General features: G+C 72.4%; 104 protein-coding genes, 1 tRNA gene and 2 pseudogenes (2 of these 107 running past the window's edge). 73 read left to right on the top strand and 34 right to left on the bottom strand.

Features of this window, described 5'->3' with window-relative positions; translation table 11 throughout:
* The 7 genes from pstA to ATL31_RS07300 form a co-directional block, all read right to left on the bottom strand.
* Positions 1-595: the 5' portion of a phosphate ABC transporter permease PstA gene (gene pstA, locus ATL31_RS07330; RefSeq protein ID WP_101395198.1), read on the bottom strand. Its footprint begins 332 nt before the window's first position; 595 of the gene's 927 nt are visible here — the first part of the coding sequence; its start codon is at positions 593-595; its stop codon lies beyond the left edge, outside the window.
* A complete protein-coding gene (pstC, locus tag ATL31_RS07325) occupies positions 592-1,590 on the bottom strand; it encodes a phosphate ABC transporter permease subunit PstC (protein ID WP_101395197.1) in 999 nt (332 codons plus the stop codon). The genes pstA and pstC overlap by 4 nt, the downstream gene beginning before the upstream one ends.
* Positions 1,591-1,726: 136 nt before the next feature.
* The gene (gene pstS, locus ATL31_RS07320) at positions 1,727-2,860 is read right to left on the bottom strand and encodes a phosphate ABC transporter substrate-binding protein PstS (RefSeq protein WP_101395196.1); all 1,134 of its coding nucleotides are present in this window, start codon (positions 2,858-2,860) and stop codon (positions 1,727-1,729) included.
* Positions 2,861-3,107: 247 nt separating this feature from the next.
* Positions 3,108-4,052, bottom strand: a complete 945-nt coding sequence (locus tag ATL31_RS07315) for an NUDIX hydrolase (protein ID WP_101395195.1) — start codon at positions 4,050-4,052, stop codon at positions 3,108-3,110.
* 11 nt (positions 4,053-4,063) lie between these two features.
* Positions 4,064-6,382 carry an RNA degradosome polyphosphate kinase gene (locus ATL31_RS07310; protein ID WP_101395194.1) on the bottom strand — a complete coding sequence of 773 codons (2,319 nt, stop codon included), beginning with the start codon at positions 6,380-6,382 and terminating at the stop codon, positions 4,064-4,066.
* A gap of 169 nt (positions 6,383-6,551) precedes the next feature.
* Positions 6,552-7,484 carry a mycothiol synthase gene (mshD, locus tag ATL31_RS07305; RefSeq protein WP_101395193.1) on the bottom strand — a complete coding sequence of 311 codons (933 nt, stop codon included), beginning with the start codon at positions 7,482-7,484 and terminating at the stop codon, positions 6,552-6,554.
* 1 nt (position 7,485) lies between these two features.
* Positions 7,486-8,193 (bottom strand): winged helix-turn-helix transcriptional regulator, encoded by a 708-nt coding sequence (locus ATL31_RS07300; protein ID WP_101395192.1) that lies wholly within the window; start codon positions 8,191-8,193, stop codon positions 7,486-7,488.
* 66 nt (positions 8,194-8,259) lie between these two features.
* Between ATL31_RS07300 and ATL31_RS07295 the strand changes: the two genes are divergently transcribed.
* The gene (locus ATL31_RS07295) at positions 8,260-8,511 is read left to right on the top strand and encodes a MoaD/ThiS family protein (protein WP_245862036.1); all 252 of its coding nucleotides are present in this window, start codon (positions 8,260-8,262) and stop codon (positions 8,509-8,511) included.
* Between the two features lie 16 nt (positions 8,512-8,527).
* Positions 8,528-9,361 (top strand): hypothetical protein, encoded by an 834-nt coding sequence (locus ATL31_RS07290; RefSeq protein WP_101395190.1) that lies wholly within the window; start codon positions 8,528-8,530, stop codon positions 9,359-9,361.
* 30 nt (positions 9,362-9,391) lie between these two features.
* Here ATL31_RS07290 and ATL31_RS07285 read toward each other — a convergent pair whose 3' ends face one another.
* Positions 9,392-9,763 (bottom strand): DsrE family protein, encoded by a 372-nt coding sequence (locus tag ATL31_RS07285; protein WP_101395189.1) that lies wholly within the window; start codon positions 9,761-9,763, stop codon positions 9,392-9,394.
* Positions 9,764-9,775: 12 nt separating this feature from the next.
* On the opposite strand from ATL31_RS07285, the gene ATL31_RS07280 reads away from it, so the two are divergent.
* Complete coding sequence (locus ATL31_RS07280; protein WP_101395188.1) at positions 9,776-10,285, top strand: heme-binding beta-barrel domain-containing protein; 510 nt, start codon at positions 9,776-9,778, stop codon at positions 10,283-10,285.
* 37 nt (positions 10,286-10,322) lie between these two features.
* On the opposite strand, the gene ATL31_RS07275 is transcribed toward ATL31_RS07280, so the two are convergent.
* Positions 10,323-11,426: an LCP family protein gene (locus tag ATL31_RS07275; protein ID WP_245862034.1), complete on the bottom strand. Its 1,104-nt coding sequence runs from the start codon at positions 11,424-11,426 to the stop codon at positions 10,323-10,325.
* 57 nt (positions 11,427-11,483) lie between these two features.
* Between ATL31_RS07275 and ATL31_RS07270 the strand changes: the two genes are divergently transcribed.
* The 9 genes from ATL31_RS07270 (at position 11,484) to ATL31_RS07230 (ending at position 17,782) form a co-directional block, all read left to right on the top strand.
* Positions 11,484-11,903 carry a Fur family transcriptional regulator gene (locus tag ATL31_RS07270; RefSeq protein WP_101395187.1) on the top strand — a complete coding sequence of 140 codons (420 nt, stop codon included), beginning with the start codon at positions 11,484-11,486 and terminating at the stop codon, positions 11,901-11,903.
* A complete protein-coding gene (gene ygfZ / locus ATL31_RS07265; RefSeq protein ID WP_101395186.1) occupies positions 11,900-12,928 on the top strand; it encodes a CAF17-like 4Fe-4S cluster assembly/insertion protein YgfZ in 1,029 nt (342 codons plus the stop codon). The genes ATL31_RS07270 and ygfZ overlap by 4 nt, the downstream gene beginning before the upstream one ends.
* A 50-nt stretch (positions 12,929-12,978) precedes the next feature.
* Positions 12,979-13,833, top strand: a complete 855-nt coding sequence (locus tag ATL31_RS07260; protein WP_101395185.1) for a beta-keto acid cleavage family enzyme — start codon at positions 12,979-12,981, stop codon at positions 13,831-13,833.
* Positions 13,834-13,909: 76 nt separating this feature from the next.
* On the top strand, positions 13,910-14,419 hold the full coding sequence (locus ATL31_RS07255) for a DUF4395 domain-containing protein (RefSeq protein ID WP_245862031.1): 510 nt from the start codon (positions 13,910-13,912) through the stop codon (positions 14,417-14,419).
* A 236-nt stretch (positions 14,420-14,655) separates the two neighbouring features.
* Complete coding sequence (locus tag ATL31_RS07250; protein WP_101395184.1) at positions 14,656-15,030, top strand: helix-turn-helix domain-containing protein; 375 nt, start codon at positions 14,656-14,658, stop codon at positions 15,028-15,030.
* Positions 15,031-15,105: 75 nt separating this feature from the next.
* Positions 15,106-15,795 (top strand): hypothetical protein, encoded by a 690-nt coding sequence (locus ATL31_RS07245; RefSeq protein WP_101395183.1) that lies wholly within the window; start codon positions 15,106-15,108, stop codon positions 15,793-15,795.
* A gap of 181 nt (positions 15,796-15,976) precedes the next feature.
* A complete protein-coding gene (locus tag ATL31_RS07240) occupies positions 15,977-17,011 on the top strand; it encodes an asparaginase (RefSeq protein WP_101395182.1) in 1,035 nt (344 codons plus the stop codon).
* Complete coding sequence (dtd, locus tag ATL31_RS07235; protein ID WP_101395181.1) at positions 17,008-17,433, top strand: D-aminoacyl-tRNA deacylase; 426 nt, start codon at positions 17,008-17,010, stop codon at positions 17,431-17,433. Before ATL31_RS07240 ends, dtd begins: the two co-directional genes overlap by 4 nt.
* A 28-nt stretch (positions 17,434-17,461) precedes the next feature.
* The gene (locus tag ATL31_RS07230) at positions 17,462-17,782 is read left to right on the top strand and encodes a DUF2516 family protein (RefSeq protein ID WP_101395180.1); all 321 of its coding nucleotides are present in this window, start codon (positions 17,462-17,464) and stop codon (positions 17,780-17,782) included.
* Between the two features lie 10 nt (positions 17,783-17,792).
* Here ATL31_RS07230 and ATL31_RS07225 read toward each other — a convergent pair whose 3' ends face one another.
* A complete protein-coding gene (locus tag ATL31_RS07225) occupies positions 17,793-18,590 on the bottom strand; it encodes a class I SAM-dependent methyltransferase (protein WP_101395179.1) in 798 nt (265 codons plus the stop codon).
* 118 nt (positions 18,591-18,708) lie between these two features.
* Here ATL31_RS07225 and ATL31_RS07220 point away from each other — a divergent pair, with 118 nt between their 5' ends.
* The 4 genes from ATL31_RS07220 to ATL31_RS07205 all read left to right on the top strand — a co-directional run bounded on the left by ATL31_RS07220 (position 18,709) and on the right by ATL31_RS07205 (position 22,151).
* Positions 18,709-19,509: a hypothetical protein gene (locus ATL31_RS07220; protein WP_101395178.1), complete on the top strand. Its 801-nt coding sequence runs from the start codon at positions 18,709-18,711 to the stop codon at positions 19,507-19,509.
* Positions 19,506-20,813 carry a D-inositol-3-phosphate glycosyltransferase gene (mshA, locus tag ATL31_RS07215; RefSeq protein ID WP_101395177.1) on the top strand — a complete coding sequence of 436 codons (1,308 nt, stop codon included), beginning with the start codon at positions 19,506-19,508 and terminating at the stop codon, positions 20,811-20,813. Before ATL31_RS07220 ends, mshA begins: the two co-directional genes overlap by 4 nt.
* Positions 20,810-21,325: a YbjN domain-containing protein gene (locus tag ATL31_RS07210; protein ID WP_101395176.1), complete on the top strand. Its 516-nt coding sequence runs from the start codon at positions 20,810-20,812 to the stop codon at positions 21,323-21,325. The genes mshA and ATL31_RS07210 overlap by 4 nt, the downstream gene beginning before the upstream one ends.
* 88 nt (positions 21,326-21,413) lie before the next feature.
* The gene (locus tag ATL31_RS07205) at positions 21,414-22,151 is read left to right on the top strand and encodes a phosphoglyceromutase (RefSeq protein ID WP_101395175.1); all 738 of its coding nucleotides are present in this window, start codon (positions 21,414-21,416) and stop codon (positions 22,149-22,151) included.
* Positions 22,152-22,161: 10 nt separating this feature from the next.
* Here the strand turns inward: ATL31_RS07205 and ATL31_RS07200 are convergent, their stop codons facing one another.
* On the bottom strand, positions 22,162-24,057 hold the full coding sequence (locus ATL31_RS07200; RefSeq protein WP_101395174.1) for a hypothetical protein: 1,896 nt from the start codon (positions 24,055-24,057) through the stop codon (positions 22,162-22,164).
* 83 nt (positions 24,058-24,140) lie between these two features.
* On the bottom strand, positions 24,141-24,845 hold the full coding sequence (gene phoU, locus ATL31_RS07195; protein WP_101395173.1) for a phosphate signaling complex protein PhoU: 705 nt from the start codon (positions 24,843-24,845) through the stop codon (positions 24,141-24,143).
* A 188-nt stretch (positions 24,846-25,033) separates the two neighbouring features.
* Between phoU and ATL31_RS07190 the strand changes: the two genes are divergently transcribed.
* Together ATL31_RS07190 and ATL31_RS07185 are read left to right on the top strand one after the other, a co-directional pair.
* Positions 25,034-26,230, top strand: a complete 1,197-nt coding sequence (locus ATL31_RS07190; protein ID WP_101395172.1) for a sensor histidine kinase — start codon at positions 25,034-25,036, stop codon at positions 26,228-26,230.
* Positions 26,227-26,907 (top strand): response regulator transcription factor, encoded by a 681-nt coding sequence (locus ATL31_RS07185; protein WP_101395171.1) that lies wholly within the window; start codon positions 26,227-26,229, stop codon positions 26,905-26,907. Before ATL31_RS07190 ends, ATL31_RS07185 begins: the two co-directional genes overlap by 4 nt.
* A gap of 10 nt (positions 26,908-26,917) precedes the next feature.
* Here the strand turns inward: ATL31_RS07185 and ATL31_RS07180 are convergent, their stop codons facing one another.
* On the bottom strand, positions 26,918-27,406 hold the full coding sequence (locus ATL31_RS07180) for a hypothetical protein (RefSeq protein ID WP_101395170.1): 489 nt from the start codon (positions 27,404-27,406) through the stop codon (positions 26,918-26,920).
* A gap of 232 nt (positions 27,407-27,638) precedes the next feature.
* Here ATL31_RS07180 and ATL31_RS07175 point away from each other — a divergent pair, with 232 nt between their 5' ends.
* Genes ATL31_RS07175 through ispF form a run of 3 tightly spaced genes read left to right on the top strand, consistent with a single transcriptional unit; the run spans position 27,639 to position 29,378 of the window.
* Positions 27,639-28,121 (top strand): CarD family transcriptional regulator, encoded by a 483-nt coding sequence (locus tag ATL31_RS07175; protein ID WP_101395169.1) that lies wholly within the window; start codon positions 27,639-27,641, stop codon positions 28,119-28,121.
* 26 nt (positions 28,122-28,147) lie between these two features.
* Positions 28,148-28,879 carry a 2-C-methyl-D-erythritol 4-phosphate cytidylyltransferase gene (gene ispD, locus ATL31_RS07170; protein WP_245862028.1) on the top strand — a complete coding sequence of 244 codons (732 nt, stop codon included), beginning with the start codon at positions 28,148-28,150 and terminating at the stop codon, positions 28,877-28,879.
* Positions 28,880-28,889: 10 nt separating this feature from the next.
* Positions 28,890-29,378, top strand: a complete 489-nt coding sequence (gene ispF, locus ATL31_RS07165; RefSeq protein ID WP_101395168.1) for a 2-C-methyl-D-erythritol 2,4-cyclodiphosphate synthase — start codon at positions 28,890-28,892, stop codon at positions 29,376-29,378.
* A 28-nt stretch (positions 29,379-29,406) separates the two neighbouring features.
* On the opposite strand, the gene ATL31_RS07160 is transcribed toward ispF, so the two are convergent.
* A complete protein-coding gene (locus ATL31_RS07160) occupies positions 29,407-29,730 on the bottom strand; it encodes a transcriptional regulator (protein ID WP_101395167.1) in 324 nt (107 codons plus the stop codon).
* Between the two features lie 167 nt (positions 29,731-29,897).
* Here ATL31_RS07160 and ATL31_RS07155 point away from each other — a divergent pair, with 167 nt between their 5' ends.
* Both ATL31_RS07155 and ATL31_RS07150 read left to right on the top strand, forming a co-directional pair.
* Entirely contained in the window at positions 29,898-30,992 is a 1,095-nt protein-coding gene (locus ATL31_RS07155; protein ID WP_101395166.1) for an S-(hydroxymethyl)mycothiol dehydrogenase, read from the top strand.
* Positions 30,993-31,006: 14 nt separating this feature from the next.
* The gene (locus ATL31_RS07150) at positions 31,007-31,654 is read left to right on the top strand and encodes an MBL fold metallo-hydrolase (RefSeq protein WP_101397341.1); all 648 of its coding nucleotides are present in this window, start codon (positions 31,007-31,009) and stop codon (positions 31,652-31,654) included.
* Between the two features lie 102 nt (positions 31,655-31,756).
* On the opposite strand, the gene ATL31_RS07145 is transcribed toward ATL31_RS07150, so the two are convergent.
* On the bottom strand, positions 31,757-32,701 hold the full coding sequence (locus ATL31_RS07145) for a type IV toxin-antitoxin system AbiEi family antitoxin domain-containing protein (RefSeq protein WP_101395165.1): 945 nt from the start codon (positions 32,699-32,701) through the stop codon (positions 31,757-31,759).
* A gap of 240 nt (positions 32,702-32,941) precedes the next feature.
* On the opposite strand from ATL31_RS07145, the gene cysS reads away from it, so the two are divergent.
* The 4 genes from cysS (at position 32,942) to ATL31_RS07125 (ending at position 36,309) form a co-directional block, all read left to right on the top strand.
* Positions 32,942-34,375 (top strand): cysteine--tRNA ligase, encoded by a 1,434-nt coding sequence (gene cysS, locus ATL31_RS07140; RefSeq protein WP_101395164.1) that lies wholly within the window; start codon positions 32,942-32,944, stop codon positions 34,373-34,375.
* A 2-nt stretch (positions 34,376-34,377) separates the two neighbouring features.
* On the top strand, positions 34,378-35,331 hold the full coding sequence (gene rlmB / locus ATL31_RS07135; protein WP_101395163.1) for a 23S rRNA (guanosine(2251)-2'-O)-methyltransferase RlmB: 954 nt from the start codon (positions 34,378-34,380) through the stop codon (positions 35,329-35,331).
* 146 nt (positions 35,332-35,477) lie between these two features.
* Positions 35,478-35,858, top strand: coding sequence for a CD225/dispanin family protein (locus tag ATL31_RS07130; RefSeq protein ID WP_101395162.1), 381 nt, complete (start codon positions 35,478-35,480; stop codon positions 35,856-35,858).
* Between the two features lie 7 nt (positions 35,859-35,865).
* Positions 35,866-36,309 carry a DUF2752 domain-containing protein gene (locus ATL31_RS07125; protein ID WP_101395161.1) on the top strand — a complete coding sequence of 148 codons (444 nt, stop codon included), beginning with the start codon at positions 35,866-35,868 and terminating at the stop codon, positions 36,307-36,309.
* A 28-nt stretch (positions 36,310-36,337) separates the two neighbouring features.
* Here ATL31_RS07125 and ATL31_RS07120 read toward each other — a convergent pair whose 3' ends face one another.
* Both ATL31_RS07120 and ATL31_RS07115 read right to left on the bottom strand, forming a co-directional pair.
* Positions 36,338-37,588: a DUF4032 domain-containing protein gene (locus tag ATL31_RS07120; RefSeq protein ID WP_101395160.1), complete on the bottom strand. Its 1,251-nt coding sequence runs from the start codon at positions 37,586-37,588 to the stop codon at positions 36,338-36,340.
* Positions 37,589-37,716: 128 nt separating this feature from the next.
* Positions 37,717-38,817: an ABC transporter ATP-binding protein gene (locus tag ATL31_RS07115; protein WP_101395159.1), complete on the bottom strand. Its 1,101-nt coding sequence runs from the start codon at positions 38,815-38,817 to the stop codon at positions 37,717-37,719.
* Between the two features lie 201 nt (positions 38,818-39,018).
* Between ATL31_RS07115 and ATL31_RS07110 the strand changes: the two genes are divergently transcribed.
* The 4 genes from ATL31_RS07110 (at position 39,019) to ATL31_RS07095 (ending at position 43,832) form a co-directional block, all read left to right on the top strand.
* Entirely contained in the window at positions 39,019-39,447 is a 429-nt protein-coding gene (locus tag ATL31_RS07110) for a CBS domain-containing protein (RefSeq protein WP_101395158.1), read from the top strand.
* A 65-nt stretch (positions 39,448-39,512) separates the two neighbouring features.
* Positions 39,513-41,219 carry a serine/threonine-protein kinase gene (locus ATL31_RS07105; RefSeq protein WP_101395157.1) on the top strand — a complete coding sequence of 569 codons (1,707 nt, stop codon included), beginning with the start codon at positions 39,513-39,515 and terminating at the stop codon, positions 41,217-41,219.
* Entirely contained in the window at positions 41,216-42,676 is a 1,461-nt protein-coding gene (locus ATL31_RS07100; RefSeq protein ID WP_101395156.1) for a threonine/serine exporter family protein, read from the top strand. Before ATL31_RS07105 ends, ATL31_RS07100 begins: the two co-directional genes overlap by 4 nt.
* A gap of 58 nt (positions 42,677-42,734) precedes the next feature.
* Positions 42,735-43,832, top strand: coding sequence for an LCP family protein (locus tag ATL31_RS07095; RefSeq protein ID WP_101395155.1), 1,098 nt, complete (start codon positions 42,735-42,737; stop codon positions 43,830-43,832).
* A gap of 12 nt (positions 43,833-43,844) precedes the next feature.
* On the opposite strand, the gene ATL31_RS07090 is transcribed toward ATL31_RS07095, so the two are convergent.
* A complete protein-coding gene (locus ATL31_RS07090; protein WP_245862025.1) occupies positions 43,845-45,812 on the bottom strand; it encodes a potassium transporter Kup in 1,968 nt (655 codons plus the stop codon).
* Positions 45,813-45,925: 113 nt separating this feature from the next.
* Between ATL31_RS07090 and ATL31_RS07085 the strand changes: the two genes are divergently transcribed.
* The 3 genes from ATL31_RS07085 to ATL31_RS07070 all read left to right on the top strand — a co-directional run bounded on the left by ATL31_RS07085 (position 45,926) and on the right by ATL31_RS07070 (position 49,584).
* Positions 45,926-45,998 (top strand) — tRNA-Thr (locus tag ATL31_RS07085).
* A gap of 153 nt (positions 45,999-46,151) precedes the next feature.
* Positions 46,152-47,270, top strand: coding sequence for a tyrosine-type recombinase/integrase (locus ATL31_RS07080; RefSeq protein ID WP_101395153.1), 1,119 nt, complete (start codon positions 46,152-46,154; stop codon positions 47,268-47,270).
* Between the two features lie 1,016 nt (positions 47,271-48,286).
* A protein-coding gene (locus tag ATL31_RS07070; RefSeq protein WP_245862021.1) for an IS3 family transposase occupies positions 48,287-49,584 on the top strand; the annotation gives its coding sequence in 2 pieces (ribosomal slippage) (positions 48,287-48,566 and positions 48,566-49,584; 1,299 coding nt in all).
* A 27-nt stretch (positions 49,585-49,611) separates the two neighbouring features.
* Here ATL31_RS07070 and ATL31_RS17075 read toward each other — a convergent pair.
* Positions 49,612-49,740 carry a hypothetical protein gene (locus tag ATL31_RS17075; protein WP_281256259.1) on the bottom strand — a complete coding sequence of 43 codons (129 nt, stop codon included), beginning with the start codon at positions 49,738-49,740 and terminating at the stop codon, positions 49,612-49,614.
* Between the two features lie 652 nt (positions 49,741-50,392).
* Between ATL31_RS17075 and ATL31_RS07065 the strand changes: the two genes are divergently transcribed.
* From ATL31_RS07065 to ATL31_RS17070, 6 genes and pseudogenes are all read left to right on the top strand, one after another.
* Positions 50,393-56,761 (top strand): RHS repeat-associated core domain-containing protein, encoded by a 6,369-nt coding sequence (locus ATL31_RS07065; protein ID WP_143598351.1) that lies wholly within the window; start codon positions 50,393-50,395, stop codon positions 56,759-56,761.
* 831 nt (positions 56,762-57,592) lie between these two features.
* Entirely contained in the window at positions 57,593-58,813 is a 1,221-nt protein-coding gene (locus ATL31_RS07055) for an IS256 family transposase (protein ID WP_101394420.1), read from the top strand.
* A 611-nt stretch (positions 58,814-59,424) separates the two neighbouring features.
* Positions 59,425-60,921: an alkaline phosphatase gene (locus ATL31_RS07050; RefSeq protein ID WP_101395149.1), complete on the top strand. Its 1,497-nt coding sequence runs from the start codon at positions 59,425-59,427 to the stop codon at positions 60,919-60,921.
* Positions 60,922-60,986: 65 nt separating this feature from the next.
* Positions 60,987-61,529 carry a hypothetical protein gene (locus tag ATL31_RS07045; RefSeq protein WP_101395148.1) on the top strand — a complete coding sequence of 181 codons (543 nt, stop codon included), beginning with the start codon at positions 60,987-60,989 and terminating at the stop codon, positions 61,527-61,529.
* A gap of 186 nt (positions 61,530-61,715) precedes the next feature.
* A pseudogene (locus ATL31_RS07040) lies at positions 61,716-62,996 on the top strand (amino acid adenylation domain-containing protein); the annotation flags it as partial.
* A 610-nt stretch (positions 62,997-63,606) separates the two neighbouring features.
* A complete protein-coding gene (locus ATL31_RS17070; protein ID WP_281256258.1) occupies positions 63,607-63,741 on the top strand; it encodes a hypothetical protein in 135 nt (44 codons plus the stop codon).
* 51 nt (positions 63,742-63,792) lie between these two features.
* On the opposite strand, the gene ATL31_RS07035 is transcribed toward ATL31_RS17070, so the two are convergent.
* The 3 genes and pseudogenes from ATL31_RS07035 to ATL31_RS07020 form a co-directional block, all read right to left on the bottom strand.
* The gene (locus ATL31_RS07035) at positions 63,793-64,155 is read right to left on the bottom strand and encodes a hypothetical protein (RefSeq protein WP_101395147.1); all 363 of its coding nucleotides are present in this window, start codon (positions 64,153-64,155) and stop codon (positions 63,793-63,795) included.
* Positions 64,156-64,999: 844 nt separating this feature from the next.
* Positions 65,000-65,158 (bottom strand): annotated as a pseudogene (locus ATL31_RS17180) (IS3 family transposase); the annotation flags it as partial.
* Positions 65,159-65,277: 119 nt separating this feature from the next.
* Positions 65,278-66,387, bottom strand: a complete 1,110-nt coding sequence (locus ATL31_RS07020) for an IS110 family RNA-guided transposase (RefSeq protein WP_245862018.1) — start codon at positions 66,385-66,387, stop codon at positions 65,278-65,280.
* 360 nt (positions 66,388-66,747) lie between these two features.
* Here ATL31_RS07020 and ATL31_RS07015 point away from each other — a divergent pair, with 360 nt between their 5' ends.
* Both ATL31_RS07015 and ATL31_RS07010 read left to right on the top strand, forming a co-directional pair.
* A complete protein-coding gene (locus tag ATL31_RS07015; protein WP_101395144.1) occupies positions 66,748-67,029 on the top strand; it encodes a type II toxin-antitoxin system Phd/YefM family antitoxin in 282 nt (93 codons plus the stop codon).
* On the top strand, positions 67,026-67,301 hold the full coding sequence (locus ATL31_RS07010) for a type II toxin-antitoxin system RelE family toxin (protein ID WP_101395143.1): 276 nt from the start codon (positions 67,026-67,028) through the stop codon (positions 67,299-67,301). The genes ATL31_RS07015 and ATL31_RS07010 overlap by 4 nt, the downstream gene beginning before the upstream one ends.
* A 228-nt stretch (positions 67,302-67,529) precedes the next feature.
* Here ATL31_RS07010 and ATL31_RS07005 read toward each other — a convergent pair whose 3' ends face one another.
* Positions 67,530-68,492, bottom strand: coding sequence for a YeiH family protein (locus ATL31_RS07005; RefSeq protein ID WP_245862014.1), 963 nt, complete (start codon positions 68,490-68,492; stop codon positions 67,530-67,532).
* A gap of 211 nt (positions 68,493-68,703) precedes the next feature.
* Here ATL31_RS07005 and ATL31_RS07000 point away from each other — a divergent pair, with 211 nt between their 5' ends.
* Positions 68,704-69,657: a LysR family transcriptional regulator gene (locus ATL31_RS07000; protein ID WP_101395142.1), complete on the top strand. Its 954-nt coding sequence runs from the start codon at positions 68,704-68,706 to the stop codon at positions 69,655-69,657.
* A gap of 79 nt (positions 69,658-69,736) precedes the next feature.
* Here the strand turns inward: ATL31_RS07000 and ATL31_RS06995 are convergent, their stop codons facing one another.
* The gene (locus ATL31_RS06995; protein WP_158239801.1) at positions 69,737-70,561 is read right to left on the bottom strand and encodes an SDR family NAD(P)-dependent oxidoreductase; all 825 of its coding nucleotides are present in this window, start codon (positions 70,559-70,561) and stop codon (positions 69,737-69,739) included.
* Between the two features lie 308 nt (positions 70,562-70,869).
* Between ATL31_RS06995 and ATL31_RS06990 the strand changes: the two genes are divergently transcribed.
* From ATL31_RS06990 to ATL31_RS06910, 17 genes are all read left to right on the top strand, one after another.
* Complete coding sequence (locus ATL31_RS06990; protein ID WP_101395140.1) at positions 70,870-72,096, top strand: pyridoxal phosphate-dependent aminotransferase; 1,227 nt, start codon at positions 70,870-70,872, stop codon at positions 72,094-72,096.
* A gap of 99 nt (positions 72,097-72,195) precedes the next feature.
* A complete protein-coding gene (locus ATL31_RS06985; protein WP_245862011.1) occupies positions 72,196-72,573 on the top strand; it encodes a RidA family protein in 378 nt (125 codons plus the stop codon).
* A 290-nt stretch (positions 72,574-72,863) separates the two neighbouring features.
* Positions 72,864-73,877, top strand: coding sequence for an ABC transporter ATP-binding protein (locus tag ATL31_RS06980; RefSeq protein ID WP_101395138.1), 1,014 nt, complete (start codon positions 72,864-72,866; stop codon positions 73,875-73,877).
* 41 nt (positions 73,878-73,918) lie between these two features.
* Positions 73,919-75,526 carry an ABC transporter substrate-binding protein gene (locus tag ATL31_RS06975; protein WP_158239800.1) on the top strand — a complete coding sequence of 536 codons (1,608 nt, stop codon included), beginning with the start codon at positions 73,919-73,921 and terminating at the stop codon, positions 75,524-75,526.
* Positions 75,527-75,529: 3 nt separating this feature from the next.
* On the top strand, positions 75,530-76,483 hold the full coding sequence (locus ATL31_RS06970; protein ID WP_101395136.1) for an ABC transporter permease: 954 nt from the start codon (positions 75,530-75,532) through the stop codon (positions 76,481-76,483).
* A complete protein-coding gene (locus ATL31_RS06965; protein ID WP_101395135.1) occupies positions 76,480-77,370 on the top strand; it encodes an ABC transporter permease in 891 nt (296 codons plus the stop codon). The genes ATL31_RS06970 and ATL31_RS06965 overlap by 4 nt, the downstream gene beginning before the upstream one ends.
* A gap of 41 nt (positions 77,371-77,411) precedes the next feature.
* The gene (locus ATL31_RS06960) at positions 77,412-78,455 is read left to right on the top strand and encodes an ABC transporter ATP-binding protein (RefSeq protein WP_101395134.1); all 1,044 of its coding nucleotides are present in this window, start codon (positions 77,412-77,414) and stop codon (positions 78,453-78,455) included.
* On the top strand, positions 78,452-79,576 hold the full coding sequence (locus tag ATL31_RS06955; RefSeq protein WP_101395133.1) for a Gfo/Idh/MocA family protein: 1,125 nt from the start codon (positions 78,452-78,454) through the stop codon (positions 79,574-79,576). The genes ATL31_RS06960 and ATL31_RS06955 overlap by 4 nt, the downstream gene beginning before the upstream one ends.
* Complete coding sequence (locus tag ATL31_RS06950) at positions 79,573-81,087, top strand: TldD/PmbA family protein (RefSeq protein WP_101395132.1); 1,515 nt, start codon at positions 79,573-79,575, stop codon at positions 81,085-81,087. Before ATL31_RS06955 ends, ATL31_RS06950 begins: the two co-directional genes overlap by 4 nt.
* Positions 81,084-82,487, top strand: a complete 1,404-nt coding sequence (locus ATL31_RS06945) for a metallopeptidase TldD-related protein (RefSeq protein WP_101395131.1) — start codon at positions 81,084-81,086, stop codon at positions 82,485-82,487. Before ATL31_RS06950 ends, ATL31_RS06945 begins: the two co-directional genes overlap by 4 nt.
* Positions 82,484-83,350, top strand: a complete 867-nt coding sequence (locus tag ATL31_RS06940) for a DUF4438 family protein (protein ID WP_101395130.1) — start codon at positions 82,484-82,486, stop codon at positions 83,348-83,350. The genes ATL31_RS06945 and ATL31_RS06940 overlap by 4 nt, the downstream gene beginning before the upstream one ends.
* Positions 83,347-84,222 carry a DUF4438 family protein gene (locus tag ATL31_RS06935; protein ID WP_101395129.1) on the top strand — a complete coding sequence of 292 codons (876 nt, stop codon included), beginning with the start codon at positions 83,347-83,349 and terminating at the stop codon, positions 84,220-84,222. The genes ATL31_RS06940 and ATL31_RS06935 overlap by 4 nt, the downstream gene beginning before the upstream one ends.
* Positions 84,219-84,881 (top strand): GntR family transcriptional regulator, encoded by a 663-nt coding sequence (locus tag ATL31_RS06930; RefSeq protein WP_101395128.1) that lies wholly within the window; start codon positions 84,219-84,221, stop codon positions 84,879-84,881. Before ATL31_RS06935 ends, ATL31_RS06930 begins: the two co-directional genes overlap by 4 nt.
* Positions 84,878-85,891 carry a Gfo/Idh/MocA family protein gene (locus ATL31_RS06925; RefSeq protein WP_101395127.1) on the top strand — a complete coding sequence of 338 codons (1,014 nt, stop codon included), beginning with the start codon at positions 84,878-84,880 and terminating at the stop codon, positions 85,889-85,891. The genes ATL31_RS06930 and ATL31_RS06925 overlap by 4 nt, the downstream gene beginning before the upstream one ends.
* Positions 85,888-86,934 carry a D-2-hydroxyacid dehydrogenase gene (locus tag ATL31_RS06920; RefSeq protein ID WP_101395126.1) on the top strand — a complete coding sequence of 349 codons (1,047 nt, stop codon included), beginning with the start codon at positions 85,888-85,890 and terminating at the stop codon, positions 86,932-86,934. The genes ATL31_RS06925 and ATL31_RS06920 overlap by 4 nt, the downstream gene beginning before the upstream one ends.
* A gap of 36 nt (positions 86,935-86,970) precedes the next feature.
* A complete protein-coding gene (locus ATL31_RS06915) occupies positions 86,971-87,816 on the top strand; it encodes an LLM class flavin-dependent oxidoreductase (RefSeq protein ID WP_101395125.1) in 846 nt (281 codons plus the stop codon).
* A 95-nt stretch (positions 87,817-87,911) separates the two neighbouring features.
* The gene (locus ATL31_RS06910) at positions 87,912-88,832 is read left to right on the top strand and encodes a LysR family transcriptional regulator (protein ID WP_101395124.1); all 921 of its coding nucleotides are present in this window, start codon (positions 87,912-87,914) and stop codon (positions 88,830-88,832) included.
* A gap of 12 nt (positions 88,833-88,844) precedes the next feature.
* Here ATL31_RS06910 and ATL31_RS06905 read toward each other — a convergent pair whose 3' ends face one another.
* From ATL31_RS06905 to ATL31_RS06885, 5 genes are all read right to left on the bottom strand, one after another.
* Positions 88,845-89,873: an isopenicillin N synthase family dioxygenase gene (locus tag ATL31_RS06905; protein ID WP_101395123.1), complete on the bottom strand. Its 1,029-nt coding sequence runs from the start codon at positions 89,871-89,873 to the stop codon at positions 88,845-88,847.
* Between the two features lie 84 nt (positions 89,874-89,957).
* A complete protein-coding gene (locus ATL31_RS06900) occupies positions 89,958-90,362 on the bottom strand; it encodes a cupin domain-containing protein (protein WP_101395122.1) in 405 nt (134 codons plus the stop codon).
* Positions 90,359-91,222, bottom strand: a complete 864-nt coding sequence (locus tag ATL31_RS06895) for a phosphoenolpyruvate hydrolase family protein (RefSeq protein WP_245862008.1) — start codon at positions 91,220-91,222, stop codon at positions 90,359-90,361. The genes ATL31_RS06900 and ATL31_RS06895 overlap by 4 nt, the downstream gene beginning before the upstream one ends.
* Complete coding sequence (locus tag ATL31_RS06890; RefSeq protein ID WP_101395121.1) at positions 91,219-92,430, bottom strand: Tm-1-like ATP-binding domain-containing protein; 1,212 nt, start codon at positions 92,428-92,430, stop codon at positions 91,219-91,221. The genes ATL31_RS06895 and ATL31_RS06890 overlap by 4 nt, the downstream gene beginning before the upstream one ends.
* Positions 92,431-92,536: 106 nt before the next feature.
* The gene (locus tag ATL31_RS06885; protein ID WP_158239799.1) at positions 92,537-93,301 is read right to left on the bottom strand and encodes an N-acyl homoserine lactonase family protein; all 765 of its coding nucleotides are present in this window, start codon (positions 93,299-93,301) and stop codon (positions 92,537-92,539) included.
* A 111-nt stretch (positions 93,302-93,412) separates the two neighbouring features.
* Between ATL31_RS06885 and ATL31_RS06880 the strand changes: the two genes are divergently transcribed.
* The 7 genes from ATL31_RS06880 to ATL31_RS06850 all read left to right on the top strand — a co-directional run bounded on the left by ATL31_RS06880 (position 93,413) and on the right by ATL31_RS06850 (position 101,577).
* Complete coding sequence (locus tag ATL31_RS06880; RefSeq protein WP_101395119.1) at positions 93,413-94,408, top strand: LacI family DNA-binding transcriptional regulator; 996 nt, start codon at positions 93,413-93,415, stop codon at positions 94,406-94,408.
* Between the two features lie 112 nt (positions 94,409-94,520).
* Entirely contained in the window at positions 94,521-95,501 is a 981-nt protein-coding gene (locus ATL31_RS06875) for a sugar ABC transporter substrate-binding protein (protein ID WP_101395118.1), read from the top strand.
* A gap of 37 nt (positions 95,502-95,538) precedes the next feature.
* Positions 95,539-97,047 (top strand): sugar ABC transporter ATP-binding protein, encoded by a 1,509-nt coding sequence (locus ATL31_RS06870; RefSeq protein WP_211283977.1) that lies wholly within the window; start codon positions 95,539-95,541, stop codon positions 97,045-97,047.
* A complete protein-coding gene (locus tag ATL31_RS06865; protein ID WP_101395116.1) occupies positions 97,047-98,045 on the top strand; it encodes an ABC transporter permease in 999 nt (332 codons plus the stop codon). Before ATL31_RS06870 ends, ATL31_RS06865 begins: the two co-directional genes overlap by 1 nt.
* 9 nt (positions 98,046-98,054) lie before the next feature.
* The gene (locus ATL31_RS06860; RefSeq protein WP_101395115.1) at positions 98,055-98,480 is read left to right on the top strand and encodes an RbsD/FucU family protein; all 426 of its coding nucleotides are present in this window, start codon (positions 98,055-98,057) and stop codon (positions 98,478-98,480) included.
* Positions 98,477-100,099 (top strand): fucose isomerase, encoded by a 1,623-nt coding sequence (locus ATL31_RS06855; RefSeq protein ID WP_211283976.1) that lies wholly within the window; start codon positions 98,477-98,479, stop codon positions 100,097-100,099. The genes ATL31_RS06860 and ATL31_RS06855 overlap by 4 nt, the downstream gene beginning before the upstream one ends.
* Positions 100,096-101,577: an FGGY-family carbohydrate kinase gene (locus tag ATL31_RS06850; protein WP_101397329.1), complete on the top strand. Its 1,482-nt coding sequence runs from the start codon at positions 100,096-100,098 to the stop codon at positions 101,575-101,577. Before ATL31_RS06855 ends, ATL31_RS06850 begins: the two co-directional genes overlap by 4 nt.
* Positions 101,578-101,591: 14 nt before the next feature.
* On the opposite strand, the gene ATL31_RS06845 is transcribed toward ATL31_RS06850, so the two are convergent.
* The 3 genes from ATL31_RS06845 to ATL31_RS06835 form a co-directional block, all read right to left on the bottom strand.
* Positions 101,592-102,185, bottom strand: coding sequence for a DUF6328 family protein (locus ATL31_RS06845; protein WP_211283975.1), 594 nt, complete (start codon positions 102,183-102,185; stop codon positions 101,592-101,594).
* 22 nt (positions 102,186-102,207) lie between these two features.
* On the bottom strand, positions 102,208-102,480 hold the full coding sequence (locus ATL31_RS06840) for a DUF7218 family protein (RefSeq protein ID WP_101395114.1): 273 nt from the start codon (positions 102,478-102,480) through the stop codon (positions 102,208-102,210).
* A gap of 109 nt (positions 102,481-102,589) precedes the next feature.
* Positions 102,590-103,282, bottom strand: coding sequence for an alpha/beta fold hydrolase (locus ATL31_RS06835; RefSeq protein WP_158239798.1), 693 nt, complete (start codon positions 103,280-103,282; stop codon positions 102,590-102,592).
* A 410-nt stretch (positions 103,283-103,692) separates the two neighbouring features.
* On the opposite strand from ATL31_RS06835, the gene ATL31_RS06830 reads away from it, so the two are divergent.
* A complete protein-coding gene (locus tag ATL31_RS06830; RefSeq protein ID WP_101395112.1) occupies positions 103,693-104,100 on the top strand; it encodes an SRPBCC family protein in 408 nt (135 codons plus the stop codon).
* A gap of 68 nt (positions 104,101-104,168) precedes the next feature.
* On the opposite strand, the gene ATL31_RS06825 is transcribed toward ATL31_RS06830, so the two are convergent.
* Entirely contained in the window at positions 104,169-106,001 is a 1,833-nt protein-coding gene (locus tag ATL31_RS06825) for a GMC family oxidoreductase (protein WP_101395111.1), read from the bottom strand.
* A 213-nt stretch (positions 106,002-106,214) separates the two neighbouring features.
* On the opposite strand from ATL31_RS06825, the gene ATL31_RS06820 reads away from it, so the two are divergent.
* Positions 106,215-106,508, top strand: a complete 294-nt coding sequence (locus ATL31_RS06820) for a hypothetical protein (RefSeq protein ID WP_101395110.1) — start codon at positions 106,215-106,217, stop codon at positions 106,506-106,508.
* Between the two features lie 62 nt (positions 106,509-106,570).
* Here ATL31_RS06820 and ATL31_RS06815 read toward each other — a convergent pair whose 3' ends face one another.
* Positions 106,571-107,344, bottom strand: coding sequence for a hypothetical protein (locus ATL31_RS06815; RefSeq protein WP_101395109.1), 774 nt, complete (start codon positions 107,342-107,344; stop codon positions 106,571-106,573).
* A 185-nt stretch (positions 107,345-107,529) separates the two neighbouring features.
* Between ATL31_RS06815 and ATL31_RS06810 the strand changes: the two genes are divergently transcribed.
* The 4 genes from ATL31_RS06810 to ATL31_RS06795 all read left to right on the top strand — a co-directional run.
* Complete coding sequence (locus ATL31_RS06810; protein ID WP_158239797.1) at positions 107,530-110,541, top strand: bifunctional diguanylate cyclase/phosphodiesterase; 3,012 nt, start codon at positions 107,530-107,532, stop codon at positions 110,539-110,541.
* A gap of 245 nt (positions 110,542-110,786) precedes the next feature.
* Entirely contained in the window at positions 110,787-111,881 is a 1,095-nt protein-coding gene (locus ATL31_RS06805) for a glycosyltransferase (RefSeq protein ID WP_101395107.1), read from the top strand.
* Positions 111,878-112,879 (top strand): glycosyltransferase, encoded by a 1,002-nt coding sequence (locus ATL31_RS06800; RefSeq protein WP_101395106.1) that lies wholly within the window; start codon positions 111,878-111,880, stop codon positions 112,877-112,879. Before ATL31_RS06805 ends, ATL31_RS06800 begins: the two co-directional genes overlap by 4 nt.
* A protein-coding gene (locus ATL31_RS06795) for a glycosyltransferase family 2 protein (protein WP_101395105.1) crosses the window boundary here: on the top strand, positions 112,876-113,589 show its 5' portion. The gene runs 189 nt beyond the window's last position; 714 of the gene's 903 nt are visible here — the first part of the coding sequence; it begins with the start codon at positions 112,876-112,878; its stop codon lies off the right edge, out of view. The genes ATL31_RS06800 and ATL31_RS06795 overlap by 4 nt, the downstream gene beginning before the upstream one ends.

Below are 113,589 nucleotides of genomic sequence, written 5' to 3'. Positions count from 1 at the left end.
CGTACGACGCCTCGCGCAGCTCGCTGGGGACCAGCTTGAGCATCTCCTCGGTGGAGCGCACGATCGTGGGGATCATCAGCAGCGTCAGGGCCAGGCAGACGGCGAACGCCACCCGCTGGAACCCGAAGGTGGTCACCCACAGCGCGTAGATGAAGAGGCCGGCCACGATCGAGGGCACCCCGGTCAGGATGTCGACCATGAAGGAGATGACCCGGGCCAGGCGCCCGCGCCCGTACTCGACGAGGTAGACGGCGGTCAGCACCCCGACCGGTACCGACATCAGCGCCGTCACCAGGGCCTGCACGAGCGTGCCCTGGATGGCGTGCACGGCCCCGCCGCCGACCCGACGCGAGGTGATGCCAGCCTGGCTGTTGGTCCACCACGTGGCGTCGAGGAGCATGTGGCCGCCCTTGACGAGCGTGGCGCCCAGGATCCAGGCCAGCGGGAGGACGGCCACGGCGAACGCCAGCCACATCAGGACGCGGGCGGTGAGGTCCTTGGCTGCGCGGCCGCCGGACTTCTCGCCGAGGCCGCCCCCGGGGGACGCCCCGGCCGCCGGAGGGGCGGCGGCGTGGTCGAGCTGCACGGTGCTCATTCGGTGAAGGCCTTCCTGCGCTCGATGACCACGCGGGCCGCGGCGTTGACGACGAAGGTCACGATGAAGAGGACGAGACCGGCGGCGATGTAGGCACCGGTCTTCTGCGGCGTGTCGAACTCGCCGGCGCCCTGGGCGATCCGCGACGCGAAGGTCGAGCCGCCGTTGAAGATCGAGAAGGTCCAGTCGGCGTTGGGGTTGAGGGTGGACAGCAGGATGAGCACCGCGAGCGTCTCACCGAGCGCTCGGCCCAGTCCCAGCATGGCGGCGCTGATGACCCCGGGCCGGCCGTAGGGCAGGACGGCGACGCGGATCATCTCCCACTGGGTCGCGCCCAGGGCGAGGGCGCCCTCCTTGTGGGTCGTCGGCACCTGCGCGAAGACCTCACGCGAGATGGCGGTGACGATCGGCAGGATCATGATCGCCAGGACCACGCCGGCGAACGCCAACGTGCTCTTGGCGCTGATGTTCTCGTTGGTGAACAGCGGGATCCAGCCCAGGGTCCGCTGCAGGACGTCGGCCACGGGCTGGAAGTAGTCGCCGGCGATCTTCAGCCCCCAGAAGCCGTAGACGATCGACGGGACGGCCGCCAGCAGGTCGATGGTGGAGGCCGCGGGCCGCGACAGCCACCGGGGCGCGTACTGGGTGATGAACAGGGCCACCGCCACCCCCAGCGGGACCGCGATCAGCATCGCGATGACCGACGTGACCAGCGTGCCCCACACCAGGTCGACGATGCCGAAGCGCGGGTGCTCGCCGCTGGGGTTCCACTCGCGGGAGAGGAGGAAGTTCGCCTCGTTCTTCATCAGCGACGGGACCGCCTGCCACAGCAGGAACAGACCGACCAGGGTCACGATGCCCACGACGAGCAGGCCGGAGCCCAGGGCCAGGCCGCCGAAGATCCGGTCGCCGAGCCGGCCGGTGGAGGCGCGGTCGCCGACGGGTCCGGAGGGGTCGTCGTCCACGGCCGAGCGGCCGGTGATGGAGGTGGTCACGGGGTCCTCACGACTTCCTGTGCGGGGCTGGTCGTTCTCGTGCCGATGGGGGCGGGCCGGTTCGCGGCCCGCCCCCGTGGCGGTTCCGGTCGGCCCCTCGCGGGGCCGGCCGGGCTGGCGCCGGAGCGCCGGTGGATCAGGAGATGGCCGCGATGGCGGTCTGGACCTTCTCCTCGATGGAGCTGGGCAGCGGCGCGTAGCCGATGTCCTCGAGGCTCTTCTGGGTGGCCGGGTCGGCGAAGTGCTTCAGGAAGCTCTTGACCTTGGTGGCCGTGGCACCATCCTTGTACTTCGAGCAGACGATCTCGTAGGTGACGAGCAGGATCGGGTAGGCGCCGGCCTGCTTGGTGGCGTAGTCGAGCTTGAGGCGCAGGTCGTTGCCCTGGCCGTCCTGCTTCGCGGCCTCGACGGCCTTGCCGACGCTCTCGCCGGTCAGCTCGACGGCGCCGCCGCCGTTGTCGACCTTGGCGACGCCGAGGTTGTTGTCCTTGGCGTAGCTCCACTCGACGTAGGTGATGCCACCGTCGGTGGACTTCACGCCCTCGGAGACACCGGCCGACTTCTCCTTGCCCTCACCGGCGGCCGGCCAGGACTTGGCGGGGTCGTAGCTCCACGCGTTCGGAGCGGCGGCCTTGAGGTACTTGGTGAAGTTCTCGGTCGTGCCCGACTCGTCGGAGCGGAAGAAGACCTTGATGGCGGTGCTGGGCAGGGTCACACCCGAGTTGACCGCGGCGATCTTCGGGTCGTTCCAGGTGGTGATCTTGCCGTCGAAGATCTGCGCCGCGACGTCGGGGGTCAGGGTCAGCGAGTCGACGCCCTTGACGTTGTAGGCGATCGCGATCGGGCCGGTGACCATCGGGATGTTCCACGCGGGCGAGCCGCAGGCCTTGGCGGCCTCGTCGGCCTCGACCTTGCCGTCCTTGGGCTCGGTCTTCAGCGCCGAGTCGGAGCCGGCGAAGTCGACCTGCCCGGCGATGAACTGCTTGATACCGGTGCCGGAGCCGCTGGGGTTGTAGTTCACCGTCGCCCCGGGGCAGGCGGCGCTGTAGGAGGCGGCGGCCTCCTCGATGGCGTTCTTCTGCGCGGACGAGCCCTCGGCGTTCAGGGTGCCCTCGAAGCAGTCGGCGGCGGGGGCCGACGAGGCTCCGGTGGAGCCGCTGGCGGAGGCGGAACCGCCACCGCTCGCGTTGTTGTCGGAGCCGCAGCCGGCGAGGGCGATGGAACCGACCAGGGCGAGGCTCGCCATCTGGCCGAGTCGAAGCGTCTTCACTGATGTACCTCTCGGAGGTGTCAAGGGGACGTGGGGCCGGGCGGCATCGCCCGACGTCCTGGACGGTAGGGACACCGGATGACGGCGCGGCCCGTCGTGGGTGAACGGCTCGTGAACGCCACCCGAGCACTTGCCGACGGGATGGTCAGGTGTCGGGGACGCCCGGGTGTGCTCGAGCGCGGAAGGACGGCCGGTCCGCTATGCCGCGGCCGGGACCGGGTGGGCGGACGGGGCGCGGGATGCGGCGTCAGGGCAGGTGGCGCTCGACGGCGACGACCCGGGCGTCGGCGCCGGCGCCGGCGACGTGGCAGACGAGCGCCTCGCCCTTGGCCAGCCGGTCGGCGCCGGCCTCGACCAGCCGGCCCCGGTGGGGTCCGGCGGCATCGCCGGTCAGCCCGACGAGCACGTCGACCAGGGCGGGCAGCACCGGCCCGTGCGAGCACACGGCCACGGGGCGGCCCCGGTCGAGGATCTTCTGCAGGCGGAGCACGGCGCCGGTGGGGTCGGCGGCGTAGCCCTCCTCGGAGAGCTCGTCGTGCCGGCGCAGCCGCCGGCCGGTCGCCGCGGCGTAGGGGGCGAGGGTCGCGGTGCAGCGCTCGGACGGCGAGCTGACCAGCCGGCGCACACCGAAGGCCTCCAGGACCGGGGCGAGGGTGCGGGCCCGGGCGCGGCCGCTGTCGTCGAGCGGACGCAGGCGGTCGTCATCCCCCTTCCAGGCTCCTCGTGGGACGGCGTGGGCGTGCCGCACCAGCGCCAGCGGCCAGGTCGTGAGGGTCCCCGCCTGGTGGTGGCGCACCAGCGCGCGCAGCTGGTCACGGTCGCGGGCGTAGTCGAGGCGGTCGTGGGCCGTGCGGGGGTCCAGCCACGCGACGTCGTCGATCTCGTTGACCAGGCGCCCGTCGCCGCCGGTGACCTCGGCCGCCCAGTACCGCACGACCTTCTCGGCCGGGCTGCCGTCGCGGGCCAGCACCGTGTAGCGGGCCTCCGGCAGGGGCACGCCCAGGCGGACCACCAGCCCGGTCTCCTCGTGCGTCTCGCGGGCCGCGGCCGGGGCCCACTCCTCGTCCGGGTCGAGCTTGCCCTTGGCCCACGACCAGTCGTCGTAGCGCGGTCGGTGCACCATCGCCACCTGGAGCCCGTGCTCGGACACGCGCCACGGGAGCGTCCCGGCCGCGGGGATCGACGTCGGCATGGAGGCGCCGGTCAGCGGCGCCGCGCCTTGCGGCGGCGCTTGGCGTGCATCTCGACCATGGCGGTCTGGAGGTCGTCGAGCGGGGTGCCGTCGGGGCCCAGGTGGTGGCGGGTCCAGCGGCCGTCGCCGCTCAGCACCCAGCGGGCGTAGCGCTCGGAGGCGCCGCGCTCGAGCAGCGATCGCAGGTCCTCGAGGTGGCGCTCGTCGGTGAGCCGGATGAGGGCCTCGACGCGGCGGTCGAGGTTGCGGTGCATCATGTCGGCGCTGCCGATGTAGACGACCGGGTCGCCGCCGCCGCCGAAGTAGAAGACCCGCGAGTGCTCGAGGAACCGGCCCAGCACCGAGTGCACCTCGATGGTCTCGGACAGCCCCGGCACGCCCGGGCGCAGCGAGCAGATGCCGCGCACCCACAGCACGACCCGGACGCCGGCCCGCGAGGCGCGGTAGAGGGCGTCGATGGTCTGCTCGTCGACGATCGAGTTGACCTTCCACAGGATCAGGCCGCTGCCCGGGGTGGCCCGCTCCTGCTCGATCTCCTGCTGGATGTGGGCGATCAGCCCGGCCCGCACCGAGCGCGGCGCCACGAGGAGGCGCTTGAACCGGCTGCGGGGCGCGATGCCCGAGAGCTGGTTGAACAGCCGCCCGAGGTCCTCACCCACCTGCTGGTCGTCGGTGAGCAGGCCGAGGTCCTCGTAGAGCCGCGCCGTCTTGGGGTTGTAGTTGCCGGTGCCGACGTGGCAGTAGCGGCGCAGCCCCTCGGCCTCCTGGCGGATGACCAGGCACAGCTTGGCGTGGGTCTTGAGCCCGACGATGCCGTAGACCACGTGCACGCCCGAGTGCTCGAGCTTGCGGGCCCACGAGATGTTGTTCTCCTCGTCGAAGCGCGCCTTGATCTCGACGACCGCGAGGACCTGCTTGCCCGCCTCGGCGGCGTCGATGAGGGCGTCGATGATCGGGCTGTCACCGCTGGTGCGGTAGAGCGTCTGCTTGATGGCCAGCACGTGCGGGTCGGACGCGGCCTGCTCGAGGAAGGCCTGCACCGACGTGGAGAACGAGTCGTAGGGGTGCTGGAGCAGGACGTCCTGCTTGCGGATGGAGGCGAAGATGTCACGCGCCTTGGCCGACTCGGTGGGCGCGAGGTCGGGGTTGGTCCGGGCCACGAACGGCTCGTAGTGCAGCTCCGAGCGCTCGAGGTCGGCGATGACGTTGAGCGCGCGCAGGTCGAGGGGCGCCGGCAGTCGGTAGACCTCGGACCCGGCCACGCCGAGCTCGCGCACGATGAGGTCGAGGACGTGGTCGTCCATCTCCTCCTCGACCTCGAGGCGCACCGGCGGCCCGAAGCGCCGGCGGGTGAGCTCGCGCTCGAGCGCCGTCAGCAGGTTCTCGGCGTCGTCCTCCTCGACCTCGAGGTCCTCGTTGCGGGTGACCCGGAAGGTGAACTGCTCGACGACGTCCATCCCGGGGAAGAGGTGGTCGAGGTGCGCCGCGATGACGTCCTCGAGCGGCACGAACCGGGTGTCGTACATGTCGGCCAGCGGCGACTCGTCGGGGCCCGGCTCGACCCGCACCAGGCGCGGCAGCATCGGGGGCACCTTGACGCGGGCGAAGTGCTCCTTGCCGGTCTTGGGGTTGACCAGGATGACGGCGAGGTTGAGCGAGAGCCCCGAGATGTACGGGAAGGGGTGCGCGGGGTCGACCGCCAGCGGGGTGAGCACGGGGAACAGCCGGTCGGTGAAGACCGAGGCCAGCCGGGCGTGCTCGTCGTCGGAGAGCTCGTCCCAGCGCACGATGGTGACGCCCTGGTCCTCGAGCGCCGGCCGGACCTGCTCGGCGTAGACGCGCGCGTGCATCGTCATCAGCTCGTGGGCCACGTGCGAGATCTGCTCGAGCACCTCGCGCGGCTCGAGCCCCGAGGCCGAGCGGACCGCGATGCCGGTGGCGATGCGGCGCTTCAGCCCCGCGACGCGCACCATGAAGAACTCGTCGAGGTTCTGGGCGAAGATCGCGAGGAAGCGCGCCCGCTCGAGGAGCGGCACGTGCTCGTCGGCGGCCAGCTGGAGCACCCGCTCGTTGAACTGGAGCCACGAGATCTCACGGTCGAGGAAGCGGTCGGCCGGCAGGCCGTGGTCCACCTCGGACGGGGGCTGCTGCGCGGCCCGGCTGAAGCGGCCGTTGGCGCTGCGGGGCTGGGCCTGGTGGCGGGTCTCGCTGGCGGAGGCGCTCGCGATCGAGACCTCGCTGACGATGGCCGCCTCGGCGGAGGCGTCGGCAGCGGTGTCGCGGGCGCTGGTGCCCGGCCTGTCCGGGGTGACTCGGGGCTCGGCCGTCATGCCTCCATCCTGTCAGGTCGGGCCCGGGCGGGTCAGGATCCGCGTCATCCCTGTGACGGCGCGGAAACCGGCCCAGGACGCGGATGCATCCGCGGGTCGCCGGAGGATCCGCGTCATCCCTGTGACGGCGGGGAAATGGGCGAGCGGTGCGGCGTCGGGGCCGGCCCGGTCAGGTGGCGGCGACGGTGTACTGCACGTCGAGCGCGACGTCCTCGAAGCCGAGGCGGCCGTACGTGCGGCGGGCTGCGGTGTTGTCGCCATCGACGTAGAGGTCGACCGTGGCCAGCCCCCGGCGTGCGAGGTGGGCCAGGCCCAGCCCGGTCAGGGGCCCACCGAGCCCACGGCCCTGCTCGGCCGGGTCGACCCCCACCACATAGACCTCCCCGGTCCCGCTCCTCGCTGCGCTCGGATCGGAACCGTGGGCCCGCCCTGCCGTGGAGCCGGGCTCGACCTTGGTCCAGTGGAACGCCACGAGCCGGCCCTCGCGCTCGACCAGGAGGAAGCCGGCGGCGTCGAACCAGGGCTGCGCCATCCGCTCGTGCAGGTCGTCGAGGGTGAGCCGGCCCTGCTCGCGGTGATGGGCGAAGGCGGCGGCGTTGAGGCGCACCCAGTCGTGGTCGTCGCGCCCCGGCTGGAACGCACGTACCGAGTACCCCTGCGGCAGAACCGGGTCGGCGGCATCGGCGTCGGCGAGCGGGCGCTCCATCCGATACAGCTCACGGCTGCGGGCCAGCCCGGCGGAGGCCGCCAGGGCCCGCGCGCCCTCGAGGTCGCCGTGGGCCCAGACGCTGCGCGCCCCGGCACCGACCGCGGCGTCCAGCAGCGCCCGCCCGTGGCCCACCCGGCGGGCGGACTGGTCGACCACGAGCTCGGCGGCGGCGTCGGGGGTCCCGGCCGCGGCCACCTGCGCGTACCCGACCAGCACGCCGTCGTCGGCGCGGCGCAGCAGGTGCACCACGCCGTCACGCGACGGGCCCAGGGCCAGGCGGAAGGCCTCGGACACCGCGCCGACCCCGTCGACGTCGGCCGCCCGCGACGCGAGCGCGAGCACCTCGGCCGTACCCGAGTCGTCGACGGCGTCGAGCCGCTCGGTCGCCGCCACGTCAGCCGTCGACCTGCTGGAGCTCGTCGAGCTCGGCGGCCGCCTCGGGGACGAACCGGTAGCCGACGTTGCGCACGGTGCCGATGAGCAGCTCGTGCTCGATGCCGAGCTTGGCCCGCAGCCGCCGCACGTGGACGTCGACGGTGCGGGTGCCGCCGAAGTAGTCGTAGCCCCACACCTCCTGGAGCAGCTGCGAGCGCGTGAACACCCGGCCCGGATGCTGCGCCAGGTACTTCAGCAGCTCGAACTCCTTGTAGGTGAGGTCGAGCAGGCGCCCGCGCAGCCGCACGGAGTAGGTCGTCTCGTCGATGACCAGCGACCCGGCGGTGATGGGGCCACCCTCCTGGGGGTCGGTCTCCGCCCGGCGCCCGATGGCCAGCCGCAGCCGGGCCTCGACCTCGGCGGGGCCGGCGGTGTCGAGGATGACGTCGTCGACCCCCCACTCGCTGGTGAGGCCCGCGAGCCCGCCCTCGGTGACGACCACGACGAGCGGAGCCGCGACCCCCGTGGTGGTGAGCACCCGGCACAGCGACCTGGCCATGGCCAGCTCCCGGCGGGCGTCGACCACCACGGCGTCGGCGTCCGGGGCGTCGACCAGGGCGGACGCCTCGGCCGGAAGGATGCGAACATGGTGGCTGAGGAGCCCGAGCGCCGGAAGGACCTCGGCGCTGGGCGCCAAGGTGTTCGTCAGCAGCAACAGGTGGGCCATCGCCCCCCAGGATAGGCGGTCATGGAACCAGGGCAGCAGGACGCACACACCCGTGGGACGGCGTCCGTGGCGACGGCCACGGTCACCGTCCGCTTCTGGGCGGGCGCTCGCGCGGCCACCGGGATCGACGCCGCAGAGGTGGAGGCGCCGCCCACGGTCGGCGGCCTCCAGGCGGCCCTGGTCGCGGCACATCCGGCCCTGGAGGCGGTCCTGCCGGTCTGCACGCTCCTGGTCGACGGCCTCGCCGCCTCCGGCCCCGACGCCGCGCTGGCGCCCGGTGCGCTGGTCGAGGTGCTCCCGCCCTTCGCCGGTGGGTGATGCGAGGATGCCCGACGTGGACCAGCAGACGGCCGAGACCCGCGCCAGTCGCCGGGCCCGGCGCGAGGCGTCCCTGAGGGCACCGCTGCTGCCGGCCATGGCCACGGTGCCGCGGCCGGTCGTCGTCGTCGCGAGCATCGTGCTGTGCACCCTGGTCATCCCGGCGGTGCGGACCGACCCGGTGCTGGTGGCTGCCGCCCTGGCGTGGTGCGGGCTGGTCCTGTCGTGGGGCTGGCCGCGGCTGCTGGGCAGCTCGAGCCGGTTCGGCGCGTCCCTGGCGGTCGGGGTCACCGCCGTCCTGGCCCCGGTGTCGGCCGTGCTGCCCGACGGGGTCCCCGGCCTGCGCCTGGTCCCGGTGGCGCTCGCGGTGGGCCTGGGCCTGATGTTCGTGCACCAGATCCTGCGTCGCGACGGCCGCCCGCGTCTCACCGAGTCGATCGGCATCACCGCCTTCGGGCTCGCCCTGGTCGCGGTGGGCACGACGTGGCTGCCGCTCACGGGCGACGTCCGCCGGGCCGACCTCGCCATCGCGGCCTTCGCCGCCGTGGCGGTCTCCTCGCTGGTCGACCTCGTCGTCGGCTACGTGCGGCTGCGGCCGTGGCTGCTGCCGCTGGCGATGGTGCTGGGTGGTGCCACCGGGCTGGTCTGCGCGAGCGTCCTGGGCGCGCCGTCGGCGTCGGCGGCCGCGCTGGTGGGCCTCCTGTCGGCCGCCGTCTCGCACGCGCTGCGCCGGGTGCTCTCGGTGCTGCCGCCGGTCACCTCGATGCGCGGGCAGCTGGCCTCGGCGGCGGCCGGCGTCCTCGTCCCCGGCGTCGTGGCGTACGGCGTCGCGCTCGCGCTCGTCGGCTGAGGCCTCGCGCTCGTCGGCTGAGACCGGGCGTCAGTAGACGAGGGCGCGCGCCCGGGGCGCCACGACCTCCTCGACGAAGGCCGCCGCCCCCCGGATGACCGCCCCCGCGACCAGGTCGGCCTCGACCAGGCCGCGGCGGGCCGCGCACTGCCCGCACACGGTCAGGCGGCCACCCTCGAGCACCGCGTCGCGCAGCTCGGCCAGCGCGGCCGCGTGCGGCAGGAGGAGCTCCTCGGCCCGCCCCGGCACCGCCATCCAGGTGGCCTCGCCCGTGAGCCAGAGGCTGACCGCGAGCCCGGAGGCCAGCGCCGTGGCGGCCACCGTGAAGCCCTGGTTGAGCCGTTCGAGGGCCTCGGGGCCGCAGGTGACCTTGACGACGAGGCTGCTCGCGGAGGAGTCCATAGACTGGAGCGTATGGTCTTCCAGCTCGACACCACCCTGCACGCCGACCTCGCCCCCCTCGCCTGGCTCGTGGGCCGCTGGGCGGGCGCCGGGCTCGTGGGCTACCCCACCATCGAGTCGGCCCGGTTCGGGCAGGAGATCGTGTGCAGCCACGACGGCCGCCGCTTCCTGCGCTGGGAGTCACGCACCTGGCTCCTCGACGAGGACGGCAACCAGGTGCGCCCGCTGGCGACCGAGCTCGGCTTCTGGCGCCCGGTCACCGAGGCCACCGACGGCACCAACGTCGAGCTGCTGCTGGCGCATCCCACGGGCTTCGTCGAGATGTACGCCGGCCACGCCGAGCCCGCCAAGGTCGAGCTGCGCACCGACGGCGTCATGCGCAGCCCCGAGGCCAAGGAGTACACCGCGGCCCACCGGCTCTACGGCTACGTCGACAGCGGGCTGATGTGGGTCATGGACATGGCCGCGGTCGACCAGCCGCTGCAGTCGCACGTCTCGGCCGAGCTCAAGCGCGTCGAGTGACCCGCCCGGGGGGCTCGCCTCCGGGCATCGGGGCGGGTCAGGGCGTCTGGAAGACGTCCAGGTAGGTGTCCATGGTGTCCGTGCGCAGGGCCTTGCCGAGTAGGGCCATCTTCGCGGGGTCGACGACGTCGATGCTGCCGGCCACCGGGTCCATCGTGAACCCGGTGAAGGGCGCGGTCGCGAACACGACGTCGTTGCCGCGGATGCCCTTGAGCGCCAGGGCGTAGTCCTTCATCTGGCTGACGCCGAGGTTCTGGTCGACCACCAGGTTGGTCGTCGCGGCGTCGGTGAACCGGGCGACCGTGAGCGGGTTCCGCAGGGTCTCGGCACTCGTGGCCTTGAGCAGCAGGGCCTTGATGAACGCCAGCTGGCGGCGGCCACGCGAGATGTCCCCCTCGCTCAGCTCGTAGCGCTCGCGGACGAAGCCCAGGGCCTCGGCGCCGTCGAAGTCGTTCCAGCCCTTCTTGACCACGGTGCCGCCGTTGCCCGAGGCGTTGTTGGCCTCCTCGGCATACACGCGCACGCCGCCGACCGCGTCGGTCATGGCCTTGAAGCCGCCGAAGTCGGTGCGGGCCACGTGGTCGATGCGGATGCCGAGCAGGTCCTGCAGCGTGCGGACCAGCAGCGGCTCGCCGCCGAAGGCGTAGGCGGCGTTGATCTTGTTCTTGCCGTGCCCGGGGATCGACACGTACAGGTCGCGGGGGAAGTGGATCATCTGGATGGCCGTGGGGTCGGCCGGGACGTGGACGATGACGATGACGTCGGAGCGACCGCGGTCGGTCTTGCTGCGCCCGTCCGTACCGATCACCAGGAAGTTGGTGCCGACGCCCTTCGTGGGGATGGTGCTGCCGTCGGGGGCGGTGGTGGGGTTGTCCTGGGGCCCGGGCAGCAGCGCCTGCTGGGTCACGTTGCGGTCGACGGTGACGCCCAGGTACCCGGCGAAGCCGACCACCCCGGCCACGACCAACAGCACCGCGACCAGCAGCACGGTGAGGATGCGGCGGCCCCGGCGACCGCGCCCGTGCCGGCCCGGCGACTCGGGCGGTGTCCCGCCCGGCCCGGAGGGGTCGCCGGCACTCGGGTCGTCGTCGGCGTCGAAGCCCAGGGCGTCGAGCGTCGAGTCCGTTCGCGAGTCCGTCACCACCTCAGTGTAGGAAGCGATGCGGCCGGCCACCGGCGTCCGGCCTACATTGGAGTCGTGAGCGATCTCGGAGCGCAGCTGCGTGCGCGGGGCAAGCGGCTCACGACGCAGCGCGAGCGGGTGCTGGCCGCCGTGGGCCGGCTCGGCCACGCCACCCCCGACGAGATCACCGATTCGGTGGGTGACGACGGCGGTGCAGCGCTGCCGGTGTCGACCGTCTACCGCTCGCTCGACGCCCTCCAGGAGCTCGGGCTGGTCGGTCACACCCACGTCGACCACCGGTCGCCGAGCTACCACCTGGCCGAGCACGCCACCCACCTGCACGTGGTCTGCCGCGGCTGCGGCTGGGTCGGCGAGGTGCCGCTCCAGATGGCCGACGAGCTCGTCGCGCGCGTCGACGACCAGCTGGGCTTCGCCGCCGACGTGAGCCATGCCGCCGTGCACGGCCTGTGCCGAACCTGCCGGGAGGCATTGTGACCATCTCGCTCGACAACCCCTCGCCCCTGCTCGCGCGCCACGGCGCCGTCCAGGCGGATGCCGCCGATGCCGGCGTGGCCTCGCACTACGGCGACCCGATGCGCGAGCAGCGCCTGCTGGCGGAGGGCCTGGCCGTGGTCGACCTCTCGCACCGCGACGTCGTCACCGTCACCGGGCCCGACCGCCTCGGCTGGCTGCACTCGATGACGACCCAGGACCTCACCGGCCTGGAGCCGCGGCAGTCCCGCGAGACCCTGGTGCTCTCGCCGAAGGGGCACGTCGAGCACGCGCTGCACCTGGTCGACGACGGCACCACCACCTGGCTCTCGCTCGAGCCCGGCACGGCCCCGGCCCTGGTCGCGTGGCTGGAGTCGATGCGGTTCATGCTGCAGGTCGAGGTGGCTGACGTCACCGCCGACTGGGCGGTGCTCGGCGAGCCCATCGGCACCGAGTCGGTCGAGGGCGAGCCGTTGGCCTGGGTCGACCCGTGGCCCGGGCTGGTCGGCGACACCGTCGCGTACGGGCCGCTCGAGGGGCACCCCGCGGCCGGTCGCGCCTGGCGCGAGCTGCTGGTGCCCCGGGCGTCGCTCGAGGAGACCGTGGGCGACCGCCCGATGGCCGGCACCTGGGCCGCGGAGGCACTGCGGGTGGCGGCCTGGCGCCCACGACTCGGCGCCGAGACCGACCATCGCACCATCCCCCACGAGGTCGACTGGCTGCGCACCGCGGTGCACCTGCACAAGGGCTGCTATCGCGGCCAGGAGACCGTCGCGCGGGTGCACAACCTGGGGCGGCCGCCCCGGCGGCTGGTGTTCCTGCACCTCGACGGCTCCGGGCACGTCCTGCCCGACGCGGGGGCGGCGCTCGTGCACGACGGGCGCGAGGTCGGGCGGCTGACGAGCGTGGCGCGCCACCACGAGGACGGGCCGGTGGCACTGGCCGTCGTCAAGCGGTCGGTGCCGACGGACGTCGATCTTGTGGTCGGCGGGGTCTCGGCCGCACAGACGGTCGTCGTCACCGGCTGACGCCGTAGATCCTGCGGCGGAGCTGGGCGCGGGCCTGCCATGATGGGCGGATGACGACGCCGTCCGCCGCCACTGGCACCCTCATCACCGTCGCCCCCACCGGCGCCGAGCACGCCAAGGCCGACCTGCCGCAGCTGCCGACCACCCTCGACGAGCTGGTCGACACCGCGCGGCGCTGCGAGGCGGCCGGGGCCTCCCTCATCCACCTCCACATCCGCGACGGCGAGCACGCGCCGACGCTGGACGCCGGCTACCTGCGGGCCGCGGTCGAGGCCGTGCGCGAGGCGGGCGACCTGGTGGTGCAGCTGTCGACCGGGGGGTCGGTGCACGACCCGCTGGAGCAGCGCCTCACGGTGCTCGACGCCGAGCCCGACTCGTGCTCGCTCACGTGCGGCACGACGAACTTCGGCGACGACGTCTTCCTCAACCCGTGGCCGTTCATGAGCGAGCTGTACGTGCAGGCCCAGGAGCGCGAGATCGTGCCCGAGTTCGAGCTGTTCGACCTCGGGCACGTGCACGCGCTGCGGCGGCTGCTCGACACCCACGGGCTGCCGTTCGGCGGCCGGGTGCACGTCGACTTCGTGACCGGGGTGCCCGGGGGGATGCCGGCGACGACGGCCGCGCTGATGGCGGGGGTCGGGATGCTGCCGCCCGAGGTCACCTCGTGGTCGGCGACCGGCATCGGCCGCGGTCACCTGCCGATGATGGCGGCGGCCCTGTCGGCCGGCGGGCACCTGCGGGTGGGCATGGAGGACAACGTGGTGTTCCGGCGCGGACAGGTGGTCGGGCACAACGACGAGCTGGTCGCCCGCGCGGCCGAGCTCGCCGCGCTGATGCAGCGACCGGCGATGTCGACCGACGAGGCGCGGGCCCTGCTCGGCATCAAGGACCGCCGCCGCGGCTGAGTGCCGCGGGGCCCCGGCTGTCCGGGGGGCGGACGGTGCTGGGGCCGGGCGGAATGCCTGTCCATAATCGGTGGTTATGGCGAGCATGGCTTCACTTATCGGTTTCCCGGCCGTCGTCAACGAGAAGGCCGCCCGCGTGGTCGCGGCCGGCGTCGTCGTCATCACGGCGTTCACGCTGGCCACCGGCTGGCTGTGGCTGAGCGCGCTGCTCGCGGTCGGGTTCGCCCTCCGCGTGGCGGCCGGCCCCCGCTACAGCCCGCTCGGGCGCCTCGCCTCCGGCACGGTGGCTCCCCGGCTCGGTGAGCCCAGGATCGTAGCCGGAGCCCCCAAGCAGTTCGCCCAGGGGGTCGGGCTGGTCTTCACCCTCGCCGCCACCGTGGCCCTGGTCCTGGGCGCGCCCGTCGTCACCGTGGTGCTGCTCTCCGTGCTGCTGGTCTTCGCCTCGCTGGAGGCGTTCCTGGGCTTCTGCGCCGGCTGCTTCGTGTTCGGGAAGCTGATCCGCCTCGGTCTCGTCGCGGACGACACCTGCGCCGAGTGCGCGGACATCAGCCTGCGCAGGGTGCGGCGCGAGCCGGTCGCCGGCTGACGCCGGGCGGCGGGCGGCGGCGAGCCGGGTCGGGGCCCTGGCCCCGGCAACACGAGAGGCCCCGCCCGTTGACGTCCGGACACTCCGAGCCGTGAGCCCACGGCCCGGCATCCGGAGCATCCGGACGTCTCCCAGCGCACTCCGGTCCTTCGGTCGCCGCGCGCCGTTCGCGGTGTGGCCACGCTCACGCTTGCTCTGGTTTGCATTCTGCTAACTCCAGCAAGCACAATGTATCCGTGAGCAAGAACCCGCTGAACGACCTGGGCGAGAGCCTCGGCGAGTACCTGCGCGACCAGCGCACGGCCGCCAAGCTCTCCCTGCGTCAGCTGTCCGAGCTCGCCGGGGTGTCCAACCCCTACCTGTCCCAGATCGAGCGGGGGCTCAAGCGGCCCAGCGCCGAGATCCTCCAGCAGCTGGCCAAGGGCCTGGAGGTCTCCGCCGAGTCCCTCTACGTCCGCGCCGGCATCCTCGACGCCGAGACCGCGGCCCCCCCGCCCGACTCCCCGGACGTCCGCCGGGCCATCGCGCAGGACCCGCTGCTCACGGCCCGGCAGAAGAAGACCCTCCTCGACATCTACGAGTCCTACGTCGAGGACGACACCCGGCGCTGACGCCGCACCGCCCCCCGGCAGCGTCGCCGACGGGATGCCCGACCACACCGTTCACCCTCCCCGAAGGAGCCCGCCATGGCCGTCATCGACGACCTCCGCAAGTCCATCGACACCACCCCCCTCTACGCCCTCGCCGGCGTCACCGACCTCGCCGTCGAGAAGGTCCGCGACGCCCAGAAGCGCGCCGACACCCGTCGCGCCGAGATGGCCCGCCGCGCCGACGCCGCCCGGGCCGACCTCGCCCCCGCGGCCGTCCAGGCCCGCGCCACCCAGGTCGCCGGCCAGGTCCTCGAGCTGCCGGCCCTCGCCCTGAACCAGGGCCTCGCCGTCGGCGGCAAGGTCACCGAGGGCTACGAGTCCTTCGCGAGCCGTGGCAAGGACGTCGTCACCCGCATCCGCAAGCAGAGGGCCACCCAGGACCTCGTCGCCCAGGCCGGGACCACCGTCGCCCAGGCCAAGGGGGCCGTCACCACCGCCCGCAAGGCCGCGGCCGACATCGAGCGCTCCGCCAAGGCCACCGTCACCACCGGCCGCCACGAGGCCACCCGGGTCGCCTCCGCCCTGACCGACGAGGCCAAGGTGGCCCAGGCCGAGGTCACCACCTCCGCCCAGCGCACCCGCACCGCCGCCAAGCGCACCTCCACCACGGCCAAGAAGGCCACCAAGCGCACCACGGCCTCCACCAAGGCCGCCGGCACCAGCGCCCGCAAGGCGGCCAAGGCCACCACCAAGGCCACCGAGAAGGCCGCCGAGAAGGTCGGCTGACCTCCTCCCGCGACATCTGCGGCCACCGGGCCGCAGCCGAGGTCGCGCGCCTCCGCAGCACCGCTTCGCCGGTGCCCGGGGCGCGCGACCTCCGTCGTCGATGTGCGCGACCTGTGACGGCGCCCGTCCGTCTGCGCGCGCGGCGACCGGGGCGCCCCACCAGGGCGGATAGGGTCGGGCGGTGAGCCCCTCCACCCCGCCGGCCCTGGCCGCAGCCCCCGTCCTCGCCCACGTGGTCCGGGGAGGTTTCGTGGAGTCCGCCCACCGCGCGAGCGTCGCCGTCACCCGCCCCGACGGCACCGTCCACGAGGCCTGGGGCGACCCCCTCGACCCGATCCTGCCGCGCTCGTCCAACAAACCGCTCCAGGCCGTCGGGATGCTGCGCGCCGGTCTGCGCCTGCCCGCCCCCCACCTGGCGCTCGCCTGTGCCAGCCACAGCGGCGAGCCCTTCCACCTCGCCGGCGTGCGCGAGATCCTGGCCGGCGCCGGGCTCACCGAGGCCGACCTGCGCAACACCCCCGACCTGCCCTACGACCCGGCCGAGCGCGACGCCTGGGTCGCCGCGGGTCGAGGCCCGGTCTCGGTCGCCCAGAACTGCTCCGGCAAGCACGCCGCGATGCTCGCCACCTGCCGCGTCAACGGCTGGGACCTCGCCGGCTACCTCGACCCGGCCCACCCGCTGCAGCGCGCCATCGACGTCGCCCTCGAGGACCTCGCGGGCGAGCCGGTGGCCGCCACCGTCGTCGACGGGTGCGGCGCGCCGGTGATGGCCATCTCGCTCGCCGGGCTGGCGCGCGCCTTCGGCCGCATCGCCATCGCCGAGACCGGCACCCCCGAGCGCGCCGTGCGCGATGCCGTCCGGGCCCACCCCGAGCTCCTCGGCGGGACGCGGCGCGACGTCACCGCCCTCATCCGTGGCACGGAAGGCGTCATCGCCAAGGACGGCGCCGAGTCGGTCTACGCCGTGGGGCTCGCCGACGGCCGCGGGGTGGCCGTCAAGGTCGCCGACGGCGGCCCGCGCGCCCGCGCCGTGGTGCTGGCCGCCGTCCTGCGCCGCCTCGGGGTCGAGTCGGCCGCCTACGACGTCCTCCAGCACTCGCCGGTGCTCGGCCACGGCGAGCCGGTGGGCGCGGTGGTGGCGGTCGGGATCGAGCACGGGTCCGACCTCACCCGCCGGGAGGCCCACGGCGACGGCGCGGCCACGCTCCGGGCGTGAGAACGGTCATCCAGCGGGTCTCGCGCGCGGCGGTCGCCGTCGAGGGCGAGGTGGTCGGGTCGCTCACCCGACCCGGGCTGCTCGCCCTGGTCGGGGTCACCCACGACGACGGCCCCGAGCAGGTCGCGCTCACCGCCCGCAAGATCGCCGAGCTGCGCCTCCTGCACGGCGAGCGTTCCGTGCTCGATGTCGGCGCCCCCGTACTGGTCGTCAGCCAGTTCACCCTGCACGCCGACGTCCGCAAGGGCCGGCGCCCCTCGTGGAACGCCGCCGCGCCCGGCCCCGTCGCCGAGCCGCTGGTGCAGGCGGTCGTCGACGACCTGCGCGGGCGCGGGCTCGAGGTCGCGACGGGGGTCTTCGGCGCGCACATGGACATCGAGCTGGTGGCCGACGGGCCGGTCACCATCGTCCTCGACGCCTGACCCGGGCCGACCCCATACCCTGGACGCCATGAGCTTCCTCGGCACCGTGCAGGGCTACATCGTCCTGGCCCTGTCCATCGCGGCGCTCGGCGTCGAGGTCTACGCCCTCGTCGACTGCCTCCGCCGTCGCCCCGACGCCTTCACCGCGGCCGGCAAGCGGTCGAAGGGCTTCTGGCTCGCGGTCACCGGCGTGGCCGTGCTGCTCGGCGTCGTCGCCCTCGGTGGGCTCGGGCTGCTGGCCATCGTCGCCATCGTGGCGGCCGGGGTCTACCTCGCCGACGTCAAGCCCGCGCTCGACCAGGTCATGGGCCGCGGCGGCAACAACCAGGGCCCCTACGGCCCCTGGTGACCGCCCGGCCTCAGCGGCGCGGCGCCACCGCGTCCCAGGCCACCGTCAGCTCACCGAGGCGCCACCGCGTCGGGCCGCCCAGCACCGGCCAGCCCGCCTCGCGCAGCGCCGCCGCCGCCCCCACGAACCGCTGCCGCACCCCGTAGGACGCCAGCGGCGCCTGCCGCCGCCAGGTGTCGTCGAGCGCCTCCAGGAGGGCGTGCACGCCCTCGCCCGGCACGTTGCGGTGGATGAGGGCCTTGGGCAGGCGCTCGGCCACCAGGCCGGGCCGCTCCAGGCCGCGCAGCCGCCACGACAGGGTCAGCGTCCGCGGGCCGTGGGCGGTCACCGCCACCCAGGCCGCCAGCCGTCCGAGCTCGTCACAGGTGCCGTCGACCAGCAGCCCGTCCGGGGCCAGGCGCGCGACCGTGGTGGCCCAGGCGTCCGCCACGGCCTGCTCGTCGTACTGCCGCAGCACGTTGAAGGCCCGCACGACCACCGGCCGGCGCGCGTCGGGCAGCGGCACCTCGAAGCCGCCGACCGCGAAGCGCAGCCCCGGGCGGGCCAGCGGGCGGGCGGCGGCGACCCGCGCGGGGTCGATCTCGATGCCGACCACCTCGACGTCGGGCCGCACCCGGCGCAGCCGCTCGTGCAGCTCGACCGCGGTCACCGGCGAGGCCCCGTAGCCGAGGTCGACCACCACCGGTGCGCCCTCGGCCCGCCGCAGCCGCCACGCCTGCGGACCCGCCAGCCAACGGTCGCAGCGACGCAGCCGGTTGGGGTTCGTCGTGCCCCGGGTGATGACGCCCACGGGTCGCTGGCCGGCCACGGCGCCAGCCTACGGACCGCTGCGCTCCGCCCCGTCCCGCGCCGCGCGCACCCGCGGTGCCGCGGGCGCCCCTCGCACCGGGCGCGACGCTCCCAGCGCGCGGACATACGCTGACCTCGTGCTGGACCGGATGCGCGCGCGGAGCCGAGAGGGAGCGATCAGCCTCTCGATGGTCTCGCTGATGCTCTCGCTCAGCGCCGCCCTGGTCCTCGGGATGATGTCGTGGGTCCCCAAGGTCCTCTCGCGCGACATCGGCATCACCGACGTCGAGCCCGGGCTGCTGCAGGTCTCGGAGAACGCCTTCGGGGTGCAGTCCCTCGGGGCCGGCCTCACCGTGGCGCTCTACGACCGCGGCTTCCGGCTCTCCCGCGGCAGCACCATCCTGGCCGACACCGTCACCAAGGGCGCGCCCGTCGTGGCGGTCGTGGGCTCGGTCGACCGCACCGGCGAGCACCCCCGCGAGGAGGTGCGCTCGGCGCTGACCGCCGTCACCATCGACGCTGTCAACCGCGACGAGCAGACCGTCACCTACAGCGGGGTCGTGCACGACGAGACGACCAGCCGCCCCCTGCGCATCAGCTTCGAGCCCACCGACGGCCGCATCCGCATGGACGTCGCGGTGCCCGGTGCCTCCGCCGTCATCGTCAACCTCGACTGGCGCCCGGCGACGGTGGGCATCGAGCCCGCCCTACCGGCGCGCAACCTCAAGGCCAAGGCCTACTGGGTCGACCCCAGCGTCGTCGTGCAGCCCACCTTCACGTGGGTGCTCGGCACCGACGTCTCGGTCGGCCCGGTCCGGGTGCCGCGGGCCGTCGACCTGCGCCAGGACGGCCGCATCGCCATCCACGTCTGGTCGGCCCGGGCCGTCGTCACCGTCACCGACACCCCGCGCCCGCTGCCCACGGAGCCGTCCGCATGAGCGCCGGCGCCCGGCCGGCCCGGGTCGCGATGGTCAGCGTGCACACCTCGCCGCTGGCGCAGCCTGGGGTGGGCGACGCGGGCGGCATGAACGTCTACGTCCTCGAGGTCTCGCGGCACCTGGCGCGGATGGGGACGGCCGTCGACGTCTTCACCCGCACCACCACCGCGTCGCAGCCGGAGGTCGTCGAGGTCGAGCCCGGTGTCGTCGTGCGCTACGTGCCGGCCGGCCCGTACGAGGGCCTCTCCAAGGAGGACCTGCCGGGCCAGCTGTGCGCCTTCGCGGCCGGGATGATGCGCGTCGCGGCCCACGCGCCCCCCGGCTACTACGACCTCGTGCACTCGCACTACTGGCTCTCCGGACAGGTCGGCTGGCTCGCGGCCGACCGGTGGGCGGTGCCCCTGGTGCACACCATGCACACCATGGCGCGGGTCAAGAACCTGCACCTGGCCGACGGCGACGAGCCCGAGCCGCGCGGCCGCGAGATCGGTGAGGCCCAGGTCGTCGAGGCCGCCGACCGGCTCGTGGCCAACACCGCCCGCGAGGCCTCGGAGCTGGTCGACCTCTACGACGCCGACCCGGCCCGGGTGGCCGTCGTCGAGCCCGGGGTGGACCTGACGACCTTCGCGCCCGGGTCGCAGGCCGCGGCCCGGGCCCTCCTCGGCGTCCCCGCGGATGCCGTGCTGCTGCTCTTCGTCGGGCGCATCCAGCCGCTCAAGGGGCCCGACGTGCTGGTGCGGGCCGCGGCCGAGCTGGTGCGTCGTCATCCCGGGCTGCGCGACCGCCTCGTCGTGGGCGTCCTCGGCGGGGCCAGCGGGTCGGGGGCCCGGACCCCGATGGGTCTCGACGACCTCGCCGCGCGGCTCGGCATCGCCGAGAACGTGCGCTTCGTCCCGCCGGTCGACCGGCCGACGCTCGCGCAGTGGTACCGCGCGGCCGACGTGCTGGCCGTGCCGTCGCACAGCGAGTCCTTCGGGCTGGTGGCGGTCGAGGCGCAGGCGTGTGGCACGCCGGTGGTCGCCGCCGACGTGGGCGGGCTGCCCATCGCGGTGGGCGAGGCCGGGCTGCTCGTCGACGGCCACGACACCGCCGACTGGGCCACCGCCCTCGGGCGCCTCGTCCTCGACCCGGCGCTGCGGGGCACCCTCGCGCGGCGGGCCGTCGAGCACGCCCAGGGCTACGGGTGGGCGCACACCGCGCAGCGCCTGCTCGACGTGTACGGCGAGGCGCTCAGCCGCCCCAAGGACGTCTCGATCCACGAGGCCCCGCGGCTCACCGGCATCCCCACGGCGGTCATCCCGTGAGCGCCCACGAGCTCGCCGCCACCGTGCAGCGCGTCCTCGACGACGCCGGCATCGAGTGGGAGCAGGGCGCGCGCGCCGAGGAGGTCGTGGCGACCCTCCCCGGCGAGAAGAAGCTCCGGACCGTGGTGTCGCTGGTGTGCTCCGAGGCGGGGGTCTCGGTCTCGGCCTTCGTCATCCGCAACCCCGACGAGAACCACGTCGAGGTCTACCGCTACCTGCTGCGGCGCAACCTGCGGCTGCCCGGGCTGGCCTACTCGGTCGACGCGGCCGGCGACGTGTTCGTCACCGGCCGGCTGCCCACCGCCTCGGTCGACGCCGAGTCGCTGGACCGGCTGCTCGGGGTGGTGCTGACCGCGGCCGACGAGCCGTTCAACGAGCTGCTGGTGCTGGGGTTCCTCACCTCGATGCGCAAGGAGTGGGAGTGGCGGGTGTCGCGCGGTGAGAGCCTGCGCAACCTCGAGGCCTTCCGCCACCTCCTGGCGCGCCCGGGCGACCCGCCGCGCGAGGCCTGAGCCGCCGCTGCGAGACCCCTCGCCGGCGGGGTCTCACCCCCGGTGCACCCCCGCGGTCGGCACCGTGCCGCTCGCTAGGCTGGCGGGTATGACGGAGCACACGCTGATCCTCCTGCGCCACGGCGAGTCCGACTGGAACCAGAAGAACCTCTTCACCGGATGGGTCGACGTCGACCTCACCGAGAAGGGCCGGGCCGAGGCCGTGCGCGGCGGCGAGCTGATGAAGGACGCCGGGCTGCTGCCCGACGTCGTGCACACGTCGGTGCTGCGCCGCGCCATCACCACGGCCAACCTCGCGCTCGACGCGGCGGACCGGCACTGGATCCCGGTGCGCCGCAGCTGGCGGCTCAACGAGCGCCACTACGGCGCCCTCCAGGGGCTCGACAAGGCGGCCACCCGCGAGACCTACGGCGACGAGCAGTTCATGCTGTGGCGCCGCTCCTTCGACACCCCGCCCCCGCCCATCGAGCGCCGCAGCGAGTTCGACCAGACCGGCGACCCGCGCTACACCGGGGTGGACGTGCCGCTCACCGAGTGCCTCGCCGATGTCATCCCGCGGATGATGCCTTACTGGGAGAACGACATCCAGGCCGACCTCAGCGCCGGCCACACGGTGCTCGTCACGGCCCACGGCAACAGCCTGCGCGCCCTGGTCAAGCACCTCGACGGCATCGGCGACGACGACATCGCCGGCCTCAACATCCCCACCGGGATGCCCCTGGTGTACCGGCTCGGTGACGACTTCATGCCGACCGGCCCGGGTCAGTACCTCGACCCGGAGGCCGCCGCCGCGGCCGCGGCCGCCGTCGCCAACCAAGGGAAGTGAGCCCGGCCCTCTAGGGGACCTGGTCGCTGGGCAGCCCGAGCCAGCCGGTCGTCGGCTCCTCGACGACGTCCGCGTCGCCGCCCTGCAGGTCGCGCCCCGGCGTGGGGACGGCGTCGTAGACCACCGCGCCGCTCCGGTCGCGGACCACCAGCCGGTAGGGGCCGGCACCGTCGTCGTTCTCGACCAGGAGGACGGCGGTGCGCCCCTTCATCGGTGTGCGCGGGGAGACCGCCCGCCGGGTATCCGCAAGCAGGAACTGGCAGGTCGCGCCACCCCCCGGGACGACGACGAGGTAGCGCCCCGTGCTGGGTGGGAGGGTGTCGAGGGGGATGACCAGCGGGTCCTCGGCCAGCTCGGCCGGCACGACCTTTGGCGCGTCGAAGAGGATGCCGCCCGAGCCGCGCCCGTCGTCGCTCACCACGGCCAGCCGCACGACCGCCCGCTCCGGCGTCCGCACCAGCGCCACGCGCACCCGCCCGTCCTCGCCCCGCGGCGAGAGGGCGGTGGCGTCGAGGACGCTGCCGTCGGTGGGGGAGTCGACGAGGATGCGGGCCACGAGGCGGGCCGGCGGGAGGCCGGTGGCCGAGGCGACCTGCTGCACGAGGCTGCGGGCCGGGTCGTCGCCGTACATGTCGACCCCGCCCCACTGCTCCGGTGCGGGGACGGGTCCGTCGTAGCCGACGGCCCGCACGCGGCCCCCGGTGCCGAACCGCTGGTCCAGCACGAAGGCGGTGATGCCCGCGCTCAGGGCCAGCCGGGCGTAGATCCGCTGGATCGAGCCTCCCTGGGTGAGCGTGACGACCGGTGAGAAGTCGACACTGCGCACGGTCGGCCGGGTGAGCACCAGCAGCACCCCGGTGTCGCCCGCGGGGATCCCGACGGCGACCAGGTCGGAGGTCCCGTAGACCCCCTGCAGGGCGAGGGGGACCTCGGCGAGCCGCTCGGCCGGGGTGCCGGGCGCCCCGCTCCAGAGCTTGACCGTGCTGCCGAGGCCGGGCGTGTCGTCGACCTGGGGCACCACCGCGACCGCGGCGCGCACCCCCGGCAGGTCGGCGGCGTACACCAGCCGGGTGCCCGGGCCACCGGCCCGGGTCACCAGGGCCCGGATGCCGGCGTCGTTCGCCAGCGGGCCGCGCGCCGGCCAGCGGCTCGTGAAGGCCCACACGGGGTCGCGGGGCCCGGGCGGCGCCGGCGTGGTGGCGGCGGGGCGGGGGGCGCCGGCGCCGGCCGCGCCCCGGACGAACCAGGTGGCTCCGGCGGCCGTCACCGCGACGGCCCCTGCCCCCAGGAGCAGCTGGCGCCGGCGCAGGCCGGCCGACCGCTCGGCGACCAGGGCCGCGGGGTCGGGAGGCTCGGGCCGGCCCGCGGTGAGCCGGTCGACCAGCTCGGCCAGGTCGTCGTCGAGGTGGTGGTCGGCGGGCGCCAGGCCGTCGGTGGCACGGGCCTCCCGGTGGGCAGCCAGCAGCCGGTCCCGGGCCTGCCGGGCGGCGTCGAGGACGGCGGGGTGGCCACGGCCGAGGAGCGGGGCCAGCTCACGGGGGTCGAGCTCCCAGACGCTGCCGGCCGCCAAGACCGCCCGCACGAGTGGCGTCTCCCGGGCCAGGGTCTCGAGCAGGGCGGCGGGCACGGCCGAGGCGTCGTCCGCGAGGGGTGCGCCACGGACCGCCGACGGCTCGCGGCGGTCGGGAAGGGCGGCGACGGCGGCGAGCACCGCGGAGCGCGCCGCGGCCGTGGGGGCACCCTGTTCGACGGCCTGGCTCCAGCGGCCGCGCAGCCCGGCCAGCGCCTCGGTGACCAGGGCGCGCGCCGGCTCGGGGTCGAGGGTCGCGACCAGGGCCACCGTCTCGAGCTCGGGCCACCGAGCCGCGACGAATCCCTCGAAGTCGTCGTCGACGGTGCGCGTCACGGCCCCATCCTCACCCGGGGGTCGGGCGGAGGGAACCGCACGGGTGCACCGGGCCCCCCGCCGGTCGAGCCCTGCGCGTCGGGTCAGGCAGGGGGACGGCCGGGGGCGGCCGCGTCCTCGGCGTCCTCGTGGCTGCCGTTGGCCTCGTTGCCCCACTCGCCGGTGACGATCCACACCACGCGCTCGGCCACCGACACCGCGTGGTCGGCGAAGCGCTCGTAGTAGCGCCCGAGCAGCGTGATGTCGACCGCCGTCTCGGTGTCGTGCGGCCAGTCCTTGCCCGTGACGTGCTCGAAGAGGTCGCGGTGCAGGGCGTCCATGGCGTCGTCGTCGCGGGCGATCTGGCGGGCGCCGTCGATGTCGCGGGCCGCGATGACCGAGCCCACCTTCTCGACGATGAGCTCGGCGACCTGGCCCATCTCGCGGAAGGTGCCGCGCAGCTCGGGGGGCACCGCCGAGGCCGGGTAGCGCAGGCGGGCGACCTTGGCGACGTGGCGGGCGAGGTCGCCCATCCGCTCGATGTCGCTGCTCATCCGCATGCTCGTGACCACGACCCGCAGGTCGGTGGCGACCGGCTGCTGGAGGGCCAGGAGGTCGAAGGAGAGCAGGTCGATCTGCTCGCGCCGGGCGTCGATCTCGGCGTCCGCCGTGATGACGGAGTCGGCGAGGTGGACGTCGGCGTCGAGGAGGGCGGTGGTCGCCCGGCTCATCGCCGACGCCGCGAGGTGGGTCATCTCGACGAGGCTCTCGGCGATACGGTCGAGCTCCTCGTGGTAGGCCTTGCGCATCACGCTGGGTCGGTCCTCCGCTGGGGGTGTCAGGGCGCACCGGTCGGGCACGCGCCGCTGCTCGCGAGGTCGACTGTTGCAGGTAGCGGTGAACCGGAGGCGCCCCCGAGGTGAACTTCGGGCGTCGGCGCCGCCCCGCGGCCCGTCCGCGGCACGGCGGGGGCGGTCGCTCGCCGTACCCTGATGCCGTGGATGCGACGATCGCGGCGACGCTCGGCGGGGCCGTCGGCCTCGTCATCGGGGCCGTCGCCGTGCTCGCCGGGCGGTTCTCCGAGCGCAGCTTCGAGGCCGCGCCGGTCGCGCCCGAGCCGCCCCTGCCCCGCGGGGTCGGTGACGTGCTGTCGGTGCTGCGCTCGGTGGCCGTGGTCGTCGACGCCTCCGACGCCGTCGTCAACACCTCCGCCTCGGCCGTCACCTACGGGCTGGTGCGCCACGGCGAGCTCGTGCACCACGAGCTGCGTCACCTCGCCCGCCAGGTGCGCCGCGACGGCGTCATCCGCGAGGCCGAGCTCGACCTCGCCCGCGGGCCGGTGGCCGACGCCAGTGTCGTGATGCGGGTGCGGGTGGCCCCGCTGGGCGCCGCGCACGTGCTGCTGCTGGCCGAGGACCACACCCACGCGCGCCGGGTCGAGGAGGTCCGCCGCGACTTCGTGGCCAACGTCAGCCACGAGCTGAAGACCCCCGTCGGCGGCATCTCGCTGCTGGCGGAGGCCGTGCTCGACGCCAAGGACGACCCCGAGGCCGTCACCCGCTTCGCCCGTCGCATCTCGATCGAGGCCACCCGGCTCGGGCGTCTGGTCCAGGAGATCGTCGACCTCTCGCGGCTCCAGGTGGCCGACACCCTGCACGAGCCCGACCTCGTCGAGGTCGACGCCGTGCTGCACGAGGCGCACGACCGGGTGCGGGTGGCCGCCGACGCCCGCCAGATCGACGTGCAGGTCGCCGCTCAGCGGGGCCTGCGGGTCTTCGGCGACCTCGAGCTGCTGGTCACCGCCGTGGCCAACCTGCTGGCCAACGCCGTCAACTACAGCGAGGCGGGCACCCGCGTGGGGGTGGGGGCCCGGCAGGTCGGCGACGCGGTCGAGATCGCCGTCACCGACCAGGGCCAGGGCATCCCGGTCGGCGAGCAGGAGCGCATCTTCGAGCGGTTCTACCGCGTCGACGCCGCGCGCTCGCGGGCCACGGGGGGCACGGGGCTGGGCCTGGCCATCGTCAAGCACATCTGCGCCAACCACGGCGGTGAGGTCACCGTGTGGTCGGAGGAGGGGCGCGGCTCGACCTTCACGATGAGACTTCCCGTCGCGGTCGACCAGACCGCCGACGACCTCGCGGCCGACCCCGAGCCCGGCGTGGCCGCCGCCGCCCGAGGAGAGAGCCCCGCATGACGCGCATCCTGATCGTCGAGGACGAGGAGTCGTTCTCCGACCCCCTGTCGTACCTGCTGAGCAGGGAGGGGTACGAGGTGTCGGTGGCCGACAACGGCCACGACGCGCTGACGACGTTCGACACCACCGGCGCCGACCTGGTGCTCCTCGACCTGATGCTCCCCGGGCTCTCGGGCGTCGACGTCTGCCGGGCCCTGCGCCAGCGCTCCAACGTGCCGGTCATCATGCTCACGGCCAAGGACAGCGAGATCGACAAGGTCGTGGGGCTCGAGCTCGGCGCCGACGACTACGTGACCAAGCCCTACTCCTCGCGGGAGCTGCTGGCCCGCATCAAGGCGGTGCTGCGCCGCGGCGCCGAGCCCGAGGACCTGATGCCGGCGACCGTCGAGGCCGGCCCGGTACGGATGGACGTCGAGCGGCACGTGGTGACGGTGCGCGGCGAGCAGCTGTCGTTCCCGCTCAAGGAGTTCGAGCTGCTCGAGATGCTGCTGCGCAACACCGGCCGGGTGCTCACCCGGATGCAGCTCATCGACCGGGTCTGGGGCAGCGACTACGTGGGCGACACCAAGACCCTCGACGTGCACATCAAGCGGCTGCGGGCCAAGGTCGAGGCCGACCCGGGCAACCCCGTGCACATCCTCACCGTGCGCGGCCTGGGCTACAAGTACGAGGCCTGAGCCCGGCCGCTCAGCTGGAGGGGCCGGCGCTCGCGCTGGGGATCGTGACCTCGGAGTAGTAGCGGCTCGGCGTCAGCACCGGCACGCGGACGACGTTGCGCCCGGCCTCCCGGGTGGTCACCGAGAGCTCGACCATCTCGCCCGGGGCCACCGGCACGGCGCCGACCCCGACCGCCGAGCCGTTGCCACCGAGGCTGCTGCCGCTCAGGGCAGGGACGGCGGTGGGGGTGGTCTGCGCGTCGCCGACCGCGAACACGACGTCGACCGCGTCGGGGGTCTCGTTGACCGCCTGGCCCACGAGGACGCCCTGGCCGCCCTTCTCGCTCGCGACGACCACGAGGTTGCGCAGGTCGAGCCCGGGGATGGTCAGCCGCACACCGTCGGCCGGGATGTAGGGATAGTCGGTCTGCACGGGCGAGAACACCGCGCATCCGGAGGCCAGCAGCGTGGCGCCCAGGATGCCGGTGAGGCGCAGGGTGGAGGCGGCGCGGTTCGTCACCGGGCCAGGATAGCGGGGGGCGAGGAGGGGGCGCCGACCCGTCCCCGCGCCGGGGTGCGCGGGGCGCCCGCACGTCGCGCGCGAAGCACGGCCGGCGGCGTTCTGTCAACCCCCGATTTCGGTCTGGGGATGCCGTCGTCAGGCCTCTGACCTGCACAGATGCCCTTCGCTCGCATTGGGCCGGACCGGCGTGTCGTGATAGACTTCTCCTCGCGAAAGGGGCCAACAACACATGGTTTTCAAGGTCGGCGAAACGGTCGTGTACCCCCACCACGGGGCTGCCCGCATCGAAGAGATCAACAACCGCACCATCCGCGGAGTGGAGAAGCTGTACCTCAAGCTCAAGGTCGCCCAGGGCGACCTCGTGATCGAGGTACCCGCGGAGAACTGCGACCTGGTCGGCGTCCGTGACGTCGTCGACAAGGCCGGCCTCGACAAGGTGTTCGAGGTGCTGCGCACCCCGTACGCCGAGGAGCCGACCAACTGGTCGCGCCGTTTCAAGGCCAACCTCGAGAAGCTCGCCTCGGGCGACGTCATCAAGGTCGCCGAGGTCGTGCGCGACCTGTGGCGCCGCGACAAGGACCGCGGCCTCTCGGCCGGCGAGAAGCGCATGCTGGCCAAGGCCCGTCAGATCCTCGTCTCCGAGCTCGCGCTCGCCGAGAAGACCGACGAGGAGAAGGCCGAAGTCATCCTCGACGAGGTCCTCGCGTCCTGACATCTCGCTCCGGCGACAGCACCGACGTGACGAACGACGCCCATCCCGCCTCGCGCGGGGTGGGCGTCGTCGTCGTCGCGGCCGGGTCCGGGTCGCGCCTGGGGGCCGAGATGCCCAAGGCCTTCGTGCCGCTGGCGGGGCAGCCGCTGCTGCGCTGGGCCCTGGCGTCGGTGCTGCGCGTCCAGAGCCTGACGTCGCTGGTCGTCGTCGTCCCGCCGGGGTACGAGGCGCCCGGGCATCCGGCCTGGCAGGGGGGATGGCTGCCCGCGTCGGCCGTGCTGGTGGCCGGTGGGGCCGAGCGCACCGCCTCGGTCGCGGCGGGGTTGGCCGCCCTCGACCCCGCGTGCGACGTCGTCCTGGTGCACGACGCCGCCCGCTGCCTCACGCCGGTGGCGGTCTTCGAGCGCGTGGTGGGCGCCGTGCGGGCAGGTGCCGACGGGGTCGTGCCCGGGGTCGCGGTCGTCGACACCGTCAAGAGCGTCGACCCCGACGGGTTCGTCACCGGCACCCCCGACCGCGCAGCGCTCCGGGCGGTGCAGACGCCCCAGGGCTTCCGGCGGGCGGTGCTCGACGCCGCGCACGCCTCCGGGCTGGACGCCACCGACGACGCGGCCCTGGTCGAGCGGGCCGGGCAGCGGGTGCTGGTGGTCGAGGGCGACGCCCTGGCCTTCAAGGTCACGACGCCCGACGACCTGGCGCGGGCCGAGGGGCTCGTGGCCGACGGTCGGGTCGCACCGCCGCGTACCGGCGGGTCATAGCATCGGCGCCATGACGGTCCTGCCCCGCGTCGGTGTCGGCGTCGACGTGCACGCCCTCGCCCCGGTCGGGTCGGGGCGCGAGCTCTGGGTCGCGGGGCTGCTGTGGGCGGGGGAGCGGGGGCTCGACGGGCACTCCGACGCCGACGTCGCTGCCCACGCGGCCTGCGACGCCCTGTTCTCGGCGGCCGGGATCGGCGACCTGGGGGCGCACTTCGGCACCGCGCGCCGCGAGCTCGCGGGCGCCTCCGGGGTCGCGCTGCTCGCCGAGGCGGCGCGCCTGGTGCGGGCGGCGGGGTTCGAGGTGGGCAACGTGGCGGTGCAGGTCGTGGGCAACGCTCCGAAGATCGGCACCCGGCGCGCCGAGGCCGAAGCCGCGCTGTCAGCCGCCGCCGGGGCGCCGGTGTCGGTCAGCGGCACCACCACCGACGGCCTGGGTCTCACCGGGCGGGGCGAGGGCGTCGCCGCCGTCGCGACCGCCCTCGTCATCCCGACCGCCTGACCGCGCTGGGGTCCGTGGTGGGGCGGCCTCAGCGGGTGCGGGGCCCGACGCGGCGGTCGGTCCCCACGATGCGGGCCATCCGCTGCAGCTCGGCGACGTGCCCGCACAGGGCCTCGCGCCCGGCGGGAGTGAGCACCACCGTCGTCATCTGCCGGCCGTTGCGCACCCCGCGCTCGAGGGCGGTGTAGCCGCGCGCCGACAGGGCCTTCAGGTGCTTGGACAGGGCGGAGTCCGAGAGGTCCATCGCGTCGCGCACCTCGCCGAACTCCCGGCCCGCCACGGGCACCAGGTAGGCGCAGATCCGCAGCCGGTGCGGCTCGTGGATGACGTCGTCGAAGACCGGGTGGGGCATGCCCCCGAGCGTACCCAGGGTTTCCTGCCGGGAAAGCGGAAACAGCCGTTCCCACCTGCGGGTTCATCGGTTCGGACGGTCCGCGGCCGGATGCCGGGGCGCGGCCGGCCGAGGGCGCCGGGCTAGCGTGGAGGCAGACCACCGCCGCTCGCCCCGAGGAGGACCCCGTGCCCCAGACCGTCCAGGGAGTCATCGCCCGCAGCAAGGGTGCGCCCGTCGAGATCGTCGACGTCGTCGTGCCCGATCCCGGCCCCGGCGAGGCCGTCGTCCGGGTCGAGGCCTGCGGCGTCTGCCACACCGACCTGCACTACCGCGAGGGCGGCATCAACGACGAGTTCCCCTTCCTGCTGGGCCACGAAGCCGCGGGCCGTGTCGAGTCCGTCGGCGAGGGCGTCACCGAGGTGGCACCGGGCGACTTCGTCATCCTCAACTGGCGCGCCGTGTGCGGGCAGTGCCGCGCCTGCCGCAAGGGCCGGCCCTGGTACTGCTTCGCCACCCACAACGCCACCCAGAAGATGACCCTCACCGACGGCACCGAGCTCAGCCCGGCCCTCGGCATCGGCGCCTTCATCGAGAAGACCCTCGTGGCCGCGGGCCAGTGCACCAAGGTCGACGAGGCCGACGCGGCCGCCGTCGGGCTGCTCGGCTGCGGCGTGATGGCCGGCTTCGGCGCGGCCGTCAACACCGGCGGCGTCGGGCGCGGCGACTCCGTGGCCGTCATCGGCTGCGGCGGGGTCGGCAACGCCGCCATCGCCGGGGCCCAGGTCGCCGGTGCCACGACGATCATCGCCGTCGACGTCGACGCCAAGAAGCTCGAGGGGGCCAAGCGGTTCGGCGCCACCCACACCGTCGACTCCTCCAGCGAGGACGCCGTCGAGGCCATCCACGCCCTCACGGGCGGCCACGGGGCCGACGTCGTCGTCGAGGCCGTCGGCCGCCCCGAGACCTACGAGCAGGCCTTCTACGCCCGCGACCTCGCCGGCACCGTGGTGCTCGTCGGCGTCCCGACCCCCGAGAAGCAGGTCACCCTCCCGATGATCGAGATCTTCGGTCGCGGCGGCGCCCTGAAGTCGAGCTGGTACGGCGACTGCCTGCCCTCGCGGGACTTCCCGATGCTGGTCGAGCTCTACCGGCAGGGCCGCTTCGACCTGGACGCCTTCGTCACCGAGCGCATCGGCATCACCGACGTCGAGGCCGCCTTCGACAAGATGCACGCCGGCGAGGTCCTGCGCTCGGTCGTCGTCATGGACGGGCCCGCGTGAGCACCGACATCGGGATGCCGGTGCCGACGTCGCCGGCAGGGGTGCGGGTCGAGCGGCTCGTGACCTCCGGGGTGTTCGAGCTCGACGGCGGGTCGTGGGAGGTCGACAACAACGTCTGGCTGCTCGGTGACGACCGCCAGGTGCTCGTCGTCGACGCCGCGCACGACGCCGGCGCCATCGTCGACGCCGTGGCCGGCCGCGAGGTCGTGGCGCTGGTCTGCACGCACGGCCACAACGACCACGTGAACGCCGTGTCCGAGGTGGTCGCGGCCACCGGCGCCACCGCGTACCTGCACCCCGACGACCGGGTGCTGTGGGACATGAGCCAGGACGCCGCACCGGGCGCCGAGCTCGCCGACGGGCAGTTCTTCACCGTCGGCGACGTCGAGGCCACCGTGCTGCACACCCCGGGGCATGCACCCGGGGCCTGCTGCCTCTCGGTGCCGGCACTCGGGGTGCTGTTCAGCGGCGACACCCTGTTCCAGGGCGGCCCGGGCGCCACCGGGCGCTCGTACAGCGACTTCCCGACCATCGTCGAGTCCATCCGCACCCGGCTGCTCGAGCTGCCGGCCGACACCGTGGTGCTCACCGGGCACGGCGACCCGACCACGATCGGCGCCGAGGCCCCGCACCTGCAGGAGTGGCTCGACCGCGGCCACTGAGCTTCCGCGCCGCCGCTGTGACGGCGCGGAACCTCCGGGAGGGCGCGGATGCATCCGCGTCCGCGGCGTGGAACCGCGCCGTCACAGGGATGACGCGGAACGTCAGCCGGCCCGGACGTGACGCGCGCCCGCCCGCTCGACGGCGCCGCGGACGAGCGCCGCGACCCGCTGCGGTCTCGCCAGGTCGGCCCACGTGAGGCGCACCACCTCGTACCCGAGGGCGCGCAGCCGGTCCTCGCGCGCCTTCTCGGCGGCCAACGCGGCCCGGCCCTGCGCGCCCTCGTACTTCACGAGCCCGTCGAACTCGACGACCACCCACGCCCCCACCAGCAGGTCGACGCGGGCGACGACGGAGCCGGCCTCGTCCCGGATGCGCACCTGGCTGGTGGCCTCGTACCCGAGGTCGCCGAGCAGCAGGCGGGTCCGGGTCTCGCCGACCGACTCGCAGAGCGGGTCGGCGAGGCGCAGCCACCGCTGGGCCCGGGCCGCCCGCCGGGGTGACTCCCCGAGCTGCCCGACGAGATCGACGGCCCGGTCGAGGTCGGCCGCGCCCGCGTGGAGGGCGGCGTCGGCGGCGACCACCGCGGCGCCGCGCCCCTCGCGCAGGGCGACCTGGGCCAGGGCGACGTCGACCGGGACCGTGCGAGCGCCCTCGACCACCTGCACGGCGAGCCTGGCGTCGGTCGGATGGATGCGCAGGTCGGCGGCCCGGCGCACGCGGGTGACGTTCCCGCAGACGTCGATCACGTCGAGGGGCGCGTTGTGGAGCGGCAGGCCGTGCAGGGCCAGGGCGCTCTGGTGGGTGGCGGCCTCGACCAAGCTGCCGCGGGCGTGCAGCACCGCGCGGGTGCGCAAGGCCAGCCGGCGCTCGGGAGTGGCCGGCTCCCAGGACGAGCCCAGCACGTAGGCGCCGCGTCGGACGCGGACCAGGGTGCCCGCGGTGACGAGGTCGGCCACGGCGTTGTGGTCGACCTCCAGCCGGGTGGCGTCGCGGATGGAGACGACGCCCTGCTGCACCGCCGCCAGGGTCAGGAGCCGATCGGACATCCACCGATCGTGCCCGTTCTCGAAGAGCCGGCCGTGGCGTCATCCACAGGGTCGAGGCCGGCGCGGCTGAGCGCTCGTGACGAACCGCGTCATCCCTGTGACGGCGCGGAAGCTCCGCCCGGGCGGGGATGCATCCGCGTCCGCGGCGCGCAAACGCGTCGTCACGGTGACGGCGCGGAAGCTCAGCCCTCCGAGCGGGCGAATCGGGGGTTGCGCCCTGCCGCCGGTAGCCTGTCGCGGGTGACCCTCCGGCTCTTCGACTCCCTCACGCGCGAGCAGCGTGACTTCGTCCCCGTCGTGCCCGGCAAGGCGGGGATCTACATCTGTGGGCTCACGACCCAGGCGCCGCCGCACATCGGCCACGTCCGGTTCGCGGTCGCGTTCGACGTGCTGCGCCGGTGGCTCGAGCGCGGTCACGGCTACGACGTCACCCTGATCCGCAACGTCACCGACATCGACGACAAGATCCTGCGGAAGTCGGCCGAGGCCGGCGAGCCCTGGTTCGCGCTCAGCTACCGCAACGAGCTCGAGACCGCGGATGCCCTCGAGGCCCTCGGGGTCCTGCCGCCCACCTACGAGCCCCGGGCGACCGGCCACGTCACCGAGATGGTCGAGCTGATGCAGACCCTGGTCGAGGCCGGCCACGCCTACCCGGCGGCCGACGACTCCGGCGACGTGTACTTCGACGTGCGGTCCTGGCCGAGCTACGGCGAGCTGACCCACCAGAGCCTCGACGACATGAACGACGCCGAGGACGCCGACCCCCGCGGCAAGCGTGACCCGCGCGACTTCGCCCTCTGGAAGGGCCGCAAGGTCGACGAGCCCGCCACCGCGAGCTGGCCCACCCCGTTCGGGGCCGGTCGCCCCGGCTGGCACCTCGAGTGCTCGGCGATGGCGCGCAAGTACCTCGGCGACACCTTCGACATCCACGGCGGCGGGGTCGACCTGCGCTTCCCGCACCACGAGAACGAGGTCGCCCAGTCGCGCGCCGCCGGGCTCGGTTTCGCCAACTACTGGCTGCACAACGCCTGGGTGACGATGGGCGGCGAGAAGATGAGCAAGTCCCTCGGCAACTCGCTGCGGGTCAGCGAGGTCGTGCGGGAGCACCGCCCGCTGGCCGTGCGCTACTACCTGACCGCGGCCCACTACCGGAGCACCATCGAGTACCACGAGGGCTCGATCGAGGAGGCCGCCACCGCCGTCGAGCGGGTCGAGGGGTTCCTGCGCCGCGCGCTGCCCGGCACCGACAGCCTCGTCCCCGACGGCTCCGCCGAGCTCCCGGCCGACTTCCGCGAGGCCATGGACGACGACCTCGGAGTCTCCGACGCGCTCGCGGTCATCCACCAGGCCGTCCGCGCCGGCAACACCGCCCTCGACGACGGTGACGCCGACGACGCCGCCGGCATCGCCCGCCAGGTGGTGGCCATGGCCGATGTCCTGGGGGTCAACCCCCTCGACCCGGTGTGGTCCACCGGAGGCTCCGGCGCCGACGACGCGCTGAGCGCCCTGGACGCCCTCGTCCAGGGCCGTATCGCCGCTCGCGCCGCGGCCCGCTCGGCCCGTGACTACGACAGCGCCGACGCCATCCGCGACGAGCTGACCGCCGCCGGCATCGCTCTGGAGGACACCGCAGCCGGTGCCCGCTGGAGCCTCGCCCGACACAAGGGAGACTGACGATGCCCGGTAACTCACAGCGCCGCGGAGCGATCCGCAAGGGCGGCAAGAAGGGCCCCACCGTCGGCTCCGGGGGGCAGCGCCGCCGCGGGCTCGAGGGCCGCGGGCCGACACCCAAGGCCGCCGACCGCCCCAACCACAAGGCGCACCAGAGCGCGGCCAAGGGTGGCGACAAGCGCGGCTCGGGCGGCCGCCCCAACGGCTCGCGCAAGGCGCCCGCCTCCAGCGAGGTCGTGGCGGGGCGCAACTCGGTGGTCGAGGCGCTGCGCGCGTGGGTGCCGGTGACGACGATGTACGTCGCCGGTCGCATCGACTCCGACGACCGCGTGCGCGAGGCCATCAAGACGGCCACCGAGCGCGGCATCCCCGTGCTCGAGACCCCGCGCGGCGAGCTCGACCGCATCACCGACGGGGCCGTGCACCAGGGGCTGGCGCTGCAGGTGCCGCCCTACGAGTACGCCCACCCGCGCGACCTGGTCGACCCCGAGATGCCCGGCATCCCCCTGGTGGTGGCCCTCGACGGCATCACCGACCCCCGCAACCTGGGTGCCATCGTGCGCTCGGTGGCGGCGTTCGGCGGCCACGGCGTCGTCGTGCCCACCCGCCGCTCGGCCGGGATGACCGCCAGCGCCTGGAAGTCCTCGGCCGGGGCGGCCGCGCGCATCCCGGTGGCCCAGGCGGCCAACCTGACCCGGGCGCTCGAGGACTTCCGCAAGGCCGGCTTCTTCGTCATCGGCCTCGACATGGACGGCGACGTCGAGCTGCCCGACCTCGAGCTCGCGTCCGAGCCGATCGTGGTCGTCGTGGGGTCCGAGGGCAAGGGCCTGTCGCGCCTGGTGCGCGAGACCTGCGACCAGATCGTGTCGGTGCCGATGAGCTCGGCCGTCGAGTCCCTCAACGCCGGGATCGCCACCGGGGTCACGCTCTACGAGGTCGCGCGGCGCCGACGCGGCTGACCGGGCGCGGGGAGGGCTCCCCCGGCCACCGGGTCCCTTTCGGGCGTGGATGCGTGAAATCGCGGGCCGCGCTGTGGAAGGATCGGCGCCGCCGGGACGCCCCGGCGGGGGTGGACAGCCCCCCATGCCTGTGAGAGAGGGAACCCATGTCTGACTACGGCTCGACCCCGCCCCCGCCCCCGCCCCCGCCCGGCTCGGGGGACGCCGGGTACGGCGGCGGCAGCTACTCCGCCCCGCCGCCGGCCGGTGGCCCGATGGGGGGCCCACCCGACAACAAGCTCGTGTGGTCCATCCTCGTCACCCTGTTCTGCTGCCTGCCCTTCGGCATCGTGGCCATCATCAAGTCGGCCGAGGTCAACAGCAAGTGGGCCTCCGGCGACCACGTCGGCGCCCAGCAGTCGGCCGCCGACGCCGGCAAGTGGATCAAGTGGGGCGCCATCGCCGGCGTGATCGTCATCGTGCTCTACCTCATCTTCGTCGTCGGTCTCGGCGTCCTGGGGGCCAGCTCGTCCAGCTCCGGTATGTGACCCACGGGTGACGTCCGTCCAGGAGCGCGTGCGGCCCCTGCTCGACACCTCGAGCAGGGGCCGCCGCCTCCTGCGACCCCTCGCGGTCGCCGCCGCGGCCGCGGGCGTCCTGGCGGTCGTCGCCACCGTCGACCCCAACGAGAGCGGTCACTACCCGACCTGCCCGTGGCTCTACGTCACCGGCACCTGGTGCCCTGGCTGCGGCACCCTGCGCGCGCTGCACGCGCTCACCCACGGCGACGTCCCGACCGCCCTGGCGCGCAACCCGTTCACCGTCGTCGCGTCGGCCGGCCTCGCGGTCTGGTTCGTGGTGTGGACCCACCGGATGTGGACCGGTGCCCAGCGCACCCGGATGGCGCCGGCCTGGCTCCTCTACGGGCTGTTCTGGGCCGTGCTGGCGTTCTGGGTCGCTCGCAACATCCCCGGCTGGACCTGGCTCTCGCCCTCCTGAGGCGGCCACTCGCGTCAGGCGGCGACCCTCAGCGCCCCGGGCGGAGGTCGATGACCGGCATCTCGGCCGTGTCGACGCCCAGCACCGCCCGCTCGTCGGGCTTGGCGGGCAGCACCGACGCCACGTAGTCGTCGATGGCCTCCTCGATCGGGATGTCGTGCTGGGCCCGCTCGGCCAGGTACCACCGGTGCTCGAGCACCTCGTGGAAGACCTCGGCCGGCTCGAGCTTGCCGGTGAGCTCGCGCGGCACCCGGCGGGTCACCGGCTCGTAGATGCGGTTCAGCCAGTCGTGCGCCACGATCTCCTCGTCGTCACCCTGGCGCCCGGTGCCCGCCGTGAAGGCGTCGAGGTCGTTGAGCAGCCGGCGGGCCTGGTTCTCGCGCACGTCGAGGCCGGTGAGCCGCAGCAGCCGCCGCGAGTGGTGGCCGGCGTCGACCACCTTGGGCTGCAACCGGATCGAGGTGCCGTCGATGTCGGTGGTGATCTCCAGCTCGTCGACGTCGAACCCCACGGCGTTGAGGCGCCGGATGCGGTCGTCGACCCGCCAGCGCTCGGAGTCGTCGATGGTCTCCTCGTCGGTGAGGGTCGCCCAGAGCTCGCGGTACCGGGTGACGATGCGCTCGCTGACCTCGACCGGGTCGCGCTCCTCCTGGAGCAGGCCGCCGGCCTCGAGGTCCATCAGCTCCCCGGCGATGTTGACCCGCGCGATGTCGAGGTCGTGCTCGCGCTGGCCGTCGCTGAGCCGCTCGCGCAGCTCGCCGGTCTCGGCATCGACCAGGTAAGCCGCGAATGCCCCTGCGTCGCGCCGGAACAGGGTGTTGGACAGCGAGACGTCACCCCACCAGAAGCCGGCCAGGTGCAGGCGCACCAGGAGCACGGCGAGGGCGTCGATGAGGCGGGTGGCCGTGCCCTTGCGCAGCGACTGGCTGTAGAGAGCGCGGTACGGCAGTGAGAACTGCAGGTGGCGGGTGACCAGGCAGGCGTCCAGCGGCTCACCGTCACGGTCGACGCGCCCGCTGACCACCGCGAAGGGCTCGACCGCCGGGAGGTGCAGGCGGCCCAGGTTGCGCAGCATCTCGTACTCGCGGCGCGCGATGTCGTCCTTGATCTCCTTGATGGCGAGCACCCGGCCCGACAGCCGCACGAAGCGGACGACGTGCCGCGAGATGCCGCGGGGCAGGGCGGCGAGGATGTCCTCGGGCCACTCCTCGAGCGGGACCCGCCACGGCAGGTCGAGCAGGGCCGGGTCGGGTCGGGCGGCGGTGAGCTCGAGGGCCATCGGTGCTCCAGCGGGCGAGGTCGTGGGCGGACGGGCGGAGGGGAGGTCGGGGGAGGGCCGACGCGACGACGCCCCGGACGAGGTGCTCGTCCGGGGCGCCGTCCACGTCGTCGGGCCGGCGGGCTGGGTCAGAGGCGCTTGCCGGAGGCCTGGTCGAACACGTGCAGGTGCTCGGCCTTGGGGTAGACGTAGATCTTCGAGCCCTTCTCGGGCACGTTGCGGCCGTCGACCCGCGCGATGAACGGCTTGGCGAGGTTGTCGTCGCCGCCCTCGAGCGTGACGTTGCTGTCGGTCGGGGTGCCGTAGACGTAGGCGTCGGCGCCGAGCTCCTCGACGACGTCGACCATGAGCTCGAGCCCGTCGGGGTTCGTGGTGACCTCGACGTCCTCGGGGCGGACGCCGACGACGACGCTGGCGCCGCCGTGCTCGGAGCGCTCGCGCGGCAGCGGCACGGTGTGGTTGCCGAACCTGGCGCCCTCGGGGCCGGCCGGGACGGCGACGAGGTTCATGGCGGGGGAGCCGATGAATCCCGCGACGAACAGGTTGGCGGGGCTGTCGTACATCTCGCGCGGCGTGGCGCACTGCTGGAGGATGCCGTCCTTGAGCAGGGCGATGCGGTCACCCATCGTCATGGCCTCGACCTGGTCGTGGGTGACGTAGACGGTGGTGACGCCGAGGCGGCGCTGGAGCGAGGCGATCTGGGTGCGGGTCTGCACGCGCAGCTTGGCGTCGAGGTTCGACAGCGGCTCGTCCATGAGGAAGACCTGAGGGCTGCGCACGATCGCGCGGCCCATGGCCACGCGCTGGCGCTGGCCACCCGAGAGGGCCTTGGGCTTGCGCTCGAGGTAGGCCGTGAGGTCGAGGATGTTCGCGGCCTCCTCGACCCGCTTGCGGATCTCGCTCTTGTCGACGCCGGCGATCTTGAGGGCGAAGCCCATGTTGTCGGCGACGCTCATGTGCGGGTAGAGCGCGTAGTTCTGGAAGACCATCGCGACGTCGCGGTCCTTGGGCGAGAGGTCGGTGACGTCGCGGTCACCGATCCAGATCTTGCCGTCGTTGACCTCCTCGAGACCTGCGAGCATCCGCAGGGACGTGGACTTGCCACATCCGGAGGGACCGACGAGGACGAGGAACTCCCCGTCCTGGACGTCGATGTTGAGCTTGTTGACCGAGGGGGTGTCGTTGCCCGGGTAGACCCGGGTGGCCTCGTCGAAGCGGACAGTTGCCATGGCGTCTTTGCCTTTCCTTCACCGGCAGGAACGTGCCGGACGATCCGTTGTAAAGGGTGGAGCTCCCGTCTGCGTCGGTGCACACGGTCTTTCGAGGATAGCCCGCGCCGCGGGGTCGTGGGGAGGGGCGTCCGCCCGACGACCGGATCGCCGCGCCGCCCATCTCTGGCGCGTCGCGGCCGACCGCCCTACGGTGGGCGCATGAGGATCGCCGACGTCGTCAAGCGCAAGGGCGGGGCCGTCGTCACGGTGCGTCCCGACGCCACCGTGGCCGAGCTCCTCGCCCTCCTGTCCGAGCACCGCATCGGCGCCGTGGTCGTCAGCGACGACGGCACCAGCGTCCACGGGATCGTCAGCGAGCGCGACGTCGTGCGCCACCTGCACACCGACGGCGCCGCGCTGGTCGACGCCCCCGTCTCGTCGATCATGACCGCCGAGGTGCACACCTGTACTCCCGAGGACTCCCTCGAGGACATGGCCGGGATGATGACCGACCGCCGCATCCGCCACGTCCCCGTCCTGGTCGACGGGTCCCTGGGCGCGATCGTCAGCATCGGCGACATCGTGAAGTTCCGCATCGACACCCTGCAGGCCGAGCGCGACCAGCTGCGCGACTACATCCAGCAGTAGCCCGGCCGTCGCCGGGGCGCCGCCGCCTCCAGCCCCCGCCCAGGCCGACCCCCTACCGTGGAGGCATGACCGCCGACGCCCACGCCGACGGCCCCGGGCCGGAGGTGACCGACGAGCGGCGCGCGCACGCGCGGCTCGGGCAGTACCGGCTGGTCCAGCGCCTCGGCGAGGGCGGGATGGGCGTGGTGCACCTGGCGCTCGACCGGCAGGGCCGGGCCTACGCGCTCAAGCTGCTGCGCCAGCACGTGGCCGACGACCCCGACGCCCGTGCGCGCCTCGCTCGCGAGGTCGACACCCTGAGCCGCATCCGCAGCCCCCGGGTGGCGCCCGTGGTGGACGCCGACGTCGACGGCCCCACCCCGTACGTCGTCACCCGCTTCGTCGACGGCCCCTCGCTCGACGAGCGGGTCGACGAGCGTGGCCCGCTCTCGCCCGCGGAGCTGCACCGGGTGGCCGAGGGGCTGGCCGAGGCGCTCGACGCCATCCACTCGGCGGGCGTCGTGCACCGCGACGTCAAACCCGGCAACGTCCTGCTCGTCGACGGCGACCCCGTGCTCATCGACTTCGGCATCGCGCACCTGGTCGACGACATCCGGCTCACCAGTGCCGGGCTCGTGATGGGGACGCCGGGCTACCTCGCGCCCGAGGTGGTGCACGGTGACGACGTCACGCCGGCCACCGACTGGTGGGGGTGGGCGGCCACCACCGCGTTCGCGGCCAGCGGCACGCCACCCTTCGGCCGGGGCGGGATGAGCGCGGTGCTGGCCCGGGTGGCGGCCGGCGAGCCTGACCTGGTGGCCGTCGACCCGCGCATCGAGCCCCTCCTGTATGCCGCCCTTTCGCCCCACCCCGGGGAGCGCCCGCACCACGACGAGGTCGTCCGCGCGCTGGAGTCGTACGCGCACGGGGCCCCGGCCACCGCCGCCATCGAGGTGCGCCGCAGCCGCCCGTCGACCGAGGTCCTCGGTGCCCGCACGGCGCAGCTGCCCACCCAGCCGCCACCGCCGGTGAACCCGCCGGTCGACACCACGCCGCCCGGGTACGGCCTGCCCGCGCCGGCCCCGCCGAGGGTGGCCCTGCCCCCCGTCCAGCAGCGGCCGGCGCTGCCGCCCGCTGCCTGGCGCGACGACGACGAGGACGACGCCCTCGAGGTCCGCGCCGACCCCCGCATCGGGATGCCGACCCGCTCCGGCACCCTGCTGGCCCTGCTCGGGCTGCTCGCCGGCCTCGCGGTGGCCGCGCCCCTGGCGGCGCTGCTGGTGCTGGCCGGCTGGATCGTCCTGGCCCGCACCGCCGACCGTTCGGTGACGTCACTCGTGGTGCGCCGGCACGCCCGGGGCGAGCGCGGCAGCGATGTCGCGCTGGCCGTCGTCACCACGCCGTGGCACGTGCTGGTCGGCGCGCTCGGAGCGGTCGTCACGCTCCTGGTCCCGCTGCTGGTCGGGGTGTGCGCGATGTTCGCCACCGCCCTGGTGGTCGAGACCGTGCAGTCCCGGTCGGTCCCGGCCGACAGCCCGGTGCCGCTGCTGGTGGCGGCCGTCTTCACGGCCCTCACGGCCTGGTGGGGGCCCGGTGGCGCGAGCCTGCGCCGCGGCTCGCGCAGCCTGGTGCGCGGGATGACCGGTCACCCGAACGTGCGCCAGGCCATCGTGGTCGGGGCCCTGCTGGCGGGCGCGGTCCTGGTCGCCGTCGCCGTCAGCCGCGGCGCCCCCGTGTGGTGGCCGCTCGGGCAGGCGCCCGGCTGGGTCGACTCGGTGGTGCCGGCGATATGAGCGACCCCCGCCAGCGCCGCCCCCGCATCCTGAGGGGCGACTACCCGACCGAGCCGATGCCGATGGCCGACCTGCTGCGGCGCACGCCCTACCGGCACGCCCGCATCCCTGGCCGGGCCGGTGAGGACCAGGCGGTCCGCGACGGCCTCGAGCTGGCGGTCAAGGTCGGCGAGCTGATGCTGCGCTGCGGGGCCGGCGCGCCCCAGGTCGAGGGCAGCATCGCGGCGGTGGCCGCGGCGGCCGGTGTCGACCGCATCGAGCTCGACATCACCCTGCAGTCCATCCTGGTGCAGGCCACCAGCAGCGACGGCAGCCCGCACACCCTGCTGAAGGTCGTGCGGCACAGCCGGCACGACTACGCCCGGCTCGTGGCCGTGCACCGGCTGGTGCAGTCCCTGGTGGCCGGCGAGGTCATGCCGCCCGAGGCCCGCGAGCGGCTGCGCTCGATCGAGCGGCACGCGCGCAACTTCCCGGCGTGGGCGGTCTCGGTGGCCAACGCCTTCCTCGCGGCGGCCGTCGCCGTCATCATCGGTGCCGGTGTGAGCGCGGCCCTCGTCACGGTGGTGGTCGTGCTGGCCGTCGCCGGCATCGCGCGCACCCACCAGCGGATCGGCCTGCCGGAGTTCTACGGCAACGCCATCAACGCGATGGCCGCCACGCTGCTGGCCGGGGGCGCGTTCTCCCTGGGTGCGCTCGGGGTCATCCCTCTGGGCGAGAGGGACTTCGCGTTCGTCGTCGCCGGCGGCATCGTGGCGATGCTGCCCGGGCGCACCATGGCGGCGGCGATCGAGGACGTCATCTTCGGCTACCCGCTCACCGGGGCCGGCCGGCTGCTGGCGGTGCTGCTGTCGCTCACCGGGCTGATCATCGGGATCGCGGCCGGGCTGGGGATGCTGCTGACCCTCATCACGTCCACCGGCGCGCCGTTCGTGTCGCCCGCGGTCCTCGACCTGCGGGTCACGCAGGCGCCCATCGTGCCGGCCGTCCTCGGAGCGCTGGTCGTGGGGCTGGCCGCGGCGGTCACCGTGCAGAGCCGGCGCCGGCTGGTCGTGCCCACGGGGGCGCTGACCGTGGTCGGGGTGGTCCTGGTGGCGCTGCTGACCCGCGTCTTCGACGTCGGCCCGGTCACGGCCACCGGGCTCGGGGCGGTGGCGGTGGGCGTCCTCGGGCGCCTGGTGGCCCAGCGGATGGACGCGCCGTCGATGGTCCTCGTGGTGCCGGCCAGCTTCGGCCTGCTCCCCGGTCTGACGATCTTCCGCGGGCTGTACCAGATGGTCGCGCCGGGCTCGGACCAGGGGCTGCTCTCGCTTCAGTCCGGCATCACCACGCTGCTCGGGGCGGGTGCGGCACTGCTCGCCATCGCCACCGCCACCGTGCTGGGCGAGTTCCTGGCGGCGCCCTGGGACCGCCGGATGCGCGGTGCGCCGCAGCGGCGCGTCGAGTCCGACACGGCCTGACCTGCGGCTTCGGCCGCCTGCTCGCCCCCACTCCGGCGGGGCGTTTACCCTCTCGGCCATGCGCACCCGTGCCCCGCTGGCCCTCGTCGTCGTCCTCGCGCTCGCGGCCGGGTGCTCCGGTGGCGGCGGCCCGACCGCGCCGACCGCGGCCGGGTCGTCGTCGGCCGCCCCGACCTCGGCGAGCCCGACGCCCACGCCCACCCCCGCGGTGGTCGTCGCGGGCGCCGACGCGGCCCTCACCGCGGCCGTCGCGAAGGTCTACGCGGGCCGGACGGGGGTCCAGGCCACCGCCACCCTCGGCACCTGGATGAAGGAGAAGGTCGCGGTCGTCACCTCGGGCGAGGACGTGACCCTGGCCGTCGGCCCCCGGTGGCGCGTGGTGGGGGGCTGGTGGCCCTCGCTCGGCAAGGGCACCGACCTCGGCCGCTTCCCGCGGTTCATGCTGGTCATGGGCTCGGACGCGCGGGGCGGCAGCCTCAAGGGCAGCCGCACCGACTCGCTGCAGATCATCGGGCTCGACGGCCGGGGTGGCGCCGGCATCGTGGGCATCCCCCGCGACCTGTACGTGCCGTTGTCGACCGGGGGCACCTCGAAGATCAACGCGGCCTTCGCGTACGGGGGCGGCCCGGCCGAGGCCCGGACCATCGAGAACCTCAGTGGCATCGACCTCCAGGGCTACGTCGTCACGGGGTTCGACGGGTTCGGGAGCATCGTCAACGAGTCCGGCGGGCTGTCACTGGTCGTCGAGAAGGCCTTCACGTTCCTGAACCTGCTGAAGGTCAAGCAGGGCCGTCAGGTCGCCGACGGCGGGACCGCCCTGGCGTACGCCCGTGAGCGGCATGCGTTCCCGAACGGCGACTTCGACCGCTCGCGCCACCAGCAGGAGATCCTCATCGCCGGCGGGGTGGCCGCCCGGCTGGCGGGGCCCGCGGGGCTGCCGAAGGAGATGAGCATCGTCAGCAAGTACGCGCAGACCGACGTCGACGCCGAGACGGCCCTGACCTTCCTCGCGGCCTTCTACCGGATCGACCCGGCCAAGGTGCAGCACACCGTCGTGCCCGGGGCCATCGGCACCAGCGGCGACGGCCAGTCCATCGTGAAGGTCACCCCCACCACGCGGGCGGTCTTCACGGCCTTCAAGGACGCCCGCCTCTGACCCCGGGGGCGGTCAGAACCGGACCTGGGCGCCCATCACGACCACGCGGTCGATGGGGAGGCGGAAGTACTCGACCGGGGATGCGGCATTGCGGGCCAGGCCGAGGAAGACCCGCTTGCGCCAGCGGCTCATCCCCGGCCGGTCGCTCGAGTGCAGGGTGATCCGCGAGACGAAGTAGGTGGCGCCGTCGACGTCGATGTCGTGGCCCTGCGCGGCGGCCAGGCGCAGGCCGGCGGGTACGTCGACGTCGTCCTGGAAGCCGAAGCGCAGCGTGAGGTGCGCGATGGCGTCATAGGGGTCGCCGAGGTGGTCGACGACCACGCGCTCCTCGTCGGGCACGTGCGGGTGGTTCTCGGAGGTGGTCGAGACGATCCAGACGTTCTCGTGGATGACGTGGTTGAAGCGCGCGTTCTCGCGGAACGCCAGCGGCGTCGTGCGGTTGTCCGGGTGCAGGAAGACCGCCGTGCCCTCGACCCGCGACACGGGGTCGGTGTGCAGCCAGTCGATGAACGGGCCGATGGGCCCTTCGAGCTTGCGACGACGCTCGGTGACGAGGTCGCGCCCGGTCGACCAGGTGAGCATCAGGGTGCAGACCGTGCCGGCGACGAGCAACGGCAACCAGCCGCCGGTCGCGACCTTGGTGAGGTTCGCCGCGAAGAACACGGCCTCGAGCAGGTAGATCGGCACCGCGAAGGCCACCATCCGACGGGTCGACCAGGCCCACCGGGTGCGGGCCAGGAAGAGGAACAGGGTCGTGGTGATGAGGAAGGTGCCGGTGACGGCCAGCCCGTAGGCGGTGGCCAGGCGCTCGGACGAGCGGAACGCCACGAGCAGCACGATCACGCCCGCGAACAGCAGCCAGTTCACCGCCGGCGCGTAGATCTGGCCGCCCTCGCTCTGCGAGGTCTGCCGGATGGTCAGGCGAGGGATGAAGCCGAGCCGCTCGCCCTGGCGCGACATCGAGAAGGCCCCCGAGATGACGGCCTGCGAGGCGATGACGGTGGCCAGCGTGGCCAGGACGACCAGCGGGACCTGGGCCCAGCCCGGCGCGAGGAGGAAGAACGGGCTCGCGGACGTGCCCGGGTCGCGCAGGATCTCGGCGGCCTGGCCGAGGTAGTTGAGCGTGAGGGCCGGGAAGGCCAGGGCGAACCAGGCGACCCGGATGGCGCGCGTGCCGAAGTGCCCCATGTCGGCGTAGAGGGCCTCGGCGCCGGTGATGACCAGGACGACCGCCCCCATCGCCACGAACGCGACGAGCGGGTGCCGGAGCACGAAGAGCACGGCGTAGTGCGGTGAGAGGCCCAGCAGCACGGCCGGGTCGCGCAGCACCGGGCCGATGCCGAGGGCGGCCAGCACGGCGAACCACAGCACCATCACGGGCCCGAAGGCGCGACCGACGACCTCGGTCCCGAAGCGCTGCACCACGAACAGGGCCGTGATGACGGCGGCCCCGACCGGGACGACGAGGTGGGCGACGGCGGGCGTGCTGACCTCGAGGCCCTCGATGGCCGAGAGCACCGAGATGGCCGGGGTGATCAGGCTGTCCCCGTAGAACAGCGAGGCTCCGAGGACGCCGAGGAGCATCGCCAGCCGCCAGCGCCGCCCCCCCGGGCGCAGCCCCTGCCGGGCCAGGTGCGCCAGGGCCAGGACGCCGCCCTCGCCGTCGTTGTCGGCCCGCAGGATGAACAGCACGTACTTGACCGAGACGACGAGGGTCAGGCTCCAGACGATGAGGGAGATGACGCCGTAGACGTCGTCGGCGGTGGGGCGCACGACGCCGTCGTCGATCGCGAAGACCGTCTTCATCGCGTAGAGGGGGCTGGTGCCGATGTCGCCGAAGACGACGCCGATCGCGCCCAGGACGAGGGTGGGCAGGCCGGCCCGGTGGACGGGGGTCCCGGGGACCGGCGGCGTGGCGGCGTCGGGCGCCGGGGGAGTGGCGGCGTCGGCGTCGGTCTCGGCGGGAGGCTCAGCGTGCACGGCTCGATCCTGCTCCATGGCGGAGCCGATGACGGGGTCGGGCGCTGAGCCGTCTCACAGACGGCGTCCCGAGGGGCGGCCAGTAGAGTGTGGGGCCGCCGGGGGACCGGCGGGCTGGCGTGGCGCAACCGGTAGCGCACCTGTCTTGTAAACAGGCGGTTGGGGGTTCGAGTCCCCCCGCCAGCTCCCACATAAGTGCTTGTCCTATGGCCCCTGACCTGCGAGTATGAGGCGCATCGCGGTGCGATAGGCGGGGACGGGAGTGGACTCAACTGGACGCGTTTTGCCAGAGATGTGGCACGTATGTGGCACGACCCATGCACGTAGTGGGGGCTGACGATGGCCGCGGCTAGGGGCCGACGCGGCTTTGGCCGGGTCAGAAAACTGCCCTCCGGTAGGTACCAGGCGAGCTTCGTCGCACCTGACCTTCGACGTCTCAACGCCCCGACGACATTCACGACCAAGGCGGACGCCGAGGGGTGGCTGGCCCTTGAGCGTCAGCGCGTTGCGGGCGGTGACTGGCAGCGACCGAAGCCGTCGAGAAGAGAACCACCCACGACCTTTGGCAGCTACGCGTCGACCTGGGTGTCCACGCGGGAGCTCAAACCGAAGACTCGGGAAGGCTATGAACACCTGCTGAAGCGCTACCTCGACCCGGCCCTCGGGACCAGGGTCATGGCCGAGATCAATACTGCCGACGTGCGGGCCTGGTGGAACCAGATGGACCCCAGCAAGCCGACAGGGCGTGCGCGCTCCTATGCCCTACTGAAAGCCGTTCTGAACACCGCGGTCGCAGACGAGCTCATCGCTGCCAACCCGTGCCGGATCCGCGGTGCCTCCAACACAACGCGTGCGCGTGAGATCCGTCCGGCGTCGACGGCTGAGATTGACCTCATAGCCGGCGCGATGCCTAGCCACTTTCGCGCGCTCGTACTCCTCGGCGCATGGTGCGCCCTGCGGGTCGGCGAGCTTCTCGAGCTGCGTCGTCGCGACGTCAACCTGCAGGACCGAACCGTACGGATTGAGCGAGCGGTGTCGCAGGTTCATGGCCGGCCCGTCGTCGGAACTCCGAAGTCCGCCGCCGGAACCCGCACGGTGTCAATCCCCCCGCACGTTGTGCCTTTCGTGACGGCTCATCTCGACACCTACGTTGGGCGCGAAAGGAACTCGTTGCTGTTCCCCGGCGCCGACGGAGTGTCGAACCTTCAGCCCTCAACGCTCTACCGTTCTTGGGCTGCCGCACGGGCCGCTGCGGGGCGGCCTGACTTACGCCTTCACGACCTGCGGCACACCGGAGCGACGATGGCCGCAAGGGCCGGAGCCACACTTGCGGAGTTGCAGCAGCGACTGGGGCACAGCAGTGTGAACGCCGCGCTGCGGTATCAGCACGCTGCGCAGGGAAGGGACCGTCAGATTGCGGATGCCTTGTCGGAGATGGCTGCTCGCGCGACGGAGTGAGGGACGAGGTGTGCGGGACGGTTCCCCACGCCAGGACGCAAATGGATTGGCGTGAAACGCACGCGCGCGGTAAGTGGTCTGCACGCGCGCAGGCTCGAATCTGCCTCAGTCGCAGGTGGGTACGCGCACCATCAAGCGGTCTACGTCATCGGGGTCTAGACGGATGACCCGTGGGCCCGCCCGGTACGCAGCGAGCTCACCAACGGCAATACGGCGGCGAAGCGTCTTGATGCTGAGCCCGGTGCGGGTGGCAGCATCAGAGAGGGTTTCGTAGTGGCGGCGGGTTGTCTGAGTCATCGCGACCTCCTGTGTCCACCAACGCAGATCGGCGTTCGTTCGTGGTCACTCCGAAGGCTGTCAGGCTTCATGCTGGCGCGAACCTCGAGCCGCACCATCGCTCGAGCGCCGTTATCCACAGGTCTTCGCTCGACTTCCCATGGAGCGCATCCCGTGTCATGGTGATGCACCTAACGGTGCTATGTCGCGTCATGCGGCTGGCAGGGGATCGTGAGGCTGACCGCCAATCGTGGTCGGTGCGCATTTGAAGTTGACCGGAGGGAGGTCAATGACGATGGAGCGCACATTCCTTGGCGTCCTGATGGCTGCACTGTTGCTGACAGGCACTGCAGCCTGCGACGTTCAGTCGCCAGTGGTCCCGCCGACGGCGACGAGCAGTCAGCCTAAAACGGGCTCAGCCTCTCCCACCGAAGTCACCGCGACGCCAACACCTTCCGTCACGCCGACCGACGATGCGGGCCGAGCTGTTGCGGCAGTGGTGGATTACTGGAAGGCCATCGACTCTGCGGCAATGGATCCGTCGGTCAACCTTGAGACCCTGGCGTCGGTATCTCGCGGCCAGGCGTTGGCTCAGTGGCAAACGACTATCGCGGGTAACCGAGCGAAGAAGCTCACGCAGGTTGGGCGGTCTGAGGTACTGGACCGCAGAGTCCTTCAGCACGACAAGCTGAATCGCCCCGGGTCTGGTGGAGGCTCTCAATCCATGGAGGATGAGAGTTATGGCAGCACCGAAGAAGTACGGCGACGAGCTGCGTGAGCGCGCGACTCGGATGGCGGTGGAGTTGAGGCAGGACCCGGCGACGAGGTCGGGCGCGATCGGGCGAGTGGCCGGCCAGCTCGGGATGCACCCCGAGACGTTGCGCAACTGGGTCCGGCAGGCTGAGGTCGACGGTGGCACCCGGGCGGGCACGACGACGAGCGACGCGCAGCGGTTGGCCGAGCTGGAGCGGGAGAACCGTGAGCTGCGGCGCGCGAACCACATCTTGAGGACGGCGTCGGCTTTCTTCGCGGCGGAGCTCGACCGCCCCACCACCAGGTAGTGGCCTACATCGACGCCCATCGCCACGACGTGGTCGATGAGCGCGAGGTCGGGGTCGAGCCGATCATCGAGGTCCTGCGCACAGCGGACGTCGAGATCGCCCCGAGCGGCTACTACGCCTCCAAGACCCGCCCCCCGTCGGCGCGGAGCATCCGGGACGCTGAGCTGGTCGCCGAGATCAGGGCGGCCCACGCGGCGAACCTGGGGGTGTACGGCGCCCGGAAGGTCCACGCCGTGCTCAACCGGCAGGGCGTTCGGGTCGCCCGGTGCACCGTGGAGCGGCTGATGCGCGCCCAGGGGCTGCGTGGGATCGCGCGGGAGAAGACCCGCAAGACCACCACCATCGCGGAGGGCGCCGAAACGCCGCGTCCGGAGGACCTGGTGAAGCGGGAGTTCGTCGCGACCGGCCCGAACCAGCTGTGGGTGGCCGACCTGACCTACGTGCGCACCCACGCCGGCTGGACCTACGTCGCGTTCGTCCTGGACGTCTTCTCCCGGATGATCGTGGGCTGGCAGGTCTCGACCTCGATGCGCACCGACCTCGCCCTGGACGCCCTCGACATGGGCCTTTGGGCCCGGCAGCGGACCAGCCAGGACGTCACCGGCCTGGTCCATCACAGCGACCGCGGAGTCCAGTATCGAGCGATTCGCTACACCGAGCGGCTCGCCGAAGCCGAGGCCGTCGCATCCGTTGGCAGCAAGGGCGATTCGTACGACAACGCGATGGCCGAGGCTCTCAACTCGCTGTTCAAGGCCGAGTGCATCCGCAACCCGGCCATGCGCCCCAAGGGCGGCTGGAAGTGCGTGCGCGACGTCGAGATCGCCGTCGCCGAGTACGCCGACTGGTTCAACCACCGACGCCTCCACGGCGAGATCGGCCTCATCCCGCCAGCCGAGCTCGAGGCCAACTACTGGGCCAGCATCACGCCCGAGCACTACCCTGAAACACCCCTCCCAGCAGGGGCCGGTTCCAACTAACCGAGCCTCCACGAAACCCGGGGCGATTCAGAGCGTGGCGATGCCGGCCTGCATGCAGGCGGTGTCGGGTGCGGCCTGGGCCGGGGTGGCGAGAAGGACGCTGCCGGCCGCAGCGGCGACGAACGCGGCGGCGGTGATGCGGGTACGGGTGCTCATGGGACTGCCTCCTGCAAGGATTGGGGCCGAGTGGCCCTGGTTGTGCCCAACACGCTAGGTCGGCCGCCTACGACTGTCGATACTATGTATAACGTGGATGCGGCCATCGCACGCCGACGAGTTACGGCATGAGCGGACGTTCGCGCAGTGCATCATGACCACATGCGAAGCCGCGACATTGCCTCGTCGGGTGGTGGCCGCTGTCGGTCGCGGGCCCGCGGACTGGGTAGTCGTCTCGATCTTCATGTTTGGCTTCGGCGCGCTGCTACTTTCCGCTGGCGTTGTCGACTCCCTCGATGGGGTGCGTAACGCGGCCCTGGGAGTCAGCGGCACTGTTCTCAAGCCTCAAGCCTCAAGCGGGATTCATGTGGCACGCAGGCGGCACACCCGTTGCCATCCCTGGCCGTCCAGCCGTCTGAGGAGCGACTGCCGCCACTACTCAATCGGGTGAGCCGAATGGGTCTGGCGCCAAAAGCCGGACGGGGTCCGCGTGGTCGCTGGTAGGGCGATGGCGTGGGCGCCTCCTTGTGCGTGCGGCTGCACCACGTGGCCCCCACGGCTCAGCCACGTGGGACCGCTGGACTAATCTCGCGGTTCTCCTTGTGGGGATGCCCAGCGGACTGCCATGCTCCGGCGCATGCATCGTGGCGGGGTGGGCGTTGGACTGGTCTTGGCAGTGGTGGTTGGGGTCGGGGTGGTGCCAGTTTCTGAACCTGCCTTGGCCGCTCCCACCTCGCGCGCGGGGGTAGCTGCCGACCAGCCGGTGCTCCCGGGAGTGGTGGACGTGCGTAAGCGGCCGGCGCAGCGGGAGATGCCGCAGCACAAGGTCAAGCCGGTCTCGTGGCCCAGCCGTGGTCGTGGGCGGGTGGCGCTGCCGGTCACGATTGGCGCTCGCGCGAATTTGCCGGGCACTGTTGTTTCAGTCGGACGGGCCAAGGGCAAGGGCCGATCGCTGCTGGGCTCCGGTTCAGGTGCTGGCGTTGTCGGCGCGGCCTTCATGGGAGAGCCGACTGCCGGTGAGGTGACGGTGTCCGTCGAGGGCAACGACATCGCGGAGGCCGTCGGCGGACACGGGGTGGCGTTTGAGGTGACCCCAGCTGACCCGTCGGCGCCGGTGGCCGCCGTTGGGGTATCGGTTGACATCTCTGGCTTCGCTCAGGCGTTTGGCGGCGGTTTCGCGTCCCGCCTTGTCGTTGCAAAGGTGCAGGACTGCGCGTGGGACGCCGCCGTGGCGGGTAGCCCCGTTCCCGACGGATGCGTTGGCGTAGAGCCCGTGGCGACCACCTATGACCCCACCTCGGGGATGGTCTCGGCGGAAGTGTCGACTGGGGCAGAGGCGGGCTCCGCGGGGACGGCACCGCCGTCGGGTGTGGTGGCTTCCGTGAGGACGGGGGGCTGGGCCGCTCCGGCGTTCCTGGGGGCTCGTCTGCCCACTGCGACTTCAGGTGGGGGTGCGGCGTACACCTTGGCCTCGACGAGCTCAGGGCCGGAGGGGAATTACTCGGCGACGTCGTTGTCGATCGCGAGCACGTGGTCGGTGGGTCAGCAGACGGGGGACTTTAACTATTCCTACCCTTTGCCGGCCGTCGCCTCGGTCGGGGGCGATGCTCCGTCGTTTGGGTTGGGTTATTCGTCTGCGTCGGTGGACGGGATGACCACGGGTGACAACGCGCAGGTCGGCGAGTTCGGGTTGGGTTGGTCGTTGGGGAACGCGTTCGTGGAGCGGCAGTACAAGAGCTGCGCGACGGACGGTGGTTCCACTCCAGACCTGTGCTGGCCGGACGCCGGCGAGTCTCTGCGGCTCTCACTGGGTGGGCAGTCGGCTCGGCTGGTGCGTGACCCAGCAGCGACGCCGGTCAACTCTGGGGCCCTGGTGTACCGGTTGCAGGACGACCCGGGCTGGAAGGTCGAGAAGCTGTCCGGGGGGACGGTCAATAACGGGGATAACGACCGCGAGCGGTTCGCCGTCTACACACCGGACGGGACCACGTACTGGTTCGGGCAGAACGCGGCGTCGGATGCCACGTGGACGGTGCCGGTCTTCGGTGAGGCATCCGGCGAGCCATGTCACCAGTCCACGTTCGCGACGTCCTGGTGCCAGCAGGGGTGGAGGTGGAACTTGGATATCGTGGTGGACCGCAACGGCAACTACACGCGGTACTACTACGGCGCCGAGACCAACCACTACCGCCTGAACGGCGCTAGTGACGAGCTCTATGTCCGGGGCGGGTACCTCTCCTATGTGGACTACTCGATGGCCTCGCCGTCGTCGCAGCCGCAGGCCCGCGTGCAGTTCATCTACCGGCTGCGCTGCACCGCGGAGGCCGACGGCAGCCTGTCCACGGCGGACCGCGGGTGCCCAGCGGTCACCACCGCCGCCGCTACCCAGTACCCGGACACCCCTGCCGACCTTTACTGTTTCTCGTCCTGCGCGGAGAAGGCACCGACGTTCTTCTCTCTGGTGCTCATCCGAGAGGCCCGAGCGTTGCGCTGGAACGGCAGCGCCTTCGCCATCGTCGACAGCACCGCGTTCGCCTACACGTTCCCAACGACGAACGACGGCACATCGCCGATGCTGTGGCTGTATCGAATTCAGCGCACGGGCACCCAAGGGACGGTTAACGCCTCAACACCAATGGTGTCGTTCACCGGGGTGGCGCTGGATAACCGGGTGGACTGGAGCTCGACTGTTCCGAAGCTGAAGAAGTACCGGGTCGACGACATCGTCGACGAGTTAGGAGGCGAAACCCTCGTCACCTACGGGCACGGCGGTGGCGGAGCGTGCCCGTCACCGACCCCGACCAGCGGGTGGGACAGCAACACCGCCGAGTGCTTCCCCCGCTACTGGACCCCGGAGTCCGGGCCGGCAGGGTTCGGGATCTTCCACAAGTACGTGGCCACACAGGTCGTTCGCCCCAACCCGTACGCAGGCTTCCGCTCCGCCAAGCAGACCTTCACGTACAGCTACATCGGGGACGCCGCATGGCACCATGACGACGACCCGATCGCGCCGAACTCGACCCAGTCTTGGGGAGACTGGCGGGGGTATCGCACCGTGCAGGTCCGCGAATTGTCGGACCCAACCTGGACAGGTGGCCCGGCGACCAACCTGTCACTCAGCACGAACACGTACTACTTGGGCATGCACCTGGACGAGAAGGTCGGCGGTGTCAAGAGCGTCTCCTTCACCGACTCAAGCGGGACGACCCTTACGGATTGGGCATATGCAGAAGGGCTGCTACGCGAGGAGGTCAGCACCTTCGTCAGCGCGGCAGGAAGCAACGGGGGTGAAGCGTCTGGCGTCATCCACGGGTACGCCGCAGCGCGCGTCGTACAAGCAGGCTCGAGCGCCGACACCACGCGCGATGCCTACCGCATGTATGAGGCAGCCACCGATGCGCGTCAGAGCATCATTGACGGCGGCGGCGCGGTCTCCACCCGGACGTTGTACACGCGCGTCGTGCAGGACCAGTACGGGCGGGAGACCCAGCGCGAGACCAGCGGACGGTTGCTCCCCACCAGTGGGACCTTCGCCCAGTGCGCGAAGTCCACCTATACCCAGGACTTCCCGACCCTGGTGGCCAATCGGACCGAGTACCCGGCGTCGGTGAGTCAGTACTGGGATGCCTGCGCCACCGCCAACGCGCCCCTGCGAAGGCGCACCGAGACCTACTACGACGGGTCCAGCACCCTCGGGGCTGCCGTTGGTGCCGGCAACGTCACCATGACAAAGCGCAGCCTCACCGGGTCATCCCAGTCCACGACCCAGGCCGCCTACGACACCTACGGCCGGGTGACCAGCGCCACCGACGCCCGCAACAACGTCACAAGCACCGTCTACAACCCGACCCTCGGCATCCCGAGCTCGGTGACGGTCACTAACGCAGCGAATCAGAGCAGCGTTACGACCCTCGAACCGGAACGCATGCTGCCCAAGACGGTCACGGACGCGAACCAGAACACGACCACCACGAGCTACGACGGCCTCGGCCGGCTGGCCGCGGTCTGGCTCCCCGGCCAGGCCACCACCGGGCCCGCCAGCACCACCTTCGCCTACACCCTGGACGCCGACCGGAACCTCCCGCCGCGCGTCGCGACCTCTCAGCTGCAGCCGAACTCGACCTACCTGACCTCCTACGCCTACTTCGACCAGCACGGACAACCCCGTCAGACCCAGAGCCCGACTGTCGCTAACGGCGTGGCCGCCGTGCTCCTGGTCAACACCGAACGCAACGACCGCGCCCAGGTCATGACCACCACGACCCCCTTCGTTCGGTCCGGAACGATCGGTGGCGGAATGTTCGGAGTCGACCCGACCAGCGTCAATCTCACACGAACCAAGTACGACTCCCTGGGCCGGCCCACCAGCAGCAGCTATGAGGCTGCGGGCGCACTCAAGTGGTCGACCACGACCGCGTACTTCGGCGACCGGACACGCACAACCCCGCCCGCCGGCGGCGTCGTGCACACCGACACGAACGACCTCCTCGGGCGTGTGACCACCCGGGAAGAGGGCACTGGTGGCGTCGTCATCCAAACCGAAAATACCTACGACCTCTCTGGCCGCCTCACCCAGATCAAAGACCCGGCAAACCACGTCAGCACGTACCAGTACGACCTTGCCGACCGGCTGACGTCGAGCACCGACCCCGACGCCGGCACGACCACCAACACGTATGACGACAACAACAATCTGACCCAAAGCGTTCGCGGCGCCGTGACCCTCTCGACGGCCTACGACGCCCTCAACCGTCCCACCAGCATATGGAACGGCCCCGTGAGCACCGGCACCAAGCTCACCGAAACCTCTTACGACACCGCCACAGGCGGCAAGGGCTACCCCGCCGTCGTCACCACCTACCAGGGAGGAGCCGCCTACACCACTGCGGTCGCCGCCTACAGCAACCGCGGCGCGCCCACCGGCATGACGTGGACCTTCCCGGCACTCGGCGGCAAGACCACCCCCACCACCATCAGCACCAGTCAGACCTACGAGCCAACCACCGGACGACCCGTAACGACAGCCCTGCCAGCGCTGGGCACCCTCGCCGCCGAGACGCTGACAACCGGCTACGACGCGCTCGGTGCGCCCAACAGTCTCACCACGTCCCTCGGCGGGATCACCACCCTCGTCCAAACGACGCTCAACCCCAACCGCACCCTCGCCAGTCGCATCCTCGGCACCGGCACCAACGCGGTGACTCGCAGCTACGGATGGGATGCAGCCACCGAGCGTCTGGCCACGGTTTCCACCAGCGTCGCGACCACCGGCGGCGCCACGGCGGCGCAGAACGACACCTACCTATGGAACCCCGCCGGGAACCTCACTAGCGTCACCGACACCCTCCCCGCCACAGACGTACGAACGTGCCACGACTACGACGGCTACAACCGGCTAACCCACTCCTGGACAACCACAGCCACCACCTGCGACACCAGCGACACCTCTACCGCCGCCGGACCCGCCGGGTACAACACCTCATGGACCTACACCACCGACGGCAACATCAACTCTGTCCGCCGGGGCACGACGACTAGCCAGTACACCTATGACACCGCCCACCCGCATGCCGCCGCCACCGCGAACGGCTCAACCTACGTTTACAACCCCCGGGGCGAGATGACCTCGCGCGGCCCGAGCGGCAGCGCAACCGCCCTAACGTGGGACGCCCTCTCCCACTTGGCGAGTGTCACTCCGAACGCCGGTGCATCTACGTCATTTGTCCACGCTTCCAACGGCGCCCGCCTCACGCGCACCACCCCCGACGGCACCGTCACCCTCTACGCCGGAGGCGACGAACTCGACATCAGGGACGGCGCCACCACGGCGGCTCGCCGCACGTATGGCCTGGCGGGCACCACCGTCGCCGTTCGCACACAAGCCGGCCTCACGTGGCAGGTCAATGACCGGCAAGGCAGCGTCGACCTCCAGATCAACGCCGCCACTGGAGCTGTTGGGCGCGCCTACACCGACCCCTTCGGTGAGCCACGCGCCGGCAGCGCGACCCTCGCCACGGACAAGGGCTGGCTTGGCAAGACCCGCGACGCAACGACCGGCCTGACCGAACTCGGGGCCCGCTACTACGACACGGCCCTCGCTCGCTTCCTCAGCACGGATCCCCTGAACGATCAGTCCACAAGTCAAACTGGCAATCCGTATACCTACTCGAGCAACAACCCCGTCAACTACGCTGACCCGACCGGCCTGTCGCAAGACGCAGGCACCGGTGAATACGGAAAAACGTCGGTGAAGAAGGTTAACGGGGTACCTACAACTGGCCTTCCGGCTTCCACGCCGAGCACCAACCAGAAGCCGCCGAAACCCCCAGCGCCGAAACCCGCACCGTCCCCAGCGGACGAGTTCTCGGACGGGTTGAGCGCCGGAGCAAAGGCCCCGGTACAGGACATTGCCAAAATTATTTCCGACCCTAGCGGTTTTGGCAGTAATCTTGCTGATGCATTGTCACGTAATCCATGGGGTACTATCGGTGAAATTGCTAAATCGCTGCTGGCCTCGGCAAACTTTACGGACGACCTCTTTGAGATCGCTCAGGCACTTCGCGCAAGCAACTACTATTTGGCGGGCACTCTCGTTGGGGAGATGCTCGTTAATGGAGCGATTGATGCGGCTATGGCTGTTATTTCGCTGGGTGTTGGAACTGCCGTCGTTGCTGGAATCCGTGGTGGCGTTAGGGCAGCTGTTGCAAGCATGCGAACACTCAGTCGCGTCGCAAGGACGGCGCCTGAGGCCAACGCCACCGTGAGGGACTTGCTCAAGGTCGCACCGGGCAATGGAAAGGAAGCGACCAAGGCTGCATCAGCCGCGAGCCGGACCGACCAGGAGCTGCTCGACTCCGTCTTCACGCCGAGGGATGGCGAGCACATGGCTACCTACCCTGACGGCAGGACCCTGGCGCAGGGGAACCATCGTCGCTACGAACTTTTGAATCGAGCCGTCGATCCAAGCTCAGAGATCCAGTGGGACACGCCAATCTTTATCCGTGGTTGGGGAACGCGATGAGGGTGCGTTGGCGGTCGGTGAGGGTCTGGCCGCGCGTCAAGCACAACGGGTCTGCGGTTCCTGGTGAGGTCAAGCGTTTCTCGGTGCTTGAGTTGGACCAACTGACTCAGGCTGCGGCAGCGTCGGGTTGGAGCGCGACCGGGCGTCCTACGTGGCTCGCGCACAACGCCAATGACGTTGAGTGCGTCTATATGACGGCATTCGCAGTGGAGGCGCGCGAGGTGCTTCGCTGCATGGTGACGCCGCTACGATGCGACGGGACAATGGGTGTCTTCACCTTGGATGTCGCGCTGCGTGACTTCGAGCAATTGCCGACTGTTTCACGCAGAGAGTCTGTGGAACTGCTTCACCTGCTTCTGGCCAGCTGTCCCGTCATTCCGTTGGATCCGGACCAGAGGGATAGGGCACAGTGACTCCGCGGCGCGGAGCCGATAGTAGACGGGGACTCGGCGCCCTCGCTGCGGTTCTTGCTTTTTCTTAAAACGGCAGTCCGCGCAAGACTGTGGCCCATTGCAGAGGAGGCGACGCGGTACAGAGGGAGCGCGTCCACAATGGCGGGATTTCCTGCTGAACTCGCGTCGGGGTTCCACGCCCCCGTACACCCCCCTAAATTCTGGTCCATTTGGTGTGTGAGGGGACTGCTGAAGGTTCGGTTGACACCAGTTCTGTGGGGCCCGGGAGGCCTCGCTGGAAGGATGTCGACATGCCTGCAGACAGCGCCCCGTGGAGTGGTGGGGTTTGGGGTGACGGCGCGGCGTCCTGAATAGAAGGGGGCCACCGGCGAGATTCTCGATGTGTACCGCCAAGCACGCATCGAAGGAGACCTCACCGATGGCCTTGTCCCAGTCTGCCGTGTCCGAGCTGTTCGAGGTGTTCCGCACCGGCGAGGGCACCGATTTCATCCGTGAATGCGTCCGGGTGGCGATGCAGGAGCTGATCGAGACCGAGGCGGCGGCCGCGGTCGGCGCCGGCCGCTACGAACGGTCCGAGACCCGCACCACCGAACGCAACGGGTCCCGGCCGCGGCTGTTGACCACCCATGCCGGGGACGTCCAGCTGGCGATCCCCAAGCTGCGCGCGGGCTCGTTCTTCCCGAGCATCCTGGAGCCACGCCGGCGGATCGACCAGGCGTTGTACGCGGTGGTCATGGAGGCCTACGTCCACGGCGTCTCCACCCGCTCCGTGGACGACCTCGTGGTCGCTCTCGGTGGGTCGGGGATCTCCAAGAGCGAGGTGTCCCGCATCTGTGCCGGGCTGGATGAGACGGTCGGGGCGTTCCGCACCCGCCGCCTGGACCATGTCGAGTTCCCGTACGTGTACCTCGACGCGACGTACCTGCACGTGCGCACCGAGCAGGCCATGGTCACCTCCAAGGCCGTCGTCGTGGCCACCGGCGTCACCAGCCAGGGCCGGCGGGAGATCCTGGGCCTGGACGTCGGCGACAGCGAGGACGAGGTCTTCTGGCGGGCGTTCCTGACCGGGTTGAAGAAGCGCGGCCTGACCGGGGTCAAGCTCGTGATCTCCGACCAGCACGCCGGCCTGACCGCGGCCATCTCCCGTGCCCTGCAGGGCAGCTCACACCAACGGTGCCGGGTCCACTTCATCCGCAACGTCCTGGCCCACGTGGCCAAGGGCGAGTCCGAGATGGTCGCCGCGGTCTTCCGCACGATCTTCGCCCAACCCAGCCTCGCACCGATGAGCAAGCAGTGGGACAAGGTCCGCGACGAGCTCGCCGCCCGCTACCCCAAGATCGGCCCCTTGATGGACGACGCCAAAGCCGAGGTCCTCGCCTTCGCCGCGTTCCCCCGTGAGCACTGGCGCAAGATCTGGTCTACCAACCCCCTGGAGCGGCTGAACAAGGAGATCAAGCGCCGCTCCCGGGTCGTGGGGATCTTCCCCAACGAAGCCGCCGTCATCCGCCTCATCGGAGCCGTCCTGGCCGACACCCACGACGAATGGGCCACCGACGAACGCCGCTACCTCTCCGAAGAATCCATGGCCAAGATCGGCACCACCGAGCATGATGACCCTGTCGCCCTCACCGAGGGTTGACCGGTCGGCATCGAGATGACCTCAAAGCCCACCACTCCACGGGACTCTTTCCGGCCTGAAACACCACACCGGAAGTGACAACCAAATCGTCAGCAGTCCCGATGTCGATGCGGCCAAGCCTTGACCTCAGGAATACGTGATGACGTTGTCCGGGGGCGTCCGATAGGAAGCGCCGTATTTGCTTCGGCTTGTCGGCTCAGCCAGTCGTCGGACGGCGATCGACCGCACGGTGAAGGTGCGGCGCCTGAGTGTGAGTCAGGAGTGGGTGAGCGCCGACTCCGTTGCGGCATGCGGGCGGCACGAGGCGGCCCAAAGCCACTCCATTGAACCTGTTTCCGCAGGTCGACTGGGGTGTCTGGCCGGCGCAAAGATGTCTTGTGAACAGGGGGTTGGGGGTTCGAGTCCCCCCGCCAGCTCCCATGCTGCCGCACCTCGCTCCCGCCCGTGGGCGGCGAAGATCGGCGCGCCGACCCGTCGGCGGCTCGACGCGCTGACGTCCGGGGGAGAACGTTCACCCGAGCGTCACTCAGGGGCCACGGGCGGATGGGCCGATCGTCCTTAACGTGGCCGGTGGCGCCGCTCCGTGCGCTACCTGAGCACGAAGGAACGCCATGCGCATCGGAACCAAGACCACCGGCGCGGCCCTGGCCGCTGTGGCCGTCGTCGCCGGAGCCGCGACGGCGGTGGCGACGCCCACGCCGTCCGCGGAGGCCTCGAACCAGGGCCGGGTCAAGAACGTCATCTACCTGCTGGGCGACGGGATGGGCCGGACCCACGTGGACGCCGCCCGCCTGCGGTATGCGGGAGCGAACGGTCGGCTGGCCATGGAGACCATGCCGGTCGTCGGCCAGAACGCCACCTACTCGGTCGAGAAGAACTCCGGCCAGCCGGGCGAGCCCGACTTCAGGCCCAACTACGTCACCGACTCCGCCTCGGCGGCGACCGCCTGGGCGAGTGGTGTCAAGACGTACAACGCGGCGCTCGGCGTGGACGCCAAGGGCACGGTCGCCCCGACCGTCATGGAGCTCGCGAAGAACGCCGGGTACGCCACCGGGAACGTCTCCACGGCCGAGATCACCGACGCGACGCCGGCGGGCCAGATGAGCCACGCCCTCGCTCGCGGGTGCCAGGGCCCGACCTACAGCGCCGCGGCGTGCCAGGACCTCGTGATCACCGGCTCGGCCCTGCCGACCTCTGACGTGCGGGTGACGCCCATCGCCGACCAGATCGCTCGCAACGGGACCGCCGACGTCATCCTCGGGGGTGGCCTCTCGCGCTTCGACGCCGCCGACGAGCAGGCCCTGACGTCGCAGGGCTACGCGGTCCTGGGGTCGCCCGCGACCCAGACGGTCGCGACGCGTGCCGACCTCCAGGGCGCCTCCGGCCAGAAGGTCTTCGGCCTCTTCAACAAGGGCAACCTCACGATCGAGAAGTACAAGCGGGAGAACCCGGCCAGCGCGCAGGCCGCCGAGCCGTCGCTGCCCGAGATGGCCACCAAGGCGATCGACCTGCTCAAGGACCGCAGCGCCAAGGGCAACGGCTTCTACCTCCAGGTCGAGGGCGCGCTGATCGACAAGCGCTCGCACGCCAACGACGCCGCCCAGACCCTCGAGGAGACCAAGGCCTTCGACGACGCCGTGAAGGTCGCCCTCGACTTCGCGAAGAAGGACGGGCACACCCTGGTCATCGTCACCGCCGACCACGAGTGCGCCGGCTTCAACATCATCGAGAAGGGCACCTTCACCAACGCCGAGGCCGCCGCCCCGCCCACCAACAACGACAGCGGCAACCCGGCGAACAACTCGACCACGCTGCGCACGACGGGCAACGTCAAGGACCCGGCCCGCTCCGCGGGCCCGATCAACGGCTCGGGTGCCGGGAACGTCAAGAACTTCGCCCCCGCCACGTTCCGGACCGCCGACGACCCGGCCGGGGTCCAGGACGGCTCTCCCGAGGCGAGCCTGTGGCTCACGTACCTCTCGGGCAACCACACCGGGGCGGACGTGCCGATCTTCGGCTACGGACCCTCGTCCGAGAAGGTCTCCGGCGAGATCGACAACACCGACCTGTTCGACATCGTCGGCGGCGCCCTTGGCGTCGTCCGCTGACGACCGAGCCGCGGGGTGGGGGTGGGGGCGGACGCCCTCGCCCCCACCTCGCATCGGGAGACCTCATGACCCGCTGGAAGCCCGCCGCCCTCGTCCTCGCCCTCGTCGTCCTGTTCGGCGCCGGCTGGGTCGTGGCGACGACGACCCACGGCGAGGGGGCGTCGGCGGCCCCGGTCGCGCCGAGGACCGCCCGCACCGCGCTCCCCGGCCTCGTGCCCGCCGCGAGCGCCGACCCGGGCCTGATCTCCCTCGCGAGCCTGCACCCCGCCCCGGGCACGGTGGCCCGGGCCCCCGGGCCGTTCGACGACCGGTTCCGCCTCGACGGCGCCCGCCTCGACGGGCGGTCGGTGCGGGGCACCGTGACGGTGACGAGCGACGTGAGCGACCTGCTCGAGCTGGAGGTCGTCGCCGGCTTCTACGACGCCGAGGGTCGGCTCCTGGGCACCGGACGGTTCGTGGAGCACCACGAGGAGGGTGCCGGTGACGAGCCGCATGCCGCCGGCGGCCGACCGTCGGAGGCCCGGGCCGTCAGCATCCCCGTCCCGGCCGACCTGCAGGGCCGCGAAGTGAGCGCGGCCCTCGGCGTGACGGTCCTGGTCAACGAATGAGGGCGACGGACCGGACGCCGGACTGATCCCCTGACGGCGTCGCGCCGGTGCGCCGGTGGCCGGTGGCCGGTGCGTCGACAGGGGACCGACGGTCCGTGCCGGTCGTCGAGGATCCTCCGCGCCGGCCGGCGACACCGGCTGTTCACCTGCCTACGACACGATGGCGCCGTGGAGGCTCCGGCGCCCGTGGGCGACCCCCTGCTGAGGTCGCACCTCGCGGCCGAGCCCCGGACCCTGGTCGACGTCCTGCGCGCGACCGTGCACGCCCATCCCGACGCCCGGGCGATCGACAACGGGCGTGAGGTCCTCACCTACGAGGAGGCGCTCGAGGCCGCCGACGCGGTGGCGCGAGGCCTGAAGGAGCAGGGGATCGGGCGGGGCGACACGGTGGGGATCCGCATCCCGTCGGGGACGACCGACCTGTACGTGGCGGTGCTCGGGGTCCTGTGCGCAGGCGCCGCGTACGTGCCGGTGGACCATGACGACCCGGAGGAGCGCGCTCGGGTGGTGTTCCGGGAGGCCGGGGTGGCGGCTGTGCTCACGGCGGACCTGGTCATCCGGGCCGCCGCGGCCGACGTCGACCCGGCGCCGGCCGAGGACCCGGGGCTCGACGACGACGCGTGGGTCATCTTCACGTCGGGTTCGACCGGGACCCCGAAGGGCGTGGCGGTCTCCCACCGCAGCGCGGCGGCCTTCGTCGATGCTGAGGCGCGGATGTTCTTCCAGGAGAGTCCGATCAGACCGGGAGACCGCGTCATGGCGGGGCTGTCGGTGGCGTTCGACGCCAGCTGCGAGGAGATGTGGCTCGCGTGGCGCCACGGGGCGTGCCTGGTGCCCGCGCCCCGGTCGCTGGTGCGCTCCGGGATGGACCTGGGGCCGTGGTTGCTGGCGAACGGGATCACGGTCGTCTCGACGGTCCCCACCCTGGTGGCCCTGTGGCCGACCGAGGCCCTCGACGCCGTCCGGCTCCTGATCCTCGGGGGCGAGGCGTGCCCTCCCGAGATCGGCGCCCGGCTGGCCACCGCGGAGCGCGAGGTGTGGAACACCTACGGCCCCACGGAAGCCACCGTGGTCGCATGCGGCGCACGCCTGACCGGGGAGCCTCCCGTGCGCATCGGGCTGCCCCTGAACGGCTGGGACCTCGCGGTCGTCGGCCCTGACGGGCGGCGAGTCCCGCCCGGGGATCCGGGCGAGCTCATCATCGGCGGGGTCGGGCTGGCCCGCTACCTCGACCCCGATAAGGACGCGGCGGTGTACGCGCCCATGCCGGCTCTCGGCTGGGACCGCGCCTATCGCAGCGGCGACGTCGTCCGCTTCGACGGCGTGGGTCTGCTGTTCCAGGGGCGCGCCGACGACCAGGTCAAGGTGGGCGGCCGGCGGATCGAGCTGGGGGAGATCGACAGTGCCCTGCTCTCGCTGCCCGGCGGTTCCGGCGCGGACGGGCTCGTGGCGAACTACGCCCGAGGATTCGTGGGCAGCGACATCGAGTTCGTCCGGGACCTGCCCCTGAGACGGCTCGACATCCTCGATCGGGGGATCACCGACCTGACGCCGGTGCACAATCTCGGGTCGACCCTCGAAGAGCTCCATGTGGACGTCGCCCCCGGGCTCTACATTGACCTGACCCTCCTCCCGCGACTTCGCGTCCTGTCGTGCTCATGGGATCAGGTCAAGGACACGATCGACTGCACAGACCGGCTCGAAGACCTGTACCTCAGCCCGTACCGCGAACCTGACCTGCTTGCGCTGAAACACCTGACCTCACTGCGGTCACTGCGGATGAAGCCACCCTTGGGCGTGCGCTCCCTTGACGGCGTCGAGACGATGCCGTGGCTGGCCCACCTCGGCATGTACCGGGCTCCCCTCGAGGACACCACCGCCCTTGCTCGGCTGTCCTCACCGGTCCTCACCGGTCCTCAACAGGTTGGACCTTCGGTCGTGCCTGCCGCTGACTTCCCTGTCGGACGTCGGAGGCCTGGCCGGACTCCGCGGCCTCGACGTCAGCGAGAGCGGCGCGATCGCGAGCCTGGCTCCGATCGCCGGCCTCACCCAGATTGAACGGCTTTACCTCTACGGCTTGACCACCATCGACGACGGAGACCTAACCCCTCTCCTGACGATGCCGCGCCTGCATGACCTGCGCATGGTGAACCGGCGCCACTACGCGCCGTCGGTCACCCAGGTGCGAGCGCAGCTAGGCATCGAACAATGACGCACCCGCACGTCACCTAGAACCGCGTTAACAGCGGCATGAGCGGGCGTTTCAGCTAAGCCAATCCAGCGCCATCTGCGCTCCGGCGTCGCCTTGGTCGGCAAGGGCGGCCAGCGTGATGCGCACAGGGGGATTGAGTGCCACTGCGGCACGCAACTCGTCGTTCATGTAGTCGCCCACCTGATCACTCGCGGTCGCATAGGAGGACGTGAAGCGTCCGACGGCGCGCGGCGTCGGGTTCGCCAGGAGCGAAGCCACCGCACGCCGGATAACCGCGAGGTTCTCGTCGTCGAGCAGTGCGGCGACAGCGGCATCGGCCTCATCGCCGTCGACCAGCACCAGCGCTTCGGCAGCGGCAGCGCGTTCTTCCCATGAGTCGCTGCGTGCGGACAGCAGTGCTGCGTCCCGGTGCATGCGCGGATCCTAGATGGGGCTGGAAGGAGCGTGCCGCAAATCGTCACGATCGACGGACGCGCTGTTCGCGGCAGATCCGGGTGTTGGGTTAGCGCCGCTCCATCCATCGGGCCAACTCAGCCACGATGTCCTCCTTGGTCTTCACGTAGACGCCTGGCGGGCCATGGTGGATCAGATGTGGGGTTGCCGGGTCGTAGGACATAGAGAATCCGTGCAGAGTTTGCACACCGTCCTCCACGTGCCCGAGGCCGCGGTTCCACCCGGCTCCGTCGCCTTCAACCCAAGGAATCGTCCATTCGTGCACCTGCTCACGGGTCAGAGTGCCACGCACAAGCGCGACCCACTTGGCCTCAACCTCGGCCACGCTTGGCCAAGGCTTGTCCGATGTCATGCACTCACCTTCTCAGCGGTGCACTCACTCAAGCGTTGAAGCCGGCCAACTCCTTGAGCGTTCGCTCGTCGGCATGAGCGATGATCAGACAGCCGTCTCCGTGAACCGCGGCAGGCCTCCGGTGGAGGACGCACTAGAGCTCCGGCTTGAGATGAGTCAGGAGTGGACTCAGCCCGACATCGATGTGGCACGTGGGCGGCACGAGAGGCTTGAAGCGAGCACTGGCGCGAGCGTCTTCGCAGGTCAGGGGCCACTTCTGAAGGGCACGGATACGTCTTGTAAACAGGGGGTTGGGGGTTCGAGTCCCCCCGCCAGCTCGAAAGTGCTTGCCGTGCAGCCATGCTCTGCATGGAGCATCTGAGCCGTGCTTTTTGTGAGAAATACAGAGGCGCCATCGACGTGCCAAGCCTTTGACCTGCAAAACCTTGAGGCCCGCGCTCTCTTTCGCTATGTCCGCAGGCCCTCCCGGCGCCACAGCCGCTCGACCCGCTTGACGTTCGCCTCCCACCCATCAGCGACCAGCAGCGCGTGGACCCGCCGATGCCCGTCCCGCGGGTGCCGCAGCGAGAGACCGGTCATCTCCCGGACCAGTCGGTCCTTTCTCCTCTTCATAGTGCCCTTCGTCGGCATACCCCTCCTCATCGTGACCCTGATCGTGCACCGGCGTACGCCAGGAGCGATCACCGGCCGCAACGCTGCCGGCTGAGGTCCGGTCATGGCTCCCTTCTGTGTCAAGACGCCTTGGGGATGCCGGTCGTAGGCTTGGTGGTGGCGGGTCCGGGAAGTGACTTGTCCGAAGAGCCGGTGTCGGGTTGTGAGCCGGTCGCGCTGGAGTCAGAGCCGTTGCCCGTGTGTCCTCCCGGGCCCGTCGCCGCGCCGCGGCTGAGGTCGTCAAGCAGTGCCCGATACACCAGGTCTGACAGCCGTCGTTTCAGGCATCGCATCGCCTCGTTGGGGGTCTTGCCGGCGGCGACTTTGCGGTCGTAGTAGGCCCTGCCCTCGGTGGCGTTGCGCAGCTGGACCACGGCCATGATGTGGAGGACCCGGTTGATCTTGCGGTTCCCGCCGCGGCTGAGGCGGTGGCGCACGTTGTCGCCGGAGGAGGCGTCGATGGGCGCGGTACCGGTCCAGGACGCGAAGTGGCCCTTGTCAGGGAAGCGGGTGATGTCGCCGACCTCGACGAGCAGCCGAGCGGCCCCGGAGGGCCCGATGCCGTGCAGGTCGGTCAGGGTCGTGCCGGTGGCGCGCAGCAGCACGGTCAGCTCCTTGTTCGCGGCCTTCTTGCGGGCGTACAGCCGCTCGAGGTCGGCGACGAGCTCGGTCGCGACCCGCTTACGGGTCTTGCCCACCACGTCCCGCGGCCGCACCCCGGTGAGGATCTTGCGGGCCTGAGCGGCGGACAGGTCGCGCTTGGCGCCGCCGGGAACCAGTTCCAGCAGAAGCGCATGCAGCTGGTTGATCTTGTAGGTGTGCTCCTCCCCGATGGAGCGGCGGCGGTCGACCAGGATCCGCAACACATCACGGTCCGCGTCAGCCACGACCGGGCGCAACCCGGACATCCGAGTACCGACCAGCGCCACCGAGTGCGCGTCGGTGGCGTCGGTCTTGCGGCCCTGCCCCGTGGCGAAGGTCCGCACCCGCGCCGACAACTTCGGCGGCACGTCCACCACCTGCTCGCCGGCAGCGACCAGGCGGGTCGCGACGTGCCGGCCGATGCCGTTGCACCCCTCGACCGCCCACACCCGCTGTGGCCATTGCTCGGCGTGCTCGAGCAGCGCGGTGAACCCGGCCTCGTCGGTGGCGTAGCGGCCGCGGTGCACGATGCTCTCATCGGCGGTCATCACCTCGATCGTCACGCTGCGTTTGTGCGGGTCCATCCCGATCACCACGCCCGCTGTCGTTGCTCCGTCCACGGTGCCTGCTCCTGTCGTCGAACCAGTGATTGGTCGAGCACGGAGGGCACCGCTACTTCCGGCAGCACAGTCCCTTCTTCAGCCTCTCCGGCCCTGCGGTGCCGGGGCGGCGCATGCCATGTGAGAGTCACGACCCGAAGGAAGGACAGCCGCAATTGAGAGCGACCAACCCCGACACCTGGACCGAGCCTGCGCGGGCACCGATCCTGCGTCAATGAAACAAGTAGCCGCGAGGGGTGAGCTTCCGCGTCTGGACACGCAAGGTTCATTCTGGTCATACTTGTGACCATGACGAGCATTTCGTTGGCCGACGTCAAGGCACACCTCTCCGAGGTCGTGAGCCGAGTGAGCAAGCACCACGAACGGGTCACCGTGACCGTGCACGGGCAGCCCTCGGCCGTCCTGCTCTCTCCGGATGACCTGGCCATGCTCGAAGAGACGATCGCCGTTCTGGGGGATGCAGACCTGATGACCCAGCTAGCCGCCGCCGAGGCCGACCTGGCCGCCGACCGGGTCGAGACCCAGGAAGACCTCGAGGCGGCGATGCGCTCACGCCGGACCTCGGCGTGAAAGATCCGCTCTACCAGCTGCTCATCGTCTCGTCGGCTCGCCGGCACCTCACCGAGGATCTGCCCGAGGCGGTCGCCACCGCCGCGTTCGAGTTCATCACCGGCCCGTTGCTCGAGAACCCACACCGTGTCGGGAAGCAGCTCCGCCTACCTCTGGCGGACCGGCACAGCGCTCGACGCGGCACCTACCGCGTCCTGTACCGCATCGACGATCAGGCCCGGACGGTGACCGTGCTGGCGATCGGTCACAGGGGGGAGATCTACCGTGGCTGATGAACCGCGGCGGTCGGAGGATGTCGCACGACACAGGTAGCCAGGTGAGGCCTTGTCAACAGGGGGTTGGGGGTTCGAGTCCCCCCGCCAGCTCTCGCGCGTGGGACGGGAGGGCGGCCGTTCGGCGACGCGGAAGTTCGGCTGCCACGCGGTAACTGCTGCGTGCGACCTGAACTTCTGCGTGGGGACGACGCCTGCACCCGCAGCCCGGGCCGCGCGGTTGTGGTGTCAGACGCCCGTGAGGCGGACGCCGGCGTAGGCGACGGTCGCGACGAGCACCCACGACAGGAGGCCGAGCACCAGCGCGCGGCCGCCCGTGCGGCGCAGCATCCGGAGGTGGATGCCCGTGCCCAGCCCCACCAGGGCGGCGGCGAGCAGCACCTCCTGGGCGGTCTTGGCGGCGTGCAGGGCCGGCTCGGGCAGCAGCCCGCTGCTCGACACGGCCACCGCGGCCAGGAAGCCGGCGACGAACAGCGGGAGCACCGGTGGGCGGCGCCCCGACGGCGCTGCCGGGCTGCGACGCCGCAGCGCGATGGAGGCGCCCGCGACGAGGGGAGCCAGGAGCAGGACACGGCTGAGCTTGATGACCACCGCGGTCGTCAGCGCTCCCGGGACCCGGTCGGCGGTCGCGACGGTCTGGCCCACGTCGTGCACGCTCGCGCCCACCCAGCTGCCGAAGGCGGCCGGGTCGAGGCCGAGCGGCTGGCGCAGCAGGGGGAGGAGCACGATGGCCAGGCTCCCGCACAGGGTGACGAGCGCGACGGCGACCGCGGTGTCGTCCTCGTCCCCGCCGGCGACCTCCCCCATCGCGGCGACCGCGGACGCGCCGCAGATCGAGAAGCCGGTGGCGACCAGCAGCGCCCGGGCCGGCGACACCCCCAGCAGCCGTCCGAGCAGCCGCGTGCCCGTGAACGTGATGGCGACGGTGCTGACCACGACGAGGGCGCCGCGCGGCCCCAGGTCGAGCAGCTGCCCCACCCCCAGCTGCAGGCCGAGCAGCACCACCGCCAGACGCAGCAGCCGGTGCGAGGCGACATGGGTACCGACGTGCAGGACGGGACGGTGCAGCCCGAGGTTGACCGCCAGCGCACCGAGGCCCACTGCGGCGGTGGAGGGGTTCACCGCCGGGACCAGGGCGTGCACGCCGAAGGCGACGCCGGTGGCGGCTGCGACGGCCAGCAGCCCGGGCACCGGGCTGCTGCGCCCGCGAGGGGGAACAGGCGGGCAGGACGGACGACAGCGGCTGCCCGTGCGGGGTGGGGGCACGGGGGCTGCAGGGGTCGGGATCGCGGGCTCGTCCATCATCGGTGTCTCGATCCTGGGCCTGACGGTCGGTGTCCGGTAGGGGGCTCGGGTGGATGGGGTCATCCAGGGGGCCGATGGCCGGCACTAGGTTGGACCGATGGCTCTGGATCGTGTCCCCGACCTCGACACCCTGTCGCTCCTGCTGGAGATCGCCGCCTGCGGCAGCCTGAGCAAGGCGGGGAGGGCCCGCGGTCTGAGCCAGCCTGCGGCCAGCGCCCGGGTGAGTGGGCTCGAGCGGCTGGTCGGCTTCGCGGTCATCACCCGCTCGGCTCGTGGCTCTACCCTGACCGCCGAGGGTGCACTGCTCGCGGAGTGGGCACGCGAGGTCCTCGCCGCCGCCGAGGTGCTGGGGGCGGGCATCGCGTCGCTGCGGAGCGACCGCATCGCCAGGCTCCGCGTGGCCGCGAGCCTGACCGTGGCGGAGCACCTCCTCCCGGGCTGGCTCGTCGTGCTGGCCGCGACGCACCCGCACACCGCCGTCAGCCTGACCGCCGGCAACAGCGACACCACGGCCGCCGCGGTCCTGGCGGGCGAGGCGGACCTCGGTTTCGTCGAGGGTCCCGACGTGCCGGCCGGACTCTCGGCCCAGGTCGTGGCGACCGACCGCCTGGTGGCCGTCGTCGCGCCCGGTCACCCGTGGGCCCATCGTCGCCGGGCGCTGGGCGCCGAGGAGCTGGCGGGCACCCGCCTGGTGCACCGTGAACCCGGCTCGGGGACGCGCACGGCGCTGCAACGCGCCCTCGCCCCGTTCGGCCCCCTCGCCCCGCCCCTGCTCGAGCTGTCGACCAGCAGCGGCGTCCGGTCCGCGGTCATCGCGGGGGCTGGGCCGGCCGTGCTCTCCGACCTGGCGGTGCGCGACAACGTGGCCGCCGGCCGCCTGGTGCAGGTGCCGGTGAAGGGCGTGGACCTGCACCGCTCGCTACGGGCCGTCTGGCTCGCGGCCCGGCGACCGGTCGGCGCAGCCGAGGACCTGCTCCGCCTCGCCGTGCCCCAGCCCGGGGGAGCGCGGCGCCCCCCGCGGCCACGGCCGGCCGCGACCGACCCCGCCTGACGCCACCGCCGACCCGACGCTCGCGGCGGACATGGCGACGCCGCCCAGGGATCGCCCGGGTCGCGGACGGCGCCGCGCCCTAGCCGCGGCTCGCCCCGGTCACCCAGTCGTAACGGATGTCCTCGTCGACGACGACCCCGTTCCACCGGCTGCCGACCCCCGCTCCACCGTCGACGTGACAGAGCGAGCCGGTCACGTAGTCGGCACCGTCCGAACAGAGCCACAGGACCAGGTGGCCGACCTCGGCCGGCTCGCCCGCCCGCGCCAGCGGCAGTGCCGGGACGCGGGCGGCGAGGGACGAAGCCATCGACGGCGGCAGGGGCTTGGGCTGGGTGTCGATGAGCCCCGGGCTAACGCAGTTGACGAGGATGTTGTGCGGGGCCAGCTCGATGGCTGCCACCCGGCTGAAGCTCTCGGTGGCAGCGCGGCTGCTCGCGTAGGCGGCGGCTCCCGCGGAGCCACGGTTGGACACCCCCGAGGAGAAGTTGATGATCCGGCCACCCTCACCCTGCTCGATGAGCAGCCGGGCGGCAGCCTGGGTCATCAGGAAGGTGCCGCGGCAGTTGACCGCGAAGACGGTGTCCCAGACGTCGGCCCGCTCATCGAGCAGACTCGCGTGCGGTGCCACGGCCGCGTTGTTGATGCAGAAGTCGAGCCGGCCGTAGGTCGTGCGAGCCGCCTCGACGACGGCCGCGGTGTCCTGCTCGGACCGGATGTCGGCGACGACCGCGGTCGCGAGGCTCCCGTGCGGCCGGCACGTCTCGGCCAGGCCCGCTTCGTCCCGGTCGCTCGCGATGACCTGGGCTCCCGCGGAGACGAGCTGTGCGACGAGGTCACGGCCGACGCCCCGGGCCGCCCCGGTGACGATGGCGACCCGTCCGGTGAAGTCGTACGACACGTTCATGAGCGGCTCCTGGGCTGGCCTGGTGGGTAGCCGCGACGACGTGCCTGAGAGGACGTGCCGGGCGCTGACGACGCGAACGCTAGGTCGACTGTCGACATTCGTCAAGGGCATCGGAACGACCACCCGCGGATGTCCGGGCGGCGCCGTCCGTGAGGGTTCGCGAAGCGATAGTCCTGCTACAAGGTGAGCGCCAGAAGGTCTTGCTTGTCGCGTGCCCACCGGCTCGCCATACTGAGCGACCACGGCTACTGCCCAACTCGCGCAACCGATTTGGCACACCCCTACGTTCCTTCGATCGGAGATCCCGCATGACCGAGCAGTTCGATGGGCGTGAGTCGGAGCGGCTCCGCCGCACCCACCTCCCCGAGCGGCGCCCGCTCCTCGGGATGTCCGTGCGGGAGGCCGACCTCTCGCTCGGCCTCGACGGTGCGGGGGGCGGACTGCTGGACACCACCCACTTCGACACCGTGCGCTTCCCCCCGCCCGAGTGGGCGCTGGAGAGCTTCGCCAGCGCGTACGCCGACGGCAACAACGCGTACACGGCCTACCGCGGCAGCAGCGAGGTCCGCCGAGCCTGCGCCCAGTCGATCTCGAGCCTGATGGGGGTCGACATCGACCCGTCGCGCCACATCGCCGTCACCGCCGGGACCCAGAGCGGGCTCTTCGCCGTGCTCAGCGCACTCGTCGACGAAGGTGACGTCGTCGTGCTCGCGGACCCCGAGTACCTGTTCGTCGAGCGGATGCTCCGGTTCCTCGGGGCCGAGGTCGTGCGTCTCCCGTTCGTGGAGACCGACGCCGGGCTGCAGCCCGACCTGGACCAGCTGGAGGTTCTCAGCCGGCGGGGCGTGTCGCTCTACGTGACGTCGAACCCCAACAACCCCACGGGGGCCGTCTTCAGCGAGGAGGCCGTCGTGCGGCTGGCCCGGATCGCCAGCGAGGGTGACTTCACCGTCCTCGTCGACGAGCTCTACTGCCGGCTCGTGTACGACGACACGCCGTACATGCACCTGGCGGCCCAGCCGGGGATGACGGACCGGACGGTGACCCTGCTCGGCGGCTCGAAGACGGAGTCGCTCAGCGGTTTCCGCGTGGGTGTGGTCGTCGGCCCCGGGCCGGTCATCGACGCGACCGAGCAGGTGCTCGCGATGATGTGCCTGCGCGCCCCCGCCTATGCCCAGCACGTCCTGACCCGGTGGCTCGTGGACGACCACGAGTTCGTCGCGACGCGCATCACCGAGCTCCAGAGCATCCAGCGGAGCACCGTGGCGCAGCTGCGGACGGTGCCCGGGCTCCGGGTCAGCCCCGGAGCGGGGACGGCCTACCTGTGGCCGGACGTGTCCGCGCTCGGCCTGACCGACGTCGAGGTGGCGAGGCTCCTGCAGGACGAGGCGGGGGTGGTGGTGAGTCCCGGGTACCAGTTCGGCCCCTCGGGGCTCGGCCGTTTCCGCATCTGCTACGCGCGCGAGGAAGCGGAGTGGGCCCGGGCCCTGGAGCGGATGACGGCGGCGCTCACGGGGGCCTCCCGAGAGTCCTGACCGAGGGGTCGCGATCGCGGTCCGGCCGTGACGACGCGGTCGCCACGACGTCCCTCGGAGACCCCATGCCAGTACGAGACGCAGACGATGGAGAACCCGTTGAGAACCACGATCGAGACCGGCGACGCACCACGGCCGGCCGGGCCCTACTCGCAGGCCGTCCGGGCCGGGGACTTCGTCTTCGTGTCCGGCCAGGTCCCGCGCGGGGTGGACGGCTCCTACGTCCCGGGCGACGTGGCGTCGGAGACCCGCCTGACGCTGCGGAACCTCGCGGCCGTGGCGCGGGCGGCCGGCGTCGACCTGGGGCAGGCCGTCCAGGTCACGGCCTACCTCGCCGACGGTGCGGACATCGCGGAGTTCAACCGTGCCTATGCGGAGTTCTTCACGGACGCGCCCCCCGCGAGGACCACGGTCGTGGCAGGTCTGCGCCAGGTCAAGGTCGAGCTCGACGCCGTCCTCTACGTGGGGTCGCCGTGAGCCGGGGCCGCTCCCGCCACGACCCACTCCTTCCGGCACTCGCCGCGGTAGGTGAGAGCCGTTGTGCCCCAGTCACATGCCGCGCACCCAACGGTGACGTAGATGTGACACGTGGGGGATTGACAAGTGCTTCGCAGAGCCATCATGGTGAATTGTCGACAACCGACGAAGTTGGTCCAAGACCCAGGAGGTCTCATGTCTCCGTCAACCGCAGCCTCTGAGCGGTTCGTCGCCGCGGCGGACGTGGCGCGCGGCGGCGTCGCCGGCCTTCGCTCGACGGGTGTCGTCGGATGACCACCCCGCTGCTCGAGGCACGGGGGCTGTCCAAGCACTACCCCTTCCCGCGCTCGGTCCGTCAGTGGGTCGGGAACGCGCCCGCCCGAGTCCTGCGTGCCGTCGACGACGTGGACCTCACGGTCGAGAGCGGTCGCACGCTGGGCGTGGTCGGCGAGACGGGGTCGGGCAAGAGCACCCTCGGGCGCCTGCTGCTGCGCCTCGAACGACCGACGTCGGGTCAGGTGCTCATCGACGGGAGCTCACCCGACACCGCGGGCGCGGCCCGGGCGCATCAGCTGCGCCGGGACGTGCAGGTCGTGCTCCAGGACCCGTACACCTCCCTCAACCCCTACCTGACGATCGGCAGCGCGATCGAGGAGGTGCTCACGGTCGGGGGGATGACCTCGCGCGAGGAGCGCCGGGCCCGGGTCGCCGAGCTGCTGGAGCAGGTCGGTTTCCCGGCGGCCTGGTCCGAGCGCAAGCCGGGACAGCTGTCCGGTGGGGGGCGGCAGCGGGTCAGCATCGCCCGGGCGCTGGCCGCCGGCCCCCGGCTGATCGTCGCCGACGAACCGGTGTCGGCGCTCGACGTGTCGGTGCAGGCCCAGGTGCTCAACCTGTTCCAGCGACTCCAGCGCGAGCTGGACCTGGCGTACGTCTTCATCACCCACGACCTCGCCGTCCTCGAGCGCATCGCCGACCGGGTCGTCGTCCTCTACCTCGGCAGGGTCGTCGAGACCGGCCCGGCGGACGCGCTGTTCGCCGGCCCGGCGCATCCGTACACCCAGGCCCTGCTGAACGCGGCTCCGGCCCTCGGGCGTAGCCGGTCCACCTCGAGCGCGGTCGCCGGTGAGCTGCCGGACCCCGCATCGCCCCCCGCGGGATGCACCTTCCACACCCGGTGCCCCTTCGTGATGGACGTCTGCCGCACCACGCGGCCGAGGCTGACGCCCATCGCCGGTGGGCTCCAGGCCGCGTGCCATCTGCACGAGGGCTCCACCCCCGACCCCGATCCGCCGGCGACACCGTGAACCTCGCAGGACACCAACCCCCACCTCCCCAGGAGAAGCTCATGACACCGTCCATCGCCTCACCCGCACGCCGTACGCCCCGGACGCGGTCGACCGCCGCTCTCGGCGGCCTGCTGACGCTGGCCCTCACCCTCAGCGCCTGTGGTGGCGGCGGGACCAAGGAGACCGCGGACTCCTCCCCGGGCGCCACGAGCTCGGTCGACACCCTGAAGCTCGCCAACGCGGTGGCCGTCGACACCCTCGACCCCATCCAGGCGTCGGCCAACGAGTCCATCTGGCTCGACCAGAACATCTACGCGCGGCTGGTGCAGACCGACCCCACCGGAACGAAGATCGTCCCCGACCTGGCCGACAAGTGGGAGATCAGTGCCGACCAGCTGACCTACACCTTCCACCTGCGTCCGGGCGTGAAGTTCGCCGACGGGACGCCGGTCACCGCCCAGGACGCGAAGTGGTCGATCGAGCGGGCGCGTGCCGGGGAGGACAGCGCGTGGGGCTTCCTCATCACGCCGGTCACCGACATCACGGCGACCGACGACCAGACGTTGACCATCAAGCTCTCCACCCCGCACGCTCCCCTGCTCGCCGACCTCGCGATGTACGCCTACGCGGTCCTGCCGCAGAAGGCCGTCGAGGCCGACAAGGACTTCTTCGACAAGACGCCGTACGGCGCCGGGCCCTTCAAGGTGACGAGCCTGTCGGCGCAGAGCAACCTCGTGCTCACCCGCAACGACAACTACTGGGGCCCCAAGCCCAAGATCAAGACCGTCGAGGTCAGCATCGTGACCGACGACAACACCCGTCTCCTCCAGCTCCAGGGCGGGCAGGTCGACGTGATCGAGAACCCCGCGGGCAACGTCCTCAAGCAGATCCAGGCCAACCCGAAGCTGCGGGTCGACCTGTTCGACTCCACCCGTGTCGACTTCGTGTCGCTGCCGCTCAAGACCAAGCCGCTCGACAACGTCAAGGTCCGCCAGGCCATCAAAGCGGCGCTGGACCTCGGCCGGATGAACACCCTCGCCTACCAGGGCAACGCGAAGGTCGCCAACACCTTCTTCCCGTACAAGATGCTGTTCTGGGACGAGGCCGCGCCGGAGCCGAAGCAGGACCTGGCCAAGGCCAAGCAGCTGCTCGCTGACGCGGGCTACCCCGACGGGTTCACCATCCCGCTCATCGCGGTCAGTGCCGACGCGGCCGGCCAGGCGCAGGCGGTCGTGATCAAGGACGACCTCGCGAAGATCGGGATCACCGTCGACATCCAGTCCTTCGAGCTGTCGACGGCGTACGACAAGCAGCGTCCCGGCACCAACGGGATGGGCATGCGCTACTGGACGAACGACATCATCGACCCCGACGAGGTGGCGACGTTCGGTGCTGACGGCGGCGGCGGCGCGAACGCCTTCAACAGCTACTGGAAGGACGAGGCCGTCACCGCGCTGGTCAACCAGGCGCGCTCGGAGACCGACACGACCAAGCGGGCCGACCTGTACGCCCAGATCCAGACGGCCATCGCCGACCAGGTGCCCTTCATCCCACTCGCCTACGCGCCCTTCCGGTACGCCAGCGGCTCCTGGGTCAAGGGTTTCAAGGCCTCCCCCCTGGGCAACTACAACGACTCGCTGCTGACCCTCACGGTCGAGGGGCACTGAGCCATGGGGTCGTCGGTGAACCTGCGCTGGTCGAGGGTGGCGAACCTGGTGCCGGTCCTGTTCGGGATCACGCTCGTGAGCTTCCTGCTCCTGCGTCTGGTTCCCGGCGACCCGGCCCAACAGATCCTCGGCAACCGCTACACCCCGGAGGCCGCAGCCGGCATCCGCAGGACGCTGGGTCTGGACCGGCCGTTGCTCGAGCAGTACTGGATGTTCCTCAAGGGCGCGATGACCGGGTCCTTCGGGGAGTCCTACCAGTACCACCGTCCGGTCGGGGAGCTGCTCCTCGACCGGACGGGGGCCTCGCTCATGCTCGTCGGCCTCACCGCGGTCTTCTGCGCCGCCCTCAGCATCCCGCTGGGGATCTGGGCGGCGGTCCGCCGGGGCGGCCTGGTCGACCAGGCGACCCGGGTCCTCTTCACCCTCGGTTTCGCCCTGCCGGCCTTCCTGGTCGGGATCGTGCTCATCCTCGTCTTCGGCCTCACGCTCGGGTGGGCTCCGATCGGCGGCTACGGGACCGGTGTCGCCAGCCACCTGGGGCACCTCGTCCTCCCGGCGCTGACGCTGGCCATCCCGTTCTCCACGGTGCTGGTGCGCTCGCTGCGGTCCAGCACCATCACCGTCCTGGAGGCGGACTTCGTGACGATCGCGCGGCTCAAGGGGATCTCGGAGTCCCGGATCCTGCTGCGGCACGTGCTGCGCAACGCGATCGGACCGGTCGCCGTGGTGTTCGGCATCAACCTGGCGTTCCTCGTGGGCGGGACGGTCGTGGTGGAGAACGTCTTCTCGATCCCGGGTCTCGGCAGCCTCCTGGTCGGCGCGGTCTCGACCCGCGACTACCCGGTGGTGCAGGCGGTGGCCCTGGTGCTCGCCGTCTTCGTGGTCCTGGTCAACCTGCTCACCGACGTCGTCCACGGCCTCCTGGACCCCCGTCTGGCCGCGGGGGTGCAGCGATGACCGTCCTCGACCCGGCCCAGCTCGGGACGGGCTCCGCACCCCGCCGGGCCCGCCGGCTGGCCGTCCCGCTGCCGCGGGCCGTGCGCGGTCGCCCGGCGCTGTACCTCGGCTCGGGCCTGCTGCTCCTCATCTCGGTGCTGTGCCTCGGGGCGCCGCTGTTCACGTCCTACTCGCCCACGGAGATCGACGCGCTCGCTGTCCTGGTGACCCCTGGCACCGGGGGCCACCTGCTCGGGACCGACGAGTTCGGCCGCGACCTCTGGGCCCGCCTCCTGTACGGCGGCCGCTACGACCTCGCCATCGCCTTCGGGGCCACGACGGTGACGCTCGTGGTGGGCACGGCGATCGGGATGGCCAGCGCCTACGCGGGCGGCTGGGTCGACGCCGTCGTCATGCGCATCGTCGACCTGTTCTTCGCCTTCCCGTTCATCGTGCTCGTCATCGCGATCATCGCGGCCCTCGGGCCGAGCCTGCGCAACATGTTCATCGCGCTGTGGATCGCCAGCTGGGTGGGCTACGCCCGCATCGCCCACGGGCAGACGCTGTCGGCGAGCCGGTACGGCTACGTCGTGGCCGCCGGATGCCTCGGGTACTCCCGCCGCCGGATCCTCGCCCGGCACGTACTCCCCAGCGTGCTGCCCTTCGTGACCGTGTTCGCCATGGTCGACGCGGTCGGCAACGTGCTCCTGGGCGCCTCGCTCGGCTTCCTCGGCATCGGCATCCCGCAGCCCACGCCCGAATGGGGCTCGATGATCTCGGGGGGCCAGGCCTACGTGCTCTCCAACTGGCAGCTGTCCCTGATCCCGGGGCTCGCCCTGGTCCTGCTGGGCGTGGCGTTCAGCCTCCTGGGCGACGGTCTCGCCGACCTCTTCCGGGCCAAGCAGTGAGTACCGCGGGCCGCAGCCCGGCACCGACCGGAGGAGCCGGGATGACGCCTCACGAACCACCGCGCGGAGAGCTGCTGCTCGACGTCCACGACCTCCGGGTGGCGATCCCCAGCGACGCCGGCGACGTGATGGCCGCCGACGGCGTCAGCCTGCAGCTGCGCCAGGGCGAGGTGCTCGGCGTGGTGGGCGAGACCGGCTCCGGCAAGAGTGTGACCTGTCGTGCCCTGCTCGGGCTGCGCCCGACGCCGCAGTCGACGGTCAGCGGGACCGTCGGGTACCCGGCGCACGACGTCGACGACATCCTGTCCCTGCCGCCGCGCCGGTTGCGCGAGCTGTGGGGACGCCGGGTGGCGATGATCCCGCAGAACCCGATGACCTCCCTGAACCCCGTCCGCCGGATCGGCGAGCAGGTCGCGGAGGCGGTGGGGGCCTCGGGCGGACCGACGGGGCAGGCCGGCGACGCCCGCGTCCTCGAGCTGCTGCACCAGGTCGGCCTGCCGGCCCCCGAGACGCGGCTGCGTGACTACCCGCACCAGTTCAGCGGCGGCATGCTCCAGCGGACGGTGATCGCGATCGCCCTCGCGCAGAAGCCCGACCTCATCGTGGCCGACGAGCCGACCACCGCTCTCGACGTGCTCATCCAGGACCAGATCCTGGCGCTCCTACTCTCCCTCCAGAGGGACCTGGGGACGGGCCTCATCCTCGTCAGCCACGACCTGTCCGTGGTCTCGCAGGTCTGCGACCGGGTGGCCGTCATGTACGCCGGTCAGATCGTCGAGCTCGCGGACACCGCGACGCTGCTGGAGTCGCCGCGCCACCCCTACACCCGGGCGCTGCTCGGGGCCCTGCCCGGCGCCGTGCCCCGTGACCAGGAGCTGCGCGTCATCCCCGGCAGCCCCCCGCAGCTGGTCGGTCTCGGCCCGACCTGTCGCTTCGCCCCTCGCTGCGAGCTCCACGAGCCGGCCTGCGACGGCTGGCCGACCGCGCTGCGGGACGTCGGCCCGGCGCACACGAGCCGCTGCCGCCGCGCCACCGCCGACAACCTTCCATCCCCATCACCTCGACACCAGGAGACACAGTCATGACCGCTCAGCCCCTTCGCATCGGTATGGTCGGCACGGGCCGCTGGGCCGTCCGATCGCACATCCCCGGCTGGCAGCGCGACCCGCGCTGCCAGGTGGTGGCGCTCTCGGACGTCGATGCCGACTCGCTCGCCCGGGCGGCCCAGGAGTTCGGGGTCGAGCGGACCAGCACCGACTACCGCGAGCTGGTGGAGGACCCGGACATCGACGTCATCGACGTCGTGACCGGGGATGCGGCGCACTTCGAGGTGACCATGGCCGCCCTCGAGGCCGGCAAGCACGTGCTGTGCGAGAAGCCCGTCAACCACGACTACCGGGAGGTCGTCCGGGCCGCCGAGCTCGCCGACAGCAAGGGTCTGAAGACCAAGCTGGGCTTCACCTTCCGGTACGCCCCCGCGGTGATGTACGCCGCCGAGCTCATCCGTGACGGCTGGGTCGGCAGGCCGTACATGCTCAACGCGTACGAGCAGAACAGCCAGTGGCTGGACCCCCAGACCCCGCTGCGCCAGCAGGGCGACGCCGGCGACCCGGACTTCCTGCAGGTGGCCTCGATCGAGGGCTACGGGGCGCCGGTCATCGACATCATGCACTGGTGGATGGGCACGGCGCTGGAGTCCGTCGTCGGCACGATGCGCAACTTCGTCCCGGAGCGGGTGGTCAGGGACACGGGCGCGATGACCCGGATGAACATCGACGACGGTGACATGTTCATCGCGGAGTTCGCCGGTGGTGGGCTGGCCTCGGTGCAGTCCTCGTTCGTCACGGTCGGTAACTTCCCCGGGATCGAGGTGCGGATCTACGGGTCCGAGGGCGCCCTCATCGTCCGGCTCGTCGAGGAGGAAGGCATCTGCCAGACGCTCAAGGGCGCCACGAAGGGGTCGGTCGAGTTCAAGGAGATGGAGATCCCCCAGCGCTTCTTCCCGGAGGGCGGCTCCTCCCTCGAGCCCTGGCCCTTCCTTTTCTACTCCAACCTGGTCCGCAACTTCGCCACCGAGATCCTGGACGGTGGCCCCGAGAACCAGGGTGACTTCCGCCAGGGCGCCCTGGTGCAGGAGACGATCAACGCCTTCGAGGCATCGTTCCGTCGTCGCGCCTGGGTCGACTTCCCCCTGACGCAGGCATGAGCGCCGCCGCGGCCTCCCCACCGACCGCGCACGGCTGGGGCGACCTGGCCGACGACCCCCACGCGACCCGGCTGATGGAGGAGGCGCTCGCCGCCACCGAGGTCGCCGGCCTGACGTTCGCCGACGTGCGCCTGGTCGAGGCCGAGGAGCTGCGCCTGTACACCGCGCGCAGCGGCGAGCTGGACGAGCGCAGCGAGCACAACGCCGGGATCGGCGTCCGCGTGCTGGTCGACGGCGCCTGGGGTTTCGCCGCGGTACCCCTGACCGGGCCGGGCTCGCCCGGCGCCCGGGCGCCGCGGCTGGCCGCCGAACAGGCCGTGCGCTCGGCGCGCGCCGGCTCGGGCCTGGCGCGGACCGAGCTCCCTCCACGGGCTCCGTCCAGTGGGCGGTGGGAGGTACCGGTCGGGCTCGACCCGTTCGCCGTGCGCGACGAGGAGCGACACCAGCTCCTGCAGGAGGCGGTGCACGCCGCGTCGGCACCGCGCGCCGTGCGGTCGGTCACCGCCGGGCTCAACGCCAAGCGTCAGCACAAGCACTACGCCGACAGCGAGGGCTCGCGCCAGCACCAGCACCTGGTCGAGTCGGGCGCCGTCCTGCAGGCGACCGCCGCCGACGCGTCCGGGGTGCAACGACGCAGCTACCCCAACTCCTTCCACGGCAACACCGCAGCCGGCGGGTGGGAGTACGTGACCGGGCTGTCCCTGCCCAGCGAGGCGGCCCGGGTGGGGGAGGAGGCGGCCCAGCTCCTCACCGCCCCCCACGCGCCGGCCGGCACCGCGTCGGTCGTCATCGGCCCGGCCCAGATGGCGCTGCAGATCCACGAGTCCGTGGGGCACGCCATCGAGCTCGACCGCATCCTCGGCGACGAGACGAACTTCGCCGGTACCTCCTGGGTCCAGCCCGCCGACATCGGCTCCCTCCGCTACGGCTCCCCGGCCGTGACGATCGTGGCCGACCCCACGCTCCCCGGCACCCGGGGGACCTTCGCCTGGGACGACGAGGGCACCCCCGCCGTCCGGCGCACCCTGGTCGACGAGGGCGTCCTGCGCGAGGTGCTGTCCAGCCGGGAGTCCGCCGCCCGTCACGGCCGGCAGACCTCGGGCGCGGCTCGGTCCGACGGATGGGCCTACCTCCCCGTCCCCTTCGCGACCAACGTCTACCTCGAGCCCGGCACCGGGAGCCTGCCGGAGCTGCTGGACCGGATGGGGGACGGCTACTACGTGGACGACAACCGCAGCTGGTCGATCGACGACCGGCGGCTGGCCTTCCAGTTCGGTACCGAGGTGGCGTGGGAGGTCCGGCGCGGGCGACGGGGTCGTCTCCTGCGGGGGTTCTCCTACGGAGGCCTGACACCGCAGTTCTGGGGATCGGTCGAGGCCGTGGCCGGCCCCGAGGAGTTCCGGTCCTTCGGCATGCCGTGCGGCAAGGGTGAGCCCAAGCAGTGGGGCTTCCTCGGCCACGGCGCCGCGCCGACGCTCGTGCGCTCGGTGCGGATCGGGGTGATGGGATGAGCGCCCTCGACCGGTCCACGGACGCGGGCCCGCTGCGCGCCGCCGTCGGCAGGGACCGCGCGCTGTCGGCCTGCCACGCGGCGGTCGCGTCCGCCCTGGCCGCGGGCGCCGACCAGGCGAGTGCCTTCCTGGCCGCCCGGAACGCCGGCTACACCCGCTTCGCCCAGGACCGCGTCCACCAGCCGCAGGACATCTGCGAGTGGACCCTCATGGTCCGGGCGGAGGTCGACGGCCGGGCGTCCCGGGTGGCGACGACGGACCTGGAGGCGGCGAGCACGATCGGCGAGCGGGCCACCGAGCGCGCTCGCGCGCTCGCGGTGGCGTACGGACACCTCCCCGCCCTGCGCGTCGCGGCGACCACGGCGGAGGCCGACGACCAGGACGCGTCGCTGTGGCTCGAGGACACCGCCGCGTGGGACACCGGAGCCCGGACCGCGGCGGCCCGCGCGACCATGGCCGAGGCGGCCCGTGCGGGTGGGGCCGCCTACGGCATGTACGGGCACGCGGCGACCGAGCTCGCCACGGTGACCGCTCAGGGAGTGTCGCGGTACGCCCGTGCGACCGAGGCGGTCGGCGGTCTGACGGTCAGGATCGGGGACGGGACGTCGCACTGGACCGACGTCGACCGCTCGCTCGGGGTGCTGGATCTCGAGGCAGCGGCCGTGCGCACCGTGCGGGAGGCACACGCGGGGCAGCATCGGGTCGACCTGCCGGATGGTACGTACGACGTCGTGCTGGGCCCGCTCGCCACCGGGGCGCTCCTGGAGCGCATCTCGGCGTTCGGCTTCACCGGGGAGGCGGTCGCCGACGGCGTCGGTGCCGTGGCGCGTCGGCCGGGGGAGCTCGTGGCCGCCGCCGCGGTGGACGTGGCCGACGACCCCCGCGCCCGGCGCGGTCTGCCGTTCCCCTTCGACCTCGAGGGCACGACCTCGGTGCGCGTCCCGCTGCTGGAGCGGGGCCGGGTCGCGCAGGCGGTCACCGACCTCGCCAGCGCCGCGCGGTCCGGTCTCCCACCGACCGGGCACGCACACATCGCCCGCGAGGAGACCCCGCACGCCGTCCCCGCCAGCATCACGATGGCCGGCGGCGCGACCGAGGACCTGCTGGCCGGGGTCGAGCGGGGGCTCTACGTCCAGCGCCTCTGGTACCTCAACGTCATCGACCCCGAGACCACCACGCTCACCGGCGGCAGCCGGGACGCCTGCTTCCTCGTCGAGGACGGGCGGCTGGCCCGGCCCGTGGCGCCGGCGCGGTTCTCGGAGTCGGTCTTCGGTGCCCTGCACCGCGTCGACGCCATCGGCTCGGAGATCCTCGCGCAGCCGTTGATGAACGTGTGGAACGGGTGCGTCAGCGCCCCGGCCGTCCGGGTTCGGGGCTTCCGCTTCGGAGGAGCGACATGAAGGTCTCGAGCAACGCCGACCGCCTGGTGACCCAGGTGCTCACGGGAGAGGTGTGGCCGGCAACGGCCGACCGCCACGCCTACCGGGTCGACCCGGACGGCGCACCGTTCCTGCTGCCGGGGATGGGGGCCGTCACCCTGGGGACGCACCTGGGCGACCCCGCCACCGGGCTCAGCTCGGACCACCTGGAGCCGGGGCTGTCGGTCCGGCACCGGGACGCGGCCGCCAACTACGCCCTGCAGTACCTCACCTGCGTCGGCAACACCGTGACGATCGTCTCCGGCGAGGCCGCCGGGTGCACCGGGACCGTCATCGGGCAGCACGCCTACGTCCTGGTGGACGCCCCGGACGACGTCCTGGAGCGCACCACCGTGGGAGACCGGGTCCGCATCCGGGCCGAGGGCCAGGGGCTGCGGCTCACCGACCACCCCCTGGTCCGGGTCAAGAACCTGTCGCCGGCCGTGCTCGACCGGATGCCGGGCGGGACCCGCCCGGACGGACGGCTCGAGGTGCACGTCGCCGCCCGGGTCCCGGCCGAGGCGGCGGGTGCCGGTGGCGGCATGTTCTCGGAGTTCGCCAACACCGACCTGATGGGTGCGTACGCCGGGCTGTCCGACGACCTCTCGTTGGGTCTGGAGAGCCTGCGGATCGGTGACCTGGTCGTGCTCGAGGACCAGGACCACGGCTTCGGACGCGGGTACCGCCCGGGGTGGGTGACGGTCGGCACGATCTCGACCGGGCAGTGCGCTCTCTTCGGGCACGGGCCCGGGCCGAGCACGCTCCTCACGGGCCCGGCCGAGGCCTTCGCGATCGTCGACGACCCGTCCGCCAACCTCAGCTCGTACGTCCTGGAGGAAGCATGATCCCCGTCGCCATGAACCTCTCCGGCGTGGTCGAGAGCCCCAGCGTGGGCCCGACGCCCTACCGCATCGACGAGGACGGCCGACCCTACGTCCCCGTCGGCGACGGTGGTGTGGTGCTCGGCGTCCACCTGGGAGATGCCCTCCACGAGGTCGAAGGGGACCACGTCGCGCCGGGTGCGACGCTCTCCCACCCGGATCCGGCGGTGTCGTTGGGTCTCACCTCCTACGCGTGCATCGGCAACCCAGTGGTCGTCCGCGACGGCGCGGCCGCCGGGGCCCGGGGCTGGGTGCTGGGGAAGCGCGGCGAGCACGGGCGCGTCCTGGTCACGCTGCCCGACGAGGCGCTGGCGGTGCTCCAGCCCGGCGACGGCATCTCCGTGCGCGCCCACGGCCAGGGCGCAGTGCTGCCGGGCGCCCCTCCCGGCGTCCAGCTGCTGAACCTCGACCCCGGCCTGCTCGTGGCCCTGGGCATCGCGGTGGTCGGCGACCGGGTCCACGTCCCGGTCCGCGGCGTCGTGCCGGGCCGGCTCGCGGGCAACGGGGTCGGGCGACCCGCCCACCAGTGGGACGTGGACCTCGCCTTCCCGGCCGGTGACCCGGTCCTGGCCGTGCTGCGGCTGGGCGACCTGGTGGCGGTGACCGACCTCGACGTCCGCCACAACATCGGCTATCGCCGTGGGTGGGTCACAGTGGGTGTCGTCATCCACGGCGACAGCCCGCAGCCCGGTCACGGACCCGGGGTGACGCCCGTCCTCACGGGCCCGGCGAGCGCGATCGACGCGGTCGCCGACCTCGCCGGCCCGACCCCCTTGACGTGGACGTCGCTGTCCGACCGCTCGGTGGCCACCGGCGGCGGCAGCAGGGCACGATGAGCGACATGCTGCAGCACCAGTCCCTCCCGGAGTCCGTGCACCGGGTCCTCCGACGGCGGATCCTGAACAACGAGATCCCCAGCGGGACACGGCTCATCGAGGCGTCCCTGGCCGCGGAGCTCGGCGTCAGCCGGGCCACGATCCGGGAGGCGATGCGCAGGCTGGCCGGTGAGGGGCTCATCAGGATCACGCCGCGTCGCCACAGCGAGGTGACGCGCATGAGCCCGGAGGAGGCGGACGACGTCTGCTTCGCGCGCTACGTGCTGGAGGCCGGCGTGGCGCGGACGATCCCGGCCGCCGTCCGCCGGTCGCTGGCCGAGCCGATGGCGGCCGCCCTGGACGAGATGGACGCGGCCGCCCGGAGCCAGGACGTGGAGGCGATCGTCGAGGCCGACGGCCACTTCCACCGCCTGATCGTCCAGGCGTCCGGGCGCTCGCGCGCCTGTGAGCTGTGGTCCAGCCTGGACGGCCAGATGGGCGCGCTCATGCGCTCGTCCATCGACCGTCAGCACATCAGCCTGTCCGAGGTGCGTGCTCGGCACGAGCTGGTCCGGGACGCCCTGCTGGGCGGCACCGCGCGGGCCGTCGACCGGGCTCTCCTCGACCACTACGTGAACACCACCCACCACGCGGTCCGCGGGGAGACCTCCACCCGATGAGCGGACTTCGCTGGGGCGTGCTCGGGACCGCCAACATCGCCAGGGCGCAGTTCCTCCCGGCCGTGCGCGAGACCGGCCAGCGCGCGGTGCTCGTGGGTGGCCGCGACCGCGACGCCACGGCCGAGTTCGCTCGCGCGCACGGGGTCGAGCGCTCCGTCGGGGGCTACGCGGCGGTGCTCGAGGACCCGGAGGTGGACGCGGTCTACGTCCCCCTGCCCAACCCGCTCCACGCCGAGTGGACGGTGGCGGCGCTACGGGCCGGGAAGGCCGTGCTGTGCGAGAAGCCGCTCTGCCTGGACCCCCCGCAGGTCGAGCAGGTGCTGGCCGTCGCCGAGGCCGCCGAGCAGCCGCTGTGGGAGGCGTTCGTCTTCCCGTTCCAGGCTCAGCACGCGCGCCTGGTCGAGCTCCTCACCGAGGGCGCGATCGGGGACCTGCGCGAGATCGTCGGCTCCTTCCACTTCGAGGTCTCCCGCCCCGACGACATCCGGCTGTCCCGGGAGACGGGCGGGGGTGCGCTGGCCGACGTCGGGTGCTACCCGATGCGCCTGGCGCACGAGCTCTTCCAGGGGACGGCGGAGTCCGCCACCGCCACAGCCGTTCTCGGTGAGCAGGTGGAGGTCGACGTCTCGGCCGTCCTGTCCTACCCGGACGACCGCCGCCTTCTCCTCACGTGCGGGTTCCGGCGGAGCTACGACACCACGACGGTCCTGCTCGGGACCGAGGGGTCGCTGCGGCTCGACAACCCCTACCACCCGGGGCGGGGCACGGTGCTGGAGGTGCGACGCCGGGGCGCCGACCCGGTGCTCGAGAAGCCGACCCAGGACACCCGCTCGTTCAGTGCGGCTCTGCGGCACATCGCCGCGGTGCTCGCCGGCGAGCAGGCCCCGGCCCACACCGCCCTGGAGTCCGCGCTGCCGGTGGGCCGAGCCCTGCACCTCGCCCAGACCGCTGTGTCGGCCCCGCCTTCATCCGACCTCGCCCGCCCAGCCCTCGCAGGAGACCTGCCATGAACCGACCGACCACCCTTCCCGACCGGCCCACCGTGCTCATCTCGACCTACCTCGAGCCCCACCTCGTCGAGAGGATCGCGACCGAGCTCTCGGTCGAGGTGCTGTACGACCCGGCGCTCCTGCCGCAGCCCCGCTACGGCAACGACCACGGTGGCGTCCGCCCGGAGCTCGACGAGGAGGCGGAACGTCGGTGGTTGGACATGCTGGCCCGTGCCGACGTCGCCTTCGACTTCGACTGGCGAGCGCCGTCCCTGATGACGGCCAATGCTCCGCGCCTGATCTGGGTCCAGGCGACGAGCGCGGGGATCGGCGCCTTCGTGCAGCGCCACGGGCTGGACACCGGCGAGGTCGTCCTGACCACCGCGGCGGGGACCCACGCGGTGCCGCTCGCCGAGTTCGCCGTAGGGGGAGTGCTGCACTTCGTCAAGGACATCCCGCGGTTGCAGGCCCACCAGAGGGAGCACCACTGGGAGCGACACGTGAGCGGTCAGCTGGCGGGCCGCCGGGTCACGGTCGTGGGCCTGGGGGCGATCGGACGGAAGGTCGCCGAGACCTTCGACGCGCTCGGGACCGACGTGACGGGCGTGGGGCGGGTGGGTGGCTCGTACGCCGTCCCGGCCGGGGTCCGCGTCGTGTCCACGGACGACCTCGACGAGGTCCTGCCGTCGTCCGACGTCCTCGTCCTGGCCGTCCCCCTCACCGCCGAGACCGACGGGCTGGTCGATGCCGGTCGCGTCGCGGCCCTGCCCCCCGGAGCCATCGTGGTCAACATCGCCCGCGGGCCGGTGATCGACGAGTCGGCCCTCACCGAGGGACTGGGGTCCGGCCGGCTCGGCGGCGCCGTCCTGGACGTCTTCGAGGTGGAGCCCCTGCCCACGGACTCGGCCCTGTGGGATCTGCCCAACGTGCTGGTCTCGCCGCACTCCGCCTCCACCGCCGCGGTGGAGAACGAGGTGCTCGTCGAGCTGTTCATCGACAACTTCCGCCGGTTGAGGGACGGGGAGCCGCTCGTGAACCGCTACCGTCCCGACCTCGGGTACTGAGGCCGTCGTGCGACGGTTGCCACAGGAGGCACGCCCATGAGCCTGCGCCGCGGCCTGGCCGCTCCCAACTTCGCCGAGAACCCCCATGACCTCGTGCGTCTGGGCGTCGCCGCCGAGGAGGCGGGGTTCGACGGCTTCTTCCTCTGGGACCACATGCTGTTCGCCAACGACGGCCGGGGACCCGACATCCAGGACCCCTGGCTGGTGCTGGCGCTCATCGCGGAGCACACCGAACGGATCACGATCGGCACCATGATCACGCCGCTGTCCCGGCGTCGGCCCTCGGTCCTCGCGCGCCAGTGCACGACTCTCGACCGCATCAGCAACGGCCGGCTGGTGCTGGGCGTCGGTATCGGGTCGCCGGCACGCGGCGACTTCGAGCTGTTCGGTGACGAGGCCGACGACGTGGTCCGCGCGGAGATGCTCGACGAGGGCCTGGACGTCCTGGACGGACTGTGGAGTGGAGCGCCGTTCTCCCACGACGGGACGCACTACACGGTCACCGACGTGCGCTTCACCCCCACTCCGGTGCAGCGCCCGCGTGTCCCGATCTGGGTCGGCGGGACATTGCCCCGGCGGCGGCCGATGATGCGGGCGCTGCGGTGGGACGGTGCCGTGCCCATCACGTGGTCCGACGGCCGGCTGGCCCGGCCGAGCGTGGACCAGATCCGGTGGGTCCGCGACCTGTCCCGGCAGCACCGAGCCCACGGGGAGGGTCCGTTCGAGCTGGCGGTCTGGGCGGAGGTGGCGGAGGACCCGGCCGGCCTGACCGAAGAGCTGCCGGCGTACGTGGATGCGGGCGCCACGTGGTGGATCGAGACGGCCAAGCCGGAGCCGGGGTGGCACGACGGCCTGGTCGCCCGCATCCGCGAGGGTGTCTGAGCGCGTCCGTCCGTGGAGCTGCCCGCGGTCAGCGGGGTACGCACTAGCCTGATCCGACCACGGGCGGGTACGCCCCCGAGGTCGACGGAGGTGTCATGTCGCAGCTGACGGTCAGTATCGCGGGGCTGCGGGCCGTCGAGGCCCTCGCCGAGCACGGGTCGATCTCCGCGGCCGCCGCAGCCCTGGGGTACACGCCCTCCGCGGTGTCCCAGCAGATCGCTCGACTCGAGCGGGACCTGGGGGAGCGCGTCATCGAGCGCCAGGGCCGGCGAGCGATGCTCACCGCGTCCGGGGCGATCCTCGCCGAGTCCGCGCGGCGCATCATCCTCGAGCTGGAGAGCATGAACGCCAGGGTCCAGGCGCAGTCGGCGACCGTGGCCGGGCCGCTGACGATCGCGGCGTTCCCCAGTGCCGCCCGCGGGATCCTGCCGGCCGCCATGTCGCGCCTCGTCCGCGACTGGCCCGACCTGGAGCTGCGGGCCCTCGAGGTGCCGTCGCACCGGGCCGCGCAGCTCGTCGTCGACGGCGCCGTCGACATCGCCGTCGTCCACGACTGGCACGGCCTCCCGATGGAGATCGCCGAGGGTCTCTCCGAACGGCACCTGGGGGACGACGTCTCCGACATCCTCGTGCACCGGGACCACCGGAGCGCCTCCTGGGAGGAGGCGGACATCCAGGACTTCGAGGCGGACCCGTGGCTCTACGAGCCCGGCTCGGTCGCGCACGAGTTCCTGGCGAACGTGTTCCAGGGAGCGGCCAGTGGTGTCACCTTCGGCCATCGCATCAGCGAGTACTCGACGCAGGTCGAGATGGTGGCCGTCGGGCTGGGCGTGGCCCTCGCACCGAGGATGGGCCGGGGGGTGCTGCCTGCATCGGTGCGGGCGGTCACCGTCCGCTCTCCCCCCAGGCGTCGCATCCACGCCCTCTGGAGGTCGTCGTCCGACCAGCGCCCGGCGGTCAGGGCGGCCGTCGAGGAGCTGGCGCGGATGGGCGCCGCGGTACCCCAGGACCGGTGAGTCCGGTGGGGCTCAGCCCTGTTGGTGGTCGGCCCCGCCGACGAGGTCGGGGTGGTGCCGCGCCGCGACGTCGGGATGGGCGCGCAGCCGGGCCTTGAGCAGGTTGTCGCCGAACGTGGGGGAGATGACGTTGTCCGGGTCGCGGGTGACCCCCGGCGCCTCCGCCGCCAGTGCCGGGGGGAGGGTGAGCGCGGGCATCGTCGAGTCGAGGGCGGGGTTGAGGAAGAACGGGATCGAGAGGCGGACCTGGCCCGGCTCGGGGGAGACGACCCGGTGGGACGTCGCCTTGAGGTAGCCGGAGGTGGCGAACTCCAGCAGCTCGCCGATGTTGACCACGAACGCTCCGGGGAGAGCAGGGGCGTCGATCCAGCCGCCGTCGTGCTCGACCTGGAGGCCGCCCTTGCCGGGCTCGATCATGAGCAGGGTCAGCACGCCTGGGTCCTTGTGCGCCCCGACGCCCTGGGCGGTGGTGTCGCCGTCGCGGCGTCCCGGGTAGCGGATGAGCTTGACCAGGGTGGAGGGCCGGTCGGCGAAGGCCGCGTCGAAGACGTCCGGCGCGCTCCCGAGGGCGACGGCCCACTCCCGCAACAGCCGGGTGCCGATCGCCGAGCAGCGCTCGCCCCACGCGGTGAAGGTCTCGCGCAGCTCGGGCAGCCCGGAGGGCCACTGGTTGGGTCCCTCCAGGCGCAGGTAGCCCGGCGCGTCGGGGTCGTCCACCGCGTCCCGTTCAGCGCCGAGGTCGATCTGCTCGCGCCAGTCGACGCGGCCCTGGGTCAGCTCGCCGCCGGTGCGGTTGTAGCCGCGGAAGTGGGGGCTGTTCACCATCTCGACCTCGAGCTTGTCCTCGAGGGGGAGGGCGAAGAACCGCTCCGCGGTCGCGAAGGCCGCGGCGACCTCGTCGTCGCCGAGCCCGTGGCCGGTCAGGTAGAAGAACCCGACGTCGTGGGTCGCGGCCAGCAGCCGGGAGCGGAAGTCCTCGGCGGCCGCGGCCCCCTGGTCCAGTGCGGACAGGTCGAGAACGGGCAGCGAGGTCAGGGCCATGGGGTCTCCTTCTCGGTCGGGAGGTGGCGCGATGCTACGCCGTGCTGCGCGGGGGCCGGCGGCGCGCCCGGATGCCGGGTGCGGTCAGCGCAGCGAGGCCCAGGGCTCCTGGTCCGCCACCTCGTCGGCGGCGTAGCCGGAGTCGCCGACGCTCGGGGTGAGGACGACCGAGAGGCGGGCCGGGCCGTCCGCGTCGGCGGCGACGAACGAGGCGTGCACGGTGTCCTTCGGCACGTGGACGCTCTCGCCGGCGTGCAGGATGGTGCGCTCCTGCTCCACCCACTGCTCGATCGCGCCGGAGACGACCGTGATGACCTCCTCCTGCTCGGGGTGCCGGTGGAAGGCGTGGCCCTGACCCGGGGTGATCGTCACGTCGAGCACGGTGAGCCCGCAGCCGGGGGCCGTCGTCGGGGTGACGACCCAGCCCAGCTCGCCCCAGGGCAGGGTGTCCCGGCTGATGTCGCCGGCGGTGATGAACGATCCGGTCACGACTGCTCCTGGGTGGTGTCGGCGAAGGTGATGGCGGTGAAGCGCTCGGTCTGCTCCTTCAGGGCGCGTTCGGTCGGCAGCCGCTCCATGCTGGACGCGCCGTAGAAGCCGTCGACCCCGGTGCACGCGCGGAGCATGAACTCGGCGTCCTCCGGGGAGGAGACCGGGCCGCCGTGCACGAGGGCGATGACGTCGGCCCTGACGTCCCGAGCGGCCGCCACCCAGGCGTCGACCTCGGGGACGCAGTCCTCCAGGGTCCGGGCGGTCTGCGCGCCGATGCCGCCGCCGGTGGTCAGGCCCAGGTGGCAGACGACGATGTCGGCGCCGGCGTCGGTCATCGCCCGGGCGTCGTCCTCCGAGAACACGTACGGCGTCGTCAGCAGGTCGGCGTCGTGGGCGACCCGCACGAGCTCGACCTCCTTGTCGAACCCCATACCGGTCTCCTCGAGGTTGGCCCGGAAGGTGCCGTCGATGAGGCCGACCGTCGGGAAGTTCTGGATGCCGGCGAACCCGAGGCCGCGCAGCTGCTCGAGGAAGCGCTCGGTGTCCATGAAGGGGTCCGTGCCGTTGACCCCCGCGAGCACCGGCGTGTCACGGACGACCGAGAGCACCTCGTCGGCGAGCTCGACGACCACGTCGTTGGCGTTGCCGTAAGCCAGCAGTCCTGCGAGAGAACCGTGCCCGGCCATCCGGTAGCGCCCGGAGTTGTACACGACGATGAGGTCGATCCCCCCGGCCTCCTCCCACTTCGCCGAGATGCCGGTGCCGGCGCCGCCCCCGATGATCGGGACGCCGGCGTCGATCTTGGCCCGGAACCGCTCGAGCAGCTCGGAGCGGGTGAAGCGGCGGCGGATGGTCACGAGGTCTCCTCCTCGGTGAGCTCCCGGTGCGCGGCGACGACGAGCTCGGCCATCTCGGGATCGTTGACGTGGTGGGGGACGCGCACGAGCGTGTGCGTCGGCGTGGTCTCGAAGGCCCGCTCGAGGGCGTCGAACAGGGCGGCATCGGCCTCGGGGTCGTGGAAGGCCTGTCCCGGGGCGTCGAGCATCGACACCCCGCCCTCGGGGAGGAAGAAGCGGACCGGGCCGACGGCCGCGTTGAGCTTGCGGGCGATCCACGCGCCCACCTCGGCGTTCTCCGCGGCCGTGGTGCGCATGAGTGTCACCTGGGCGTTGTGCTCGTGGAAGAGCCGGTCGGCGTAGTGCTCCGGAACGGTCTCCCGCGCACCGAAGTTGACCATGTCGAGGGCGCCGACACTGCCGACGTACGGGACCGCGACCTCGGCCAGCACGTCGAGCCGGGACTCGCCCGCGCTGAAGACGCCGCCCATGAGGTGGTCGGCGACCTCGGTGGTGGTGAGGTCGATGACCGAACCGACCATCCCCGACCCGACGAGCTTCTCGAGGGACTGACCCCCGGTGCCCGTGGCGTGGAACACCAGCGGCTCGACGGCGTCGCCGAGCAGCTCGACGACCTGGGTCACGGCCGGGGTCGTGACCCCGAACATCGTCAGCCCGACCACCGGGCGGTCGTCGTCGACCTCCGGCAGCGGCGTTGCGACCATCCCGGCGATCGCGTGGGCGGCGTTGCCCAGGACCGTGCGCGAGATGCGGTTGATCCCGGCGACGTCGGTGACGGAGTACATCATCGCGATGTCCGACGGGCCGACGTACGCCGACACGTCGCCGCTCGCCACCGTCGAGACCATGACCTTCGGGACGCCCACCGGAAGGGCGCGCATCGCGGGCGTGATGAGCGCCGTGCCTCCCGAGCCGCCGATCCCGATGACCCCGCCGAGGTCCTCGACCGAGGCGAGGTAGCGCTCGAGCGCGACCCCCATAGCCGTGACGGACTGCCCCCGTTCCCCGACGAACACCGCGTCCGCGCCGTCCGGGTGGTGTCCGGCGACCGTCGCGGGGGTGACGTCTGCGGCGACCGACCCCGGGTCCGACGTCCCCACGTCGACGGTCACGGCCTCGACGCCGGCCGCTGCGACGCGGTCGCGGACGTAGGCGAGCTCGCGGCCCTTGGTGTCGGCGGTCCCGACGACGTACACGCGTTTGGTCATCCTCGACCCCTGGTCCTCGGCGACGGTTGTGTCCTTCGACCGTAGCAACGACCGGGCACGACGGACCCGCCACCGTGCGGGCGTCCGGCCTGCCGTCGAGGCACTCTCAGCCGGAAACCGGCTCCGGGGGCATGAGGGGGAAACCGCTGGACTGGAAGCCGGAGAGCTCCGGGTCGTGGTTCATCAGCACCCGGTCGGCATGGACCCGCATCCGCTCGAGCGAGTCGAGCGCCTGCTCGGCCGACGTCAGCCCCCCCGGGGGCGTGGGGATCGTGAAGTTCTCCATGAAGCACGCCGCGTCACCCGCCACGCACAGCACCCCTTCGTCAGTGTTGACGAGGACGGACTGATGCCCACGGGAGTGCCCCGGGGTCTGGAGGAGCCGAACGCCCGGGCGCACCTCGAAGTGGTCCTGGGCGACGAGGGTGTAGTTCTGGAACGTCAGCTGCTCGTCGGTCCAGGCGTAATCGTAGAGCCAGCGCTGCGTCGCGATCGGGTCCTTCGCGTACTCCCACTCGGCGAGAGAGACGAAGAACTGTGCGTCGGGGAGGAGCACGTTGTTCTCGGCGTGGTCGTAGTGCAGGTGCGAGTTGATGACGATGTCGATGTCCGAGAAGCGCCACCCGATCGTCGCGAGCGCCGCGGCCAGGGTCTCGTCGTCCTCCTGGCGGTGGGGCGAGTGGCCAAGCCAGCGGCTGGGGTCGGCGATGCCGGTGTCCACGAGCATCCGCACGCCGTCACCCTCGACGGCAGCGGCCCAGACCGGTACCTCGAGCGTGACGCCCGGGTCGACCCCGTACGTCATACCGGACTTGTCGACCGTGATGCTGCCCAGGCGGAGAGTCGTCACGGTGTAGTGGGGGAGTGCCATCATCGCCTCCTGTGAGAAATCGATTGCAGCCTAGCAGCGAGGGCAGGCTTCGCGGCATAGTGTTCCTCGGCGGTCGCACGGCCGTCCCTCGTCCAGCGGCAGGGAGGGTACGTGGCGACGATCTACGACGTGGCGCGGCTGGCTGCGGTCTCGCCCGCCACGGTGTCGCGCGTCCTCAACGGCCGGGGCGATGTGAACCCGGAGCTCGCCCGGCGGGTGGAGCAGTCGGTGCGCAAGCTGAGCTACCGACCCAACGGAGTAGCCCGCAACCTCCGGCGCAAAGTCGCGGCCGTGTGGGCCCTGGTGATCAGTGACATCGAGAATCCGCACTTCACCGCGCTGGTTCGCGGCGTCGAGGACGTCGCGCGGGCCAACGGGCATTCGGTCGTCCTGTGCAACACCGACGAGGACCTCGAGCGCGAGCGGGCCTACATCGACGTCGCCCTGTCCGAACGCATGGCCGGAGTCGTGATCTCACCCGCCTCCGACCGTCAGAGCGCTCTCGGCCCGCTCCTGGACGCGGGCGTACCCGCCGTCACCATTGACCGACGGCTGCGAAGCTCGCCGGTCTCGTCGGTGGTCGTCTCGAACCGACGGGGGGGCTACGAAGCCACGGCGCATCTGGCCGCGCAGGGCTACCGGCGGATCGCCTGCGTCGCCGGCCCGCTGCGCACCACCACGGCGGCCCAGCGCCTGGCCGGTTACCGGGCTGCGCTCGGTGAGGCGGGACTGCCCGCCGACAAGGCACTCGTCCGGGTCGCCGACTACAAGGAGGCCGGTGGCGCCGCGGCTGTCGCCGAGCTCCTGCGGCAGCCGGACCCTCCGGACGCGATCTTCGTGACCAACAGTCTGATGACCATGGGCGCACTGCGTGCCCTCGGGGAGGCCGGGGTGACCATCGGCACGGAGGTGGGCATCGTCGGGTTCGACGACCTGCCGTGGGCCCCGCTCGTCAGCCCGTCCCTGAGCACCGTGGCGCAGCCGACTTACGAGCTGGGCCGCACGGCGGCCGAGATGCTGGTGCACCAGGCCACCGACCCGGAGGCCAGGGTCAGATCGGTCACCCTGCCGACCGAGCTAAGGGTCCGCGGCAGCTCCCACCGCTGAGGCGGCCCATCCCTTGACACCCTCCGGGCTGCTCGCTTATCGTCGAGAAATCGATTTCTCACCCCGGGCAACTGGGACGACGGACCCCCCGAGGGTCAGCAAGGGTGCAGCAATGAAGCGGATCTCCCTGGCAGGTGCAGCAGTGGCCGTCACCGTCCTCGCGACGGCGTGCTCGAGCGGGACGGGAACGAGCGCCGGCTCGGCGCCCGCGTCCGGTTCAGGCAACAAGGTCGTCGGCATCGTCACCATCAGCGCCACCGACTCCAACAACGCGAAGGTCATCGCGGGGGTCAAGGACGCCGCGCAGAAGCAGGGCTGGACCGTCAACGTCGTCGACGCGCAGGGCAACGCCGACCAGGCGAACTCCGCGATGCGCACCTTCGCGACGCAGAAGGTCGGCATGATCTTCGACCTGGTCTTCCCGGCCACCTCACTGGGGGCGGGTCTCGCGGCCGCCCGTACCGCCAACGTCCCCGTCGCGTCCTGGGGTGGTGGCCTGGCGGACGGAGTCGTGATGACGACCGGCGACGGTGCGCCCTTCGCAGAGCCCTCCGTCAAGGCCCTGCTGGATGACATGGGCGACAGCGGCTCCGTTCTGGCCCTCACGTACCGCACCGGGCAGGTGTGTCGCGACCGCGAGAAGATCTTCGACCAGGCGCTCCAGGGCAAGAGCGGCATCATGGTCACCAAGAACGAGGTGAGCATCCCCGGCTTCCTCCAGGACGGCCAGCGCTACGCCAACGCCTGGTTGGCCAAGAACCCGGCCGGCTCCGGGAAGCTGGCGATCTGGGGGTGCTGGGAGGACCCGACGCTCGGCGCCATCGCGGCGCTCAAGCAGCAGGGGCGTACGGATGTGAAGACCTACGGCATCAACGGCAGCCCGCAGGCGATCAAGGCGGTCAAGGACGGCTCACTGACCGCCACCGTCTGGGAGGACGGCGCCAAGGAGGGCGCAACCATGTTCGAGACGACCCTCGAGGCGGTGTCCGCCGGCTCGTCCTGGAAGCAGAAGACCGTCGACGTGCCGGGTGTGCTCGTCACCTCGGACACCATCGACCAGTTCCTGACCGAGCACCCCGATGCCGCCAACTGAGGCGCACCCGAGGGCCGCGGCGCTCCCGCTCCTCCGGGTGGAGGGCCTCAGCAAGCGTTTCGGAGGCGTCGCGGCCCTCGACGGGGTGGACCTCACGGTCCGTCCCGGAGAGGTGCACGGGCTGGTCGGGGCGAACGGCGCGGGCAAGTCGACGCTGATCCGTTGCCTGGCTGGCCTCCAGGACCCCGACGAGGGGACGATCAGCGTGGACGGCGTGCCGGTGCACATCACCAGCCCGAACGCGGCCACCGACCTCGGGCTTGCGTTCATCCACCAGGAGCTCAACCTGGTGCCGCAGTTCGACGCCGTGCGCAACATGCTGCTGGGGCGTCCGAAGGTGACCCGATTCGGCCTCGTCGACTGGAAGAACAGCCGCAGGCCCGCCGCGGAGGCGGCCGAGCGCATCGGCATCGACTTCTCTCTGGAGCGGCCTGTCAGTGAGCTGAGCGTCGCGCAGCGGTGGTCGGTCTCGATCGGCCGGGCGCTGGTGGGGGAGGCCAGGATGATCGCGATGGACGAGCCCACGGCCTCGCTGTCGGGAGCGGAGACGGCCCGGTTACACGCCATCGTGCGCGACCTCGCAGCCTCGGGCGTGAGCGTGCTGTACGTCTCGCACCGGCTTGACGAGGTCCTGGACCTCTGCGACACCGTGAGTGTCTTCCGGGACGGCCGGCTCACCCGGGTCGTCACCCGCGGAGAGCTCTCGAAGGCCGGCCTCGTCCACGAGATCGTCGGACGTGAGCTCACCCCCACGGAGCCCACGACCGCGCCCACACCCTCTCGACCGGACGACGCTCCCGTCCTGGACGTCGTCGGTCTGACCGGTGGGCCCGTCCGGGACGCCACGTTCGAGCTACGGCAGGGAGAGGTCCTCGGACTCGGAGGCCTGGTCGGTGCGGGTCGCACCGAGCTTGCGCGGATGCTGTGCGGGGCCGACCCGGTGGCATCGGGGACGGTGCGTCTCGACGGCGTCGAGGTCCGGTTCTCCGATGTCGGGGACGCGGTCCGTCACGGCGTCGCGCTCGTGCCGGAGGAGCGACGCTCCCAGGGCCTCGTTCTCCAGCAGTCGGTCGCCTTCAACATCAACGTGGCCGACCAGAAACCGCTGCGCCTCGTTCCCTGGCTGCCGTTCATCCGTCCGAGCCGGGCCCGAGCCCGCGCCCGGGAACTGGTCGAGCGCCTCGACATCAAGACCGGGTCGGTCGACCAGCCGGTCGGCACTCTGTCGGGTGGGAACCAGCAGAAGGTCCTGATTGCACGGTGGCTCACCCGCAGCCAGCGCGTCCTGATTCTCGACGAGCTCTCGCGGGGGGTCGACATCGGCGCCCGCGGCGAGATACACGCCATCATCCGCGACCTCGCGCGCCAGGGGACCGGAGTCCTCGCGATCTCCTCCGACAACGAGGAGCTCGTCGCGCTGTGCGACCGCGTCGTCGTGATGTCCCGCGGTCGCGTCGTCGGTGAGCTCGCCGGCGACGACCTCACCGAGGACCGGCTCACCGAGCTGAGCTACACCACCCCGCAGACCGACCAGGAGGTCGCCTGATGTCCGTGCAGGCCCACAACGCCGACGCGCCCCCGTCCCGTGAAGGGTGGCGGCTCGGACTGAGGCTGCTCTCCCGGTACGGGACCCTCGCCGGGCTCCTCATCATGGTCGTGGTGTTCTCGATCGCCGCGCCCGAGTCCTTCCCCACGACCGGCAACGTCATCAACATCCTCAACCAGTCCGCCCTGACGGCCATCATCGCCGGTGGCCTGACGATGGCCCTCGTGGTGGGGGAGTTCGACCTCAGCATCGGCTACGCGGCCTCGCTGGCAGGCGTGCTCGTCACCGGTCTCATCGTCAACAGCGGGTTGCCGGTGGCGGTGGCCGTGCTGGTAGTCCTCGTCGTCGGAGCCGCCATCGGGGTCCTGAACGGGGCCCTGGTCACCAAGGCCAGGGTGAACGCCGTCATTGCCACCCTGGGCGTCGGCACCATCCTGATCGGCGTCAGCTTCGGCTACACGTCAGGGGCACCCATCGCCGAGGGCGTGCCGGACTCCTTCCTCTCGATCGCCCTCGGCTCGTTCATCGGACTGCCGAACCCGATCTGGATCATGGCCGCCGTGCTGGGGATCCTCTGGGTGGTCCTCAACCGCACCGACCTCGGCCAGCGCATCCAGGCGGTGGGCGGGAACACCGAGGCGGCACGCCTGTCGGGCATCCCGGTCGACCGGGTGAAGATCATCGCCTTCGTCACGGCGGGGATCTGTGCGGCGCTGACCGGCATCCTCCTGGCCTCGCTCCTGGGGAGCGGGACGGCGTCGGCCGCGGACAGCTACCTCCTCGACGCCTTCGCGGCCGTCTTCCTCGGCTCGGCGACGCTGCGCGACGGCGAGTTCCACATCCTCGGCACCCTCATAGGCGTCATCATCATCAACACGGGGTTCAACGGCCTCAGCATCTTCGGTGCGGACACGTTCTACCAGTACGTGTTCAAGGGTGGGATCCTCGTGCTCGCCGTCGCCCTGTCGACGGTCGCCCGCCGCTACTCGAGGGCTTAGGCGGGCCACATGCTGCGCACGACGCTCATCCATCCGCCGCTCCTGGCGGCGCTCGCAGCCTGCGGGCACGGCTCGAAGGTGCTCCTCACCGACGCCAACTACCCCGTGAAGACCGGCGTGGCGCCCCACGCGACGGTGGTCCACCTGGCCCTGCGCCCGGGCACGGTCGGGGTCATCGAGGTCCTGACGACCCTGCTCGACACCGTCGTCGTCGAGTCCGCCGCGGTCATGGCGCCCCCAGACGGCACCGAGCCTGCAGTCTTCGAGGAGTTCGGTGCCCTCCTGGAGATGCCGCTGGAACGCCTCTCCCGCCACGACTTCTACACCGCTGCACGAACGCCGGACGTCGGCGTCGTCGTCCACACCGGAGAGCAGCGCCTCTTCGCCAACCTCATGCTGACCCTCGGGGTCGTGCACGGAAGGACCAACCCGTGATCGAGCACGCCTACCTCGTCGCCAACGGCGACCAGAGACTGTCTGCCAACATCACCTGCTGGCCGGCCCAGCAGGAGTTCGAGCGGCTCCTGACCGAGGCCTTCGCCGCACGGGGTTGCACGCTCGAACGGGCCCACCCCGCCGACAGCGAGGCGGGCCACGGGTTCATCTCCAGCCAGGCCGAAGGGCTCCGCGTGCTGGGTGCGCTCCCGCCGGGCGCGCCGGTGGTCGTCGCCGAAGGGGTGTGGCAGTTCTCGCAGCAGGTCCTCGGCGGCCTGCTCCGCCATCGCGGTCCGGTTCTCACCGTGGCCAACTGGGAAGGCGAGTGGCCCGGTCTGGTGGGGCTGCTCAACCTCAACGCGTCGTTGGCCAAGGCAGGTCGCCCCTTCGACACCGCGTGGAGCAGGACCTTCGACGACCCGTGGTTCCTCGCCCGCCTCGGGGAGTGGCTCGAAGGGGCCCCGCTGACCCACGACCTCTCGCACGTCCACCCCTTCGTTCCGGAGGCGGTGCAGGACCCGGCCGCCACGAACGCTGCTGGGGAGGTGCTCGACCGTCTCCGTCGCGAAGGGGCGGTCCTAGGGGTTCTCGACGAGGGGTGCATGGGGATGTACAACGCGATCATCCCCGATGAGCTCCTCTTCCCGATGAACGTCTTCAAGGAGCGGCTGTCTCAGGCCGCGCTCTACGCCGAGACCATGCTGGCCACCGAGGACGAGGCCCGAACGGCGCTCGAGTGGCTGCAGTCGCGGGGCATGACCTTCCACTTCGGGACCGACGAGGCCAGCGAGCTCACCGAGGCGCAGGTGCTGCTCCAGCTGCGGATGTACCACGCGATCGCGCGAATGGCGGACCGCTTCGGGATCGACGTGATCGGCACGCAGTACCAGCTCGGGTTGGCCGACGTCCTCCCGGCGTCGGACCTCGCCGAAGGACTGCTCAACAACGGTGAGCGCCCTGACGTGGTCGGTGACGACGGCGCCGTGATCAGGCCGGGCGAGCCGGTCGTCCACTTCAACGAGGCGGACGAGTGCGCCGGTCTCGACGCTCTGCTCACGAACCGGCTGCACACCCTCTTGGACCAGCCCGTCGAGACGACGCTGCACGACGTCCGCTGGGGCGACCTGGACGCCAGCGGTACGACGGAGCAGTTCGTGTGGGTCTTCGAGATCTCAGGTCCTTCGCCGGCAGCGCACCACGTCGACGGGTACGCGGGGACGGACTCGATGCGCCAGCCGCCGCTGTACTTCCGTCTGGGTGGGGGCACCGTGCGCGGGATCGGTCGGCCGGGGGAGATCGTGTGGTCGAGGATTTTCGTCGAGGACGGTCGCCTGCACATGGACCTTGGTCGGGCCAGCGTCGTGGACCTGCCCCGCGAGGAGACCGAGCGGCGCTGGCGGGCCACCACCCCGGAGTGGCCCATCATGCACGCGGTGCTGCACGGCGTGAGCCGCGACCAGTTCATGGCGCGGCACCGCTCGAACCACATCCAGGTCGCCTACGGGACGGATGCCGCGGGTGCCGACCGCGCCCTCGCCGCCAAGGCGCTGCTGGCCCAGCGGCTGGGCATGGAGGTCTCGGTGTGCGGCGCCGCCCCGGACGGGTCGCCGCTGCTGTGAGCCTCGTCCTCGGCGTCGACATCGGGACCGCCAGCACCAAGGCCGTGGCCGTCGACGAGGACGGCGCCGTCGTGGCGCGGGTCGAACGGGCCCACCGCACCGCCACGCCCCGCCCGGGGTGGTTCGAGCACGACGCCACCAACGTGTGGTGGAAGGACCTCACCGAGTGCCTCACCGAGCTGCTGCCGCAGCTCGGTGAGGCGCCGGTTGCTCTGGGGGTCAGCGGCATCGGGCCCTGTCTGCTGCCAACGGATGCGCAGAGCCGGCCACTCCGGCCGGCCATCCTGTACGGCGTCGACACCCGGGCCGGCGAGCAGGTGCGGGCGATGAGCCAAGAGCTCGGCGAGGACGCCATCGCCGCGACGGGGGCGGTCCTGACCTCGCAGGCCGTCGGGCCCAAGATGCGGTGGCTGGCCGAGCACGAGCCGGAGGTGTGGGCCCGTACGCGACGCTTCTTCATGGCGAGCAGCTTCCTGGTCAATCGGCTCACGGGGGCCTACGTGCTCGACCACCATTCCGCCTCGCAGTGCGCACCCCTATACGACCAGACCACGTGCGACTGGGACCAGGACCGGTGGGCGGCCATCGCCGGGCACCTCGAGATGCCGGCCCTGCACTGGTCGGACGAGGTGGTCGGCGCGGTCTCGGACGAGGCCGCCGCCCTGACCGGTCTCCCCGCCGGGATCCCGGTGACAGCGGGCACCATCGACGCGTGGGCGGAGGCCGAGAGCGTCCAGGTCGCCCGTCCGGGTGACGTCATGGTCATGTACGGCTCCACGATGTTCCTCGTCGCGCTCACGGACACCTTCACTCCGTCGCGGTCCCTGTGGCCGACGACCGGGGTGCGGCCGGACGTGCGCTGCCTCGCCGCCGGGATGGCGACCTCCGGCAGCGTCACGGAGTGGATCTCCGACCTCGTGTCGCAGGACTACGCCACGCTGACCGAGAACGCGCGGGCGGTGCCGCCCGGGAGTGACGGGCTTCTCGTCCTGCCGTACTTCGCGGGGGAGCGTACGCCCCTGTTCGATCCGGGGGCTCGAGGCGTCATCAGCGGCCTCTCACTGCGTCACCGGGCGGGTCACCTTTACCGGGCCGCTCTCGAAGGGGTGGCGTTCGGGGTGCGGCACAACCTTGAGGCGATGCGCCAGGCGGGCGCCCGGGTCGAGCGGCTCGTGGCCGTCGGTGGCGGAACCACAGGTGGTCTCTGGACCCAGATCGTCAGTGACGTCACGGGCCTGCCCCAGGACCTCGCGCGAACGAGTGTCGGTGCGGCGTACGGGGATGCGATGCTCGCTGCCGTCGCGTCCGGCCTCGTGACGGAGTCCGCGACGCGTACCTGGAATCCCGTCGTCCGGCAGGTGCGCCCGGACCCGGCGACGCGCGGACTCTACGACACGGGCTACGCGGCGTACCGGGAGCTGTACGAGACCACCCGGCCGCTGGTCGGGCGGTGGAGCTTGGCCACGGGGTCGTCCTAGCCGCGGCGCCGGGGTCAGGGGCCCGGGTCGCCGTCGTCCTCGTCCTCGTCCTCGGGGGCGGCGTTGCGCGGGTTGTCGTCGAAGCGGTCGGCCAGCCGCGGCAGGGCCGCCCACAGTGCGGCCAGCAGGGCCAGGGCGAGGCCGCCGGCCACGAACGACTCGCGCGCGCCGACGACGATGTCGACGACGAGCATCACGACGCCGGACACGGTGAGCGCAAGCATGGCGAGCCCGGCGATGGCCAGCCGGTTGCCCGACTCGACCAGCAGCTCACGGCGCCGACGGCGGAAGAGCATGCGGTGGAACGCGACCGGCGCCACGACCAGGCCCGTCGTCACCACCGAGCCGAACAGCACCGCCAGGTAGAGCCCGCGCTGGAAGCCGGTCAGCTGCTCGAAGCGCTGCGAGAACGGCACCGTCAGCAGGAACCCGGTGAGGATCTGGACCCCCGTCTGGGTCACCCGGATCTCCTGGAGCAGCTCGTCCCAGTTGCGCGTCAGGGTCCGCTGCGACGGCTGCGTGCGGTGGGGTCCGCCAGGCCTGTCACCGTCGTCGGGCCGGTGGCCGTCACCGTCGCCGCCGCCAGGGCCGCTGTCCGGTCCGGTCATCGGGGCCGGCCCGGGGCTGCCATCAGTGGTTCCGCAGGGCGTGGACGAGCTCGGCCTTGGTCATCGAGGACCGGCCGGGGATGTCGAGCTCACGGGCGCGGCGCAGGAGCGCGTCCTTCGTCCAGTCGTCGTAGTCGCCGGCCTTGCCGCCCTTGCGGCCTACGGCCGAGCGTGAGGTCCTGGCGGCGGCGTTGGCGATGCGGGCCGCCTTCTCCTTGCTGGCGCCGTCCTGGCGCAGCTCCTCGTACAGCGCGGGGTCCTTCACGGACGGGCCGGGGCTCTTGCGTGCGGGCACGGGTCCTCCTCGGGGTCGATGCGGCGATGCTCCCACTGTCCTACCCCCGCCCGGGCCCGGCAATGCACCAGGCCGGCAGGGCCGGGCACGGACGGCCGGCCCCTCCGGCTCAGCGCCGCAGGGCCTCCAGCCGTCGGACCGCCGCCACGACCGCCGCGGGGTGGGTGAGCGGCACCATGTGCGCGGCACCGGGCACGGTGGTGAGGGGGGTGCCGGCCGCCGCTGCCAGCCGCTCGCACCACGGCCCGGGGGCGATCCGGTCGTTCTCACCGCGCACGACGAGCGTGGGCACCGACGCTGCCGCCAGGCCGACCTCGGTGCGGTAGAAGCGGATCCGGTTCATGCCCCGCAGCATGCTCGACAGCCCGGTGGCCCGGTACTGCGGCGTGAGGGCCAGCGTCTCCCAGACACGCTCGTGCACGACGGTGCCCGCCCACTGCCGCAGGATGCCCGGCCAGGTGCGCGCCCCCGGGTCGGTGACCGGGCCCACAAGCACCAGCCCCACGACGCGGGGCGATCGGGCCGCGGCCTCGACGACCACCGGGGCGCTCGCCGAGTGGCCGACCAACACCGCCTCACCCGTGGCGGGGAGCGCGTCGAGGACCCGCGCGGCCTGGGCCTCGACGTGGAGGTCGGTGCCCCGGGGCCCGCGGCGCCCCATCGAGGGCAGGGTGACGACCGAGGCGGACGGGCCGAGGATGCGGCGCACCTGGGCCCAGCTGCGCTGGTCGAGCCCCAGACCGGGGACAAGGACGACCGCCGGCCCGGCCAGGGGGCCCTGCGGACCGGTCGGCGTCGTCACCCGCGGGGGCCGTGGCGGCGGAGCAGGGCGACAGCGGCGGGGACGGCCACCGCCACGACGGTGGTCAGGCAGCCGAGCGGAAGCGGCAGGCAGCAGGCCGTGCAGGAGACACGACTCCCGCCGGCGGTGGTGGTGGACCACCGGGGGAAGGGGAGGACGCTGAAGCGGGACGAGGGGGGCACGGCTGGGCCTGACGGTCGGGAGGGGTGACACGGGAGTCACGCCGCTGCTCGACGCCGAACGGCCCGTCGGGGCGGGCCGTCTGGGGCCAGGGTACCGCCCGCGCCGCCCGGGCCGCCCCCTGCGGGGCCGACCGAGACAGCGGCGCGATGTGCGCGTCACGCCGGCCCCGCCCGCCCTGACCTGCACCTACCGTCGGACCACGAGCCACCCGAGGGCAGGAGACCGTCATGACCACCTACACCGCCAGCACCACCGTCACGCAGCACGTCGGGGACACCTACGACTTCGTCAAGGACCCCACGAACCTGCCGCACTACTTCCCCCGCGTCACGAAGGCCGAGCTGGTCGAGCCGGAGCTCGTGCGCACGACCGCGGTCGTCGACGCCGACCGGGACGGCAGCGACGAGCCCGTGACGTCCGACGCCTGGTTCACCCACGACGACGACGCCCACGCCATCTCGTGGGGTTCCCCCGAGAGTGACTACCGCGGTGGCCTCGAGCTCACCGAGGGCGCCGACGGAACCACCATCGAGCTGAGCATCACGACCGTCCATGACATCCCCGACGTGCAGCAGGGCCTCGAGGAGTCCCTCGCCGCCATCGCCCGCCGCCTGGAGGAGATCTCCGCCGGCTGACCGCCCCGCACCCAGCACGGCGGCCGCCCCTCCCGTGGGGGAGGGGCGGCCGCCCGGTGCCGGGGGGGTCAGCCGACGATGCGGTGCAGGCGGACCCCGTGCTCGCTCGCGATCATCTCGGCGGCCTTCTCGCCGATCATGATGGTGGCGGCGTTGGTGTTGCCGCTGACCACGTTGGGCATCACGCTGGCGTCGGCCACCCGCAGGCGGTCGATGCCGCGCACCCGCAGCTGGGGGTCGACCACGTCGCCGATCCGGCAGGTCGAGGTCTCGTGGTAGACCGTCAGCGCGTAGTGCCGCGCCATGTCCTCGAGCAGGGCGTCGCTGGGCTCGGTGCCCGGCTCCCATCCGTGCGCCTGCGCCAGGTGCGGCGGCACCACCGGGTCGCCGAGGCCGCCGCCGGGCCACGCAGCGGCGATCTCGAGGGCCTTGCGCATCACCGCCACCATCACCCGGACGTCGTGGGGGTCGTCGAAGTAGTTCAGGTCGATGCGCGGCGGCACCGCGGCGTCTGCCGAGGCCAGCGTGACGGTGCCCTCGGAGTGCGGCTGCACCGGGTTGGGCAGGATGACGACCTGCGCCTTGGTGGGGTCGAGGAAGGCGTCGGGGTCCTCGAAGAACGCGGTGGGCGGGATGCGGAACACGGCCTCCCAGATGCCCGGGGTGTAGCCGCACGCCAGGAAGCCGATCTGCGCGTCGTGGGTGTGCGCGTCGCCGAGACCGGTGGAGAAAAACGCGACCGCGTCGTAGAGCGAGGAGGACGCGAGCCCCTTGCCGGTGGTGAACCACTCGCCGAGGCGCCGCTCGGCCTCGGCCTTGGCGGCGGCCAGCGGCTCGGGCAGGTCGACGTCGTCGGCCGGGTCGGCCGGCAGCGGGCCGGCGGGCGCGCGCAGGGCGTCGGGCCCGAGCGACATGGCCACCTCGGTCATCGTCTCGCCGATGCCGTCGGCCGCGAACATCAGCGGCGTGTGCAGGTGGTCCTTGAGGTGGCGGCCCACGTCGGGCAGGTCGACGACGCACTCGACCCCGGCGGCCGCGAGCTCGTCACGGGCGCCGACGCCCGACAGCAGGAGCACGTGGGGCGAGCCGATCGCCCCGGCGCACAGCACGACCTCGGTACCGGCCGACACCTCCGCGTGGCCGCCGTCGTCGGTGCGGTAGGCGACGCCCGTCGCGCGCACGTCGCCACCGGCCCCCTCGAGCACGATGCGCTCGACGAGCGCCCCGGTGACCACGGTGAGGTTCTCGCGGTCCATCACCGGCTCGAGGTAGGCGTGGAAGGTCGAGCTGCGCTTGCCGTCCTTGGTCGTGGTCTGGAAGAGCGAGGCCACCCCCGATGCCTCGCGGCGGTCGGCGCCGTTGTAGTCGCCCTGCTTCATGCCGGTGGCGCCGGCGGCGTCGACGAACTGGGTGGACGCGGGCAGGATCGGCTCGCGGACCGAGACCCCCACGGGGCCGTCGTCGGCGTGCGCCTCGAGGTCGGGGTGCAGCTCGGTGCTGTGCACGAAGCCCTCGGCCTTGAGGAAGTACGGCAGCACCTCGGCGTAGGACCAACCCTCGGCGCCGCCCTCGGCCCAGGCGTCGAAGTCGCCGGGGTGACCGCGCACGTACGCCATGTAGTTGATACCCGACGACCCGCCGAGCATCTTGCCCCGCGGCACCATCATCCGGCCGCCGACCAGGCCCTTGCCCACGCCGCCGGCGTCACCGGTGAACATCCAGTCGGTGCTCGGGTCGTTCTGCAGGCTCGCGACCGCGGCCGGCATCAGCTCGGCCGGCGGGGGAGGGCCACCGGCCTCGAGGAGGCAGACGCGCACGTCCGGGTCCTCGGTCAGCCGGGCGGCGACGACGGCCCCGGCGGACCCCGCCCCCACGATCACGTAGTCGTACGTCGAACCCATCAGGGACCACCTCGCTGTGGCTGCCTCGCCGAGCGGCGGGGACGGTGCGGCCACGCAACCACACGACGTCGCCCCGGGGCAAGAGGGGTCGCCGGGGCTGCCGAACCTTGGGCGGGGGAGGCGCCGGATCCGCGCCCGCCCGGCTCGGGCGGGCGGGACGGACGTAAGGTCGAAGGGGTCGGGGCATCCGGCCCGCACCCCGAGAGGAGCCACATGGAGACGAGCGACGAAGACCGTCTGGCCCAGCGCCGGGCCCACGACCTCGCCGTGCAGGAGGTCGTCGACCGCCTGGCCGAGGCCGGCCCGTACGACGACCCGGAGCCGGTGGCCCAGCGGCTCGAGCGCGGGCTGGCCGAGATCGGGGTCGTGGGGATGCCGGAGCCGTGGGTCGACGCGGTCGTGCGCGCCCTGATGGACGGCAACGCCTACGTGGTCTCGTCGTTCACGCAGGAGGGCGCCGACGTGCCCGCACCGCGGACCCGGGTCCCCGACGAGATCATCGACTGAGGCCGCGGCCCCAGCAGAGGCCTGTCCGGGCTCGAGATAGCGCCACGGACGACCTACGACCGCTACCCCGGCAGCTGCACGTACACCACGGCGTTGTTGCCGCCGGTGCACCGCACGGGCGTGGTGTTCTCGCACGCCATCGTGTAGTCCTTCTTGGTCACCGGCGAAGTGGCGGTGACCGTGGCCGGCAGGGTCGCGCGGGCCGACGCCAGGGCCGTCGCGGTCTCAAGCGCGAACTCGCAGCTCGTGACGTCGTTGCCGCTCCAGGCGAGCGCCCCCGAGCCGGTGTCGCCGCAGCTGGTGGAGCCGGCGGCCATCTGGATGGCGGTGGGCGAGCCCGGCGCCGTGGGCACGCCGGACGGTCCCGACGTCGCCGCCGACGGTGTCCCCGTGGGGGTCTGCGAGGCGCCCTCACCGGACGGCGTCGCCGAGGCGCTCGGGCCGCTCGCGACCGTGGTGTCGTCGCTGCCGCCCCCCGGCAGGAGCCACCAGACCAGCAGGGCCAGGACGACCACGCCCGCCAGCAGCACCACCGGGCCCAGCACGCCGCCGCGCCGACGCCGGTCGTCGGGCGCGTGCGCCGCCCCCGCGCCCCCCGAGGGGACGCCGCGCTCGTCGTCGGCGAGGTCGTCGTCGTACCCCGCCCCGCGGTCGTAAGGCACGCCGCGCTCGTCGTAGCGGACCCCCGTGTCGTCACCCGGGGGGAGGAGCTCGTCGTACAGCGACGGCTCGCCCGCGACCAGGGCGGCACCGCACGCCGGGCAGGCACTGTAGTTCGGATGGACCGCCGCCCCGCACACGGGACACGTCACCGGCATGCGTCCGTAGGAGGTCATCCGTCCACGATAACGACGAGGGAGCCCCGAGCCCTCATCCCCCGTTCGGTGGATGGCCCCCGCGCTGATCAGCCACGATCGGCCGCCGATGTCGGGGATCGGGGCGCCTGGAGATGACAACGCCCCGTGGGGTGGCCGATGCTGGGCGCAGGGCAGGGGTGTCCCGACTGTGCCCGAGGAGTCCCATGCGTCGCCGCACCGCTGTGTTCACGGCGGTGCTGGTGCTGTCCATCTTCCTGGGGCGGCTCACCGTGCTGCCCGGGACCGAGCTGGCCCTCGTCTGGCCGGCGTCCGGGGTCGGCCTGCTCTGGGTGCTGCGCGCGCGTGCCCGCCGGGAGGTCGCTCTCGCGGCCACCGTGATCACCGTGGTGGCGGCCGTCGGCAACGGCCTCACCGGGGTACCGCCGGTGGCGGCCGCCGGCCTCGGCGTCGCCAACGTCACCATCTCTGTCGCCACCTGGCTGCTGCTGGGGGGCGGGCAGCGGGGCGAGCCCGGACCGCTGTCCGCCGGCGTCCGGCGCATCTCCGAGCTCTACCGCTTCCTCGGGGCCTGCGCGCTCGGCGTCGCCGTGAGCGCCCTCGTCGGGATGCTCGCGCTCACCGCCACCACCGCCGACGTCACCTGGTCGACCGGGGTCGCCTGGTGGCTGCGCAACCTGGCCGCCGTCGTGCTCGTCGTCGGCCCGTCGCTGCTCGGCTCCGAGCGTTTCGAGCGGCCCCGCCGCGCCCAGCTGGCCGAGGGCGCCGTCCTCGTGGTCCTCACGGTCGTCACCCTGGTGTGGGTGTTCGGCCCCGCCCAGCAGCTGCCCCTGGCCTTCGTGCCACTGGCCCTCGTGGTGTGGGCCGGCCTGCGCCTGCCCATCCCGCTCGCCGCGCTCGAGGGCGCCCTGGTGGCCACCGGCGCCCTCGTCCTCGTGCGCACCGGCGCCGGCGGGGCCCTGGCGAGCATCACCGACCCGGCCGACCGCGGCCTGGTGCTCCAGGCCTTCATGATGCTGGCCGCCTTCCTCGCGCTCGTGCTCGCCACCGTGCGCGCGCAGCTGGGCGACAGCCTGGCCGCCCAGGCCCTCGCCCGCCGCGAGGCCGAGGACGCGGTCGAGGACCTCCGCATCCTGGTCGAGGCCCTCCCCGTGGGGCTCTTCGTCGTCGAGCGCAACGGCTCGCTCGGCATGCACAACCTGGCCGGGGCGACCTGGCTGCACGGGCCCGTCGCGGTGGCTCCGGGCCAGACCCCGCTCGAGCACCGGCTCCTCAAGCGCAGCCTCCAGGGCCGGACGCTGGCGCACGACGAGCGCCCCTCGGTGCGCGCCCTGCTCGGCGAGCACGTCTCCGGGGAGCGCATCATCAGCGAGGACGACGCCGGGCGCGAACGGATCGTCTCGGTCGACGCCCTGCCGCTGCACAACGGCGCCGACGGGGAGCCCGACCGCGCCGTCCTGGTGTGGCAGGACGTGACGGAGGAGCACGAGCACGTCCAGCGGCTCCGCCGGGCGCGGACGCGGTCGGACCGACTCATCTCGGACGCTCCGCACGGCGTGGTCGTCGTCGATGCGACCGGCCACATCCAGCAGGCCAACCGGGCCTTCGCCACCATGTTCGGCCGCACCGAGGACGACTGCCTCGGTGCCCCGGTGTGGGCGCTGGCCCCCGGGCTGGAGAAGGAGGCCCGCCGGTACCTCGACGACACGGTGCGGGCGGCCGGGGAGCTCGTCGAGAGCGAGTGGACCGTGCCCGACGGTCCTTCTGGCCTGCCCATGACGATCGCGACCAGCAGCCGGCACGTCACCGACCACCTCGACGGTGACGAGATCCTCATCAACGTGGTCGACGTCTCCGAACGGCGACGCTACGAGGAGCGGCTCAGCTTCCTCGCCGACCACGACGTCCTCACGGGGCTCCCCAACCGGCGGCGGTTCGAGGAGTCCCTGTCGCAGCACCAGGCCGTCTGCGCGCGTTACGGGCCCCGCGGCGCCCTGCTCCTGATCGACCTGGACCACTTCAAGGAGGTCAACGACACCCTCGGGCACGCCGCCGGTGACCACCTGATCGCCACCACCGGCGCGATCCTGCGCGACGGTGTCCGCCAGTCCGACCTCGTGGCGCGGCTGGGCGGGGACGAGTTCGCCGTGCTCCTGCCGGAGGCCGACGACGCCAGCGCCGAGACGGTCGCGGCCCACCTCGTCGAGCAGATCCGCGAGCACTGCGCCTCCCTCGACGGGGTGCACCGCCGGGTGACCGCCAGCATCGGCGTGCTCACCTTCGTGGCCGCGGCCGCCCGCCAGGGCGACGTGCTCGCCCTGGCCGACATGCTGATGTACGACGCGAAGGACGCCGGGCGCGACGGCTACGTGCTGCTGACGTCCGAGGCGCACCGGACCCCGCGCCTGGGTGCCCGGATGGAGTGGCGCTCGCGCATCGAGCACGCCATCGAGAACGACCTGTTCGAGCTGCACCTGCAGCCGATCCTCGACGTGGCCCAGGGCCGGGTGACCCAGGCCGAGAGCCTGGTGCGGCTGCGCGACGACGACGGCACCCTCATCCCGCCGGGGCGGTTCGTCTACGTGGCCGAGCTGACCGGGCTGGCCCCGGCGCTGGACTCGTGGGTGCTGCGGCACTCCATCGCGATGCTGGCCGACCTGCAGCGCCGTGACCCCGAGTTCGTCCTCGAGGTCAACATCTCGGCCCAGTCCATCGGGCACCCGGACGTCGAGGCCGCCCTCGTGGCGGCCCTCGAGGAGTACGGCGTCGCTCCCAGCACGCTGGTCCTGGAGGTCACCGAGACCGCCGCCGTCCGTGACGTGGCGGCCGCGCGGGGCTTCGGCGAACGGCTGCGCAACCTCGGCACCCTCTTCGCGCTCGACGACTTCGGCGCCGGCTACGGCTCCTTCTACTACCTCAAGCACCTGGTCTTCGACTACGTGAAGATCGACGGCGAGTTCGTCACCGACGCCCACCGCTCGCCGATGGACCGCCAGCTGCTGCGCTCGATCATCGACGTCGCGCGCAACCTCGGCAAGGGCACGGTGGCCGAGTTCGTGACGGACCGCACCGTGTTCGAGCTGGTGCGCGAGCTGGGCGTCGACTATGCCCAGGGCTACTACATCGGCCGGCCCGTCCCGCTCGTCGAGTTCGTGGCCGCCCACCTCTCCCAGCCGGTGCCGGCCCGCGGGCTCACGGCAGCGACGGCCCAGGACTGACCGGTCGCGACCGCTCCGGAGCGGCTGGGAACCCGCGGCCCCGGGGAGGGTTGGCCGCGCCCCGGCGGGGTACTGGGAGACAGCGAGGTGTCCGCGGTGAGCCCATCCACGGACGCCCCGGCGCAGCGCCGCGCGGCTCCGTGACCCCCCGTCGAGCCGGCGGCCGGTTCGGGGGCTCGCTCGACGGGTCGACGGGTGCGGGCGCACCCGCGCCGCCGTCCCCCCACGGACCGAGGAGAACACGCGTGCACATCGTCATCCTGGCGGCCGCCCGGCACCCCATCGCCGAGCCCTTCGCCGGAGGCCTGGAGTCGCTGACCTGGCACCTGGTGCACGGCCTGCGCGGCCGGGGGGTCGACGTCACCGTCTTCGCCGGCGAGGGCAGCGACCCCGCCCTCGACGCCCGGATGCTCGGTACCAGTCCCCTGCGGCTCAGCGACGCGGCCCGGGCCGACGTGAGCATGGTGCCCGAGAGCTGGCTGCGCGAGCACCACGCCTACCTCCAGGTGATGCTGCACCTGCAGCGGCGCGACGACGTCGACGTCGTGCACAACAACAGCCTCCACCACCTGCCGGTCGCGATGGCCGGCTCGGTCCCCTCGGCGGTCCTGACGACCCTGCACACCCCGCCGACCCCGTGGCTCGAGCCCGCCATCGCCATCGCCCGCAGCGTCCCGGGCGCGGGGCTGCACCACGTCGCGGTCAGCGAGCACACGGCCGCCGCCTGGCGGCACGTCACCGAGGTGGACGTCGTGCCCAACGGTGTCGACGTGCGCCGCTGGACCCCGGGCCCGGGCGGCCCCGACCTGGCGTGGGCCGGCCGGATCGTCCCCGAGAAGGCGCCGCACCTGGCCATCGCCGCAGCCCGCGCCGCCGGGCGCCGCCTGCGCCTGGCCGGGCCCGTGGGCGACCCCGCGTACTTCGCGTCGCACGTGGCCCCCCTGCTCGGCCCCGACGCCGAGTACGTCGGCCACCTGGGCACCGCGGGGCTGGCCGCGCTCTTCGGCAGCAGCGCCGTCACCCTCGTGACCCCCGCCTGGGAGGAGCCCTACGGCCTCGTGGCGGCCGAGTCGCTGGCCTGCGGCACCCCCGTCGTGGCGATCGCGCGCGGCGGCCTGCCCGAGGTGCTGGACGCCGCGACCGGCGTGCTGGTCGACCCCGACCCCGACGCGCCCGACGACGACGCTCTCGTGGCGGGGCTGGCGGCGGCGGTCGGGGCGGCGGGGCTGCTCGACCGTGGGGCGTGCCGCGACCGTGCCGTCCGTGAGTGCTCTGTCGACCGGATGGTGTCGGAGTACCTCGCGCACTACGAGGTCCTCACGCCGGGGCTGGTCGCATGATCGGTTGGTACGTGCACCACGTGGGCCGCGGGCACGGGACCCGCGCGGCCGCCGTGGCCCGGCAGCTGACCCTGCGCGGCCGGCCCGTGACCGGGCTGGGGTCCGCCCCGCCGCCCGGCGACTGGCGGGGGGAGTGGGTGGTCCTGGAGCGCGACGACCACTCGCCGGAGCCCGCCGACGTCACCGCCCACGGCACCCTGCACTGGGCGCCGCGCCACGACGCCGGGCTGGCCGCCCGTGCCGCCACCGTGGCCGAGTGGGCCGTGCGCTGCCGCCCGGACCTGCTGGTGGTCGACGTCTCGGTCGAGGTCGCGCTGCTGGCCCGCCTGTGCGGGGTCCCCGTGGTCGTGGCCGCCCTCCCGGGTGAGCGCACCGACCCGGCCCACGCCCTGGCCCACGACCTGGCCGAGGCCCTGCTGGCGCCCTGGCCGGCGGGTGCCCACGGGCACGGCTGGCCACAGGCCTGGACCGACAAGACCTGGGCGGTCGGCGCGCTGAGCCGCTTCGACGGGCGCCGACGGCGCGCGCCCCGCCCCCACCCCCGGCCGCGCGTGCTGCTGCTCTGGGGAGCCGGCGGCCGCGCCACCACGGTGGGGCAGGTGGCCGCCGCCCGGGCCGCCACCCCGGGCTGGGAGTGGGTCGAGTGGTCGCCCGCGCTGCCCGAGTCCCTCCTCTGGGACGCCCTGCTCGACGCCGATGTCGTGGTCACCCATGGCGGGCAGAACGCCGTCGCCGAGGTGGCCGCCGCCCGCCGGCCGGCCGTGGTGGTCGCCCAGCCCCGGCCCTTCGGCGAGCAGGAGGCCACCGCGGCCGCGCTGACCCGGATGGACGTGGCGGTCGGGCTCGACACCTGGCCGGAGGCGCAGCGCTGGCCGGGGCTGCTCGACCGGGCGCGCCGCCTCGGAGGCAGCGGCTGGGAGCGGTGGAGCACCGGGACGGCCGCCGCCGACCTGGCGGCCCGGCTCGACGACCTCGCGTCCGGGCTGGCCGCGCGATGACCGGGCTGCCCGACGGGACCCCGCGCGTCGCCGTCGTCACCATCGCCCACGGCCGGCACGACCACCTACGCGGCCAGCGCTGGGGGCTGGCGCGCCAGACCCGGGTGCCCGACCTGCACGTCGTCGTCGCCATGGACGACCCGGGCCTCACCGCCGTCCTGGCCGACACCCCGGTCGCCGCCCTCGAGGACCACGTCGTGCCGGTGCCGGTCGCGGGCGGGCGTCTCCCCCTCGCCCGCGCCCGCAACGTCGGCGTCGCGGCCGCCCTCGAGCGGGGCGCCGAGGTCGTCGTCCTGCTCGACGTCGACTGCATCCCGGGGCCCGACCTCGTCGCCCGCTACACCGAGGTCCTGGCGCCCCGGCTCGGCCGGCACGTGGGCTTCCCGGTCGTCGCGTGCGGGGAGGTGCGCTACCTCGACGCCCCGACGACCGCGGTCGCGGAGGACGCCCGTAGCTGGGCCGCGCTCGACGCCGGGTCGGCCCCGCACCGGGCCCGGCCCGCGCTGCCGGCCGGGGCGGTGCAGCGCAGCCACGACACGCGCCTCTTCTGGTCGCTGTGCTTCGCGGTCACGGCCCAGGACTGGGCCCGCATCGGCGGTTTCGACGAGGGCTACGTCGGCTACGGCGCCGAGGACACCGACTTCGGGCAGCGTCTCGAGGCCGCCTACGGTGCGCTGCTGTGGCTGGGCGGAGCGACCGCCTACCACCAG

It is taken from the genome of Phycicoccus duodecadis (genome assembly GCF_002846495.1).
GTDB classification, from domain to species: domain Bacteria; phylum Actinomycetota; class Actinomycetes; order Actinomycetales; family Dermatophilaceae; genus Phycicoccus; species Phycicoccus duodecadis.
Note: the sequence above shows the minus strand (reverse complement) of the source record. Positions and strands in the feature narration are given on the sequence as shown.

Excerpts from the sequence above, each read along its gene's own strand:
- ATL31_RS07280 (WP_101395188.1), top strand. The coding sequence starts at position 9,776 with ATGGTCTTCCAGCTCGACACCACCCTGCACGCCGACCTCGCCCCCCTC.
- ATL31_RS06975 (WP_158239800.1), top strand. The coding sequence starts at position 73,919 with ATGACACCGTCCATCGCCTCACCCGCACGCCGTACGCCCCGGACGCGG.
- ATL31_RS06980 (WP_101395138.1), top strand. The coding sequence starts at position 72,864 with ATGACCACCCCGCTGCTCGAGGCACGGGGGCTGTCCAAGCACTACCCC.
- ATL31_RS06925 (WP_101395127.1), top strand. The coding sequence starts at position 84,878 with ATGAGCGGACTTCGCTGGGGCGTGCTCGGGACCGCCAACATCGCCAGG.
- ATL31_RS07130 (WP_101395162.1), top strand. The coding sequence starts at position 35,478 with ATGTCTGACTACGGCTCGACCCCGCCCCCGCCCCCGCCCCCGCCCGGC.
- ATL31_RS06905 (WP_101395123.1), bottom strand. The coding sequence starts at position 89,873 with ATGGCCCTGACCTCGCTGCCCGTTCTCGACCTGTCCGCACTGGACCAG.
- ATL31_RS06890 (WP_101395121.1), bottom strand. The coding sequence starts at position 92,430 with ATGACCAAACGCGTGTACGTCGTCGGGACCGCCGACACCAAGGGCCGC.
- ATL31_RS06885 (WP_158239799.1), bottom strand. The coding sequence starts at position 93,301 with ATGGCACTCCCCCACTACACCGTGACGACTCTCCGCCTGGGCAGCATC.
- rlmB (WP_101395163.1), top strand. The coding sequence starts at position 34,378 with ATGCCCGGTAACTCACAGCGCCGCGGAGCGATCCGCAAGGGCGGCAAG.
- ATL31_RS07300 (WP_101395192.1), bottom strand. The coding sequence starts at position 8,193 with ATGGCCCACCTGTTGCTGCTGACGAACACCTTGGCGCCCAGCGCCGAG.
- ATL31_RS07185 (WP_101395171.1), top strand. The coding sequence starts at position 26,227 with ATGACGCGCATCCTGATCGTCGAGGACGAGGAGTCGTTCTCCGACCCC.
- ATL31_RS07245 (WP_101395183.1), top strand. The coding sequence starts at position 15,106 with ATGGCCGTCATCGACGACCTCCGCAAGTCCATCGACACCACCCCCCTC.
- phoU (WP_101395173.1), bottom strand. The coding sequence starts at position 24,845 with ATGCGCAAGGCCTACCACGAGGAGCTCGACCGTATCGCCGAGAGCCTC.
- ATL31_RS07115 (WP_101395159.1), bottom strand. The coding sequence starts at position 38,817 with ATGGCAACTGTCCGCTTCGACGAGGCCACCCGGGTCTACCCGGGCAAC.
- ATL31_RS06810 (WP_158239797.1), top strand. The coding sequence starts at position 107,530 with ATGCGTCGCCGCACCGCTGTGTTCACGGCGGTGCTGGTGCTGTCCATC.
- ATL31_RS06820 (WP_101395110.1), top strand. The coding sequence starts at position 106,215 with ATGGAGACGAGCGACGAAGACCGTCTGGCCCAGCGCCGGGCCCACGAC.
- ATL31_RS07230 (WP_101395180.1), top strand. The coding sequence starts at position 17,462 with ATGAGCTTCCTCGGCACCGTGCAGGGCTACATCGTCCTGGCCCTGTCC.
- ATL31_RS06940 (WP_101395130.1), top strand. The coding sequence starts at position 82,484 with ATGAAGGTCTCGAGCAACGCCGACCGCCTGGTGACCCAGGTGCTCACG.
- ATL31_RS06830 (WP_101395112.1), top strand. The coding sequence starts at position 103,693 with ATGACCACCTACACCGCCAGCACCACCGTCACGCAGCACGTCGGGGAC.
- ATL31_RS06845 (WP_211283975.1), bottom strand. The coding sequence starts at position 102,185 with ATGACCGGACCGGACAGCGGCCCTGGCGGCGGCGACGGTGACGGCCAC.
- ATL31_RS07020 (WP_245862018.1), bottom strand. The coding sequence starts at position 66,387 with ATGACCGCCGATGAGAGCATCGTGCACCGCGGCCGCTACGCCACCGAC.
- ispF (WP_101395168.1), top strand. The coding sequence starts at position 28,890 with ATGACGGTCCTGCCCCGCGTCGGTGTCGGCGTCGACGTGCACGCCCTC.
- ATL31_RS07035 (WP_101395147.1), bottom strand. The coding sequence starts at position 64,155 with ATGCACCGGGACGCAGCACTGCTGTCCGCACGCAGCGACTCATGGGAA.
- ATL31_RS07000 (WP_101395142.1), top strand. The coding sequence starts at position 68,704 with ATGGCTCTGGATCGTGTCCCCGACCTCGACACCCTGTCGCTCCTGCTG.
- ATL31_RS07015 (WP_101395144.1), top strand. The coding sequence starts at position 66,748 with ATGACGAGCATTTCGTTGGCCGACGTCAAGGCACACCTCTCCGAGGTC.
- ATL31_RS07150 (WP_101397341.1), top strand. The coding sequence starts at position 31,007 with ATGCCGGTGCCGACGTCGCCGGCAGGGGTGCGGGTCGAGCGGCTCGTG.
- ATL31_RS07315 (WP_101395195.1), bottom strand. The coding sequence starts at position 4,052 with ATGCCGACGTCGATCCCCGCGGCCGGGACGCTCCCGTGGCGCGTGTCC.
- ATL31_RS06920 (WP_101395126.1), top strand. The coding sequence starts at position 85,888 with ATGAACCGACCGACCACCCTTCCCGACCGGCCCACCGTGCTCATCTCG.
- ATL31_RS06970 (WP_101395136.1), top strand. The coding sequence starts at position 75,530 with ATGGGGTCGTCGGTGAACCTGCGCTGGTCGAGGGTGGCGAACCTGGTG.
- ATL31_RS06875 (WP_101395118.1), top strand. The coding sequence starts at position 94,521 with ATGAAGCGGATCTCCCTGGCAGGTGCAGCAGTGGCCGTCACCGTCCTC.
- ATL31_RS06990 (WP_101395140.1), top strand. The coding sequence starts at position 70,870 with ATGACCGAGCAGTTCGATGGGCGTGAGTCGGAGCGGCTCCGCCGCACC.
- ATL31_RS07080 (WP_101395153.1), top strand. The coding sequence starts at position 46,152 with ATGGCCGCGGCTAGGGGCCGACGCGGCTTTGGCCGGGTCAGAAAACTG.
- ATL31_RS07285 (WP_101395189.1), bottom strand. The coding sequence starts at position 9,763 with ATGGACTCCTCCGCGAGCAGCCTCGTCGTCAAGGTCACCTGCGGCCCC.
- ATL31_RS07310 (WP_101395194.1), bottom strand. The coding sequence starts at position 6,382 with ATGACGGCCGAGCCCCGAGTCACCCCGGACAGGCCGGGCACCAGCGCC.
- ATL31_RS07110 (WP_101395158.1), top strand. The coding sequence starts at position 39,019 with ATGAGGATCGCCGACGTCGTCAAGCGCAAGGGCGGGGCCGTCGTCACG.
- ATL31_RS07145 (WP_101395165.1), bottom strand. The coding sequence starts at position 32,701 with ATGTCCGATCGGCTCCTGACCCTGGCGGCGGTGCAGCAGGGCGTCGTC.
- ATL31_RS07095 (WP_101395155.1), top strand. The coding sequence starts at position 42,735 with ATGCGCACCCGTGCCCCGCTGGCCCTCGTCGTCGTCCTCGCGCTCGCG.
- ATL31_RS06945 (WP_101395131.1), top strand. The coding sequence starts at position 81,084 with ATGAGCGCCCTCGACCGGTCCACGGACGCGGGCCCGCTGCGCGCCGCC.
- ATL31_RS07255 (WP_245862031.1), top strand. The coding sequence starts at position 13,910 with ATGGCGAGCATGGCTTCACTTATCGGTTTCCCGGCCGTCGTCAACGAG.
- ATL31_RS07260 (WP_101395185.1), top strand. The coding sequence starts at position 12,979 with ATGACGACGCCGTCCGCCGCCACTGGCACCCTCATCACCGTCGCCCCC.
- ATL31_RS06965 (WP_101395135.1), top strand. The coding sequence starts at position 76,480 with ATGACCGTCCTCGACCCGGCCCAGCTCGGGACGGGCTCCGCACCCCGC.
- ATL31_RS06995 (WP_158239801.1), bottom strand. The coding sequence starts at position 70,561 with ATGAACGTGTCGTACGACTTCACCGGACGGGTCGCCATCGTCACCGGG.
- ATL31_RS07120 (WP_101395160.1), bottom strand. The coding sequence starts at position 37,588 with ATGGCCCTCGAGCTCACCGCCGCCCGACCCGACCCGGCCCTGCTCGAC.
- ATL31_RS06865 (WP_101395116.1), top strand. The coding sequence starts at position 97,047 with ATGTCCGTGCAGGCCCACAACGCCGACGCGCCCCCGTCCCGTGAAGGG.
- ATL31_RS07045 (WP_101395148.1), top strand. The coding sequence starts at position 60,987 with ATGACCCGCTGGAAGCCCGCCGCCCTCGTCCTCGCCCTCGTCGTCCTG.
- ATL31_RS06860 (WP_101395115.1), top strand. The coding sequence starts at position 98,055 with ATGCTGCGCACGACGCTCATCCATCCGCCGCTCCTGGCGGCGCTCGCA.
- ATL31_RS17075 (WP_281256259.1), bottom strand. The coding sequence starts at position 49,740 with ATGAGCACCCGTACCCGCATCACCGCCGCCGCGTTCGTCGCCGCTGCG.
- ATL31_RS07050 (WP_101395149.1), top strand. The coding sequence starts at position 59,425 with ATGCGCATCGGAACCAAGACCACCGGCGCGGCCCTGGCCGCTGTGGCC.
- ATL31_RS06930 (WP_101395128.1), top strand. The coding sequence starts at position 84,219 with ATGAGCGACATGCTGCAGCACCAGTCCCTCCCGGAGTCCGTGCACCGG.
- ATL31_RS07160 (WP_101395167.1), bottom strand. The coding sequence starts at position 29,730 with ATGCCCCACCCGGTCTTCGACGACGTCATCCACGAGCCGCACCGGCTG.
- ATL31_RS07100 (WP_101395156.1), top strand. The coding sequence starts at position 41,216 with ATGAGCGACCCCCGCCAGCGCCGCCCCCGCATCCTGAGGGGCGACTAC.
- ATL31_RS07055 (WP_101394420.1), top strand. The coding sequence starts at position 57,593 with ATGGCCTTGTCCCAGTCTGCCGTGTCCGAGCTGTTCGAGGTGTTCCGC.
- ATL31_RS06915 (WP_101395125.1), top strand. The coding sequence starts at position 86,971 with ATGAGCCTGCGCCGCGGCCTGGCCGCTCCCAACTTCGCCGAGAACCCC.
- ATL31_RS06815 (WP_101395109.1), bottom strand. The coding sequence starts at position 107,344 with ATGACCTCCTACGGACGCATGCCGGTGACGTGTCCCGTGTGCGGGGCG.
- ATL31_RS06825 (WP_101395111.1), bottom strand. The coding sequence starts at position 106,001 with ATGGGTTCGACGTACGACTACGTGATCGTGGGGGCGGGGTCCGCCGGG.
- ATL31_RS07205 (WP_101395175.1), top strand. The coding sequence starts at position 21,414 with ATGACGGAGCACACGCTGATCCTCCTGCGCCACGGCGAGTCCGACTGG.
- ATL31_RS06800 (WP_101395106.1), top strand. The coding sequence starts at position 111,878 with ATGATCGGTTGGTACGTGCACCACGTGGGCCGCGGGCACGGGACCCGC.
- ATL31_RS06950 (WP_101395132.1), top strand. The coding sequence starts at position 79,573 with ATGAGCGCCGCCGCGGCCTCCCCACCGACCGCGCACGGCTGGGGCGAC.
- ATL31_RS06935 (WP_101395129.1), top strand. The coding sequence starts at position 83,347 with ATGATCCCCGTCGCCATGAACCTCTCCGGCGTGGTCGAGAGCCCCAGC.
- ATL31_RS07175 (WP_101395169.1), top strand. The coding sequence starts at position 27,639 with ATGGTTTTCAAGGTCGGCGAAACGGTCGTGTACCCCCACCACGGGGCT.
- ATL31_RS06955 (WP_101395133.1), top strand. The coding sequence starts at position 78,452 with ATGACCGCTCAGCCCCTTCGCATCGGTATGGTCGGCACGGGCCGCTGG.
- ATL31_RS07105 (WP_101395157.1), top strand. The coding sequence starts at position 39,513 with ATGACCGCCGACGCCCACGCCGACGGCCCCGGGCCGGAGGTGACCGAC.
- mshA (WP_101395177.1), top strand. The coding sequence starts at position 19,506 with ATGAGCGCCGGCGCCCGGCCGGCCCGGGTCGCGATGGTCAGCGTGCAC.
- ATL31_RS06960 (WP_101395134.1), top strand. The coding sequence starts at position 77,412 with ATGACGCCTCACGAACCACCGCGCGGAGAGCTGCTGCTCGACGTCCAC.
- ATL31_RS06910 (WP_101395124.1), top strand. The coding sequence starts at position 87,912 with ATGTCGCAGCTGACGGTCAGTATCGCGGGGCTGCGGGCCGTCGAGGCC.